Source organism: Flavihumibacter fluminis (genome assembly GCF_021491375.1).
Lineage (GTDB): Bacteria > Bacteroidota > Bacteroidia > Chitinophagales > Chitinophagaceae > Flavihumibacter > Flavihumibacter fluminis.
In genome coordinates, this window is record NZ_JAKEVY010000002.1 from 459,064 (window position 1) to 574,406 (window position 115,343).

A 115,343-nucleotide genomic window follows, 5' to 3' on the forward strand; every position below is an offset into this window, starting at 1 on the left:
TTCAACCATATCTGCGGCAATACCGATGAGTTCACATTCTGTCAGTGTCTGAATATATTCGTCACATTCCTGTTCAAGGCCGATATTACTGATACTGGTAATCATTTCCTGTTCCTCATTCAGCCAGGTGGTGATTTCTTCACCCTTGAATTTCCGGTACCCTCTCACAACGCCCTTGACCAGGAAATAAAGGGTGCGATGGTCCATGCCCGGTTTAAACAAAAAAGCCCCCTTCTTTAACGTAATGGTATAGGAGTGCTGGCTGATCAGCTCTTCCGTTTTACTGCTCAGCGGATAAAGTGAATTCAGAAACTCGGTCAAATGATGCTTACTACTACTCATATGCGTTGATGGTCACATTATTAGAAACTCAAACTTCTTTCAAATGTTGTGTTTTAAGACCTGTGGTGAATGGGTAAAATTTCGGAAATAGTTTGTAAAATCTACAGGTTTTGGACTTTTTCATAAGTGAAAACCTATAAAATCAATGTCAGATAGGCCACTATTTTATACTTTAAAGGCAGATTCTTTTGATTATTGTCAACCTTTTTTCTTGAAAATTTCGTTTGATATAAATCAATGACCCTAATAAAGGCCTCATCCGATATTTGTAAACAATGGTAAATCAAAGCGCTCCGGACATTTCCCACTTAGTTCAATTGCTGGGCAGTTTGCACCCGCTTACCCCGGAGATTATTGATTTTCTTAAGCAAAAGGCTACAACTAAAACGGTTCGGAAAGGTAAAATGCTGCTCAGGAGTGGTGAAGTTTGCCACCACCTGTATTTTATCTCCAAAGGGGCCATCCGGGGCTTCATAAAAGAGGATGACAAGGATATTACTACCTGGATCTCAATTGACAATGAAATTGTGACATCCATCTCCGGTTTGAACGACCAGGCACCTTCCAACGAAAATATCCAGGCAATTGAACATTCGGAATTACTGGTGATCAGTCATGCTGACCTCGAAACCCTTTACCGGAATTACCTTGAGTTTAATATTGTCGGCAGAAAGTTGCTGCAACGGTATTACCAGGATGCGGAAGGCAGAGCTTTTGTTGCGCGCATCCCGGGTACTGATCATAAATACCAGTATTTTGTAGAGCATTACCCGCACCTGATCAACCGGGTACCCATAAAATACATTGCGTCTTTTCTGGGTGTTACCCTGGAAACCCTGAGCCGGGTGAGGAAACGATTATCTGTTTAAATTAACAATCATGTCTAACCGAAAAGCAGCCGGTCGCCGTCATTTTATAAAGGGGCTCGGCTCTGCTGCATTGGCTTTAACCCTCCCATCCATGAGTGAGGCAGCTGGCAGCGAAAAGGAAGTTATACTCACGCCAACGACTAAACGAATCAATGCCAATGATCGGATACGGGTTGGCGTTATAGGGATGGGAATCATGGGGCATCGCAACCTGAGAACAGCACTGAAAGTGCCGGGTGTTGAACTCGCCGGAGTATGTGATCTTTACCAGGGCCGCCTGACTCGCGCGAAGGAAATCTATGGCGCTGACCTTTTCACAACGATGGATTATAAGGCGCTTATTGACAGATCTGATATCGATGCGGTTATTGTAGCAACCAGTGATAACTGGCATGCCCCGATTGCCACTTATGCTATGCAGAAAAAGAAAGCAGTTTATGGGGAGAAGCCCGTGGTTCATAAAATTTCGGAAGGACTGCCCCTTATTGCAGTACAGCAACAGTCAGGTGCCATCATGCAGGTGGGAAGCCAGCGTGTGAGCAGCCTGCACTATGCAAAAGCAAAGGAATTATATACCGCTGGCGCGATTGGTAAACTGAATCTCGTAGAAGCTACCTATGATCGGCAAAGCACAATGGGGGCCTGGCAATACACCATGCCACTGGATGCATCTACTGCAACTGTAGACTGGGATGGATTTATCCGTGGCTCGAAAAAACCTCCTTTTGATGCAAAGCAGTTTTTCTGGTGGCGAAATTATCGGGCTTTTGGAACTGGAGTAGCAGGCGATCTCTTTGTGCATCTGTTATCAGGTGTGCATTTTATAACGGGGTCTCTTGGTCCCACTAAAATTTATGCAAGTGGCCAGCTCGCCCATTGGAAGGACGGACGCGATGTACCGGATATCATGACTGCTATTATGGATTATCCTGCTACTGCTCAGCACCCTGCATTTCAACTAACACTAAGGGTCAATTTTATCAGTGGAGGAGGGGATACCAGTTCCATTCGTTTGATTGGGGATGAAGGGGTGTTGAAGCTTGGGGGACGCGACCTGGAACTCACGCACAGCATCATGCCGAAAGCGCCTGGGATTGGTGGTTGGGATGCTTTGGAAACCTATCCTGCAGCTATGCAGGAGGAATTACGTAAACAGTATAACAGTCGCTATTCACAAGCTGATCACCAAAGACCTCAAAAGGAGCCGATTCGATTTGTCAATCCTCCCGGTTATGATGATCACCTCGATCATTTCATGAATTTTTTTGAAGCCATGCGTACGGGTAAACCGGTGATTGAGGATATTAGCTTTGGATTCCGTGCAGCTGCTCCCTGTATTGCCTGCAATGACAGTTATTTTCAGCAGCGGATCCTGCACTGGGATCCTGTTCAGATGAAACTCATCAACAAGAAATAAACAACTATGTATTCGGCTAATCCTGATCGTTATAACGGAATGCAGTACCGTCGCGCTGGTAAAAGTGGGTTAAAACTGCCTGCTCTCTCTTTTGGGCTCTGGCATAATTTCGGTGAGTTGGATCCTTATGCCAAATCCAAATCCATTGTATTTAAGGCATTTGATCTGGGCATCACTCATTTTGATCTGGCGAATAATTATGGTCCGCCTTCCGGAGCTGCTGAAACAAATTTCGGCAAGATCCTTAAAGAAGAGTTGGGACGTTATCGCGATGAGCTGATCATTTCCACCAAAGCAGGCTGGCCCATGTGGCCGGGTCCCTATGGTGATCTGGGATCAAAAAAATACCTGGTTGCCAGCCTGGATCAGAGTTTGAAACGCATGGGATTGGACTATGTCGATATCTTTTATCATCACCGGCCGGATCCTGATACACCGATGGAGGAAACTATGGCCACCTTGGACCTGCTGGTGCGCCAGGGCAAAGCTTTGTATGTAGGGATATCAAGTTACAGTGCGGAAGAAACCAGAAAGGCTGCAAAGCTGTTGAAGGAGTTGGGAACGCCCTGTCTGATTCATCAGCCCAAATATTCCATGCTGGATCGATGGGTGGAAAATGGATTACTGGATGCAGTAGAATATACCGGTATGGGATGCATTACTTTTTCTTCATTGGCGCAGGGGCTCTTAACCAACAAATACCTGAAAGGCATACCGGAGGGATCAAGGGCTGCCAGACCACTGGGCAATGGAGCTATGGAAGCAGAGCAGATCACTCCGGAAAACATTGCGAAAGTGAAACAATTGGATGATCTGGCAAAAGAGCGCGGTCAGAGCCTGGCCCAGATGGCTTATGCCTGGGTACTCAAGGATCCAAGAATTACTTCCGTGATTGTGGGAGCCAGTCAACCTGAACAGGTGGAAGATGCAGTAGGCTGTCTGAAACACCTGCAATTTACTGCAGCAGAATTGCAACGTATTGAAGACATCCTTGCCAGCTGAAAAAGTTCATAAAACCCGCTACGCACCTACACCCAGTGGCTATCTGCACCTGGGCAACCTGTATTCGTTCATACTAACGGCGATCCTTGCCCGAGATTCAGGTGCTTCGATTTTATTGCGAATAGATGATATGGATCGGGAGCGGTTTCGGCCGGAATATCTTCAAAATATTTTTGAAACGCTTCATTATTTTGAGTTGCCTTACCAGGAGGGTCCAAAACATGAAGCTGATTTTTTCCAGAACTGGTCGCAGCAGCACCGGATGGATAGGTATACAAAAGCATTGGATGAGTTAAGGCAAAAAGAATTGTTGTATGCCTGTGCCTGCACCCGAACGGATTTGCAAAAAGCCAGCCTCCAGTCTGGTTGCACAGGAAATTGCAGCTCCAGCTATTCGCTGGATGATCCAGGCTTGAATTGGCGTTATCGAACCCCTGAGCAGTCGCAATTCCTGCAAATGTTCAATGGAGAAACACGCGCTTATTCTTTCCCTGTTTCCATGAAAGATTTTATCGTACGGAAAAGAGATGGTACACCTGCCTATCAGTTGTGTTCCGTAGTGGATGATGCGCAGTTTGGAGTAAACCTGGTAGTGCGGGGTGTTGATCTGCTGGAAAGCAGTATCGCACAGGTGGCGTTGAGTCATTCATTGGACAACAACAGCTATGCTACCGCTGTTCACTTTCATCATCCGCTGCTTACAGATCAGGCTGGCCACAAACTCTCCAAATCGGAAGGCGCTGAAAGTTTGCATACACTTATAAAAAATGGCTCTACTCCGTCCCAAATACTTACCCTGCTTGCACAGCGATGTAGTATAAACCATCCGGTTTCACATTGGACGGATTTCACCTACTCTGAACTTACTTCGATTGTATAAGCAGGTAACAGCAGATTCCATAGCTTTGCTGCAATTGAGCAATATTTCAACAGCGTGAAACCAAGCCCGCGACCTGCCTGCCTGATCTTCGTTTATGCCTTTGGTTTAGGCCTGTTCGCCTGTGCTGATCCGGTTCCGGAACAGGAGCCCGTTAAAAAAGATTATATCAGGAAAATTGAAGGGGTAGATGAGCCGCTCTCTCCGGAAGAAATACAAAAAGGAGAGGTGCTGATTGCTTACTCCGATTGTTACACCTGTCACCAAAAGGATAAAAGATCCAAAGGCCCTGCTTTCGAGTCTATCGCTGCACGATATCCAGCAAACAAGGGGTATGTCAGCCTCCTGGCCCTGAAAATCATCCAGGGAGGTTCAGGTGCCTGGGGCCATCCGGTTATGACACCACATCCGACGCTGACAGAAGATGATGCCAAACTGATGGCTACTTATATTCTTTCCTTAAAAACAGGGAACTAATGGGATAGGTCGGTATGATTTGGGGTACTGTTTCTACACCCCACCGCATATTCAGGCCGGCATGGTTCTTTTACGATGTAATACAAATGCTTGTAAAAGCGATTTGTTAACAATTAAACTTCATCATTATGGAAGCGTGGAAAGAAAAAATAGCAGGCAACTGGAATATTATTAAAGGTAAGATCAAACAACAGTATGGAGACATGACTGACAACGACCTCACCTACGTAGAAGGTAAAGAAGATGAGTTGCTCGGTCGCATTCAAAAAGCCTCTGGTAAAACCAAAGAAGAGGTAAAGGAATGGATTGATAAATTATAATCAAACCGGTTACCCTTTTAAAATGGCCATCCCTGTGATGGCCATTTTTAGTTATATTCAAGTTTGTTTTAATGTTATCAACCTGAATGCCATGATTCAAAAACTACTGTTACTCTCCTGTTGTGTACTATTTATCGCTTGTTCAAGTAATGCTCCTGTTGAGCAGGTAACTCCGGCAGCTGATTCTACTGAGCTGGTTATAATGCCTGAATTACCCGCTTCTGTAGTGCTCAAAAACTGGGAGGCCGGTGATCCTCAGCTGGCTGGTACCATTGCCAATTTGTACCAGGCCTGGGATTCCGATATCCCTACTGATATGGCTTCCTACCTGGCTGACAGTACTGTTTTTGATTGGCCCAATGGCGTACGGGTGAGCACCAATAAAGAAACAGTCGAAGCGGAGTTGCGCAAATGGCGCAATGCGTATTCCTCCACCACCAATACTCCTTTTTCTTTGATTTCACTTCACAATAAAGACCGCAACCAGGACTGGGTAATTGCCTGGGTCTGGAATAAATGGGAAACCAAAGACGGTAAAAAGGATTCCATGTTGGTCTGCGATAACTGGTTGCTGAAAAATGGAAAAGTAGTTTACCTCAACAGCTCCGAAAACCGCACTTCCAAATCGTTGTCCGGATTGCTGAATACAGCTCTTCCCGCCCAGGAGCAGAAATAATCAGTAGGTTTGATTTCTTTAAATGGCTATGCAACGTTCTCATATTTGGAAAGATTCTTACTGGTATCGCACCTATAAAACAAATCGGTTTCTTTTTGTTTTTGTTGTTCTTTTTTTTGTTTGCAGTCTTGGTTCCAATCTGATAAAATTGGAGACTACTCCTTTTTTTGTCTGGCGGATGTATTCAGCCAAATTACCCGAAACCAATCAATACACTGTCCAGGAAATCTGGTACAATCAGAATAAACTAGTTGTGATACCGAACACCTGGCAGGAATCCAGGAAATTGATGATTTTTGATCCGCTGCACCTGTACATTCATACACAGATAGACCAAAAAGGAAACTATTCGTTTAAGAACTACCTGCTTGAAAACTGGGGACAAAGGCACCCGGCCTTCCTGCCGGTATTACCCCAGCTCACTATTCAGCCTGACCAATGGAGTCGTTTTCCAGGTTGGTTCCTTTCCTATCTGTCGAAGCAGGTTGGTGAAGAAGTTGATGAAGTACATGTTCTGAGAAAACAGGTGGAATACCAGAAAAATGGCAGCCTCCGGTTAATCAGTGTTGATACTGTCTTATATATCAACCGCAGTACACTATGAACTTTGAATTAACCCCATCCCAACGTAGCCTGCTAACCCGCATGATTGCAGGCTATATTCTGTTTTTTTATCTGCTTCGCTTATACTTTGGCGTGACCCCCTCTCAACTTGGTCATCCCCCCTTGTTTGCAGTGGAAATGGATATCACTTACTGGATTTTCCAGGGCTCAGGTCTTGCTGATTGGCTCCTGGCCAATCCTGTACAATCCATCAGTTTCGATCTGTTGTTAATCAGCAGCGGAGCATATCTAATCTGGAAGCCGAAGCAAACCTTAGCTATATTGATTTTTGCGATCCTGATTGGTTTGTATTTCATGCTCTTTAACAGTCGCATTACTCACCATACACATGCGATGTGTGGGGTGGTTTTGATACTATGGCCCTTTGCTTTCCGAAACCAGGAACTCTTCAACCGTCTATGGGAAGGACTCCGCTACCTGACCTGTTTCATTTATTTCATGTCCTTCTACTGGAAGGCTTTTATCGGTGACTCTTTTTACCAGTTCAATCATGGTCTGTTGAGTGTGCAGGGTAACCTTGCAGAGTATATTTATCACAATCCGGATAACCTGCTTACTGCTTTTTACCAGTGGATGATTGCTCACCCGACGTTGCTAAACATTGGAAATACGGCTATATTCCTCCTGGAGGGAGTGATGCTAGCTGGGCTCTTCACAAGAAAATTGGATCACTATCTTTTCTGGATACCCATACTGGTACATATGGCCGGTTATTTTTTCTCTGATGTGTTTTTCATGGAGATGCTGGTACTTGACTTCACTTTATTGCCGATATCTTTGCTTTCTTCAAACAGCATCCAGCATCACTCGCTTCTTATTTTTAAGTTGCTTAAAGTGAGATGGCGTTAATCCTGTTACCTTTTTGAACTGCGTGGAAAGATGGGCTACACTGCTGTAATGCATCTGATAGGCTATTTCTGTTAAATTAATCTGATCATAAACAAGTAATTCTTTTACCCGTTCAATTTTATGCGTGATCAGAAACTGCTCTATAGTTGTACCCTGCACTTCTGAAAATAGATTCGCCAGATAGGTATAATCATGATTTAACTTTTGATGCAGATATTCAGAAAACTTTATTGCCAAAGGTTCTTCAGAGTTGTGAACCAGATCTATAATAACATTCTTTATCTGCTCAATTAAAACACTTTTGCTGTCATCCATCAATTCCAGCCCAGCTTTCAATAGTGCTACCCTTAATTGATTTTGCTGTTCACAGGAAATATTTTCAATGATTTCAACCTCGCCTAGTTCCACCATACTAAAATGAATACCTAATTTGATTAGCTCCTGTTTTACGACCATTTTACACCTGGTGCAAACCATATTTTTAATATAGAGTTTCATTGGAAGAGAAGATTAATATAAACATGGTCTATCTAAATATAACCTTTTATACCCAGATTCATTTGACTCCTTCTGTAAAGTGTGAATTATATAACATATTTCTGAAGTTGTGTAACAGTTTGTCCGCTTATTTGTGTCAGCTTTGTGAAATGAAAAATATAAAACAACTAGTACTTTCCATTCTTGCTCTAACTTCAGCAGCAGTGATGAATGGACAAGCCACTGATGCATCTTTCATGATTGATAAGGTGAATCAGCATGCAGTAATGATTACATTAAACCAGACAGAGGAAATGGCCAGGGATGCCCTGCAATTGAGACTCGAAAGGTCTGGATTAAAGAAGAAAATGAGAAGGGGAGTAGTTCGGTATAAGGAAGTAGTGCTTTCTGAAATCAGTCCGGAAAAAATTGATATCTATACTAAAATTGAAAAGGGGCAAAATAATAGCAGTGTAGTTTATATGGCTGTATCAACAGGGTACAATAATTTTGCTAATAGTACAGATGATACTCTGATCAATCAAAATGTCAAAGCGTATCTTGAATCATTGGTTATGTATACCAATTCCTTCTCTGATGATGTTGATATTTCCGCTCAGATCAAAGATTTAGGAAAGGAGGAAAAAGAACTTGAGAAATTAATGGAGGAGCAAAAAGACCTTCAAAAACAAAAGTTATCTGTCGAAAACAGACTTAGAGAATTGGATCAGGAAATCAGATTGAAAGGTGAACTGATCAGTAAAAATAAAGCAGCTCTGGAAGCAGCCAGGGTGAAGCGAAGTGATCCTAAAAATAAATAATATGCAACCCCCTTTCCTAAGTGCAGGAACAATTGTTTATGAGCACAATATGATAAATGAGCCTTTATTTGATTTATCTTCTGATGAAATCCCTTCACATGGTAAAGAGGGTAAACGAAGTTTTGGAATAATTGATCTTTGGATCATGCGAAAGAAAAGACGTTCTTATAGAATGTACCGTAACAATTTTTATTGAGGAGAGTTAATTCAGTGAATATCAGATATGAAAAGTTTTTTTTAGACTCCTTCCTTTTTTCATTCTGAAATGCACAAAAAATAACACAATAACAACAGGAATCGTACAGGCTGCTACAAGTAAACTCCAATCAATATGAAAGATTCCTCTCAGGTAATAATATAATATCCCATCAATTAAAATACAAAGAATGGCCGCTCCAAGAAATACATACGCTATCAGATTGATACCTTTATATTTAGAATGGCGGATGATTTTAATTAAAATAGCAGCTAGAAAAGTGGCTGCAAAAATTAGCGGTATTCCAACTTTTATCGACCAGTTAATACCATCGGTTATTAAATCAAAAAGAAAAAGTAAAATGATTGATAGCGTTAGGCCGCCTGCAAGTTGAAATGTCGTCCTCTGCTGCCAGAAGGTAAACATCGAAATGTAAGAAAATACGGTCAGGCAGATTGCTGCCGGATATTCCGACCACGTAATGTTGCTATTAAGAATACAATCAATTACAATAGCTGCTACAATGGAAGAAAGCAGTATAAGTGAAATGATCTCCCAGGTAAACTTCTTTTCCGGGGGACTCATTTTTTTTCCATAAACAATAAACTCTTTCCCAGCTGTATCAGGGATTGACGCAATTTCTGAATTACCGGTTGCTTGTCTGCATAAAGGACAAACAGTCATCGTCTCTTCCAATTCAACCCCACAGTTACGGCAAATGTTCATGTCAGTTTAGTTTAGTTGTACCAGGTTAGTTTTACCGCTATGCCCTGATTGGTTAAAAATGAAAGAAATCTTCGCTCCAGTTCTTTTGATACCGTTATGTTGCAAAATGTCAAATTCAATTTACCATTAAAACCTGCTGCAGCACAATTCACTTTTAGTATATCATTTGGAGGTGGAGGGATAAATATAAATTGTTTTATCAGGGAATTTATTTCTGTGCCTAAATCAATATTCCCCATATTGGTAACCACACCACTATATTGCTTCGTTCCCCGGGAATACAAAATGGATAGAAAAAGTGATTTAATAAATAATGGAAGGGTTCTTACAAGTAGATTTTTTTCTCCGCTTACATTTCTCGATATCATTTTACTGATTAGTTTCCTATCGGTTTCTAATCGAACCTGGTGAAAAACAATTTTCACTATTTCTTCAAAACTATAATGCCCCAGGTGCAGATCTATGCCTGGCATCACATAGAGTGAAAAATTCCGCATGGTACGGGATGGGAAAATCCTGCGCAGATTTACCGGAACTTCGATACGAATTATTTTATTTGAGCGGTGTTTTTTTAATGAAGATTGTTCTTCATATAGTTCTTGCAAAGAATGCAGGTAAACGGCTACCAGGTAGTCTGTTATACTTACTTCATATTCTTTTGCCTTTGCAGCAATACTTTTTACTGGTAGTTCTGCAGTCAATATTTTAAGTCGGGGGCGATCATTTAACCTGAAGGGTACATGAAATGCATTCGGTTGCCTTTGATTTACACTATCAATTTTTTTGAAATATCGATTATAGGCATCTTCATACTCCTCTTCCTTCGGAATATCCTCCGGCTTGTGAAAGGGCAATTCCTGCGGAAGCTGAACCCCCGTCTTTTCGAGGTAGAGAAATAATAAGGTTTTTAGAAACTCCAATGCGCCAGTTCCATCCGTAAGAATATGCGAGAATTCAACGCTAATTCGATTAGCCTTTACCAATATTCTGAATAAGAGCTCCTGTTTTTCAAATGCGCGACAGGGTGTATCACTATCAGGAATTACTGTAAATGGAAGATCAGCAGGTTCCAGGTAATACCAGAAAAAGCCCGCTTTAAGGGTAACTTTATAATACGGAAACCGATTCTCGAGGCTTTGAATGGCTTCAATGAACTGTTTTGCTTTCACCCTCTCCTTCAAATCAACAGATATCCTGAAAACGGCGGTTAATTCCTGGCTTTTTACTGCCGGATATATTTTGGCTGCATTGTCAAGCCTTAACCAAAAATCGGTAAAGTCCTGCATTTCTTATTATTTGTGAGGGCAGTTGATTAACAGTTCATCGGGACAGATACCTGTTTATAGTAGGTACCTTACGGAGTAATTAGGATAACAATCAAACAAATCAGGTGGCAAGTACCCAAAGTAAATTATTCAATTTTATGCTAAGAATGGTTGGCAGGAAAAAGTTTCTCAGTCAACGATTCGCTTCTGGCAGGTTTCAGTTTTTCAACCGGTCTCACCCACCGGATTCATTGCAGGATATTTGCACTATCCGGCAATACCAGGTTAATAATCGAAATGTATTTGAATTAAGTTCAAAGTACGCAAAAGCCTCCGGCAGGCATATTCTTTATTTTCATGGTGGTGCTTATATTAGCGGTTTCCTTTCTTTTCATTGGAAATTTCTGGCCCGGCTGGTAGAAAAAACAGGCTGTACCATAACTGCTCCGGATTATCCATTGGCTCCGGAATATACCTACAAAGAATCCTTTGCAATGGCAGAATGGATTTACAACAAACTACTCCATACGCATGCTCCAAGTGACTTGATATTGATGGGGGATTCAGCTGGTGGAGGGTTTGCGCTGGCACTTGCTCAAAAAATTCAATCAGATTCTCTTCCCCAACCTGATCAGATCATTTTGCTTTCACCCTGGTTAGATATAACGCTAAGCAATCCTCAACTCAAAGAATTTAAGGGTGTTGAACCTTTTTTAGGTATTGAAGGGCTTAGGACCGTCGGAAAGCTATATGCCGGAGATACGCCTCCGGATTATTACCTGCTTAGTCCGGTTTATGGATCTTTTGAGGGATTGGCAACCATTTCAGTTTTTATAGGCACCAACGATATTCTCCTGGCAGATGCCAGAAAACTGAAGATTCAATTAGACTCCCTGGGAATTGAATACAATTTTTTTGAATTTGAAGAAATGCCACATGCCTGGATGTTTATGAATTTCCCCGAATCGAAAAAAGCACTGCAGCAGATTATTGAATTAACAAATAGAAAACTGAAATAATCAATAGTTTTCTCCGGGTAAAATGGAGTTTTTAATAAATCCTGTGATAGGAATTTACTCCTATAAACAAAAAAGTACCGGCAGCATAACAAAGAACATCCCAGCCATCTGCAGTAAAACGATTGCTAAGAGCCGGAAAAAGCAGTTCACCTAATATGGAGAGCAGCACAAAATAGCCGGCGATATGCAGAAGTGGTAAACGGTAGTAGGCATCCTTAAGAAGAACCCTGCGCTCCCATACAATCAGTTGCAGAATAATGGGCAAACAAACCAGGGCGTCCAAATAATTATCAACCTTTTCGATTCGCACATGGAAACATTTTTCCAATAGCTGGTGCAGGATAAAAAGGAACAAACAGCTGCCGAAAAGAAAAAACTCTTTTTTCATATCAAAAAGCAGCCATAAAAACAAAGATTAAAATTACCAGGAGCACTGGGGAGAGCAATAACATAAGCAGCAGAATAGGTAGCTTGATTATGAATACCAGGATCTGAACCAGGGTGGGTTGTTCTTTATCAGGCTTCATCCAGGTTACGGCCTTATTTAACAATTTCCGGATGCCCGATTTTATTTCTTCCAGGAAGCTTTCGTCCTTGTCCGGTATTGGCATTTGATCCATGAGTCAAACTTACCACTATCAGCTGACCCATCAACTCAAAACGACAAAGCACCTCATTTGAGGTGCTTTTTGCGGACCGGACGGGACTCGAACCCGCGACCTCCGCCGTGACAGGGCGGCATTCTAACCAACTGAACTACCGATCCTTCCAACAACCTGAAACTCTGCGATTTAGATCCCGTTGTTTCAAATTGGGATGGCAAAGATAAAGGGATTTCCCAATTCAAAACAAAACTTTTCCTAAAAATTTTTCAACCCTTAATTTTACACCACAACTGATAGTATGCCAGAGAATAAAAACCGACAGTTTTTAGATTTTGAAAAACCTATTAAAGACCTTTTTGATGAAATCGAGAAGCAAAAGATTTCATCCGAAAAAACGAAAATTGATAATTCCGATTACATAAAGAAACTGGAAGATCAGGTGCTGGAAACCCGCCGGCAGATCACTGAAAACCTGACCAGCTGGCAAAAGGTTCAGCTCAGCAGGCACCCTGACCGTCCCTATACGCTGAAGTATATCCAGAAGATGACCACCAATTTCGTGGAACTCCATGGAGATCGAAATGTAAAGGATGATAAGGCCATGGTTGGTGGATTTGCCCAACTGGATGGCGAAACCGTGATGTTCATAGGTCAGCAAAAAGGGATCAATACCAAAATGCGCCAGCTCCGGAATTTCGGTATGGCCAACCCGGAGGGCTATCGAAAAGCACTTCGACTCATGCGCCTCGCCGAAAAATTCAATAAACCTATTGTTACGCTTATTGATACTCCGGGTGCTTATCCCGGACTGGAAGCGGAAGAACGTGGCCAGGGGGAAGCCATTGCGCGCAATATTTATGAAATGATGCGCCTCAAAGTTCCTGTGATCTGCGTAGTTATTGGAGAGGGTGCATCAGGTGGAGCCCTCGGGATTGGAGTCGGTGATCGGGTGTTCATGTTGCAGAACTCCTGGTATACCGTGATCTCTCCGGAAAACTGTTCCTCTATTCTTTGGAGAAGCTGGGCGCAAAAAGAAAAAGCAGCAGACGAACTGAAACTTACTCCCGATCATATGGTCAGCTTTGGCCTGGTAGATGGCATCGTACCAGAACCTATAGGCGGTGCTCACTGGGATTATAATGAAGCTGCGGCCAACCTTAAAAAAGTGCTGATTGAAACCCTGAAGGAAATTAAACAGGTGCCCGCAGAAGAGCGGGTGCGTTTGCGCATCGAGAAGTACAGTAAAATGGGCTTCTGGGATGAATTGCCAGTTTAATTATTCCTCATCAATCAACTTTTTACTTTTTAAAAATGAATCTTAGACAATCTCTTCGTGGTACCGGTGTAGCTATCGTAACTCCTTTTACAGCTACCGGTGAAGTCGACTATACAGCACTTGAAAACCTGATTAATTTTCAGTTAGGTAATGGTGTCAATTATATTGTAACCTTGGGCACTACCGGGGAAACGCCCACGCTTAGCAAGGAAGAAAAAAAGGAAATCATCCTCTTCACGTATGAGAAAGTTGGCGGTCGCGCTCCTATAGTAGTAGGAGTGGGTGGTAACAATACACAGGAACTCGTGAAAGACCTGGCCAGCTTACCGCTTGATAAAGCAGCTGCCGTATTAAGTGCCTGCCCATATTACAACAAACCTTCACAGGAAGGAATCTTTCAGCATTACAAAGTGCTGGCAGCAGCATCTCCCAAGCCGGTGATCCTGTACAATGTTCCTGGCAGAACGGGCCGTAATATGGAAGCTTCCACCACGCTTCGCCTGGCACATGAAGTTCCCAATATTGCAGGAATCAAAGAAGCCGCGAACAACCTTCCGCAGTGCATGCACATCCTGAAAAACCGTCCGGATCATTTCCTGGTTTGCAGTGGCGATGACGATCTCGTAATGCCACAACTTTCCCTTGGAATGGACGGAGTAATTAGTGTGATCGCCAACACGCTTCCAAAGCAGTTTACAGAGATGGTAAATGCAGGATTAGCCTTTGATTTCGCAAAAGCAAAAAGTATCAACGACCAGTTGCTGGAAGCCTATTACCTGTTGTTTGCGGAGAACAATCCCGCAGGCGTGAAAGCATTTTTGGCAGAGCAGGGATTGATCACCAACACCCTGCGATTGCCACTGGTTCCACTCAGCGCTGAGCTGCAGCAAAAAGTGGCGGCTTATCTCAAACAACTTTCCTGATGCTTAGAGCCAGACTGGCACTACTACTGCTCCTTTATTTTTCAGTTGCGGATGCGCAGTTTTCAACTGCAAGTCCGCAGGTTCAGATAATGGATTCGGGCTTCCCGATCAAGTCGCTTGGTCGGGAACGCCGGATCTGGATCTACCTGCCCGCCGACTATGCCAGCTCCGGTAAGCGATACCCGGTGCTTTACATGCACGATGCTCAAAACCTTTTTGATGCAGCTGCTTCTTTTGCCGGCGAATGGGGGGTAGATGAAGAACTGGACCGGATGAAACTCCCAATGATTGTTGTTGGTATTGATAATGGCGGGATGAAGCGTATGAATGAATACAATCCCGAAGATCATGAGCGCTTTGGAAAAGGAGAGGGAAGGGCTTACCTGGAATTCCTGGTGAAAGAACTCAAACCCTATATTGATCGTCAGTATCGAACCAAAAAGCAGGCAAAGTATACCGGCATTGCAGGATCTTCCATGGGTGGATTGATATCCTATTATGCAGGCATCTGGTATCCTAAAAGCTTTGGAAAAATAGGGGTGTTGTCACCTTCCTTCTGGATTGCTCCCAATCTGCAAAAACGCACTGCGGAAAACATTCATCCCCGCAGGCACAAACATCAATTCTATTATTTCTATGCCGGCGCCAAAGAGTCCAAAACCATGGTATCCGATATGGAAGCGATGATCACTATCCTGCAGAAAGCTGTTCCTTCTACCCAAATCACGAAGCGCGTTTCTCCCATCGGCGAACACAATGAAGCAGCATGGAGAAGCGAACTGCCTCATTTTCTTAGGTTTTACCTAAGAAAATGAGGTGAGACGTGAGATGTCAGATGTGAGACATTCCCGTCTCCCGTCTCCTTTGTTTCCTTTGTCTCCTCTTCCATGCCCCTTCTCACGTCTGACGTCTCACATCTCACTTTAGTATCCTATAAGTCGTTCCTTCCAATGCCAGCTGCGTATTCTCAAACACCTCCCTGGCTTCGTCTTCAAATTGCTGGAGCTTTTCGTATTTGGAACTGAAATGTCCTATTAAAAGGCGACCGACTTTGGCTTTGCTGGCAATGGTAGCAGCTTCATGCGTAGTGCAATGAAATCGTTTTGCAGCTCTCTCGGCCAGGTCTTTCAGGTAGGTTGTTTCATGGTAAAGCAGATCCACCCCTTTCACTGCTTCAATCAGACTTTCATTGTAACAGGTATCTGCTGAGTATGCATAGGAGTGCGGGGCAGGAGCAGGATCGGTAACCCATTCATTGGGAATTAGGGCGCCTGTTTTGGTGCGATAATCCTCACCCCATTTGAGGCGGTCATAGAAGATGGCTGGCACTTCATGCTGGATTGCTTTCTCCGGATTCACCTTTCGCGGCGCTTTCACCTGGTCGAACCGAAATCCCCAGCAGGGAATGCGATGGCTGGTTGCAAAAGCTGTCACCCGAAATTTATCATTCTCCACCAACACCCCGGTTTCCAGGGGATGAAAATGCAGCGGATAAGGCAGTAAGGTATCAGCAACTTTCAATTGAAGGTTGATTATCGTCAATAAATCAGCTGGCGCATATAAATGCAAATCCAGTTCTCTACCCAATAACCCCATGCTGGTTAGCAGGCCAATCAGCCCGAAATAATGATCCCCATGCAGGTGTGAGATGAAAATGTGCTGGATCTTACTGCGCCGGATCTTGTATTTGGCCATCTGCATCTGGGTGCCTTCACCACAATCAACCAGGAACAGGTGTTCATCCAGGGTCACAATCTGTGCCGTGGGATGCCGGTCAAATGCAGGAAGGGCCGAGTTATTGCCCAAAATGGTAACAGCCATCATAGGTTAATCGTTGTTGAATAAAGGTTCTCCGTCATCGAGTAATTCCCGTTCAATTTCTTCCATCTGAACTATATCCCAGGCTTCCGATTCCGTAGGAGTAGGACTCAAAATCTCGAGCAATTGCTGCTCATCAAGATAGTTTTCCACCTGTGGTTGTAATTCGCAGATCACAAAAGAAGCATTGTTTTCATAAAACGACTGCTGTATCTTGACCAGGGTTTCAGCAACAGGAAGTTCTATCGCCTCAACGGGATTAAGATTCAATACCAGGTTTTTAACGTCATTTTGCAGGTATCCAACCAAACTTGCCTCCAGTTCCGCTGTCATATTAGCAGTCAATTTTGGTTCCAGGACGGTAATGGCATGAAATTTCTCCTTGGTATCAATTTTGACCTGCATATAGTCTGAAATTTAGTGTTGATTTTAACGTTATTTCGATAGCGGCGAAGCAAACCTAAACTCAAAAATATTCGTTATTATTGTATAACACACAACTACTTATAAAATGGACAACAATTTTTCAGCCCAGGTAAAGGAGATCATCTCGTTCAGCAGGGAGGAGGCGTTGAGGTTGGGTAATGATTTTATCGGTACGGAGCACTTGCTGCTTGGGCTGATAAGAGAAGGTGACAACACCGCTGTCCGTATTCTGAAGAGTTTTAATGTGGATCTGTATGAACTGCGAAAGGAAGTGGAACTGGCAGTGAAGGATAAAACAGGAAAGAATATAGCCAATATCAATAGTTTGCCTCTCACCAAGCAGGCAGAGAAAGTGATTCGGGTTACTGTTTTGGAAGCAAAAGCATTGAAGAGCCCGACTGTTGAAACAGAACACCTCATGCTTTCTATTCTCAAGAACAAAGAAAATATCGCTACCCAAATCTTAAATCAATTTGACGTGGACTACGATTTATTCCGAAATGAACTCGGCGTTGTTAAGAGCAACGATGTGAGAAGTGAATATCCGGATGAGAATGAAGATGATTTTGATGAAGAGAAAAAATACAGCCAGCAGAAATCCAAACAGGCAGGCGCTACCAAAAGCAAAACGCCAGTATTGGATAATTTCGGTCGCGATATCACCCGCCTGGCTGAATCCGGTTCTTTAGATCCTATCGTTGGTCGCGAAGAAGAAATCGAAAGAGTATCTCAGATTCTGAGTCGCCGTAAAAAGAATAACCCCATCCTGATCGGTGAACCCGGTGTTGGTAAAACCGCTATCGTGGAAGGCCTTGCACTTCGCATTGTACAGCGAAAAGTATCCCGCGTACTGTTTGATAAGCGCGTGATTTCGCTGGATCTTGCTGCACTGGTTGCTGGTACCAAGTATCGCGGACAGTTTGAAGAGCGCATGAAAGCCATCATGAATGAGCTAGAGAAAAACCGTGATGTGATTCTCTTTATCGATGAGATTCATACCATCGTTGGTGCAGGTGGTGCAAGTGGTTCACTGGATGCTTCCAACATCTTCAAGCCGGCTCTTGCACGTGGCGAATTGCAATGTATTGGTGCATCTACACTGGATGAATACAGAATGTATATCGAGAAAGATGGTGCACTTGATCGTCGATTCCAGAAAGTAATGGTAGATCCTCCTAGTGTGGATGAAACCATCATGATCCTGAACAACATCAAATCCAAATACGAAGAATATCACAATGTGAATTATTCGGATGATGCGATTGATGCCTGTGTGAAGCTGAGTGACCGGTATATGACGGATCGCCTGCTGCCAGACAAAGCCATCGACGTATTGGACGAAGTAGGTGCAAGGGTACACCTGAAAAATATCAATGTACCAGACGAGATCCTGGAACTCGAGAAGAAGATCGAAGAAGTGAAGAATGAAAAGAACAGGGTGGTAAAAAGCCAGAAGTTCGAAGAAGCAGCCTCCCTGCGTGATACAGAGAAACGCTTGCAGGAAGAACTCGAAAGAGCCAAGGCGCAGTGGGAAGAAGAAAGTAAACACAAGCGCTATCCCATTAGCGAAGAAGATATTGCTGAAGTGGTGAGTATGATGACCGGCATTCCCGTGAAGCGTATGGTGCAGGCAGAAAGTGAGAAGCTGAAGAAAATGTCGGATGATATGCGCGGCATGGTTATCGGTCAGGATGAAGCCATTCAGAAAGTAGTGAAAGCCATCCAGCGTAACCGGGTAGGATTGAAAGATCCCAAGAAACCGGTGGGTACCTTTATCTTCCTGGGACCAACTGGTGTTGGTAAAACAGAGCTCGCACGTTCTCTTGCCCGCTACATGTTTGACAGTGAAGATGCGCTGATCCGGATTGATATGAGTGAATACATGGAGAAATTCACCATCAGCCGATTGATTGGAGCGCCTCCGGGTTATGTGGGTTATGAAGAAGGCGGACAGCTGACAGAAAAAGTACGCCGCAAGCCATATTCCGTAATCCTGCTGGATGAAATCGAAAAAGCACACCCGGATATTTACAATATCCTGCTGCAGGTGCTGGATGATGGCCAGCTGACTGATGGACTAGGTCGTAAAGTGGATTTCAAGAACTGTATGATCATTATGACCTCCAATATTGGTGTTCGCCAGTTGAAAGATTTTGGTGATGGAGTTGGGTTTGCAACTGCCGCCCGATCTGCCAGTTCGGAGGAAAACAATAAGGCAGTGATTGAGAAAGCGCTGAAGCGGACCTTTTCACCTGAGTTTTTAAACCGTATTGATGATGTGATCATTTTTAATTCACTTGAAAAAGAACATATTTTCCAAATCATTGATATCCTGTTGAAAGGTGTGCTCAAGCGACTGAACAACCTCGGCTTCACACTCGAGTTGACAGAAGAAGCAAAAAACTTCATCGCTATAAAAGGATATGATATTCAGTTTGGTGCGAGACCTCTCCACCGGGCATTACAGAAATACCTGGAAGATCCATTGGCAGAGGAGATACTCAATATGACTATCAAACAGGGTGATGTGCTGATCGCTGACCTGGATAAGGAGAATAATAAAATATTCTTTACCCTGAGCGAATCTGCTCCTAAAAAAGAGAAATCAGCATCCTAAGATTCTAAGTAAATTCTAATACAAGGCTACCCGAAATGGTAGCCTTTTTTTGTATTTTAAAGAACATGACCAAGCACCTGAAAAAAGAAGAAAAGCCATTTTATTTCAAAGTATTAACTGTGGGTTGTCTCCTGCTGCTGCTGGCCAACTGGATACTTGCCATTGTTACGTATCCTTCTCTGCCGGATACCATTCCTTCTCATTTCAATGCCAGGGGAGAAGTTGATGGATACAGTTCCCGTGCTACTTTATTCCTATTGCCTGCTGTGGCTACCTTTTCATTATTGATTTTGTTGCTGGTGGGACCTCTGAAGTCAAAGTTCAGTAATCTCTCCACCACCGTTTATTCAGTCCCCTTACAACCCATGACCGAAGCGCGTTTGTTAAAAGTGATTGCATTCCTGACGGCTATATTATTTTTGGTAATTGAGACTTTAATCATTCAAACCGCCAAAACCGGTCAACCCCCCAGCCATTTTTACTGGGTCTTTATCCTGGCCGGTATTCTTGTCATCTATCCCTTCATCGAAATGGCCCTCGACAAAAAGAAGAAATCCTAATCTTTCATTTCTCACGTCTCACGTCTCACATTTCACTTCTTTTCACGTCTCACATCTCACGTCTCACTATATTTGCTCCATGGCTGGTAAAAAGAAAATCATCATCACCATTGACGGATGGAGCAGTTGTGGCAAGAGTACCGTTGCAAAACAATTAGCTAGGGAATTGAACTATGTCTATATTGACAGCGGTGCCATGTACCGCGCCATCACCTTGTATTTTTTACGTAATCACATCGACTGGACAAATACTGAGGAAGTAAAGGGTGCACTTAAAAACATTCAGCTGGATTTTCGGTACAATGAACATAGTCAGCAATCAGAGATTTTCCTGAATGATGAAAATGTGGAATATGTAATCCGCGACCTGGTTGTAGCTGAAAAAGTAAGTGAGATCGCTGCCATCCGCGAAGTACGTGAGTTTGCAGTGAAACAGCAGCAGTCCATGGGTAAGAAGAAAGGCATTGTGATGGATGGCAGGGATATTGGAACGGTGGTATTTCCCAATGCCGAATTAAAAATCTTCATGACGGCCGACAATGCTGTTCGCGTAGAACGCCGGTTTAAAGAGCTCTATGAGAAGAATCCGAATGTCACCATCGAGGAAGTAAAAAACAACCTGGAAATGCGTGATTATATCGACAGCAATCGCGAAGTTAGTCCGCTTCGCCAGGCAGCAGATGCATTGGTGCTGGATAATTCCAAACTAACTATGCCGGAGCAACTGACCATTGCACTCAACTGGGTAAAGGAACGCCTGCCTGCCTGATTTCCTGGCTTCCTTCAGCTTTTCCCGATCTCGTAAATGCATTTCCTCATCGCGTAAACAAGCGTGTATTCTGCAGGATAAATTTGCGCCTTATAAAATGTAAGGACGAAGATGAGGCAAATAGTATTGGTAATTGTATTGACTTTCAGTGTTTTGGGTTCAATCGCCCAAAACGGCACGGCAATTTTAAAAGGGAAAATCACCACAGCAGATAAAAAGCCCGGCGAAGGTGTGACGGTGGTTTTACAACCCATCAACCGTACAGTGCTTGCGGACAACGGAGGAAATTATAACTTTTCAGGTCTCGAGGCTGGAGAATATACCCTTCTGGTAAGCCTTGTTAGCTATGAAGATATTACCCGCACAATTGAGCTAGCTGCCGGGGAAACCAAAACAGAAGACATCCAACTCAATCTTTCCAACCGCGAATTGAATGAAGTGGTGGTTATTGGGAATAAAAACAGTTTTAAAACCAACCGGGTTTCCAATTCCCTGAGGCTGGGCAGCAGTCTGCTGGAAACGCCACAGAATATCCAGGTAGTTACTTCCAAACTCATTAACGACCAGCAGATTTTTGATATGCTCGAAGGCGTTACACGTAATGTGAGTGGGGCCTCAAGAGTGGAGCACTGGGACAACTATGCGCGTATAACCATGCGCGGTAGTAATGTTGGAGCTTTCAGAAACGGAATGAATGTATCCACTACCTGGGGGCCCTTAACTGAAGATATCAGCATGGTGGAACGTATTGAATTTGTAAAAGGTCCGGCTGGTTTCATGTTATCCAATGGCGATCCTGCAGGCTTCTATAATGTAGTTACCAAAAAGCCAAGCGGTCGTAACAAAGGTGAAGTAACCATGAGCCTGGGAAGTTTTGACCTGTATCGTGCAACTGCTGATATAGATGGAAAATTGACGGAGAATGGCAAACTGTTATATCGTATTAATGTTATGGGACAACTCAAAGGCTCCCATCGCCAGTTTGATTTTAATAATCGCTATAGCATCGTTCCGGTGCTGAAGTATCTGATTGATGATCGTACTTCTGTAACATTGGAATATACTCACCAGTTCTCGGAGGTAAATCTGATTGGTTCCAATTACCTCTTTTCCAAAAGAGGTTATGCAGATCAGCCCAGAACCATGACCTTGGCGGAATCCAGGATGCCTGCAACCAGAATGCTGGATAGAAGTCTGCTTGCCATCTTTGATCACAAATTGAATGAGAACTGGAAATTAACCGCACAGGCTGCTTATTTCAATTATAACCAGGAAGGCGCTTCTCTATGGGCGGCCGGATTTGACCCCATTAACGATAGCTTATTGCAACGTTCTATGAGTAGCTGGGATGTATTGGGTACCAGCAAAATGGGGCAGTTATTCCTTAATGGGGAAGAGCAAACCGGTGCAATCAGTCATAAGATCCTGGCAGGACTGGATATGAGTAACAAAGAGTATTTCCACGACTGGAATCAATATGCGATGCTGGGACTTCCTACGTTTAACGTTTATAAACCAGTATACGGACAGGGCTCCATTCTGCAGGTAGATCGCAGTAAAGATATCCGTGAAAGAGGAGTTCGTTATTATAATGGTTATACCGGGTTTTATGTGCAGGATGAAATGGGTTTCCTCGATGATAAACTGCGGTTGACCCTGGCCGGTAGAATCACACAATTAAAAACCGGAGATGTTTATTCCGGTGATTTTAAACGTAGCAAGTTTACACCGAGAGTAGGGGTTAGTTATTCTATCGATGCCAATACAGCTGCTTATGCACTCGTTGACCAATCCTTCATGGAAAACTATGGAGTAGATGAAACCGGTCGTGTTTTTGATCCTGTAACCGGAACCAATATGGAACTCGGCATCAAAAGAGATTGGATGAATGGTAAATGGAATTCCGCTCTTACGGTATATCAAATCAAACGTGATAATGTTCTGGCGGCCGATCCCAATAAACCTAATCCTGCAGGAGGATTTTTCAATACAGAAACGAGGCAGGAAACAAAAGGAGTGGAGGTGGATATCAAAGGTCAACTGCTGAAGGGACTGGATGTGATTATCAACTATGCTTTCACGGAAGCAAAAGTGGTAGATCATCCAAATAAAGCAGCCATCGGCACGCAGGTAGCTGGTTCAAGTCGCCATATTCAAAACGCCTGGCTGAACTACCGCCTGGATCGTGGAAAATTAGCCGGATTTGGTGTGTCGCTAGGTTATCAATACCAGGCAAAAAGATCCCCCTGGTTTGTGTTTGATGGTACGGAAAACAGTTTGCCGGATTATTTCAGAATGGATGGAAGCCTTTCTTACCAGCGCAAGAATATTGGATTTAACCTGGTCGTAAATAATATTCTGAACAAATACCTGTATTCTGGTGCACCGTATGCCAATTTCTTCTATTGGCAGGCAGAGCCGGGAACCAATGTGCGATTCTCGGTTGGGTATAAATTTTAATGCGAAATCCAGTTGTCATGACCTTCAAAAAAATTATAGGAAAACTGCATCTTTGGCTGGGACTGATATCCGGTGTTTTGGTTGTTTTTCTTGGTATCACAGGCTGTTTGCTTGCTTTTGAAAAGGAAATCAGAAACCTTACGGAGTCTTATCAGTTTGTTGAAAAACAGGATAAACCTTACTTGCCTCCTTCACAATTAAAAGCTATTGCACTAAAGCACCTGGATGGACGTCCTGTTGTGGGATTGGAATATGGAAGTCCGGGTAAAGCAGCTTTTGCTGCGTATTATGATACCGTGGCCTATACCATAGTTGCGATGAATCCGTATACCGGTGAAGTGCTGAAGGTGAGAGACATGACAAAAGATTTCTTTCGCATTGTATTGAAAGGACATTTTTATCTGTGGTTACCCCCAGCCATCGGCAGGCCTATTGTGGGTTCAGCAACATTGGTGTTTTTAATCATGCTGATTAGCGGCATCGTATTGTGGTGGCCAAAGAATAAGGCAGCCATCAAGCAACGCTTTTCCATTAAGTGGAATGCGAAATGGAGAAGAGTGAATTACGACCTGCACAATGTATTGGGTTTTTACATGAGCTGGATTGGGATTTTCCTCGCAATAACCGGACTTGTTTGGGCCTTTGATTGGTTTGCAGATGCAACTTACTATACGACCTCTGGTGGTAAAAAAAGACCACCACATGAGCATCCGGTTTCCAATCCAAAAATTCCGGGGAATACAGACCAGGTGGCTGACGAGTTATGGGCGGCGCATTTAGCCAATATGAGTGAAAAAGAAAGTATCACGGTGTTTTATCCGTTTACAGAAACTGATCCGTTGGAAATGGGTGTCAATCACCGGCCTGGCACTTACTACAAAGTAGATTATTATCACTACGACCGATACAGTGGTGAAGAATTACCTGCTACCGGTTCTTATGCAGGGGGCTTCGATGAAGCCAGTGTCGCAGATAAACTCGTCCGCATGAATTATGATATCCATGTTGGAGCGATCTTAGGTTTACCTGGTAAATTCCTTGCTTTCTTTGGAAGTCTGATAGCAGCATCACTCCCTGTAACCGGATTTCTGTTATGGAGAGGAAGAAGAAAAAAGCAAGCTAAATCTCAGGTGGCAGTAGGCAAAGTAATTTTGCAACCTGTTTTGTGAAAATTTACTTCAACAATGAGCCAGATCAACCTATCCTCTATGAAAGTTATTGGTATTACTGTTAGAACCTCAAATGCTGCAGGTGCACCCGGAACGGATATCCCGGAACTTTGGAATCGTTTTTTGTCGGAAGCAATATTATTAAAGATCCCGAACCGGATTAACGATACAATTTACTGCGTATATACAAATTACGAGGGCGATCACACTAAACCCTATACAACACTGTTAGGATGCCAGGTAACTGAAATGGATACTATTCCACATGGCACGACCGGTATAGAGATTCCAAAAGGTATTTACGAACAGGTATCAGTTACCGGGAATTTAATGAATGGAATTGTATTTCAAGCCTGGATAGATATCTGGCAGCGCCCATTAAATAGAACCTATATCGCGGATTTTGAAGTCTACGATGAGAAAGCAGCTGATATGTCCAATGCAGAAGTGAACATATTTGTGGGTGTTCAGAATTGAATGGTCGTCAATACAGGTAAATGATCTGAGTGCAGCACCGCAGGAACTTCCGATTGAACAGGCTTCCCTTTCAACCTCGAATTGAAGAAAATATAATCAATTGTTTTAAGAGGCGCTTCTGTTGGGAAACTGGGTTGATCCAGACCTGAGGCTACAGTCAATTGCGATAAGAGCAGTTGAATTTCAGGTTGTTCAGGTGTTGCATTCAGATCTCCCATAAAAATGGCTGGCAGTTTCCTTTTTTTCAGATACTGCAACACTTCCTTCGCCTGTTTCAATCGGGTTGCTGCATCCAGTGCGAAATGCGCATTGGCAAAAAGCACCCGACCTATAGCAGGAATATCCACTTCTACCACTATTAGCGCCAATGATTGCCTAAGGCTATCCGGTTTTAATAAACTCAACCGGATATTCTCCACTTTTTTGATGGGATAGCGCGACAAAATTCCTTGTCCGTATGCACCTCCCTGATAGGCAAAATGCCGTACGAAAGCAAAATGCATCCCGGTAATGGCAGCCAATCGTTTCATCTGGTCGATTTGCCCGGAACGGCTGCAGACGCTGTCCACTTCCTGCAAGCCAACCAGTTGAGCCTTTGTGCCCAGGATAAAACACCCAATAGAGTCCAGGGTATTTCGCTCGTCTTTATCCGCACCGTGGTGAATATTATAACTCATAACGGTGATGCCTGGTTGTTGACCAGCAACTTTAAGTCCTGCAAACATTACCAGGACTGCCAATAAATAAGCCATGAATTTATTTGTGCTGCATATTACGCACTTCATTCCACACAAAATCTTCGATTTCATCAAAGAGAAAGCGTTCCCTTTTTCTGCCTTTGGTCTCTTCTTCGAATTTGTTGGTGAGGTTGAGTGCCAGCTTGTACATTTCATCAGTGGCAGACTGATCCAGCATTTCAGAAAAACTCTTGGGTTGTTTTCCTTCTTCCAGGCTACGGATATAACATAATACTTCTACTACCTCAAAATGTGTTTTTTGCCAGGATTCAAAACCGTTTGGAAATTCCGGTGTTCCCATGTTGAATAGTTTTAGATTCTCGTATTCAACTAAATTTAACTCATTTACCGGTATAAACAAGTTTTCTGAAATCTCCTCCACTACCGGCACCCAGGAAGATTCCGATTTTACCAGATTTTGCAGTCCGTAAACGGCTTACTTTCATAGCCGGGCTTGCATTTCCATTGATAAGAGCAATAACTTCGGTATCAGTAACGTGGATGGTCATACTAAACCAGTTATTGGGCTCCGGAGGAAATTGTATGGCATTTTCAAACTCGGCATTCCGTTCGTCTCTCAATTTCTTCCAGGTAAATTCCGGATGTGCGATGTACTGGATTGAATGAATTCTTCGAACAGAATCTGTAGCCAGGAAATTAAAGGGACGGCAATACACTGCTTCATAGGTTGAATCATTTTGTCCACTGAAAGCCAGCCCGACAAAACTTTTCTGGATCTCATCCTTGCCTCTTAACTCCAGTGTGAAGGTACCGGTAGAAAGGTTCTCAACCGGCAACCAGACAATGCCTTCTCCTTTTGTTTCCGAAACTTTGATATAATCAGACTGTTCATCGGTTTCGATACTGATCGTTCGGTTAATCACGACCAGTTTGCCCTTTTTATGAAATTGAGAGAGTCGAAGGGTTTTCTGTGCGGATACCGAACCTGAAAGCACCAGCAGTCCAACAAGTAGTGTAGTTATTTTATTCATAAGTTTTATAAAGTTGACCGCAAATACTGTCAAATCCCTTAAAATAGAATGTTAAGAGTGATGAACTTGATAAGCTGAAAAATTCCGATACGAACTTTTGCGTATTGCAGTAGTCTGGAATTAGCAGGATTTTTATTCCAATTTTAAAATCCAGTATATGAAATGCATTCCAGTGTGGCTGGTGATATGCACCGGCTTATTTATTTCCTGTACCAAAAGCAAAGAGGATGGCTCCCCAACCAATGCAACCTTTGATCTAGTGGAACAACTACCTGGGGAACCGCGCTTATATGAACAGGCCGATCTGGTCATCCACAATAATCAACCCTTTGTTAGTGCTACCAGCTCGGAATTCGGCAACCGAAACAGCGTCTTTCTCTTCCCTCTGCAGGATGGCTGGCGCAAATATGAACAACCCAACCAGGAATTTGTACTGCTTACCTCTTTTAATAATATGCTTTACGGCATCATGGAATTTCGGGAACCTTATCAGGCGGGACAGGTTTCCACTTTCCGGTATTCCTATTTTCTGTACAAGTGGATCAACTCGGCGTTTGAAAACATAGCCCGACTTGACTTCACCGATCATAACGGAGTGGCTCAATCGCCTTTGCAGAATCTGCGCTGGTATAAAAACCAGGGCAGACTGCAACTTGTTGCGCAACAAAGTAATGGTACCAGTTTTCTATGGAACCTCACGCTGGAACGTTTTGATCAGAAACAGGAAATCGGTAACTCCGGACTCAACCAGATCGTGATTCCTTCCACTGCTGGTATCAATTTCACTTCTTACCGACAGATCAACGGAGCTTTTGACCGGCTGGATATTGTTCAGAATTATTTCTTCAATGGTCAGTCTTTACAGGCTGGCAAGGAGCATTTGTTTCAGGAAACCCTGGACGGCAGTTTTGATAATACTTATCTGTTTTATGCAGGCATGGGTAATGCCTTGTATGGAATACGTGCCAATCAATTGCGTAACCTGGATACAGATCAAACCATAAAAGAGTTAGCTGATGGATTGAGTTTTCAGGTTTCCAGCATTAAATCTGCAAACGGTAAGCTCTATATCCTGATTGGAAAAGGCGATGCGGACTGTAAAAAACTGGGTGTATTTGATGGCGCCAATTTTAAAGAATATGCCTACTCCCTGCCCGCTGAACTGGATCCCTGCTCCCGCCTGCTCGATGTGGAAGAAGTGAATGGAAAGCTCTACTGCCTGCTCCTTAGTAACCGGCAACTGGCAGTTGTACAGCGACCGTTTTAAGAAATCCAGTTGTTGCGCATTGCCGCATTGATGGCACTTACTTTATTGTTCACCTGCAACTTTCGGTAAATATTTTCCAGGTGCTTCCGAACCGTTCCTTCGCTGATCTCCAAACTGGCCCCAATCTGCTTATATCCCAATCCGTCTTTTAATAATTCTAGTAATTCGATTTCTCTTGGGGTTAGATGGCAGTCAGCTTGCTGATCGGGTCGCTTGGGTTTGGAAGCTTCTGCAGCACGAATATAGTTCAAAGCTTTCAGCGCAATACTGGCCGACATGGCAGCCCCTCCAGCAATGGTTTGCTGAATGAATGAGATCAGTTCGGTACCGGTTTCATCTTTCAGCAGGTATCCGCTGGCACCGGCTAATATCGATTGAAAGATTTTTTCATCATCATCAAAAGTGGTAAGCATGATGACCTTACAATGGGGGTAACGTTCTGCTATATGCGCAGTAGTCTCAATACCATTGAGCTCGGGCATTTCAATGTCCATTAATACCAGGTCAACGGACTGACTTTCCATTTTTTCCAGTAGCTCGGCCCCATTGCCCGCTTCAATACAAACCTCGACAGTTGGATCCTGTGCCAGTTTTTGAACAATGGAAATTCTTGCCCGGGCATTGTCTTCTGCTATCGCAATTTTAATAGACATAGTACAAATCTATTGATTCAATGAAGCATTCGTTCTACGCAATACTGCGTATCAAAGGGAACTTAATTTTCAGCCTGGTCCCGTTTCCTTTTTCACTTCGGATATCCAGGGTCCCATTGAGTTCCTTCACGCGTTCCCACAGGTTCCGAAGGCCTGATCCCATACTCTCATTGCTTGTATCCATTCCTGCTCCTGAATCACTAACGCTGGCTTCCAATAGACCATTTTCCGCTTCTAACTGAACAGTCACCATGCTGGGACTGGCATGTTTTAGTGCATTAGTTACTCCTTCCTGGATAATGCGAAATAAATGCGTTGCAATTTGGTTGCCCAGCACCAGGTCAGGATCACCGGTAACAGGCAGCACTTTTACCTGCGCGATTTTTTTATAAAAATCAATGAGTTTGGAATTAAAAGCAGATAGACTCACTTCCGGATTGTTCATCAACCATACCGTTTTTCGCAATTCGGCAATTGTTTCATCCGTCAGTTGGCGAATATCCTGCAAGGGAACGGATGGAGCAGATCCTTCATCCGCCTGCTCAACTGAGGCCTTGATAAAAGTGAGATAAGACCCGATATTATCATGCAGCTCGCGGGAGATTTGCATGCGCTGATCATTGAGTCGCGCCATCTCCTGCGCTTTTGCTCTTAGTTTTTGTTGCTTGAGGTAGAGAAGTGGAATTATAATTCCCAATAACAGTAGTACACTCACTCCACTTAAAGCCAGGTTTCGGAATCGTAAACTGGCTTTGCTTTTTTCCAGGGCTGCGTCTTTCTGTGCCGACTGATACCTGGTTTCCAATTCGGCTGAAGCTTTGAGCATTTCATTTTCTGTAAAGCGATTTTTCTCTGCTTCATGAAGTCCCAGATAATATTGCATACTGTCTGCCCGCTGGAGTCCTCCATAGGCAATAGCCGTTTGGAGGTAGATGCTGATCAGTTGCTCTGATAATCCGCCTGCTGCTGCAACGGGCAGCGCCTGTTTCAATTGTTCCAGCGCAGACTTGAAAGATCCGGTAGCATTATAAGCAATAGCGAGCGTGGCTCTGGCACTGGCCAGTTCTCCATCGAGTCCTATGGATTTACGCAGTTCGATACTCTGTTCTGCCAGGCGAATCGCTTCAGCAAACTCTTTTTTTCCAATGAAAATATTACTCAGGTTATTGAGCGCGGCAGATTGCGCATAGAGGTTTTTGGAGGCCCCGGCAATATCCTGCGCTTTGCGGTAATAAATCAATCCGTTTGGGGTGTCCTTTGTTTTCAGGTAGGTATTACCAATATTTACAAGCGTATTTGATAATTCGTAGGAACGGTTTAGTGATTCCAGCAACCCGGCGCTTTGGGTTTGATACTCGATGGCTTTTGCATAGTTGCCCATCGTGAAATACAAGGATCCGATATTGCCCTGCACCTGGGCAGATTCAAATACCTTGCGCTCTTTTTCATAATAAGCCAGGGCCGATGTGAACTGCAGCATGGCACTGTCCAGTTTCCCTGCTTTATAATAACAGTTACCTAATTTAAGCTGGATGGATGCCGTGCCGCTGGAATCCTTCAATGATTTTCGAATCGCCATACCTGTGGATAGTTCTGAGATAGCGGCATCCAGATTTCCTTTAAGCAGCAGGGCAGTGCCATAATCATTGCGGGCCTGTGCTTCCAGGGTTGGATTGGATATCCTGGAAGCTACAGCTACAGCCTGCTGACCGTAATGGATAGCCGAATCTATGGAAACAGGCAGGTAGGCCCAGCAGAGATCGCTGAGGAGCTTAGCCTGTTCAGCTGCATTGGTTGTCTTTTTGAAAACAACTTTCAGGGAATCGGTTTCGGAATTGTTTTGTGCCATCAGCAGCAATGCATTCAGCACAAAGGCCAATAGCAGTACTGCAGGTTTAAAAACTATGTACATACGGTGGTTGGGTTCTGAAGTGAATTTAAACAATTCACACAAACGGAGAGGTATATACGCAGTAATACGAAGAATTGCGTATTGTGGATGGACTGGAATGTCTGGATTTTTACTGAAAAATGTATTTCCCCATGAAAAAAATCCTATTCCTGTTATTACCAGCCAGTTTATTAGTAACCGAATCCGCGTTCAGCCAGGTTACAGAAAAGGAAGCCAGTAAGTTTTTTGCTCCCAAAGGCAATCATCGATCTCCATTCAAAGGCGAAACAGAAGCCTGTTTAACCAGTGTGAATCTGCAATTCAAACTTGCCTCGCGCGAATACATTGAGAAGCGGGGAGCCGGCAATATTATTTCCTGGGCCTTCCTGGAGGGTATCGATGAACAATTGATGCAGGAGATTGCGAATGAATATTACCTGCGACTCGCAGCGAAATTGAAAGAAAATGGAATCGGGTTGTCCGAGGAATATCAAAATACAGATGCCTACAAGAAATTAGTAGAGAAAAATTCAGACCGCAACCGGGAAGTGTTTAAAAAGAACTGGGGTGTTAGTCGCATCATTACGGCCAATGAAGCTCCCTATATTGAATATCCGGTAGGTATGATGGGGCCACATTCTTCTTTGGGTAATGATTTGAAGAAGCCGGTAGGGCAGGTATTCATCACCATCGACTTTGCTGAGTTTGTATTGAAGATCAGTCAGTCGGCCCGCGATATCCAGGGTATTACCACCACCAAATCCAAATCCACCCTGATTCCGCGAATCCGGATTGAAGGGGTGTCGCAGGGTGCCAAGATGCGGGGCGATGGCAGTTATGCCATGTTTACCGGCCGCAACTGGGGGTATACCAATGCCATCATGCCAAATGATAAAGCACTGCATTCAGATTTGGGATATGCACTGGAAACACAGGCCAGTAAAGGCATGCCGGAAACCATGAAGCGCTTTAAGTCAAATGTGGCGGGTGATATGGCAGCCATTTTCAGTGGCGGACTGGTAGGTAATGGTCGCGCTACCGGCGAGTTCACTTACACGGTAAAAGCTGATCCGGCCTTGTACAAAAAAGCAGTGCTGGATGCATTGGATACCTTCAATAATTACCTGGTAGCTTATATCAGCGCAAATCGCTAGTGAAGTTGGTTTTTCCTGGCTCCCCGGGCAATTTTTTTGTCCGGGGATTTTGTTTTCTGCCTTCTTTGTAGTTCAACCGAATAATACATATATTGGCTGGAATTAATATCATTTTCAGCCTATTACAAGATGAGCGATAACAGCGAGCAAATAAATCAACTCCTGAGCAAATTAGAACTGCTATTAAGAAGGCATGAAGAGTTTGCGAAAGAGATTTACAATCTTCGATATCAGATACAACAATTAAAAGAGGAAAAGCCATTTGTTGGCGCGGCAAAATCAACGGTTCCGGAAATTAAAGAATCCAGCCAACCTACAACTACAACCGCACCGGCGCAAAAGATTATCGAACCTTACCGGCCCCCCACACCGACGATCGTCAAGCCGAAAGAAAAATCGGACTGGGAGAAATTTATTGGTGAAAACCTGATCAATAAAATTGGTATTGTAATCACGGTCATTGGTGTGGCAATTGGTGCCAAATATGCCATCGATAAAGAACTTATTAGTCCGCTTACCCGTATTATTCTCGGTTACCTGGTAGGTTTGGGCCTTCTTGGATTTTCAATCAAACTGAAACCGAAGTACGAAAGTTTCAGCGCTGTTTTATTAAGCGGAGCAATGGCAGTGATGTATTTCATTACCTACACAGCGTATAGTTTATATGAATTATTTCCCCAATGGTTTGCATTTCTGCTGATGTTGCTGTTTACTGTTTTTACAGTAGTGGCGTCACTCCATTACAACCGGCAGGTGATTGCTCTAATTGGACTGGTTGGAGCCTACGCAGTACCTTTTCTGCTAAGCGAGGGATCAGGCAAAGTGGGGATACTTTTCTCCTATATGGCTATTATTAATTTGGGAATCCTGTCCATTGCAGTAAAAAAATATTGGAAACCTCTTTATTACGCTGCTTTTGGATTTACCTGGATAATTTATGCAAGCTGGTTTTCTTTTTTTTATGTACAGGATCAGCATTTTGCTCTAGCGCTTCTTTTCCTGGCTATTAATTTTATCCTTTTTTACCTGACTTTCCTGGCTTATAAGCTCCTGCAAAACCAACAGTTTGTTGTCAGCGATGTGCTGATGCTGGTGTTAAACTCATTCCTGTTTTATGGACTAGGTTATGCAATACTGGCCGACCACCCGACCGGTAAACACTTATTGGGACTTTTCACGCTTGGTAACGCCATCATTCATTTTGTAGTAAGCGCTGTCATTCACCGTAAACAACTGGCAGACCGGACAATCTTTTACATGGTATCCGGACTAGTGCTGGTTTTTATTACCATTGCCATTCCCGTACAACTGGACGGCAATTGGGTTACCCTGGTTTGGGCTGGAGAGGCTGCTTTGTTATTTTGGATTGGCCGAACCCGGCAGGTACCTGTCTATGAAAAAATCTCCTATGTACTGATGCTGCTGGCATTCCTGAGTATGATCCAGGACTGGTCGGTTTTCAATTATAGTTACTTTAAAAACAACCCGGATTCCCGTTTCCTACCGGTATTTAACATCCATTTCCTTACTTATTTTCTGTTTCTGGCTTCCTTTGGTTTTATCAATTTTCTTCATCACAAAAAACTGTACAAGCCAGCGTTTGAATCCCAAAAGGAAATCGCGTCCGTTATTACTTATTTTATTCCCGCAATATTTCTGCTGATCATGTATCTCGGTATTCGGATGGAAATTAGCAATTACTGGATGCAACGTTACGTTGATTCCGCAGTTGAAATTAAAACAGGAAATGAAGCATATCCCAATTATTACTGGAACACTGACCTGATCCAGTTTAAAAATCTTTGGGTTACTATCTATACACTTGCTTTCGTTTCCATACTGGCTTTTGTCAACTTCCGGTATTTCAAAAACCGGAACTTTGGTTATGTTAACCTGGTGATCCTCTTGCTGGCGATTGCTATTTACCTGACTCAAGGCCTGTACGACCTGAGTGAACTGAGGGAGGCATACCTGAACCAAACCTTATCGGATTACTTTAAGCGAGGTAGTTTTAATATCACTATTCGGTATATCTCTTTTGCATTTGTTGCATTAGCCCTCTTCACCTGTTATAAATATATCAAACAGGATTTCATGAAACTGGATATGAAACCTGCATTTGATTTCCTGCTGCATGTTTCAATACTATGGATTGCCAGTAGTGAACTGATTAACTGGATGGACATCGCCCATTCTACCCAGTCGTACAAACTAGGATTAAGTATTTTATGGGGATTGTATGCGCTTTTTCTGATAGCACTGGGTATTTGGAAAAAGAATAAACCCCTTCGGATTGGTGCCATCGCCTTATTTGGCATTACGCTGATCAAGCTTTTTACCTACGATATCGCTCATCTGGATACTATTGCTAAAACGATCGTATTTGTGTCCTTAGGAGTATTGCTACTGTTAATTTCGTTCTTATACAACAAGTATAAACATATTATTACGGATGAATTGGAGAACTAACCTACTGGGGTGTGTATTGCTGTTATGTCACTTCTGCGCCTTCACCCAAATAAATGAATATCGTTATAAAAGGGAGCTGAAAGGTATTTCAGCGCAATGGCATACAGTTCAACTGCCTGATGATATCTTTCGTAATATGAATGATGACTTTTCAGATATTCGAATCTATGGCCTGACTCCGGAACAGGACACGGTAGAAGCGCCTTATTTGCTTAGAATAGCAGCAGATAAAATCAGTAACCGTACTATTGACTTTAAAACAATCAATCGGTCAAGCAATGAAAACGGATACTACTTTACTTTTGAAATCCCCACTGTCGAATCTGTCAATCAACTTCAGCTAGATTTTAAACAAGAGAATTTTGACTGGAGAATTAAATTGGAAGGTAGTCAGAACCAGCAGGACTGGTATGCCGTTTTAAACGATTATCGCATTCTTTCCATTAAAAATGAGTCAACCAATTTTAAGTTTACAACGCTGGATTTCCCGGATATAAAGTTCCGGTTTCTAAGGCTTTCCGTTAACAGCTCAGTTAAGCCGGAATTGCTTTCTTCCAGTATAACCATTCAGCAAAAGATACCCGGGAATAGCCGAAGTTACAAGGTGAAGGAATTTACTACCACTGAGAAAAAAGACACCAAACAAACGATAATAGATCTGATGCTGGAATATCCGGTGCCGGTTAGCTCCCTTGAAATCAAAATCAATGATACTGTTGATTACTATCGCCCAATCACCATTCAATTTTTAACCGACAGTGTTAAAACAGAACAAGGCTGGATTTTTAATTATCAATCACTGCTATCGGGCACGCTGAACACTTTTGAAAAACAGCAATGGGAGTGGGAGAGCAGGCTGGTCCAGAAACTCAAGGTAGTTATTGACAACCAGGATAGCCAGGCTCTGTCTGTAGGTGAAGTTGTGCTTAAGGGATATGTACATGAATTATTAGCACGTTTCACCATCCCGGGAAACTATGCGTTGTATCATGGAAATAAGAAGGCTTCCAGTCCTGTTTACGATTTGAACCATTTTGCAGACAAAGTTCCGGTTGAAGCCCAACTGCTGGATATGGGCCCGGAATTGAACACCCTGATAACTAAATCTCCTGCTGAGGAGCCCCTTTTTGCTAACAAATTGTGGTTATGGATCGTGATGGGGATTATAATTGTGTTGCTTGGAGTACTTACCTTCAATATGATTACAAAGAAGTGAGACTTGTGCGCTAAATCTATGTTATGCCCAGAACATTTATAAAAAGGTTCCAGACGATTGATCGCTTAATAAGAAATAAAGCAACCGGCACCAGCACACAGCTGGGAGAAAAACTGGGCGTTTCCAGGAGAACTGCTATTGAATTTATTACGGTAATGAAGGAAATGGGGGCTCCGGTTTACTTTTGTAAAATCAAAAATTCCTACTGTTATAAGGAATATGGGTCTTTTAACATTTCCTTTATCAGAGTGCAATAGGGCTGCACTCTGGTAAGGTAGTTTCGCATGAATTATTTACCACCAAAAAAATATTCATGAAGAAGCTAACACTCCTGACACTTGTAGTTGCGGTATTGAGTTACAGTTGTAATGATGGAACCGATCAAACGAAAACTGAACCCCAGCAGGCGCAAACAAAAACAAATGAAAAAGTTCAGCGTGTAATTGATGAACTGGGTTTGGTTTATGTGGAAGAAGGTGCCCAGGATATAATTACCTATGAAGAAGTAAATGCAGCCCAGCAGGCTTGGTGCGATGCACTGGTTAAAATTGGCCAGCTTAAGGTAGAAGGAGGTGATTACAAAGCCTTCGCAGAACAGGTGCTATCCGATGCCTATAACTATGATTATGGGAAAGTGTTTTTCAAGCCGACACTTGCCTATGGCGATCAAACTTTCCGTAATAACAAAAAAGGAGCCTTGGCCTACTTTATCGGAGGGGATCCCGACTATCCAAATGACAAAGGCTTTGCGCTTGCTCCCTGGGTGAAGGCCCGATACGATAATGCAGGTGAAAACAACGAAGGCATTCAGATTTATGGATCCGTTGCTATTACAATGGGCAATGTGTGGGTGACAGGTAAAGATGGAAAAGAAGTAATGGTCGATAAAACCTGGGTCTTCAAGAAAGGAAAAGATGGCAAACTCCGCATCATTGTTCATAAATCAGCATTACCATTTAAACCGTAAGAATGATTTTTAAAAAAGTACCGGCTTAGCCGGTACTTTTTTTTATGCCTGGAGATTTCTCCCCCTTTCCATTTTACTAACTCGGTTTGATTTAATTTTAAATAGGTTCACCGATACATCTGATGAATGAGAAAATCGCATCGCGCAATACTGCAGTCTTATGGTATTACATTTACTGAACTTACCGGTACCTGGGAGAACCGGTTTAAAAAGGCTGGGAAACGTATAGAGGCGTGTATTCAGGATAAACACTAAAAAATGATAACAGGAAAAGATTTAATTGACCTGGGTTTTAAACAGGGGAAATGGTTTAAAGAGGTTATAGAATATGCCAATCAACACCAGCTTAGTGGTGATAGTTTGAAACAATATGTGGAATCTGTGCGCCCTAAGTATATGGAACCTCATGCTGCACCTGTTCCGTTTTACAAAAATATCAGAGCGGAAAGTGAAGCGGAAAAGGAGAACGTAGAAATGGTTATGGATGCTATGCATAGTCTGATGACCACACCTACATTAGTTGGTGGTGCAGTAATGCCTGACGCATGTCCAACTGGACCAGGTCAAATTCCGGTTGGAGGTGTTGTGATTGCCAGGAATGCTATTCATCCGTCGATGCATAGTGCTGACATATGTTGTTCTGTGATGATGACAAATTTTGGTAAGCTGTCGCCAAAAGAGGTTTTAGATATGGCTCATTCTGTCACACATTTTGGCGGAGGCGGTCGGGATAGTTTTTCTACCTTACCAAGGGATCTGGAAGAAAAAATTCTACAGAACAGGTATTTGAATACAGAACGCAGCCTGAGTTTTGCAAAATCCCACCTGGCTACTCAGGGAGATGGAAATCATTTTCTATTTGTTGGGGTTTCAAAAAGAACCGGAGAAACTATGCTGGTAACACATCATGGTAGTCGTGGTTTTGGAGCTAATCTGTATACCCAGGGAATGAAAATAGCAGCCTATTTCAGACGTGAGATTTCTCCCCTAACATCAGAAAAGAATGCCTGGATTCCCTTCGACACCGAAGAAGGAAAACTATATTGGGAAGCACTGCAATTGGTTCGTGAATGGACGAAATTGAACCATTCAACTATTCACGATGCCACATCACATAAGCTGCATACTGAGCCACTTGATAGGTTTTGGAATGAGCATAATTTTGTCTTTAAAGAACAGGATTTGTTTTATCATGCCAAAGGGGCAACACCACTCGACGACAAATTTGTACCGGATAGTAAAGATGGGTTGCGGCTGATTCCTTTGAACATGAGTGAGCCTGTTCTAATCGTAAAAGGTGCCACTACTGTAAATAATTTGGGATTTGCACCTCATGGCGCGGGTAGAAATATTAGTCGCGGGCGGCATATTAGAAACAATTCACACAAAACAATTGAACAGGTATTTTACGAAGAGACAAAGGGATTGGATGTTCGTTTTTTTTCTAATCAAATTGATATCTCCGAATTGCCCAGTGCTTATAAAAATGCAGAAATGGTGAAGCGGCAGATGAAGGAGTTTGGACTTGGAGAGGTTCTTGACGAAATCATGCCTTATGGTTGTATCATGGCGGGGAATTGGCAAAGAGATGCGCCCTGGAAAATCAAAGCGAGAGAAAAGTTTTAGTGATCCAGTTCCAATGGATTAAACCTGGCCTTCCCATTTTTCGCCTGCTTCAGGGATGTCTTGCCGCTTTTATTGGTTGGAGTTATGTTTATACCGGGAGCCATCACACTTAAAAATGCTTCCGGGTTTTCAGCTCTCAGTCGCCGCAATTTAGCAAAGTCAGGATAGGTGGTTGTGCGGGCATCGGGTACAAATGATTTTACAAGGCTGCCACTTACTGTTTCCATTCCAATGCATTTGAATTCATAATGACCCTGTTCATCCCGAATGAATAGTATCAGACCTGGCAAACCGCCAAACTTCCATGGTCCTGCGGTAAAGGGTATATCCGGACAATACCAGGCGGTGAAAACACGTCCCCTGAAGGTGGTTGTGGCTTTATAAGCAAGCTGACCTAAAATCGTCATGGTATCAGGATGAAGTTGCCATTCTTGTAAGGGCAGCTTTTCTTCGTACTTGTAATAAACAGTCAGGTTGTCATAAACAAGCATTTTGCCGGTGGATGTATATGTGTAACACTGAAAACCACTGCCACGTCGGTATTGGTAAGCGTTGGCCAATAGTTGCACAGGATCCATGCCGGCCTGCATGTCCATTGCATAGATAGAGTCAGTTTCCCTTTTTACCGGGTCAAAAAAAGAAGAACCGGAGGAGTCAATTTGAAGCGTCCAGGTGACCATTGATTTTCTTTCAGGTTGCTGCAGGTTAGTTACACCCGTGAATTGATAGTAGACCTGGAACAGGTGAGATTGTTGACCTTTCACAGAAAAAAGACAGCTTACGGCGAATAGAGCACTCAAATAAACTTGTTTCATAGTCAAGGTTCCTATTACTGGAAATTATTTTTAAATATCTTCATTATGCAGTCCAGTTATTGCAAAGCCTGCATATTGTATTGCATTTTTCACATATCAATCTTTCTTTCATGCCTGGTTCGATCATCAGAAGCAAACGAGAACTTTTAGGAATTACCCAATTGGAAATGGCCAACAGGCTGCACCTGAGCCAAAGTGCTTATAGCCGGATAGAGAATAAACAAACGGCGCTTCGGGTAGATACTGCAAAAAAGATTGCGGCTATTCTAAATTGCCAGATGGACGACCTCCTGTCTGACTCTGTATATATCGATAACGCACATGTACTTGATAAATCGCCCGAAACAATCGACAATGCATTCCTCCTGCAAAAGATTGAAGAGCTGATAGACGCCAAGTTTTTGGAGCTAAAAGAGTGGCTGGCAGCTGGCAGATAACAAGAATTACCACCTGCCCGCGCAATTTGTATTGTTATTTACGGTTTTCGTTTTTGTATTACTTCGATATTGTGAGTTGTTTTAATTCACAGATCTTAATTTTTTTTATGTTCAAAACATTGCTTGTTGCAGTTGCCCTGCTTATGAGTTGGGTTAATCCCTCTATTGCAAATCCGGGAAAGAATATCAGAGACTTTAATGTATCACCTAAGAATGATGGAAAAACCAATACCCGCAACCTGCAAAAAGCAATCGACTGGGCCAGTAAATATGGTGCTGCCCTCTGGGTAGAACCTTCAGATGAACCGTATGCACTGGCAAGCGGACTGATCCTTAAGAACAATGTTTCTATTATCGGTGTACACGGACCCGTACCTCGTGCTACTTCACATCCAACTAAAAAAGCACCGGTAGGCTCTGTTTTTAAAATTGAAGACGCAGAGAAACCTTTATTTATTGTTCAATCAGCCACTCAGATCAAAGGCATCCAGTTCTGGTATGCCCACCAGGAATTAAAGGATCCGGCAAAAATTATCAAATATCCGCCCACTATACAGGTTAGCAAAACCAGTCGTACAGAAGGTGTTACCCTTACGAATCTTACGTTCTATGGTGAATACATCGCAATGGATTTTAATGCGGTTGAAGAATTTCCCTGTGAATTAATTCTGATCGAACAATGTTATGGCTACCCTTTAAGCGGTGAATTTATTCGTATTAACTTCTGTTATGATATTCCCAGATTCCTGCACTGCCATGTTAATCCTTCCAATATGAGGCAAATGGGACTTGGGTTTTCCAAAGCCATTGTGGATGCAGTGATTCAGAACAAAACATTTGCATACAGTATCAATAATACAGACAATGCCCAACTGATCGACCTGTTTACCTTTGCTACCTGGGGTGGGATCTATCTCGGTGATGAAAGTTATGGACAGCTCACTAATTTCAACCTCGATTGTGTAACGGTTGGTATTCACAAAGCAGGTAATAACACCAAGAACAGAAACTGGCAAATCGCACAGGGGTCAATCATCGCCAACGCCGGAACAGTAGTGGAAAACATTCATCCTATCATTGTAGAAGGGCAGGGGCATACCTCGTTTACCAATGTAGAAGCATTTAGTGGCGATAATGGTGCGCTGACCAATACCGGAGAATCCTTTGATTTTATGCAGGTGCGTGGAACGGATAAACTAACCATCTCACTATTTGGTTGTCGTATGCGCAATTATATTTCTAAGAATCCATTTACGGTGAAAAACCCGGCTGCCATTATCCAGGCAGTTGCCTGTATTGATAAGGAAGAAGAACTCTATAACACGATTATAAATCCATAGTTTATTCCTCAAATTCCCTGATTAATCGGGCTTATTCCCCTGTTCATTGTTTTTGACATGGACCTCCATGCTCTGCATCCTAGTTTTAACTCCTAATTGTTTACAACTAAAGAGTTAACTATGAACCGGGAATTAATTTTTCTTCGCGCTTTTGCAGTGGCTACTGTGGCAGGATTGCTTTTCATCAGTACCACAGCCTTCAAAAAATTCGGCAACCAGAAATTCGGTGAAATTGATGTGGAACGTATCAACATTGTGGAAAAGGATGGTACCGTTAAAATGATTATCACCAATGTCGATCGATTTCCAAATGGTACTACGCAGATTAATAACCGTCCCACGAATGCCGACCGCAAAAAACGTTCAGGCATGCTGTTTTTTAATGAAGAAGGAATTGAATGCGGTGGCTTTATTTATGATGGTAAGAAAACAGCCAATGGCCACAGCGCCGGCCTTTCCCTGACCTACGATCAATATGATGGCGACCAGGTATTCCAGCTTATTACGGAGGATTACAAAGAGGGCGACCGGCGCTTTGTGGGTAGCAGTTTGCGGTTTAGTGATCGCCCCTCTAAGGAAAGCCAGCTGAAAACAGCTGAAATCATGAAGGAACTGGAGGAACTTCGCAAAAAAGATCCCAAAGCCAGCCAGGAAAAATACAATCAATATAGGGAAGCCGGATTGGTGGGTGATGTTCCCCGCATGATGCTGGGAAAATCAGGTAGCGAAAGCAATGGACTCTTCCTCTTTGATAACAAGGGTATGCCAAAGGCAATGTTCTACGTGGACAAACAAAACAACGCCAAACTTGACTTTTTTGACGAAAAAGGGAATATTATTGCTTCATTCCCTGAAATGAAATAATGCTCCGACGAATCTATACCAACCGCTTCTTCCTGCTGTTTATTGTGCTGTTTGCTTATGCGCAATCAATTTACACAAGGATACTCGTCAGGAATGAGTTGAGTTGGTATATTTTCACTCCAGAGGGTGCTGTTTCAACCCTTTTCGATGCCCTGATCCTATTTGCCGTAATGCGGTATTTTACCGGCCTCTTTTTAAAAGGGGATGTTGTCAGGATGGTTGATTGGGTGAAACTGGCAGCATTCTCCCTGATTACTTACCTCGCAATACTTCAGCTTATCGGTTTATTGATAGCTATTCTGTTTGGTAATGTTGAAAGAAACTTTAACCAGGAAACTTTTATCCTGTCTAGCTTCACCTACCTGTTGGATGGTTTTATTTATGGGAGTTTTTTTCTTGCCTACACCTATTATAAAAAATACAGAAGGCAGTCCGCCGAACTGGCCGATTACAACAAGGCCTTATACGATAGCAGGATGACTCAGCTCAAGGCTCAGTTAAACCCACATTTTTTATTCAATAATCTAAATGTGCTGGACCAGCTGATTTACGAAGACAAAGAAAGGGCCTCTGAATTTCTGAATGAATTTGCTGATATTTACCGGTATGTGCTGCAGGCAGATAATCAAAAGATCGTCCCGATAGCAGAGGAGCTGCGATTTGCTGAGCAATACTATAACCTGATTGATCATAAATACGGGAAATCCTACCAGTTAATAATTGATGCACCTGATCCCGAAGGTTGTATTGTTCCCCTGACATTACAACTGCTGATTGAGAATGCTGTAAAACACAATCTGGGAACTGCAGCGGATCCGGTTCGTATCAATATTTCTATCAGTGAGGATATTGTTGTGTCAAATAATCGCAAACCAAAACGAATGGAGATGGGCACATCCGGCAAAGCATTGAAAAACCTGCGAGAGCAGTACCAGCTGCTAACGAAACAAGCAATAGAAATTGAGGAAACGGAATTACTATTTTTGGTACGGGTTCCCAAAATTCAAAGCGCTCCATGATCCGAATTGCCATCATAGAAGATGAACTCCCTGCTATCCAGAAACTGAAGCGTTTCATTGCAGAATTGGAGGAACCTACGGAGGTATTGGGTGAGTTGGGCAGCATTGCTGAAGCAATTGAGTTCCTTCAATCAACCACGGTCGATTTGCTGATTTCGGATATCCAGCTGCATGATGGCACTGCCTTTGATATCTATAAGCAGGTTTCAGTTGGCTGTCCGATTATTTTTACGACAGCCTATGATCAGTACTGGATGAACGCATTTGAAACCAATGGGATTGATTATCTCCTTAAACCCTTTTCAAAAGACAGGTTTCTTAAAGCCTGGAATAAGTTTTTACTGCTCCGCAAATCAGAAAAGGAGAAGGACATACAACTTGCCAATCTCTCCAGATTAATAGAACAGAATCTCTCCGAAAAGAAGTTTAAAAAACGTTTCGCTGTACAAAATAATCAGCGCATCTATCTGCTGGAGGTAGATGCGATTGTTTTATTTGAGGCAAAGGATGGACTCGTGCTGGCTTTTGACAAAGAAGGCAAAAAGCATATCCTGAACTATCCAACCCTCAGAGAAGTGGAAGCACAATTGAATCCGGCTGATTTTTATCGATTAAACCGGAGTGAGTTGATTAATAAGAACTTTATTGAAAAAGTGGAACGTTTCTCCAAAAACATTCTTGCAGTAAAACTGAAGGGGTATCCCGACTATTATAAAACCAGCCAGGCTACAACAGCATCCTTCAGGGAATGGCTGGATCAATAAAATGCTATGAAATCCGAAAAAGAAAAAATGATCGCCGGTGAGCTTTATGATCCTCTTGATCCACAATTGGTGGAAGATCGTATCCAGGCACGACTGCTTCTGAAAGCGCTGAATGAAAGCCGTGAAGATGATCCCGAAGCTAGAAATCGAATCCTTGCATCGCTGTTTCCAAATGCGTCTTCCGGTCTCTGGTTGCAGCCTCCATTTTATTGTGATTATGGCTACAATATTCAGATCGGCGAACGGGTCTTTTTCAATTTTAATTGTGTAGTCCTGGATGTTGCTCCTGTACGAATTGGCAACAGAACGATGTTTGGACCGAATGTTCAACTCTATGCGGCCACGCATCCGCTGAACCACATAGAAAGAAGCTCAGGACTGGAATATGGCAAACCCATTACCATTGGAGATGATGTATGGATAGGTGGGAACGTGGTGATTTGTCCGGGTGTTACAATTGGCGACCGCAGCATTATTGGAGCCGGCAGCGTGGTTACAAAAGATATTCCTTCAGACACCATCGCCGCCGGTAATCCCTGCAGAACCATTAGAACGATCGGCTAAGTATCCATTCTGCTATATCCTGCAATACCACGGGTGAAATAGTTTGTTCAATGCTTCCATATTCGGAAGGAGAGCCTGTTTTTGCTTCCTGGAACAGGTGATTTAATCCCGGATACTTTTTTATGCTCACTTTTTTGTTTCCTGCAGCCTTCAATTGTTGCTCAATTACAGATAAGTTGGCATCAGCAGGTACCTGTAAATCTTTGTCGCCATTGAGTGCCAGTACCGGGCATTTAACCTTCGATAAGGCTGGAGCCGGATCGTATTTCAAAAAGTTCAGCATCCATGGATTAAATACCTGTGCCAATTGTGTGTTGATTAAGGTTTCCTCATTCATACCTGCCGGTTTTTGTGAAGGCGGGTTCTTACTCATGAAATCCTTTAAATAAGCTCTGGCTTTTTCCTTTGCCAATTCCTCCTTTTCATTTTCTAGCAGGATAGCAAATATATTGCTGTTCACTTCCCTTGATTTAGCGATTTCTGTTTCAGGAACTCCCATTGACTTAGCAATTAATTCCTGCTGCAATAGCAGGAGGCGATCTCCGCGTAAGGCTGTGCCTGCCAGCATGATTACAAAGTCCACCTGTTTGGAGCGTGATGCCACTAAGGGGGCAACAATTCCACCTTCACTATGTCCTAATAGTCCCAGTTTTTTTTGATTGATTTCCTTTCTGGTTTGCAGATAGGCTAGAGCAGCTTCTGCATCATCTGCAAAATCAAAAGTGGTAGCAGTTTTAAAATCGCCGGTTGAGGCGCCAACCCCGCGATCGTCATATCGCAAAACAGCAATTCCTTTTTTGGTAAGATAATCCGCCAGTACGAGGAAGGGCTTATGTCCAAGTATTTCTTCATCCCGGTTTTGTGGACCACTGCCACTGATCAGAATTACTGCTGGAAAACTTCCCTCTTTATTGGGAAGGCTAAGTGTTCCCGCAAGTTGTATGCCTGCTTTTTTGTTTTCAAATACTACCTCTTCTGTATGATAGGGGAATGGAGGAATTGGTTCCTGCGGACGTGTATTTCGTTTTGCTTCCCCACTGTCCTGCTTAAGTATTAAGGGGAAAGTCCTTCCGGCCTGCTTAAACTCTCCTGTTATTTCATTTCCTTTCAATTCACCGCTATATTCAATGCCCGCATTGGTAATGGAAATTTTAAGCAGGGAGTTTTCGAAAATGGTACTTGTAACGGGTATGCCTTTGACACCTTGATCCGGACTATCCATGGTACTTGTATAGCCGGTTGCTGATTTACTAATGTTAAACACCACTTTTAATTTGCCAGCACCAACATCTAAAATGCCAGCCCATTTCCCCTGTATGTCCTGTGCCTGAACAATAAAACCAGCCAGTAAAAGAGCTATTGTTAAAAGATTACTTTTCATTTGACAAATTTAGGTTATACATTACTAGGTCCTCGCCTCTCATCCATATAAAATGCCTGTCTTATAATTTGAGTTTTTGTTCCTGTGTTTAGAGGGCAACTTCGTCAGAAAATCTTATTTATGTATAAAATGGTGATTGTTGTTTCGTTGTTGGCTGTAGGGATAGTTGGCTGCTCAAGAGAAGTTGAAGTGGCTGCCAGTAGGGAAGAACCAGTGGAAACGCAAATTGAATTTTCCATTTATGCTGCAAAAGATTATTCAACTCCTGAGTATCAACAGGTAGAAGCTTCCTTAACACTCACCGCCGGTGTAATTGATATTCAAACAGGTGCGTTTATAAAGAAATGGGATACCCTGATTACCAGGAACCTGGTGGACTTTCCAGATTTGGAACAGTCCATCACTATTGAAAAATCAATTCCGCTACGCATAAACAAGGAAAGATTACAAGTCGCTCATTCTATTCGCTATAACAACAACGGGCAGCTATCACAAACAGCCAACTTTGTAACCTTGCCTTCTGATCAGGTACGTCACCTAAAGAAAATTGGGCTCTGATCGGGCATGATTTTTTATGAATCCGGGTATGCCAGTGTATGCCCCTAAGTTAGTATTGCTTTTTAGCGTCTTGCTCTCTGCAACTGTAGTTGCGCAGGATACCCTTCCTCCTCCTTATGCCACCCGATCGGCAATGAATTTCAGCAATGTAATCGGGTGGCAGGAAAATAATACACCCATCGCGCCAGCTGGTTTTAAGGTAAGCCGGTATGCGGATGCTTTTCAGAATCCGCGCTGGCTGTATCAGCTTCCTAATGGAGATGTATTGGTGGCCGAATCCAATACCCCGCATGGTTTTCTGGAAAAAATTGGTGCGGCTATTGTTGGTGCCAATAAATCCAATGATATGCGCAAAAGTGCCGATAGGATTACCCTATTGCGGGATACCAATCAGGATGGCTTTCCTGATCAGCGTACTATATTTTTGGATAACCTCCATTTGCCTTTTGGTATGCTGCTGCTAAAGGGAAATTTCTATGTTGCGAATACAGATGGATTGTGGATCTATCCTTATACCGAAGGCCAGTTGATGATTACCCAACCTGGTAAAAAGATCCTTGATCTACCGGCAGGCAAACACAACCGGCACTGGACCCGGAATATCATCACCAATAAAGAAGGAACTAAAATCTATATCGCCATTGGCTCCGGCTCCAATGTAGGTGAAAAGGGATTGGAGGAAGAAAAAGACAAAGCCCGTATCTGGGAAATTAATCCCGATGGAACTGGGCTTAAAGTCTATGCATCCGGATTGCGCAACCCAGTGGGTATGGATTGGGAGCCTCAGTCGCAGACCCTATGGGTCACCGTGAATGAGCGCGATGGCCTGGGAGATAACCTGGTGCCCGACTATTTTACTGCTGTTAAGGAAGGCGGATTTTATGGCTGGCCCTACAGTTATTTTGGCCAGCATCCGGAACCGCGTATAAAGGAAGATGAAATGGACAGTGAGTTGGTGAAAAAAGCAATTATTCCGGATATCTCTCTGGGCCCGCATACGGCCTCCCTGGGACTCGCATATTATACACATAACAAATTCCCGGAAAAGTATCGCGGCGGGGCTTTTATTGCGCAGCATGGCTCCTGGAACCGGTCTAAACTTTCGGGGTATGCAGTAGTATTCGTACCTTTTAGAAATGGAAAGCCTTCCGGCCAGCCCGAGAAATTTCTTACAGGATTTATTGTGGATCCTGAAAAGGATGAAGTAAGGGGCAGGCCCACCGGGATTATTGTGCTGCAAGATGGTTCACTGCTGTTAACAGACGATACCAGCGATACCATTTGGAGAATCTCAACCGATAGCTAAAACCTTGCGCAATGGGATTAACAACCTATCTAAAAAAGCGCGATTTTAGAAAAAGTCCCGAACCTCAATCGGGTAAAACCAACCCCAAACAATTAATTTTTGTGGTGCAGGAACATCATGCGTCCCAGCACCATTTTGATTTCCGGCTGGAGATGGAAGGCGTACTCAAAAGTTGGGCAGTGCCGAAGGGGCCCTCTATGAATCCGGCTGATAAGAGGCTGGCGATTATAACGGAAGATCATCCCTATGATTACAAGGATTTTGAAGGTGTCATTCCTAAAGGCAATTATGGTGCAGGCAAAGTAAAAATCTGGGATAGTGGTACTTATACACCTATTGACACGGTTAAAGGTAAAGCTGCGCAGGAAAAACTATTATTAAAGCAACTCAAAGATGGATCACTAAAAATTCAGCTTCACGGAAAAAAGCTAAAGGGAGAATTTGCCCTGGTGAAAACAAAGGGTATGGAGGATAATTCCTGGTTATTAATTAAACATAAGGATGAATCCCCCACTACGGCAAAACTTCCTGATCCTTTTTCTCCTATGTTGGCAACCCTTCACGCTGCTCCTTTCAATGACGACGACTGGCAATTTGAGATCAAATGGGATGGGTATCGGGTCCTGGCTTATGTAAATGATCACAAAGTTGATTTGATTTCAAGAAATGGTCGTTCCTACACAAAAAAATTTCACCCCATTGCGGAAGCTTTACAGGAAGTAGGAAGCAATGCTGTTCTGGATGGAGAGTTGGTTGTAACAGACGATAAAGGAATCGCCCGCTTTCAACAATTGCAACACTGGAAAACGGAAGCGGATGGGGACTTGATCTACTATGTCTTTGATCTGATCTGGTACAATGGAAAAGATCTGAGAGGATTGCCTTTGTCTGAACGGATGCAGTTACTGAAGGAGATGCTTCCTTCTGATCATCCAACCATCCGGATGGGATTTACTATTCAAGGGCGGGGTACCGAATTGCTGGACAGTGCGCGTGAAATGGGATTGGAAGGTATCATCGCTAAACGATTGAGTAGTACTTATCAGTCGGGGAAACGATCTCCCGACTGGTTAAAGATTAAAACACAGAACCGGCAGGAAGCTATCATTATAGGTTATACGAAAAAGGAGGAATCACCCAAATTATTCAGTGCACTCCTATTGGGTTTGTATAAAAATGGACAACTGCACTATGCAGGGAAAGTAGGTACGGGTTTTACAGATAAACAACAAAGGGAGTTGATGAAACAATTCAAGCCATTGGTTGTAAAGCAGGCATCAATTAAGAAGCCTTCATTACGGGATCCAATCACCTGGTTGAAACCGGTTCTATTATGTGAGATCAGTTATACTGAACTAACGGAGCAGGGTATATTCCGGCATCCTTCGTTTAAGGGTATACGTGATGATAAAGCCGCTACAGAAGTGGTCCTGGAAAAAGAGCCGGATTTGTTACTGCCCGATCGCAGCCTCAAAACAGTGATTAAAAAAGTCAATCAAAAAGAACTGACCTTTACCAATCTCGATAAACTATTCTGGCCGGAAGACAAGCTTACCAAACGCGATTTACTCAATTATTATGCGCAGGTCGCACCCTATATATTACCTTATATAAAAGATCGTCCTCAGTCTTTATACCGCTTCCCCGATGGTTACAAGGGCAAACGTTTTTACCAGAAAGATATTACCGGAAAAGTGCCAGATTGGGCAGCCACTTTCCCTTATCGTACAGAAGGAGACCGAAAAGATAAAAATTACCTGGTGGTGAAGGATGAAGCCAGTCTCTTGTACCTGGTGAATTTTGGCTGTATTGAAATCAATCCCTGGAGCAGTACGATTAAAAAACCAGGTTATCCGGATTGGTGTTTGCTGGATCTGGATCCTGGTAGCAAAACGGATTTCTCTCAGGTCATTGATGTTGCTAATTTGATTCATGACTTGCTGGAAAGTGTTGATATACCTGCATATCCAAAAACATCCGGATCAACCGGTATGCATGTATATATTCCCTTAGGGAAGAAATATACCTATGAGCAATCGCGGGAATTTGCGAGGGTATTGGTTACCCTGGTGCAGCAGGAAACAAGCAGGTATACCTCCATGGAGCGAACAGTTAGTAAAAGGCAGGGGAAACTCTACCTTGATTTTTTACAGAATCGTTCGCAGGCCACACTGGCTGCTCCCTATTCCGTACGACCTAAACCAGGAGCAACCGTATCCATGCCGCTGCATTGGGAAGAAGTAAAACAGGGATTGAAGATGCAGGATTTCAACTTGCGGAATGTGCCTGCTTTGTTGAATGAGCGGGGTGATCTTTTCAAACCGGTACTGGGAAAAGGAATTGATATGATGGCAGCCTTGAAACGGCTCCAACAACTATAAATTCATTCATAAAAGCGAAATGTTATGAGATCAATCTGGACAGGCAGTATTGCATTCGGACTGGTAAACATTCCAGTGAAATTGTTTTCTGCTGTTAATGAACGCGCTTTGGATTTTGATATGCTGGATAAAAAAGATCACAGTCCGATTAAGTTTAAACGGGTCAATGAAAAAACAGGAAAAGAAGTATTGTGGGAGAATATTGTAAAGGGATATGATCTGGATGGCAAATACGTGGTGTTAACTGATGAGGATTTTGATGCTGCCAGTCCGGAGAAAACCAAAACCATCAACATGGAAGCCTTTGTGAATCCGGCGGAAGTGGATATGATTCTCTTCGACAATGCCTATTACCTGGCGCCTGCGAAAGGAGGGGAGCGGGCTTTCAGTTTGCTGGAGACTGCCCTGCAGAAAGCTGGAAAAGCAGGTGTGGGTAGTTTTGTATTACGAAATAAAGAGAAGCCGGTATTATTGAGGTCTGCAAAGGGGTTACTGATCCTCCATACCCTTCGGTTTTTAAATGAGATCCGTGATCCCTCGGATTTTGTAGTTAAAAAGGTTACGCCCAAGCGGAATGAGTTAACGATGGCGGGTAGCCTGATAAAAAGCATGAGCGGCAAATTCAATATAGCCGACTTTAAGGATAGTTATACTACGAAGTTGAAAAAACTGATCCGAACCAAAGCAACCGGTAAAAAACTGCCGGCACCCAAGGCCAGGGTAGAAAAACCAGCCAGTGATTTGATTGAACAATTGCAGCAAAGCCTGGCAAAGCCAAAACGAAAGAAGTGAAAAAGACGCAGGATAAACCAGCTGCATTTATTTCAACGCATTTGAAATCGGTGGAGCAACAGCTTGCAGATTTTAAGGTGGATGGAGATCCTGAGCACCTTCACCTCTTACGCGTAGCTATAAAAAAGGTGAAAGCAATCCTGGACTTACTGGAAGTGAATTACGATGTCAATTACGATACAAAGAAGTTGCAAAAACTATTCAATAAAGCCGGTAAGATTCGGGAACTCCAGCTAAATGCGCTGCTGTTAAAAAAGCATCATTGCCATCCGGAATCACTGATAGAGGAATTGGAATTTGTGCAATATGCTTTACAGGAGAAATTGGTAAAGGGTATTCCTGGTTATAGTAAAGGGGTGAAGAAATTTAGAAAGGAAACTGATTTTTCATTTCCCCTGCCTGCATTTAATAAAATTGAAAAGTACCTGGCAAAGAAAAAAAGAAAAGCCGATAGAAACTTTGATGCTCATACCAGGAGCGGTATGCATTCTTTTAGAATGAAAATTAAAAGCCTGCTATTTGTATACTCGGTGTTACCCAATAAGATAAAAAATAAGCTGGATTTGCCAATTGAGCTTTTGCAGGATTTGCAGGAGGAGGTGGGTGCCTGGCATGATGCCTGGGCTGCGATTCAGTTCCTCCAGCACAAAAAAATAGATCAGCAGCTTAATTGTATGGAGGTTTTATACCAGCTGGAGGCGAATCAATTTGGTATATTATTGAGTAAGTATCCGGATATGAGGTTAAATTAGATGACAATAAGATTGTAATGTCAGGATTTAATTTCAGAATATTTTTTATTGCTTCAGCAATAATTGCCTTTTTAACTTTTGTAACGCTATGGGCTGAAGCTGCAAGAGATGAAGGAATGGGGGGCGACGGAGTAGTAGGTTCTTTTCTGGCGAACTTGTTTTATGTTTTTCGGTTTCCAACCCATACTTTCTTTTTTGCCTTTATGGATGGTCCGATGTTTCTCGTTGGGTTATTTATTAATTGTATATTTTATGGATTAGTTGTAGAAAGAGCGTTTTATTTGGTAAGGCAATGGCGTAATAAGCCCGCCAATTGACGCATCATCCCCTTCTTCTTCATCCTTTATCTGAGTAGGTTTACTAAAAATAATACAATGGCACTTATCAATCCTTACATTAATTTCAACGGAAATGCTGAAGAGGCATTTAACTTCTACAAATCAGTATTTGGTGGCGAATTTGCCAGGGTCATGCGTTTCAAAGACCTGTCCGTACCCGAAGCTCCCTTTTCCGAAAAAGAAGCGAATAAAATCATGCATATTGCTTTACCTATTGGCAAAAATATTTTAATGGGTAATGATGTTCCGGAAAGTATGGGGCGGGTAAATGAAAACGAAAACAGGTCCAAGATTTCTATTAGCGCAGCCTCCAAAGAGGAAGCCGATAAATTGTTTAATGGTCTTTCAGCCGGCGGTACTATTGAATTTCCAATTGGTGATAGTCCCTGGGGTTCCTACTTTGGCATGTTCAGGGATAAATATGGTATTGAATGGATGGTTGATTTTGATGCTAATTATAAAGGCGAGGTTTGATTACATCCATTTTTCGCTGCTATTGCATAAGCCGGTTTCATTCTTTATTTTGGATACCTAACCTCTTAAGAATGATAAAAAGCCTAAACAGGATGGTGGCCCTGGTCCTGATCTTCACGATTCTTTCTGTTCATGTTCTTGGCCAGGACGATCCGACCGAAGCAGCTCAACCAATTGTAGCAGAGGGAAAACTTCTGTATAAGTCTGAAATGGCATCCTGGTATGGCACGGATTTATTTTTGGAAAAATACAAAGACCGGTCTGCCATTGGCGGGTATTTCTCCTATCAGGATCAGGATCTGTCAAAGTGTATATTCTTTTCCCGGACGGAGAAGCCAAGAGTTATAGGTACAATTTCATTCGATAGTACTTATAATTTGCAAACTGCCATCGTTGATATGAGTGAACGTGATTTTTCAAAAACGGAGCAGGACTTATATGCTATCCGGAAACTTGCTTTGGCCGAGGTAAACTCCGATACCCTTTTTAAGGTATATGAAAATACAAGTCTTAATCTGATTCCCTTGATTACCGGGCTGGAAAAAAAGGTTTATATTCTGACAGGTCCCAAAAATTCTGGAGTCGTCATATTTGGTAATGATTACCTGCTCAGATTCGATGCAGATAATAAGTTACTGGAGAAAAAACAATTACATAAGAATATTATTCCAGTTTATTACGGTGAGCAGGAGGATGGGAAAAAAGCAATAGGTGCTATGCACAGTCATTTACCGGAAACCGGAGAGTTTATAACCGCCACTGATATTTGTACCTTATTGCTGTATTCCAAATTTGCAGACTGGGAACAGCATATAGTTGTTTCCGAAAAGTATACGAATATCTGGAACTGTGTATCAAATACCCTTATTGTGGTTCCAAAGGAAGTAATGGAGAAAATCAATAAGGATTCCGATAAAAGAACAAAGAAAAATAAAAGAAACAAGTCGTGAATTCAACCCCAACTCCTTTTCAGCAGACCTACTTCCATGGTACTAAAGCCGATTTGAAAATAGGTGAATTGGTTGAAGTAGGATATAATTCGAATTATGGGAATAATCAGCATTCGAAATACATATTTCTGACTTCAACCCTGGATGCTGCTATATGGGGTGCTGAACTGGCCGCAGGTGACGGTAACGAAAGAATTTATTTGGTTGAACCAACCGGTCCAATTGAGGATGATCCTGATTTGACGGATAAAAAATTCCCGGGTAATCCTACTAAATCATATCGTTCTGCGCATGCTTTTAAAGTCGTTGGTGAAGTTACCCTATGGCAGGGACATGCACCTGACCAGTTAAAAGCCATGAAAGAGGGATTAGCAAAATTGAAAGAACAAGGGATAAATTCTCTTAATGAATAAAACCATAGTAATATATAACCGATTTACTACATTATTCTTATCGAGTTCATAGTATTAGTGTACTTGATCAAATTGATATTTGGGAATTACGAGGTGTTTTTCAAATCGTTAGCAGGTCATTTTTTCCCTGATGAAATCCTGCCTAACCCTTTAGAAAAGTTTGCAGAAAAAGCATGATAGCAAACACAAAATAAATATACTTTACGCTGTTGTACTGCTTTTTGTAGGTTTAACTATATTGATTGATATATTTATATTTTAGCTGATATTCATCGTATGATATCCGACATAAAAATAACAGACACCAAACTCCTTTCTGACAACTGGTATATTCTCAAAAAGATCACTTATGATTATTCCAAACCAGACGGTTCCCGGCATAGCCAAAGCAGGGAAGTGTACGACAGAGGAAATGGTGCAACCATTCTTTTATATAACAAGGAACAGCAAACCGTAGTACTAACCCGCCAATTCCGACTGCCTTCTTTTGTCAATGGCAATGAATCCGGTATGTTGATTGAAGCCTGTGCAGGTTTATTGGATGACGACAATCCGGAAGATTGCATCCGGCGGGAAACAGAAGAAGAAACCGGCTATAAAATTTCCGCTGTACAAAAGATTTTTGAAGCTTATATGTCACCCGGTTCAGTTACTGAAATCCTGCATTTTTTCATTGCTGCCTACACCAAAGAAATGAAGCTTTCGGATGGAGGTGGTGCGCAGCACGAAGAGGAGAATATTGAAGTATTGGAATTGCCATTTGCAGAAACTTTGCAAATGATCGAAACCGGCGCAATTAAAGATGCAAAAACGATTATGCTATTACAGTACATTCGATTAAATGGAATTTTATGATTCGTGTTAAACCATTTTTGCATTCAACTCCTTTTCGACAACTTTTAAGGCGGAGTAAATCAATTGGAATCTTAGCCAGAAGTATGAAGAGAGGCAGTTGGAAATTGGTTGAATATCCAACTGATATATTTGGAGAGCCAGTCGACATAGTACCGATCATCGAAAGAATAAAAAAGAAAAACCCGTCCATTGGACGGGTTTACTGGGGAAATCATACATATACATTCGATTAATGCCAGCGGTCCGGATCAGCCACCTGCGTATCCTGTGCATACCTTGATGGAAGTTCCGCTTTTAGCATATCTCCCGGTTGCAGCGATGGGAAAATGTCTTCCAGTGTCCTCACTTCATTCATAAATACCCGCCGATAAATATGCGAACGGGTTAATTTTTTGTAGTCATCAATGCCAGCGGCACCCATTAGTTCCACAAAGGTTTTGATGGTGTCTTCATGATAATTCGCTACCCGTTGTTTTTTATCAGTAACAACCAGACCTACTGTGAGACTGGGATCCTGTGTTGCCACCCCTGTTGGGCATTTGTTGGTATGACATTGCAATGCCTGGATACAACCAAGAGCCATCATCATGGCACGCGCGCTGTTACACGCATCTGCGCCTAGCGCAATGGCACGCAGCATGTGAAATCCACTGAGAATCTTACCTGATGCAATGATCCGGATATGCTGCCTGATATTGAATCCAACCAGCATATTGTGGACAAATGCGAGTCCGTCCAGCAAAGGTGCTCCAACATGATTGCTGAATTCCTGCGGAGCAGCGCCGGTGCCACCTTCTCCACCATCAACGGTAATAAAATCAGGGTAGGAGTCCAGTTCGATCATCGCTTTACAGATGGCAATGAATTCTGATTTGCGTCCGATACAAAGTTTGAATCCAACCGGTTTTCCGCCAGAAAGATCCCGCATTTGGGCAATGAATTGCACCAGTTCACGGGGACTATTAAACGCTGAGTGATAGGGTGGGGAATAAACAGTGGTATTGGGCTTCACATGACGGATGGCTGCAATCTCGGGTGTGTTCTTCTTTGCTGGCAGAATACCACCATGACCCGGTTTGGCGCCCTGCGACAACTTTAGTTCGATCATCTTCACCTGGGGAGTTGCTGCATTTTTAGCAAATACTTCCGGTGAAAAATTTCCATTCTCATCACGTGCACCAAAATAACCCGTGCCGATTTGCCAGATAATATCTCCGCCTTCTTCCAGGTGGTGCCGGCTCATGCCACCTTCTCCGGTGTTGTGGGCAAATCCACCGATTTTAGCGCCCGCATTCAGGGCCCGGATCGCATTGCTGCTCAGAGATCCAAAGCTCATAGCCGATACATTAAAAATGCTGGCAGAATAAGGTTGTTTGCAATCCTTATTGCCAATCAGCACGCGGGGAGAATGATCCAGCTTATGAAAATCTTTTGGTGCAATCGAATGGCTCATCCATTCATAACCTTCTTCGTATACATCGAGCTGGGTGCCAAAAGGCATGGTATCAGTTTCCTGTTTGGCCCGCTGATAAATGGTAGAGCGATCGACTCTGTTTATGGGGCGCCCATCAATATCGGATTCAACAAAATACTGATACATTTTCGGGCGGAGGGCTTCCATCCAGTAGCGCATGCGGCCAAATACCGGATAGGTTCTCATAATGGAATGTTTGGTCTGGTTCATGTCAACCAGGCCTAGAACGAAGAGAAAGACTACTATAGCAAAAAGTAAATACCACCACGGACTTACATAAAAGCTCAGCAAAAAGCTAAGCACCAGGCCAATAACAGCACTGATTACAAAACCATTTCTCATCTCTCTTCATTAAAAAATTAACTCCAAAGGTATCCAATATTCTGATTTACAAACAGATGTTAGTTTTTCGTTACCTAATATAAAACAAACACAAAACTGACTTTGCTCAGGTTAAAGATCTCCAGGAACCCCGTTCTTTGTTGAAACGATTACATCATGAATATCAATATTCAAACGCTAGATTTTACCGCAAAGGAAGAGTTAAATGAATTTGTAAAGGAGAAGGTTGCAAGGCTGGGACGTTACCTGGATAATATCATCAGTTATGAAATCACATTACGAGTAGATAAGTCTGAAACGAATGATAATAAAATAGCAGATATCCGCCTGGTAGTTCCAGGTAATGATTTGCTGGCAAGTTCCAGGGCTTCTTCCTTTGAGAAAGCAACTGCTCAGGCCATTGAAGCATTGGAAAGACAAATTGAAAAACGCAAAACGAAGGAAGGGTATTGATTTTTTTATACTATTTTTGATGATGATGAGGGTTATTGCTACTATACCTCCACTCCGCGTAACTGGGAGAGATGGGGGAGGGTGATAATCCTCATCTTTGTTTTCTGGTCAGCTGCTTCTGATATTTACGTCTATGCGTATTTTCAAGCCTAAATTGAGCACTAAGGATTTGAAAATCATTGTGCTAGCTTGTTCAGTGGTATTATTTTCTTGTAAATCTGTTCCAAGTTCTCGAAATATTGACAAGGCAATGAGGGATTCTGCAATGTCTGCAATAGCGGTTGCTCTAGATTCCATAATATTAAAGGTGAAAACAATGCCAGATGTTGAGCCAAATAAATCCGATACAAGTTCACCATCAATTCCACCCAACTTTAAGTTTGCTCTTCGTAAAACAGAATAGGTCGTTATTAGCGCCAAACATCGTTGTTATTTGCTTTCAATTTATTCTGTAGCTTCGGATAACAACAACGAGGTACCAAACCGAACCTTACCTTTCTCTGTTGTGATTTGCTTTCAATTTATTCTGTAGCTTCGGATAACAACAACCGGTAGCTTCGTAATAGCGGAAGTAGGCGAGTTGTGATTTGCTTTCAATTTATTCTGTAGCTTCGGATAACAACAACGAGGAAGCGGGGGAATTTGAGGAATCGGCTGTTGTGATTTGCTTTCAATTTATTCTGTAGCTTCGGATAACAACAACCAACTATGAAGTGCCTGATGCGGGTGTTGGTTGTGATTTGCTTTCAATTTATTCTGTAGCTTCGGATAACAACAACAAAAAGATGGGGAACGTCTGCAGAAAAGGTGTTGTGATTTGCTTTCAATTTATTCTGTAGCTTCGGATAACAACAACATCAAAGGTTACTCCGTCATTAGTGGAATAGTTGTGATTTGCTTTCAATTTATTCTGTAGCTTCGGATAACAACAACTTGCCGGATGGAGATACCCAACAGGCATGAGTTGTGATTTGCTTTCAATTTATTCTGTAGCTTCGGATAACAACAACGATTCTTCTTCTGTAGAAGGATCTATTTCTGTTGTGATTTGCTTTCAATTTATTCTGTAGCTTCGGATAACAACAACGACGTCTCGACGATCACCGTCCCGGTCATTGTTGTGATTTGCTTTCAATTTATTCTGTAGCTTCGGATAACAACAACGCAACAGTAGAGATTGCCAGGGATGAGTCAGTTGTGATTTGCTTTCAATTTATTCTGTAGCTTCGGATAACAACAACAGAACAGCATTGCAACTGATATAGCAGGACGTTGTGATTTGCTTTCAATTTATTCTGTAGCTTCGGATAACAACAACTTTGTGATCCTGTAGGTGCGGTTTCCGCTGTTGTGATTTGCTTTCAATTTATTCTGTAGCTTCGGATAACAACAACGATACTGCCAATAACCTGCATAAGTGGAGTGTTGTGATTTGCTTTCAATTTATTCTGTAGCTTCGGATAACAACAACGAAGGATATGGTTTATTCTGGGCCCTAATGTTGTGATTTGCTTTCAATTTATTCTGTAGCTTCGGATAACAACAACACCGGTTAAATAGAACGATCAGGAAACTATTGTTGTGATTTGCTTTCAATTTATTCTGTAGCTTCGGATAACAACAACTTGCATGATCTCATAATCATACTGGTTTGTGTTGTGATTTGCTTTCAATTTATTCTGTAGCTTCGGATAACAACAACTCGGTTCCGTTGTCGTCGGTGGCGAGTAATGTTGTGATTTGCTTTCAATTTATTCTGTAGCTTCGGATAACAACAACTTTGGTTTCTGTTGGTAATTCCCATCCAATGTTGTGATTTGCTTTCAATTTATTCTGTAGCTTCGGATAACAACAACGAAGGGAGCGGAGGAAGGATGGGGAGCGAGGTTGTGATTTGCTTTCAATTTATTCTGTAGCTTCGGATAACAACAACCCAGGACAAACGTTACATACCTGTCAATATGTTGTGATTTGCTTTCAATTTATTCTGTAGCTTCGGATAACAACAACCCGGATGTCGTTTGCTATGCCTTCCTCCACCGTTGTGATTTGCTTTCAATTTATTCTGTAGCTTCGGATAACAACAACGGTCGGTGAAACTGTAATACAACCTGTCAAGTTGTGATTTGCTTTCAATTTATTCTGTAGCTTCGGATAACAACAACCAAATATTTGGCTATGAAATATGCTCTTTTGTTGTGATTTGCTTTCAATTTATTCTGTAGCTTCGGATAACAACAACTCAATCATTACAATTTTCGCCATTTGCAATGTTGTGATTTGCTTTCAATTTATTCTGTAGCTTCGGATAACAACAACCTATTCCGGTTTGCTATGAACGAACACCCGTTGTGATTTGCTTTCAATTTATTCTGTAGCTTCGGATAACAACAACATGAAAACAAACAATTCCACTCAATCCATGTTGTGATTTGCTTTCAATTTATTCTGTAGCTTCGGATAACAACAACACGATTGGGTAAAACCATTGGCGGTTATCGTTGTGATTTGCTTTCAATTTATTCTGTAGCTTCGGATAACAACAACAAGGATCACGTCGTAAAACTCATCAATTGGGTTGTGATTTGCTTTCAATTTATTCTGTAGCTTCGGATAACAACAACAATTTCTGGTACCGTAACTGGAGACAGCTTGTTGTGATTTGCTTTCAATTTATTCTGTAGCTTCGGATAACAACAACAACGATAAACTGGCGGAAGCCATCGCTGTGAGTTGTGATTTGCTTTCAATTTATTCTGTAGCTTCGGATAACAACAACTAACCATGCTGGAGCGTGATCGGGATGTATGTTGTGATTTGCTTTCAATTTATTCTGTAGCTTCGGATAACAACAACCTGGCCGGAGAGCTGGTACTGGATGCCAATGTTGTGATTTGCTTTCAATTTATTCTGTAGCTTCGGATAACAACAACTAATCATTGGGTGATGGTGTGGCAGTAGCAGTTGTGATTTGCTTTCAATTTATTCTGTAGCTTCGGATAACAACAACCGAAAAGCACAATAAAAGGGAGTTCATCCCGTTGTGATTTGCTTTCAATTTATTCTGTAGCTTCGGATAACAACAACAGTAGGATTGTTTGCCTGGATGAACTGTATGTTGTGATTTGCTTTCAATTTATTCTGTAGCTTCGGATAACAACAACATTGGTATCAAACTACCCAAATGAGGCCAGGTTGTGATTTGCTTTCAATTTATTCTGTAGCTTCGGATAACAACAACCATTGTCTGAAATCCTCCATCAGGAAGGGGGTTGTGATTTGCTTTCAATTTATTCTGTAGCTTCGGATAACAACAACGCTTTTGCTTTATCATCAACAGCCTTGGTGGTTGTGATTTGCTTTCAATTTATTCTGTAGCTTCGGATAACAACAACGTAGTCAGATTCGCGTTCGGACGGTTCTAGTTGTGATTTGCTTTCAATTTATTCTGTAGCTTCGGATAACAACAACAAAAATTCTTGTAATTAATTACTGTATATCTGTTGTGATTTGCTTTCAATTTATTCTGTAGCTTCGGATAACAACAACGGCTCAAGTTTATTCCCTTCACAGTCATCAGTTGTGATTTGCTTTCAATTTATTCTGTAGCTTCGGATAACAACAACTTTACAACGAATGCCAGGGTACTACCCTTGGTTGTGATTTGCTTTCAATTTATTCTGTAGCTTCGGATAACAACAACGAAAATTCTGGAATTATGGCTGGATATAGAGTTGTGATTTGCTTTCAATTTATTCTGTAGCTTCGGATAACAACAACAATACCAATCTTTTTTTGCCCGATCTGCTTGTTGTGATTTGCTTTCAATTTATTCTGTAGCTTCGGATAACAACAACAAGACAGCAATTATTAAATCAATTCCCGAAGTTGTGATTTGCTTTCAATTTATTCTGTAGCTTCGGATAACAACAACTTCGTTGAGGTAATGAATAACCAGGTATATGTTGTGATTTGCTTTCAATTTATTCTGTAGCTTCGGATAACAACAACTTGTTTGATAAGTGTTCCTCATTCTTTTTAGTTGTGATTTGCTTTCAATTTATTCTGTAGCTTCGGATAACAACAACCGATTCGCTATAAAGCATAGAAAATCAGTTAATTAACCGCCAAAACAGGATGAAAAAAAGGGGCTTTTTGGTCATTTTTTTCATCCTGTTTTCAAAACATTTCCAGTTGTGTGGCGGCATCCGGAGATTTTACTTGGTCTAGGCCGCGGAAAATCTCCATCATCCCGAATTGCTTATCTGTTATACTCATTATTACCACATGGCCTTTCGATGGCAAAAGTTTTTTAACCCTGGCAACATGTGCATCGGCGTTTTCCCTACTCATACAGTGCCGTAGGTAAATACTCCACTGAAATAGCTGAAATCCATCCTGCATGATTTCCTTCCGGAATCTGGTATACCGCTTGCGGTCGCGTTTTGTGGTAGTAGGAAGATCAAAAAATACGAGTACCCACATGATCCTGTATGCATTTAAACGGTCAAACATGAGGAGTAAGTTCCGGATATATAATTTTCTTCGCCTTGCCCTCAAAACACCTGGCTAGGGAGGCGGTTGTTCGCTGAATGGCCGCCATCATAGGGCTTTTTCTTCCTTCCAATTGCACATCCAATTGTGGAATTTTCAATAGTTCTGCCCGCATGGTGGGCGTCATCTCCAGGTATTGCCCATTTTGTCGGATAAGCTGGCAAATAATTAAGTCTACAAACGGGCGATATGGTTCCATTATATCATCGGCCAAACAATAGGCATTGTACTGATTGCGATGATGAATTCCCAAAGTTGGAAGGAGTCCAGAACCTACTAGACTCCTTGCTACCATCGCTCTGAGGATTGCATATCCGTAATTAAGTAAGTTATTGGGGGGGGCGCCAAACCGATCTCGCTTGAATGCTAAAAAGTCCGGAAATACCTGTTTCCAGTAGCTTGCTGCCGCCTGTGCTTCATGGTTTTCCGCATCTCCACTTTTAACCTGCTGCGCCAGGTGCCGCAATGCTTTGCCCGGTACTCTCTGTCTTTCCAAAACCATCGCCTGGTTTTGAATTTTACTGATTACCGTTTGTTGCCATAGCTGTTTTTTCAAGGGTACAGATGCGTCCACCTGCGCCTGGAATTTTTGTGATTGCAGGGTGTTCCCATCCAGGTTTAACATCAATCCAACCGGGTGGTGGGTGTGGTCGCAGGTAATCAGTGCAGTATTGTTTGAAAGTAGCTTGGCAATGGCTACCTGTGAGATAACAATTTGCTGATTATCAAGGATGATATAGCCTATGTCTTCAATTGGAACCTGCCTTATTTCTCCGCTTTCTCTAAGTTCAATCTTTAATTGCTCATTTTCCACCCGTAGATAAGCTGGATTTCCGAAGTACAAGGTGCGTTTAACCATAGGATAGTTTATGGGATAATAAACGAATAAGGTTACAGTAAAACGTCCTGATATTAGAAAAAATTGCCCTTTGATATTTTCAAAGGGCAATCCGACAATCAGAGAAATTTAATATTGCCTAACCTATCGCAGGATATTTTCCAGCAATTGGTTTTTATCATCGTGCCTTCTACTGTTTTTTCCATTTTGTTCAGAGTTGAAAACTCCACTTTATCTAATATAGGAATGCTAATTTCCTGTCTTACACAAAAAAGTCTATTCCCCGTAAAACTTACCACCTTATAAACCCTATCCGGATTTATAAAGTTTCCGGTATTAAAAGCAGCCTTACCGTTAAATTGCTCCTCTTCTGTTGGTACATACACCAAATCGTTGGGCGATAAATCAAACAACAAGCGATGTCCCTTTTCATTGGTCTCTGGTACGGGGGCAAGTCCCTGTCGCAAGCGCTCTATCACCAAATTCAATGGTATGCTGTCATAAGAGCGTTCACCCCCCTCGCCCTGGTAGATACCAAAATATAAGTTGGTGCCTTTGGCTGCCTCAACATATTTACCTCGTTTATTGTTTTTCTCGCCAACTGAAAACTTATTTCCCTTTGGTTCATATACCCTTACTTTTTCTATGGGCTGGTGATCTTTTCCATCATTTAATCCTCGTAGATTCTGATTCATTTGCTCAATTCCTTCCGGAGAAAATGCTAGCATTTCAGCTGGTATGGCTTTCCCCTTCTCATCTGTCTTGCCCTTGTGGTTGTTTAAGTGATTGAGTAATATTTTTTGAATTCCTGTATCTGTTATGCTGGAAATACTTTCTTCAGTAAAGCTGGTATCCAGACTTTTTCTGGTTGCAACCAGCTCTTCATCCCAATACCAGATTTCGACTTTTGCAATCGACTTGCCTTCCCATACCATTTGCATGGATTTCAGTTGCGCCTGGATTTTCTTTTTGTCCATGCCCTGCGCATGAAGCTGTTGCAGGAATTTTCTGAACTCCTTATCTGCAATGCTGCTGATACTATCCAGTGCGGTGGTTAGAGAAACCAGTTTCTTTTTTTGTAAGCTTACTGCACCAAACACCGTGTCTTTGTGCAATGGCTTTCTTATCGCTTTTGCAGCTCCAGTAGTTTGTTTTACACGGATCCGTGCGCGCTCACCATTTACTTCTCCCCACTTGCTGTAATAATTACTGGTAGAATTCAATACTCTCAGATTCTTTTTGTAACTGATCACTATACTTTGCAGTTTCTCTCTGGTTTCTGCAGTGAAATTTTCCCATGGCTTTTTAAAGATCCACTCGTAATGGTTGCTGTCTGCCTGAGTATTTTTCTTATAACACAATGCAGTTCTCAGATCATATCTGTTGCCTGCTTTTTCTTCGTCGCTTTTTACGCCTTTCCTAGCATTTTGGTTGTTGATAAAATTAACATGGCTCCTGGTGGCACAGGCGATAACCAGCGCATCTAACGCATGGTGCCGATGATCAATTCTCTTTTTATTGAAGCCTGCCGCATGCTCCAGAGGTACTGTCGGTAACCACTTTTGGTGTTGCTGATTCCAAGCCAGAAATTGATCTGTATTCAGGAGTGCATTCATTCTCTGAAACCGTGGCACTAATACTTCATTCCACACATCATTCAAACCCCAATCTTGCCTTAAGGCCGCAGTTACTTTCCCATTTACCTGGATAATGTTTTTAGAATTTACTCCATCGTCATTGGTTTCAGATCGTACAAGATTGGATAGGATTTGTGAAATAAGGCGACTTATATATCTTGTATCATTCAACTGTCGCTCTGTCATCTCTTCCGGAATTTCCTCCATCAGGAGTTTTTTCCTTTTTACCGGATTTGATGCATATTCTTTCTGAACAAACTCTTTGTACTCTTCTTCATTTAAAATTTTTACACTTCGATTAAATCCAAGTTCTACTATTTGGCCACCATTATTTTTCACAAAGCCATACCCAGTCCGATTATCTTTCAGTTTATTTACTGCAGCCTCGCAAATCACTTTATTACTAAAACTATCATCATAATATTTTGCCCTTGGAATTATGTGTTCTATTTCATACTCCGGAGTAAATAATTTACTTAGCGGAATGATTTGTCCTGTATAGGGTGAGCGATATTTTTGTTCCAGCCACAATCGGTACCGCTTAAGATCTGCTGTAGTAGGTTGAGCAGTTTTTGAGATTTTTAATATTTCTGGATCTATTTCTATACCGGATTTTATAACGCCTTCTTCATAAATTTTGAGTAACTCTTGTTGCATTGAAGAATAAGGTCGAACATTTTGTACCTGTCCCGATTCCTGCATTTCAGCCAATAAATACTTGATGCGTTGGTTGGTTGCCTCATTTTCCGCTATTTTACTAGTTTGATCCTTACGTTCGTCATTCGTTTGTTTTAGTTCTCTACCTAGCTCAATATGAATTTCATCAAAATAACCAGCAGCACCTTTCCCATAATGTATCCAAATATCCCGTACCACCCTCATGGCTTCCAGTGTTACCTGTTCCACTACCATGTTTCGTAAGCTATATTGCCGAAAATCATTCAACCATTGATCAATCTCAGTCACACTGTTCCATTTTCCTGCTGCTTCAGCTTCAGCATGCCGATCATACACTATATATTTGGCCAGCCACTCAGGCAAACCCTGAAAATCTGTTTCCTTTTCAAGATGGATCGCTTTGCTGCGTACCTGGTCACGAATTTTTTCATCAAATTCACCAGTCAGTAATTTTTCAATTCTGGCGCGCGTAACCGGTGCAATTGCTTCATATTTCCAATACCGGCCAACTCTTAGCAAAGGAAGAATCTTCTTTATTGCTTTTTCGGAATAAGCTCCATACGAACTGTCAAAGGGAGGTGTCTTTCTAAATGCTTCAAAAAAACTTTTTTCGTCTAATTTGTATCGCTTCGCAAAGGTCTGTAGGGCCTTGCCAAAACTTTCCGTATCAGTTACGGAATATATAATGTGCCATAAATGATTGAGTTTGTCTTCATCCAGAAATTCACCAGGATTGTCTATGCATTTACCCAGTCTGCTAATAATCATTGCCCGCGTTTCATTTCCAGGATAAATTTTCCCTTCTACATAATTCCAGCGATAGACTGCTACCTCCTGATTTAATGCTTTCCCTTTTAATCCTTTTTGTGTAAGCAGGAATTTAATCAGTTTTTCCTGTGTAATTTCTTTTTGATCATTCAGATAACAAAACAATGATTCCTTCTGAAAGTAAGTCTCGATAAACTCTCCGGTACAATCTAAATCATCTGTTTTCCTATACAGTCTCAGGTTGTGCAACCAGTTCCATAACCGGAATTCCTGATAATACGGGTTTGATTTTGGCGCTACTTTTAATGGATGCATCGCCGGCTTGCCATCCAATAAAACAAGTTTCCCATTTTCATCTTTCGATGGCCTGAACTCCAGTGGGCAATTCCCTACTGTTGATTTCTTACTTCGTAGCGGACGTTGATAAAAAAGTATATCCTCAGCCAGCAAATATGCAAGATTCTTAGTTTGCAGTAATTCCTGGTGTGCCTGATTATTTTTATATAATTCCTGAATACATTTTTTAAGCAATGCTGCATCTTTGAATTCATTGTGATAACTGCCTTGCAGTTCAAGAATTCGGTGCAACTCATCGCGGTAAAACTTTCTTTCAATGGTCCGAACCAGCTTTCCTTTTATTTTCACTCGAGGGTTTAACAGCAGGTTATCAAATATGTAGGAGCCTACAGTTTTCCCGGATATTTCTATTTCGTGTTCCGTTTTCTTTTTTAATAATGTCCAGTCATCTGCACCGGGTGCCCGAAAACTTCTCTTTACTTGTCCTTCTTTATCCAATTTTGGAGTTCCGTCTGATTCCAGATCAGTAGTGACAATAAAATCTCTTGTTGTTCCCTTCCAACTGAATAAGGGAGTCTTGCTGGAGCGCCGATATACCCACCCATTACTCAATTGTAAGGTGTACCAGGTGTCACCTTTGCTGTTTGCCTCTTCATCTGCCAGCACATCAGTTATTACAAGAGAATAAAACTGGACGTCTTTGTTTGGCTGTTCTTCTTCTTCCTCCCCTCTGGCCTGATAGTATCCTCTTTTCTGATTGAAGTGTAGTAACAACCAGGCTAATTCCTCCTTTTCAATTTTTTTGTAAAGCGCTTTTTTTCGTAGATAATAAACTGTCCAGTCATAGGGTATTTTTCGGCTGCTGCCATCTTCCTTTAACAACAAGGTTGGATTGTGTTGCTGAAATTCTTCCAGCATTTCCTGGTAGGCTTGCTTAAAAATAAATTCAGCTTTAGGGTGAGGCCCGGTACTGTTTTGAAGCTTTCGGTAGGCTATTTTGGGCTCAACTCCATCTTTGATTTTACCCGGCTTTTTTTCAAAATCAAGTTGGTCCTTATAATGAATAGGCAGGAAATCAAGTTGATTTAATACCCGATGTAGGCGTTCTCTTCTTAACAAATGCCTTTCTCTGAGTCGTCGCATCATGCGAAGTCGGGTTCTTTCTGCTGTTTGAGAAACGGTATTGCCTTTCCCAAACTCCCCCAATACATCCTGACTCATTGGGATTATCCGTGATCCCATTCCGAGAATTTGACCTTGGTGCAGCGAATTATCGTAATTAACTAATGACCATCCAATGCTATTAGTGCCTATATCCAGGCCCAATATTTTTTTCATTCAAAGAAGGTTTAAGGTTTAGTTTTCAATATAAGGACTTTACAGATTAAACCAATTACGGGAAACCGTATTGCTGATATAATTGATTTTATGTATCATTGCAGTGAAAGCAAATCACAATAAGGATTATTCCGTTGTGAAAACATTCAAGGTGGCGAAAGTCGCCTTTTTTTGTGCCCATCACTCTGAGGTTCCTTTTTTCCGCATGATTCAATTGATTCAATTCTGTTGTTTCATAAGTAGTTGATTATCGGATCATTAGTAGTTCAAAACTGTAGGATATACGTAGGAAGGGCGTAGGAACTGGCTGAAATTACCTGTTTGTTAACCACGGCCAATATCTAATTACTTGAAAATCAATTAAAAATAACCTCAAGCTAAAATACTATAATTGATTCATAAGGGTAAAAAATCGCATCATGAGCTCTGAAATCGCATCATCCTAAAAACAACAAAACCCACCAATCGGCGGGTTTTGTTGTTTATCAGTCACTTTTTACTTAGCGAATAAACAGCATCTCTCTGTACTTGGGCAGCGGCCAGTTGGAATCATCTACCAGCAACTCCAGTTTGTCAACACGGTAGCGGATCGCATCAAAGAAAGGCGCTTTCACCTGGCTTTCGTATGCTATGGCCTTGGTGCGGGTGTCGGTCATGGCATTGCATACCTTCCGCGCTTCAATCATTTTCTCTACGAGGTCAGACAAGATATTGATATGCTCGCTGATCTTCTCCAGGATCTGTAACTGGTTTGCATAACTGCTTTCCTTCAGGCCAATTTCCTTCAATCCTTTGATGTTGTTGATCAGGATATTCTGGTACTTAACAGATGCTGGCAGTACATGGCTGGTACAAAGCTCTCCCATGATACGGGCTTCGATCTGTACATTCTTGATATATTTTTCGAGCTCGATCTCGTGACGGGCTTCCAACTCAACATGTGATAAAACATCATTGCTTTCAAACAGGTGTTTGGCTTTGTCGGTTACCATTGCATCCAATGCCAGCGGTGTGGTTTTCAGGTTTGGCAGACCACGGCGGGCTGCTTCTTTTTCCCATTCTTCGCTGTATCCGTCACCCTCAAACAATACCTTGTCGCTCGCTACAATGTACTCACGGATCACATGCATGATTGCGATCTCTTTTTTCTCCCCTTTCTCAATCAATACATCCACATCCTGCTTGAATTTTTTCAGGGTGTCGGCCATGATGGTGTTCAGGGTGGTCATTGCGTTGGCACAGTTGGCAGAAGATCCTACAGCACGGAATTCAAACTTGTTACCAGTGAAGGCAAAAGGAGAGGTACGGTTCCGGTCAGTATTGTCCAACAACAACTCCGGAATACTTCTGTGCAGATCCAGCTTGAGGATAGCTTCGTCCTGCTCGTCAAATTTATCACCTACACGCTCTTTGATTTCTTCCAGCACCTTGGTCAGATACTGCCCAATGAATACAGAAATGATCGCAGGAGGTGCTTCATTCGCGCCCAAACGGTAATCGTTACTCGCAGATGCGATGCTCGCACGCAGCAGGTCAGAATAATCGTGTACCGCTTTAATGGTGTTCACAAAGAAAGTAAGGAACATCAGGTTGGTCTTCGGTGTTTTGCCCGGAGCCAGCAGGTTTACACCTGTATCAGTTGACATGCTCCAGTTATTGTGCTTACCGCTACCATTGATTCCGGCAAATGGTTTTTCGTGTAATAATACCCGTAAACCATGTCTGCGCGCCACCCGGTTCATTACATCCATCAACAGGGTATTGTGGTCTACTGCAACACTTACTTCTTCAAAGATTGGCGCACACTCGAACTGTGCAGGTGCCACCTCATTATGACGGGTTCTCAGCGGAATACCCAGTTTGTAGGATTCGTTTTCGAAATCACGCATGAAGGCATACACACGCTCTGGAATGGAACCAAAATAATGATCCTCCAATTGCTGGCCTTTGGCTGGCGCATGTCCGAATACAGTACGACCACTCAGTACCAGGTCGGGACGTGCATTGAACATGCCTTCATCGATTACAAAATATTCCTGCTCCCAGCCGAGGGTGGCTGCTACACGGCTTACATTTTTATCGAAATAATTGGCAACTTCAACAGCGCTCTTGTTCAGGGCTTCCAGTGATTTCAGGAGAGGCGCTTTATAATCAAGTGTTTCACCTGTATAAGAAACAAAAATGGTAGGAATGCAAAGTGTTCTTCCGTTTCCAATCTCCATGATGAATGCCGGAGAGGAGGGGTCCCAGGCTGTATAACCACGTGCTTCAAAAGTAGCACGGATACCACCGCTTGGAAATGAAGAAGCATCTGGCTCCTGCTGAATCAGAGCAGCTCCATCAAACTCTTCAATTGCAGTGCCATCCCCTTTTAATGTAAAAAAGGAATCATGCTTCTCAGCGGTAGTTCCAGTCAAAGGCTGAAACCAGTGTGTGTAGTGCGTAACGCCTTTTGTCTCGGCCCACTGACGCATGCCGGCTGCAATCTGATTCGCAACGGTACGATCAATTTTTTTGGATCCTTTGATAGAGGACAACAGGCTTTTGTATGCCTCATCGCTCAGGAATGCCCTGGCTTTCTGAAGGGTGAATACGTTTTCACCAAACAAAGCAGTGATTTTGGCAGACGCAGGCCCCTTTAGATCCTTTCCCTGGCTGATGTTGTTGATAGCACTAACACGTAATGACATGAGAAATAATTTTTAGCTGTTAATTTTTCCGGTTAAGAATAAATTTCCGCTAAGTTGCTTAAAAAAATGATAACAATTCAGTAATTGGTGGATGAATTTCAAATGTTTTTTTGCTTTTTATAAACATTGAAATTATTATAATGTGTAAGAGTTGATCCCATAGCTCCGATGGACAAAAGCCAGACCAGGAGTGTCTCAGGAATCACCCTGTAACGAATGGTAGCGCCCGGGAATGGAATAGTATAACCGATTGACAGATAGAAACTTATACAAAAGAAGAAGAGCATCCAAAGCAATGCATGAGGAACCAAATCATCCCTGCCGGGAAATCTCCGGATAAAGAAGAGCCCTATCAAACATATTATAAAAATATTTTGTGCAACCATTACATATTGCAGTATTCCCTTGGCTTCCCAGGGGTAGGGGCGAAGAAAAATATTATCCAGTGCAGCGGGCAGGTTCCTTAAATAAGATACAGGATCAGAACTGAGTGCCGGTAAGTCCACTCTCGTATTCCCCTCCAGCTTAAAGAACTCCTGTTGTACGTTGGCGACTGCATTGGGTAAATTAAATGGTTCCGGGAAAGCAGCACTCAAAAAAAACAAGCCCAGGAATACCACCGTTGTGCCCCCAAAAGCCTTTTTCAACGTCCATTTTTTTCTGACTGTGAGCCACCAGGCTAATACAGGGATGAGCAACAACAGTGCAAAACTGGCTTTCACAACAGCCATTCCAAACCAGGCAAAAGAAGCTAACCACAAATTGGCTTTTGCCGGCATAATCTGCCACTGCTTGTACAACCGCGAAACAAAAAGACTGAAAAAGAAAAACAGCATAGCATCACTTCGCAGCCCGCTCAGCCAGAATAAGGCAGGAGGATAAAAAAATAGTACAAGAAACGTCCATTTTTTATAGGCAGGCATCAGATGAACCAGCACCTGGTACAACCAGAATGTTCCCCAGAAGCTGATAAAGCTAAAGGCGACCATGTTAACATAAAAATTACCCTGGGAAAAAAAATTAAAGATGCCCAATGGCTTGTTGATAATGGCTTTTTCCAATTTCATCCTGAAATAAGGAAGGCCCTCTTTCCATCCCATGTCAGTAATGTATTGACGCAGATCAACTTCATATACAAAAAAGCGCAATGGGTTAATTTTCATCTGACCCCACTCCATTAGCGTATCCTCATGAATTACCCAGGTATCATCTCCTCCATAATAATGCAGCAGCAACCAACCATAGAAGCAGGCAGTAAATACCTTTAAAACAAAAACCAAAGCAAGTTGCCCCGGATTCAGTCCGTGGTTCGCTTTTTTCATAAATCGATAGAGCCAGTAATAGAATGTCGCAAAGGCAATAAGGAAGAGAATATAATTCATCATCGTTTCCCTGAATTGTTTCCAAATCTATACATTTGAAAGATTAATATTTGATTTAGTGAGCGATAGAAAAAAATTGAAGATTGCATTTGTATCTAATAACGCCTGGTCGATCTATAATTTCCGAATTGACATTATTAAAATGCTGATAGCCGATGGGCATGAGATTTTAATTATAACACCCAACCATGCTATAGTTGAAAAAGTATTAGCACTCGGCTGTTCACATATTGCGATTGATTTCGATAATAAAGTAATTAATCCATTTACGGATTTGAAATTTCTGATGAATCTGAAACGGCTGTATAAAAAAGTCAATCCCGATCTGATCTTTCATTATGTAGCCAAGCCTAATATTTACGGAACGATTGCAGCTCACAGAAATGGAATTCCTTCGGTTGCGATTATAACCGGATTGGGATTTGCATTTTCCAGAAAGAACCTGCTCTACTTCATAATCAAGCAATTGTATCGGTTCTCTCTGAATGGAGCTAAAGAAGTCCTCTTCCTGAATAATGAAGATGCGCTTTTGTTTGTGCGGGAGCGCATCGTACCGCTTCATAAAATAAATGTGTTGCCTGGGGAAGGTATTAACACAGCCTACTTTCATCCACCAGCGGTTCGTAAAAAGAATCCAACTTTTCAATTCCTCATGTCATGCCGGATGCTGAAGAGTAAAGGTGTTGAAATATTCGTGGAGGCAAGCAGGTTATTAAAATTGAAAGAGTATGTTTTTGAATCAGTAGTGTTGGGTTTCTTCGAAGAAAATCACCCTGATTCAATCGCCCCATCGAAAGTGCAGCAATGGCAGTCGCAGGGACTAATCAATTTTCTTGGCTTTAAGGAAGATGTTCGTCCTTTCCTGGCCAATGCAGATGTATTTGTATTTCCTTCTTATTATAACGAGGGCGTACCCCGCAGCCTTTTGGAAGCGGCCAGTATGGAACTTCCTATTATTACCACTAATAATACGGGATGCCGTGATGTGGTGGAGGATGGAGTGAACGGATTTCTGTGTCACACACAGGATCCTTTTGATCTGGCAAAAAAAATGGAAGAGATGCTGCTGCTAAAAGAACAGGATCTCAAACAAATGGGGCATAAAGGAAGGGAAAAAGTGGTCAGTCGATTTGGTATGGATAAAGTTATTCATGAATACCGGCGGATCATATCTCTGATTTGATAACTCCGGGGTAGAAGCCGGTTTTTTTTAGAAAACTAAGAATGCCGGATCGCTCCAGTTGAAATTCTATTGTCCATTCGTTCAGATAGGGCACTTCAAAAGCGAAACTTTCGATTGCCTTAAAATCGATCCTGGGATCATTTGTATCAATCAGGTAAAATGCTCCCCCATACGATTTCACAAATTCCCGTACCCATTGGTAGTCCGTACTGATAATTGGTATGCCGGCAGCAGCATAGGCTAGTAATTTGGAGGAGGGTTGCTGATTAAAGGGCGGGCAATCGGGCTGGTAATTGATTCCGAACCTCGCCGTTTGCAAGTACTCATTTACTTCACTGGGAGGCACCGGATCATGGAACTGAATCCAGGGGAATGCATATTCATTTTCCAACTCTGCTCTGCGTGGGGCCAGCACCAGCAAACTTCTTTTTTCAAGCGGGCCGCCCGGAGCAAACCAGGTCAACCACTTTTCAGGTTCCCGGCTTTTTTCTAATGTTCCTGCATATACAAAATCGTATTTTTTTTGCTGTATGGCTGCATTTTTGCCTGGTATATAAATAGTACTCCTGATTCCCCAGGGTACCTGGTCCTGAAAGTTTAAACCTGCACGGGTATAGTCATTCAGAAAGATTCGGAAGTCAGGCTTTGTATTCAGTGCTTTCTTCAACCAATTCTTAAAGGATGCAAAAGGAGCAGCGGATAGAGAAGCATATTCATGTATAACCAGTGCAGCGGGATTCCGACGACGCCAGTGCATCCCTAAAAAATGCCATTCAATTTCAGGTTTCAGGCTAACTACTTCAGCCGGATGACACTCAATGGTACGATACCCCAACGCTTCGAAATAGTTTCTGTAAGCAGTGATTTCAGGCAAAATGGCGGTACCTCTATGAATAAACGCGATGGTCATGACAGCCAAAAATAGACTAAGTAAATAAAATCCGTTCCCATTTCACTGGCTCAGTCAGGTACCTTACCTTTGCGCTTTCTTACACTATCCGCCAAAAAACATGGAAGTAACTGTAACAACCGCCCAGCAACTGCGACTTACCGCAGAAGAGTTCGAATTGATTAAAAAAAAGCTGGGCCGCACGCCTAATTTCAATGAATTGTGTGCTTTTTCCGGTATGTGGAGCGAGCACTGTTCCTATAAAAACTCTATCAAATGGCTCAAAACCCTGCCCCGCGAAGGTGGAAAAATGCTGGTGGCAGCCGGAGAGGAAAATGCCGGATTGATGGATATGGGCGACGGTTACGGCGTAGTATTCAAGATCGAAAGTCACAACCACCCTTCGGCTATTGAACCCTTCCAGGGGGCGGCAACCGGGGTAGGTGGAATTCACCGCGATATCTTTACTATGGGTGCACGTCCCATCGCTGCCCTGAATTCCCTGCGTTTCGGGAAACTCCAGGAAGCCAAAACCCAACACCTGCTGGGTGGAGTTGTGCATGGAATTGGTCACTATGGAAACTGTTTCGGTGTTCCGACAGTTGGAGGAGAAATCTATTTTGAACAATGTTATCATACCAACCCCCTCGTCAATGCGATGAGCGTGGGCGTGGTAAAAGCAGGAGAAACGGTTAGTGCAACCGCAGCCGGAATTGGCAACCCTGTCATGTTTGTAGGTTCAGCCACCGGAAAGGATGGAATAGGTGGAGCATCTTTTGCCTCCGCTGACATTACTGCCGAAAGTGCGGAAGAACTGCCCGCAGTTCAGGTGGGTGATCCCTTCCAGGAAAAGAAATTGCTCGAAGCCTGCCTTGAAGTTATTCAGACTGGGGCTGTAATGGGCATGCAGGACATGGGTGCTGCAGGTATTATTTGCTCCACTGCTGAAATGAGCGCAAAGGGTAAAGTGGGTATGCGAATTGACCTGGATAAGGTTCCTACCCGTCAGGCCAATATGAAAACCTGGGAATTGTTATTAAGCGAAAGCCAGGAACGTATGCTGATGGTGGTGGAAAAAGGTAAGGAAGCGGTTGTTGAAGCCATCTTCGAAAAATGGGACCTGCCTTGTTCTGTTATAGGAGAAGTTACGGATGACGGAATCCTGAATTTCTATATGCACGGTGAACTGGAAGCTTCCATCCCGGCTGAAGAATTGGTACTGGGTGGTGGGGCTCCACAGTACGACCGTAGCTACGAAACACCTTCCTATTTTGAAAAAATCAACCAATTTGACCCGGCTTCCATTGCTCAGCCAGCTAATTATAAAAAAGTGGCACAGCAACTGGTGAACCTTCCGAATATAGCTTCCAAGCGCTGGATTTACGTTCAGTACGACAGCATGGTTGGAACCGGAAATACATCAACCAATGCTCCAAGTGATGCCGCCGTGGTATTGGCCAAACCTTCCAATAAGGCATTGGCTGTTACCACAGATTGTAACAGCCGGTATGTTTTTGCCGATCCTTACAAGGGAGCCATGATTGCTGTTGCCGAAGCTGCCCGCAATATTGTTTGCTCTGGTGGTGAGCCCCTTGGTGTTACCAACTGCCTGAACTTTGGCAACCCCTATGATCCGCAGGTATATTATCAATTCGTTCACGCAATTAAGGGAATGGGAGATGCCTGTCGTCGTTTCAATACTCCTGTTACCGGTGGTAACGTTAGCTTCTACAACCAGAACCCCGACGGCCCTGTTTATCCTACACCAACCATTGGTATGGTAGGCTTGCTGGATTCTTACCAGGATCGCATGACACTTGGTTTCCGCGAAACCGGAGACCTGGTTTACCTGGTTGGTAAAGCAACCAATGATATCAACAGTTCTGAATACCTGCAAAAAATCTGCGGGGTTGAATATTCTGCTGCACCTCATTTTGATCTGGAAGAAGAATTTCAGTTGCAGAGTACCGTATTACAATTGATCCGCGCAAAACAAATCAGATCAGCCCACGATATCAGTGAAGGCGGATTATTTATCACCCTGTTGGAAAGTGGTTTTGTAAATAGCCTTGGGTTTGATATCAATACTGACAGTTCTATACGTAAAGATGCGGATCTGTTTGGCGAAGGACAGAGCCGTGTGGTGGTTTCTGTTAAGCCCGACCAAAAAGCCGCTTTTGAAGCAGCAATCGGAACTGCTCCATTTCGGTTATTGGGTACCGTTACCAATGGTGATATCCGGGTTGATGGAGAGAACTGGGGATCTGTTGGCGAATGGAAAAATCAGTATGATACGGCTATAGAGAAATTTCTGGCCGGACATGATTCTGAACATGCCCTGATGGCACTTTAATTTTCAGCATCCCAATGGCTGTTTCCAGCGACCTGTTTCAGTTTTTTAATATAACTCCAGACCTGGTTTGCATAGCCGGGAAAGATGGATATTTTAAAAAGGTTAATAAAGCTGTTGGAGAGGTTTTAGGTTACAGCGAAGAAGAGTTGCTCTCAAAACCTATTGCCAGTTTTATTCATCCGGAGGATCGGGATGCTACCGCAAAAATGCGGACTGATCTGATTGAAGGAAAAGCCCTGCTCAATTTCGAAAACAGGTACCTCACAAAAAACGGAGGAGTGGTATGGCTTGAGTGGTCTTCCATTTACAATTCAGAAAAGGAATTGGTTTTTGCCATTGCCAAGGATATTTCCAAAAGAAAAATAGTAGAGAAGGAAATCGAGGCGGAATATGAAAAATTCAAGAGCCTGGCTACTCATTTTCGTTCCAGCATGGAAGAGGATCGAAAATTTCTTGCGTCGGAGTTACATGAAGAAATGGCTCAGCTTGCATCTGTAATTAAAATGGACATAGAGTGGGTGAATCGCAGGGAAAATAATCTCACCCAGGGAAGTCGCAGCCGCCTGGAACATGCAGCAGGAATTACAGAATTATTAATTGCGACCATACGAAGGATTACTTTTAGTATTGGTTCTAACATGCTGGCGCATGTTGGCTTAAGTGCCACACTGGAATGGCAATGCCGGGAATTCTCCCTGTTGAGTGGTGTACCCTGCACCTTTTCAGCCAATCTGAAAGAAGATCCCGTAGGCGGAATGGAGGTTGATTTCCTACGCATCAGCCAGGAAGCACTCACTTCTTTTATGCTGAATGTCGAAATCCGAAAAGTTGCCATTGAACTGGATCAAATTGCTGAAGGTTATTGTTTATCCATTCACCTGAATTATAAAATTATTATTAACCGTCAGCTGTTTGCCAATACACTGGACAGGATCCGGGATCGCGCCAGTTTTATCAATGCAAGTGCCAGCTTTGACGAGGATGAGCCAGGAATGGTAAGTATTCGGGTACTTGCAACTGTCTGAATTCAGCATTCACTTAGTACCTTTATCCAATGGACAATAAAGAAGTTATTGTAGTAACCGGGGCAGCCGGCTTCATCGGAAGTTGCATGGTTGGGTATTTGAATCTGAAAGGATATTCCAACCTGGTGCTGGTGGATGATTTTTCAAAAACTGCCAAGGAGCCCAACCTGGCGGATAAAAAATACCTGGAGAAAATCGAACGGGATGTTTTTTTTGAATGGTTACAAAACCATCGTCCCAATATTGCTTTCATCTTTCACCTAGGTGCAAGAACAGATACAACCGAATTTGATTATAGTATTCACCAGCGATTGAATGTGGAATATTCCCAGAAGATCTGGAATTACTGTGTGATTCACAGCATACCGCTTGTGTATGCATCTTCAGCTGCTACCTATGGCAGCGGAGAACTGGGATATGATGATTCACACGAATTGCCCTTTCAGCTGCAACCCCTGAATCCGTACGGTGTTTCCAAGAATGAATTTGATAAATGGGTACTGCATGAGTCAATGCATCCACCATTCTGGGCTGGATTGAAATTCTTCAATGTGTATGGGCCAAATGAATACCACAAGGGCAGAATGGCATCTGTTATCTGGCATTCGTTTAACCAGATTCGCGACCAGGGATTTGTAAAGCTGTTCAGGTCGCATCGGCCCGACTTTAAAGATGGCCAGCAACTGCGGGATTTCATTTATGTGAAGGATGTAATCAAAGTTTGTTATTGGCTGATGGAACACCAACCAGCATCGGGTTTGTACAACCTCGGCACTGGCAAGGCCCGGAGTTTTGAAGACCTGGTAAAAGCAACATTTGCCGGGCTTGGTAAAGAACCGCAGATACAATTCATAGACATGCCGGAAGATATCCGGGATAAGTATCAGTATTTTACCGAGGCCAATATGAGTAAGTTAACAGCCGCAGGGTATACAGAAAGCTTTTATTCTCTTGAAGACGGAGTAGGGGAATATGTACGCAATTACCTGGCCGGCGGCCATTATTATTAAAGCAAGCAAGTGAATATATGAGCAAAACCATAGCCATCATTGGCGGAGGAAACCTCGGCCTTTCCATTGCAGAGGGATTGACCGCAGGTGGATTTTTATCTCCCGGTCAAATCACGATTACCCGTCGCAATACCACCCTGCTCCAGCCTTACCAGCAACAGGGCATGACGATTACCAGTGATAATGCTGCTGCTGCCGCTGCGGCAGATGTAATTCTACTGGCAGTTAAACCTTTTCAGATCAGGGAAGTGATCCGGGAAATTGCCCCCAGCCTTATGGCTGACAAACTATTAATTTCAGTAGTAACGGGTGTAAGTACCCAGGAAATGCGGTCTGAATTACTGGAGGATAAGATTCCGGCCATTTTTCGCGCCATGCCTAATACCGCGGTTGCTATTCGGGAAAGTATGACCTGCCTGAGCCATTCCAAAGCAAAGGAGGACCAGGTGAATTGGGTACTGGAATTGTTTAGCCAGGTTGGCAGGGTAGTGATTATAGATGAAAAACTGATGGATGCTGCCACGGTATTGGGTGCTTGTGGTACGGCCTATGCCATGCGCTACATCCGGGCGAATATCCAGGGTGGTATTGAGATAGGTTTTGATGCCAAAACCGCCAGCCTGATTGCTGCACAAACAGTAAAAGGTGCTGCCGAATTGCTGCTTCAGAAAGGCACGCATCCCGAATATGAAATCGATAAGGTAACCACTCCGAAAGGATGTACAATTGCTGGCCTCAATGAAATGGAGCACCAGGGGTTTAGTTCCTCCCTTATAAAAGGGATATCAGCGAGTTATGTGAAAATCCAGGCGGATAAATAATATTTGATACAGTTATTCGTTTTAGATTATGCGAGGGTAAGAGAATGCACCTAGATATTAGGATTTTTTTATACCTTCGCCGTTCCTAACCTGTGAATAACCTAGAATCTAATAGTATGAAGCGAAATTTAAGTGTCTGGATATTGTTGGTTGAAATATTGGCGATCGTTGTGATCCACGCTAATAAAGATCAGGCGGAAAAGATCAAGGAGATTTTCATGAAGAGAAACCACTCCGCTTTCATTAAAACAACACCTATTCAGCCTTTGGAAATTTCTCAAGTTAATATTAAGTAATAAGCAATAATCACCAAAAGGAAAAAATAGGCATCCGGGTTTCCGGGTGCCTATTGTCTTTTTACCCTATCTTTGCATGACCTCCCGGATGAACATATTGCAATTTTCCGCAAGGTCACATCAGCCGCGTTCACTATAACAAAATTTAACTGGTAATTTAAGTTGCAACTGGCCAACAGGCCATGGGCAATTATTTTTTTTGGACGCAGGCCACTGGAATAAAAAATTGAAACTTAATTGATATGGCCAAGTACATTTTTGTTACAGGTGGGGTAACTTCTTCCCTGGGTAAAGGAATTATTGCGGCATCCCTGGGTAAGTTGTTACAGGCCAGGGGGCTGAAAGTGACGATCCAGAAATTTGATCCTTACATAAACGTGGATCCGGGTACATTGAATCCTTACGAGCATGGTGAATGTTATGTAACGGAAGACGGTGCTGAAACTGATCTGGATCTTGGCCATTACGAACGTTTTCTGAGCATTTTTACCAGCCAGGCAAATAATGTGACTACTGGCCGGATTTATCAGACAGTCATTAATAAGGAGAGAGAAGGCGCCTACCTGGGTAAAACCGTTCAGGTTGTACCACATATTACAGATGAAATTAAAAGGCGTATGCTGCTCCTTGGGCAGGGAGGATATGATATTGTAATTACCGAAATTGGTGGAACCGTGGGCGATATCGAGAGTCTGCCTTTTATTGAAGCAGTGCGTCAGTTACAGTGGGAATTGCCCGAAGAAGATTGTGTGGTAGTGCACCTCACCCTGATTCCCTACCTGAAAGCAGCAAAAGAATTAAAAACTAAACCTACCCAGCACAGTGTTCGTATGCTGAGCCAGGAAGGCGTTCATCCCGACGTGATTGTATGTAGAACGGAGGAACCACTCGGGCCAGAAATCCGGAGGAAAATTGCGCTCTTTTGTAATGTAAAAAAAGAAGCAGTGATTGAGGCGGCTGATGCGCCTACTATTTATGAAGTGCCTTTGGCCATGATGCGTGAAAAGCTGGACCTGATCTGCCTGAGGAAAATGAACATAACCCAGTATTCAGAGCCTGAGTTAAGTAAATGGAAAGAGTTCCTGGATAAACTAAAATATCCTAAGAGCAAAGTAACAATCGGATTGATTGGAAAATACATTGAATTGCAGGATGCCTATAAATCCATTTTGGAAGCTTTTGTGCACGCCGGAGCAATGAATGAGTGTAAGGTTAATATTGTCAATGTACACAGTGAATTCATCACTGAAGAAAATGTAGTGGAGAAATTAAGCCACCTTGATGGCTTGCTGGTGGCTCCCGGTTTTGGACATCGTGGAATAGAAGGTAAAATCATTGCTGTAAAATATGCACGTGAAAATCAGCTGCCCTTCTTTGGTATTTGCCTGGGCATGCAGATGAGTGTAATTGAATATGCCCGTAATGTACTGGGCTGGTCGGAAGCACATTCAACTGAAATGGATCCGAACACCCAACGTCCGGTCATTGATCTGATGGATGCACAAAAAACAGTAACTGCCAAAGGAGGTACCATGCGATTGGGAGCTTACCCGTGTAAGATTGAAGAGGGCACCCTGGCGCATCGTATCTATGGCGCCACAGAGATTTCTGAGCGCCATCGGCATCGCTGGGAATTCAATAACCAATACCTGGCTGATTTTGAAGCAGCAGGCTTAGTCGCAAGCGGTAAAAATCCGGAAACAGGTTTAGTGGAAATCGTAGAGATTCCAACTCATCCCTTCTTTATTGGTGTTCAATACCACCCGGAACTGAAAAGCACGGTAGAAAATCCGCAACCTATATTCGTTCATTTCGTAAAAGCCGCCAAGGAGTTTGCAGAAAGAAAGGATGGGGTGAAAGTTTTACAGAGTATGGAATAGTGTCATTGGGCGTGGCATCTTACGTTTCACGTCTCACATCTCACGTTTTCCCTATCTTCGCAGGTCTTAAAAATAGTTCGGATGCAAAGCATGGATCGTAATACGATAATTGGTTTTGTGCTGTTAGGCGTACTTCTTTTTGTTTATCTGTTTATTTCTTCCAAGAATAGCAGGGAATTAGAAGCACAGCGGCTTCGGCAGGCAGATTCTCTGGCAAAAATTGAACTGGTTAAGCAACAGGCTGCCCAGGCAAGGATTAAGAACAGTGCCGCTGTGGTTACAGCAGCGTTGGATTCAAATGCCACCGGATGGGCCAGACACCTGGTAGGAACCAGTTCCCTTCATACTGTTGAAACAAACCTCTTAAAAGTAACATTCAATAATAAAGGCGGCCAGCCGGTGCAGGTTGAACTGAAAAAGTACAGCAGGTCAGACAGTAGCCTGGTTTCAGTAATTGAAGACGGCAGCGACCAGTTCAGTTTCCCGGTATTGACTGCCCCCAATCAGAGTACGGCTTCTTCAGACCTGTTTTTTCAGTTGAAATCAGCCCAGCAGGATGCCAGCGGAAATCACATTATTGTGTATGAAGCAACTGGTAATTCCGGTGAATCCATTCAGCAGGAATATATCATTCATCCCGATTCTTATCTGATCGACTTTAACCTCCGGCTTCAGGGAACAACTTCCATGATCCCTCAACAGAACCTGCAACTGCAATGGAATGTAGCGGCTATGCAACAGGAAATGGATGCCCGTTATGAAAGGGAGCAGTCGCAGTTGATTTTGGTGGAAAATGGGGAATATGATTATTTCAATCTATTCTCCAATGACACGGAAAGCTTTGACAAAACCGTGCAGTGGGCTAGTATCAAACAGCGTTTTTTCAATGCAACCCTAATTAACAAAGAAAAATTCGACAAAGCGAAATTTGATTGGTCAACGCCTGCGGATGACAGCACCCGCATGATTGTGGCCGTTAAAGCCAACTTTGAAAAAAAGCTGCCGGCCGGAACACAGGCAACCTTGCCAATGCAGTTTTATTTCGGTCCAAATGATTACAAACTGCTTCGTTCCCTTGGTATTGAGGACATGGATAAGATCGTGAACCTGGGCCAGGGGCCTTATGCATTTGTACGCCCGATTAACCAGTATATCGTAATGCCTGTGTTTGACTTTATAAAAAAGTTTTTCAGCTCTTACGGATTGGTGATTGCATTGTTGACGATTTTCATACGATTGATCACTTCACCGCTGGTTTACTCCAGTTACCTGAGTGGTGCCAAAATGAAAGCCCTCCGTCCTGAGATTGATGCACTGAAGGCGAAGTATGGTGATGATCAACAGACCTTTGGAATGGAGCAGATGAAACTTTTCCGTGAAGCTGGTGTGAACCCCTTAGGTGGTTGTATTCCAGCTCTGTTGCAGATTCCTATCTTCTTCGCCTTGTATAGCTTCTTTAACTCTTTCCTTGCATTAAGAGGGGAATCCTTTTTATGGGCAACTGATCTGTCTATGTATGACGTGATTGCCAAATTGCCTTTTCATATTCCATGGTACGGAGATCATGTGAGTCTGTTTACCCTGACGGCAGTCATTACCAGTTTTCTGATTTCCATTTACAATATGAATATGACACCGGATCAGAACAATCCGATGTTAAAATACATGCCGTATATCTTCCCGGTACTGCTACTGTTTTTCTTTAACAGACTGCCATCAGCGCTTACCTGGTATTATACGGTCTCCAACCTGATTACACTTGCACTCCAATGGGTAATTCAGAATTATATTATCGATCACGATAAGATTGTTGCTCAGTTGGCTGCTAACAGGGCAAAACCAAAGTCGAAGTCAAAATGGCAGGAGCGCCTGGAGCAAATGCAGGAAACGCAAAAGAAGGTGCAGGAAATGCAGAAAAAAGGCAAATAGCCAACTAAAAATGGTTATTTTCCGTCTGCTTATCAGCATGATCAACATGAAAACAACCTTTTTTACCCTGTTGGGCCTTCTATTGGTAACAGGAACTTTAGCCCAGAAAAGAGTATCCGATCTTACCATCGTATATGATGCGGTAATCACAACCGGTGCTGCTGAACCCAAGCTGGCGGATGCCTTCGATGGTGCCACTACTACTGTTTACCTGAAGGGCGGCCTTAGTCGTTCCGAGATGCAGAGTGCGCTGGCCAGCTTTACTACCATTCATGATGCCCGGACTGGTTCTGCTGTGGTTTTACAGGAAGTTGGAGGACAAAAAGTACTGATCCGCATGACTGCGGCCGATTGGAAAGACAAGAACCGCAGGTACGAGGGTATTGAATTCACAACTACTGGAGAAACAAAGCAATTGGCTGGATATACCTGTAAAAAAGCAGTAGCATCCCTTAAAGATGGATCTACCTTCACTGTTTATTATACGGAGGACCTGGTTCCGGAAAACAATCATTACAACTCCCAGTTTACCAATCTCCGTGGCCTTCCGCTGGAATATGAATTGCAACAGGGTAAACTGACCATCAAATACGTTGTTTCACAGGTGTCACTGAATCCTGTACCAGTTTCTAAATTTGATATTCCTAAAGAAGGATATAGAGAAATGAGCTATGAGGAGAGTAAGAAGGGGAGAAGGAATTAAGTGAGAGGTGAAATGTCAGACGTGAGACGTGAAATGTGAAAATGTCATCTTTATTAAAGGCGAATAGCCTTATTTGCAAGAAAAGAAGGAGAAAACTGTAAGAGAAGAATTACTTATTGATGCGTACTTTCAGATTAAGCATCTGAGTACTGCTGTTGCAGGGAGTAGTTTTGCCTACTGAAATCCTGCTATTGTAAGGCATAATGTAGGTGGTATTACCTTTCTGATAAGTAACCAGTGTGTTGATGGATAAAGTTCCATTGGTTACTTTAGAACTGTTGAAACCTAAGCTTCCTTTGTAACTGGGACCAGCTTTAAGAGTAAATCCTGCAGTTGTCCTGATTGGAACGAAATCTTCGGTTGCTTTGGAAGCTTTTTTCGCTTTTTTCTCACCTCCCATACTAGCAACCGCTAAACCGGTAACGCTCAGGAAAACAGCAGCTACCAACAGTTTGAGGCTGTATTTAGAAATTCTGGTATGGAGGTTTAACAACATATTTGTACAAAAATAGATAAAAGATTTGGAAAATTCCTAACCGTTGATCACAAATTTTAATATATATGTAACGCATGTTGATAATTTTTGTTACATAAACTTGGAACTTTTTTTTGTTTAAGTTAAATTGTAGTAACCAAGATTCATGAAAGAATACCCCTTTCGACAGGATAAAGAGGACATGGAGGAATTATTGAGGTTGTACAACGACAGGAAATCCGGCCGTTCCAGCAGCTTTCTCGATGAGGAGTCCTTTGAGAAAATCATTAATTATTTTGATGATAAGGAAGATTTGGTGCAGGCACAGGAGGCCTGTGATCTGGGGGTTGAACAATTTCCCTACTCAGCAGCACTTCTTTTCAGAAAAGCCGACATCTTAATTGCCACCCGGAAATACCGTGAAGCCCTGGAAGTGCTGGACCTGGCAGAATTACTCGACAGTCGTAATATTGAACTATACATTCTTCGCACAGATGCCTACCTGGCATTGGATGAACAGGAAAAAGCGATTCATCTCCTGGAAACTGCCCTTGGAGAATTTGAAGGAGAGGAAAAAATCGAATTGTTGTTTGAACTCGCGGATGTGTATGATGATTATGAAGAGTTTGAAAAGATTTTTGATTGCCTCAAACTTATTCTCGAACAGGAGCCTACCAATGAGGAAGCGTTGTATAAAATTTGCTTCTGGACCGATTTTACCGGGCGCAATGAGGAAAGCATCAAGTTGCACCAGCAGATTCTGGAAGATTATCCTTACAATGAGCTCGCCTGGTTTAATCTGGCTGCCGCCTACCAGGGCCTGAAACTCTATGAAAAAGCAATAGATGCTTACAAGTATGCCATCGCCATTGATGAAAAATTTGATTATGCCTACCGGAATATGGGCGATGCCTATATCCGGCTGCGCAAATTCAAAGACGCCATCGAAGTATTGGAAAAAGTACTGGAACTGTCGAGGCCGGAAGATGTGATTTTTGAAGCCATCGGGCATTGTTACGACAAACTCAAAAATTATGGACAGGCCAGGATTTATTACCGCAAAGCCGTGCATCTGAATCCGGATGACAGCAAGTTGTACTATAAGATTGCCTGCACTTATATAAACGAAGAACAATGGGCACAGGCAGTTAAGCAGCTGGAAACTGCCATGCAAATTCATAAATCTGTACCCGAGTTCAACCTGGCCATGGGGGAATGTAAAGTACAGTTGGGAGAAGCAAAAGATGCCATTTTTTATTTTTCCAATGTGGTAAGAGCCCGGCCCAAAAGTGTACAGGGCTGGGAAGCACTGGTTCGTTGTCTCTACCTGAATAAGTTTTACGAGGAAGCGATGGAGCAGGTGTTAGCGGCCTTACAGCATACAGAAGGAAAACCGGTTTTTATATATTATAAAAGTGCTATATTATTCGCCCTCGGTAAATCTAAAGAAGGGTTGCTCTATCTCGAAAGAGGATTGCAGAAAGCTCCCCGACAACTGAAAGAATTTGTTGCACTTAACCCAACAATTCTCCAGAATCAACTCGTAGTTGACCTGATTGCGCGCCACCGAAAAACCGGAAAAGCGTAATGTGGCTGCTGTTTCCTATTTTTGCGCGGTTTCTATCCAAAAAAAAGTGTAAATGAATTTTAACCTATCGCAAATTCCTGAACGGGTTGCCAAACCCCGTAAGTCCGGAATTACCATGGTAATGGATAAGGGTCTGAGTATTGAAGAGGCTAAAAATTTTCTGAGTGTAGCTCACCCGCATGTAGACATCGTCAAGTTTGGATTCGGAACATCTTTTGTTACCCCCAATTTGCGGGAAAAGATAGCCGTTTATAAATCCTTTGGTATCCCTGTTTATTTTGGCGGAACGCTGTTTGAAGCCTTCCTGATCCGCAATCAGTTTGAAGACTTTATTGCTGTTTGCAAGGATTTTGAAGTAGACTACATGGAAGTTAGCGACGGCTCGATCACCATACCGCACGCAGAAAAATGTGGTTACATTGAAAAACTTACCAAACATGGAACCGTTCTGAGTGAAGTGGGAAGTAAGGATGCTGCACATATTATTCCTCCCTACAAATGGATTGAATTGATGAGGGCCGAGTTGGAGGCAGGATCCACTTATGTGATCGCGGAAGCAAGAGAAGCCGGTAATGTCGGTATCTATCGTGGAAGCGGTGAAGTACGGGAAGGCCTGGTACAGGAAATCCTGACCCAGATTCCAGAGGAAAAAATCATCTGGGAAGCTCCTCAAAAAGCACAGCAGTTGTATTTCATAGAGCTGATTGGTTGTAATGTTAACCTCGGTAATATCGCACCTTCAGAAATGATTTCACTGGAAGCGATGCGTTTGGGACTGAGAGGCGATACCTTCCACCTCTTCCTGAATAAAGAAATGGCCTGATGCGCTACTTTGGTTTAATTGGCTATCCCTTAAGTCATTCATTTTCCAAAGCCTACTTTAACCAAAAGTTTGAACAGGAAGGAATTCCTGCGCAGTACGAAAATTACCCGATCCCTTCGATTGAGGAGTTCCCCGAATTACTTCGGCAACACCCTCTGCTCGAAGGGATTAATGTTACTATTCCCTATAAAGAAGCGGTGCTTCCCTATCTGCACAGTGTTTCGGAGGTGGTCCGGAAAACTGGTGCCTGTAACTGCATCCGTATCCGGAGTGGACGCCTGGAAGGATTTAATACCGATGTGCTGGGTTTTGAAAAGTCACTTCTGAAATCACTCCAGCCCAGGCATGATCGCGCCCTGGTACTGGGTACCGGAGGTGCTTCCAAGGCGGTACAGTTTGTACTGGATAAACTTCGCATACCCTTTACCGTAATCAGCAGATCTGCTGATCCTGCTGCTGGCATTCTCAGTTATGCCGAACTCAATTCAGAATTGCAGCACAACTCGCGTTTATGGATCAATACCACGCCCCTCGGTATGCATCCAAATGTAGTTAGTTGCCCCCCCGTAGATTACGCTCAGCTTGGATCCGATCATTATTTATATGACCTCGTATATAATCCAGCTGAAACGCTTTTCTTAAAAAAAGGAAAGGAAAGAGGAGCCATAACAGAAAACGGTCATGATATGCTTTTGATCCAGGCAGAAGAGGGATGGAAAATCTGGAATGCAGATTAACTATATGGCTGCAATTTTTTCTTTGGCCTCTGTAGGGATGCCCGTCACTTTCTTGTTGGTGTAATCATAACAGACCATGCCGGTTCGGGCATTCGCAATTACTTTGGTTTCTCCTGAAACCGTTTTCAGTAATTGGTAATAAAGATCAAATCCAACCCGACCTATTTCAGTGGCCATAACTCTGGCAATGACTTCATCTCCATAAAACAGTTCCTGTTTGAATTCTATCGCAACATCACTCATGATAAGTCCGGCTCCGGCAAAATTCAGTTCAGTATAACCTGCTTGCAGCAAAAATTGCATCCGGGCTTCATGAATGATACTTAGAATGGTATCGTTCCCAACATGACCTCCGTAATTCAGGTCGGTTATGCGAACTGGAATCCGGGTTTCGAATGAAAATCCGGATGGCATGGTTAGTTTAATTCGGCCCATGTAAACTGAAGATTTATTGTTCCTCCAATAGTTCTTTCAATTGCAGAATATCAAAGAGGTTTCCCGGATCCGGGATATAGGGTGATTTGAGTAATTGCTGTTCAATCGCATTTATGGAGTATCGGCTATTCCCGTTTTCGGAATAGGTGAGTTGGTGATAAATAGGAGCATATTTGGCAGACAAGCGAACCGAATTGCCATTATTGGAAGCGATCCGAATGTACCGGCTATCTGTATGCTGTACGGGCAATTGCTTGATGGCCGAATTCAAAAACTGGCTGACCAATTCTTTTTGCCAGTTACTGCCAATCGTCTCAATTGCGATACGGTTTCTCCTTACCAGGGCATATGCCGGTTCTCTTGGATCATGGTTTTTAGCACCACCCGAAAAATTTGATTGTTTGTCGCGGTTGCTTACTGCAGCAAACTCCTCCGCAGCCGGTTCCGGTGACTGAGTGGGTGGAACTGTACCGGAAAGGGTGGCTACTGCCTGTTCGGTGGTAAGCGGGATGGTGGAAGTTGCCATCTCACTGGCATCTTTGAATGGAGATGACCAGAGAACCCAGGCAATAATTCCTATTACTGCAGCAGCAGCACCATAGCGAATCAGGTAAGGAGAGAGCGTGCGTACAGGAACATCACCTCTTCGGAACGTAGGTTGAGTGGATGTTTGAGAGATTTGTTCTGCAATAGCTGACCAACTGGTTGCAGGAGGGGGGGAATCCCAATTGTTGAGTTTTTGGGCCAATTTTTTTTCGGCATTCCATTCGCTCATTTCACGGGAAATATTTTCCCAGGCGCCTGGTGGCGGACTGGCTTCCCATTGATTTAATTTATGGCTGAGTGGATCCCTCATCTGTTGGCTTGTTTACGTTGTACCCCTAAAAATTCAGCAACTTTTTTTTGCAAAATTGATTTTGCCCTTGCCAGTTGCGATTTACTTGTTCCTTCACTTATGGATAAGAGTTCCGCAATTTCCTTGTGGGAGTATCCTTCAATCACATAAAGATTAAAGACTGCCCGGTATCCTGGGGAAAGTTCCTGCACCAGTTGTACAATATCCCTTTCAGCGAGTTGATCCAATACGGAAACCGAAGCATCTTCTATGCCTCGTTCCTCCTGTTCTGAAATACTGTTCAGATGAACTTTCCTACGGTATTGCTCAATGGAAGTATTGACAAAAATGCGCCGCATCCAACCTTCAAACGATCCTTCGTGCCTGTATTTTTCCAGGTTCCGGAAAACCTTTATAAATCCTTCCTGCAAGAGATCCTGCGCATCATCATTATTGCCTGCATACCGGAGACAAACCGCATACATTTTAGGTGCATACTTCTGGTAAAGGGCCTCCTGCATTTTCGGATCACCTTCAATACTTCCTTTGATTAAGTCGCTATCGTTCATAGTTTGGTTGCCTCCACTAATAAAAAATCCACCAGTTTGTCGGTGGCTTTTCGCCTGTGACTGTATTGTTGTTTCTCTTCCAGCGTCATGTCGGCGAAACATCTGTCCGATCCATTGGGAATGAATACCGGATCATATCCGAAGCCCTGGTTACCACTTGGCTGTTTGCTGATGCGGCCCTCACAAATACCTTCGAACTGGAATTCCTTCCCGTTTAAAATTAAGGAAATGACGGTTCTGAACCGGGCCCGGCGATCATTTTCATTCCGGAGTACATCCAACAACTTGTTTATATTCTCTTTTGCACCTGCCGTTGAACCGGCATACCGGGCTGTTTTGACGCCTGGAGCCCCATTTAGTGCCACTACTTCCAATCCGGTGTCTTCACTGAAACAGTTGGCGCCCGTGATTGAGTGTATCACCCTCGATTTCTCACTGGCATTAGCTTCCAGGCTATCATGAGGTTCTGGTATCTCCTGTTCAATTCCCGCCTGCTTAAGTGTTTTCAGACGGATGGTGGCAGGTAATAAGGGTTGGATTTCAGCAATTTTATGGAGGTTATTGGTAGCAAATATCAGTTCCATATTGTTTCTTTTAGGCTATATGCCCAGCATGGTTTTCAATCCTTCCCACAGCAGTCTTTTCAGCGGTTTCACTGCCTCAGTTTGCTGGTTCAGTTCTTCCAGGGAGGGGGCTATCATCAATTTTAAATTCAGAATAGGCTGAGGAGTCAATACCGGCAAACCTGCAGGTAAGCCCACAACCGGATGAGGCAGCCCAAAGCAGAGCATTTGCCGGGGAGCCAGTTCCTTTTGCAACTGCTCCATTCCGGGGTTTTGCCTTGCCATATTTACAATGGCTACATCGGCGAGGGTTAGCTGGCAGGCTTTTAATACAGAGCTGAGGAATTCCAGTGAGGCCTCGGCTATATGAACGGTATCGGGATAAAATACCAGGATTGCCAGGTTCCGGTTGTTCTTACCAAGATACTGTATGGGCACTTCGGGCTGTATGGGCGCTTTTTCCCATCCTCCGGATTTTTCCTCCATGACGACGGGTAAATCTTCAGCCCTGCCTTTTGTGGAAGCGATATCAGTTGTCAGTACCAGACTTTCCGGATACAAATCGGCTACCTGGTGCTGGGTTAGTCGAATCGAGTTTAACGACATGAAAACTTGCGGTATTTTTTACTAACAATTGTTAGTGATTTTGGCCGGATGGTTTGGCTACCCAGCAAAATCATTGTTTCTTTGCAGCAAATGTACCAAATATGATTGCAGCATTCGATATACCGGTTACGAAAGTTGACCGGAGCAGACTGAGTGATACACCTTTGGAAAACCTCCCGTTTGGCCGATATTTTACAGATCATATGCTGGAAGCGGAATATGCGGATGGTGAGTGGAAGTCTGTACAGATCAGGCCATACCAGGCACTTAGCCTGGAACCCTCCCTTGCAGCCCTTCATTATGGCCAGGCCATTTTTGAAGGTATCAAAGCCTACCGTGATGCAGAGGGCAATGCTTTTATTTTTCGACCTTTCGACAATTTCAGACGATTCAATACATCTGCTGCCCGGATGAATATGCCGGAAGTGCCGGAGGAAATCTTCATGGAAGGTATGCGTAAGCTGATTGCGCTCGACAAGAACTGGATCCCTGCCATTAAGGACCATTCGTTGTATATCCGTCCTTTCATGTTCGCTACTGATTCCATGCTGGGGGTTCGTCCTTCTGCCACCTATAAATTTTTGATCATTTTGAGTCCCACCGGACCCTATTTCGCAGCACCTATGAAGATCCTGGTAGAGGAGCACTATACCCGTGCTGCGCCGGGCGGGGTAGGTTTTGCCAAGAATGCCGGGAATTACGGGGGCAGTATGCTGGCCGTAACCGAAGCTCAGAAACAGGGCTACGACCAGGTGCTCTGGACCGATGCGTTTGAACACAAATGGCTGCAGGAAGTGGGAATGATGAATGTGTTCTTTATAATTAATGGGGTAGCAGTAACACCTTCCCTGGAGGAAGGAACCATTTTACATGGAGTTACCCGCGATAGTGTAATGGTGGTATTGAAAGAAATGGGACTGCCTGTTGAAGAGCGCAGGATCAATATTGATGAACTCCTGGCTGCCTATGGCAAGGGGCAATTGCAGGAGGTTTTCGGAACCGGCACTGCTGCTGTAATAGCAATGGTTAAAGAGTTGAAGTACAAAGAGTTTCAGATGACATTTAATGTAGATAACAGCCCCATTGCAAAAGCCGTAAAAGAACGCCTGAATGCTATCCGGGAAGGAAAGGCCGAGGATTTGCACCAGTGGATGTGGAAAGTTTAGAATTTAATTTTGTTTTTTCGGTAAGGGATTCTACCTTTGCCGTCCCAAATAAATAAGGTTAGAATGCCTACAATTCAGCAATTAGTAAGAAAAGGTAGAGAAATCATCAAGGCAAAGAGTAAGTCCAGAGCACTGGATGCCTGTCCTCAACGCAGAGGTGTTTGTACCCGTGTGTACACCACTACACCTAAAAAACCGAACTCCGCTCTCCGCAAGGTAGCTAAAGTTCGTTTGACCAATAAGGTGGAAGTTATCGCTTATATTCCGGGTGAAGGTCATAACCTGCAGGAGCACTCCATCGTATTGATTCGTGGAGGTCGTGTGAAGGACTTGCCGGGTGTACGTTATCACATTGTTCGTGGTAGCCTTGATACTGCCGGTGTGAAAGACAGAAAGCAGAGCCGTTCCAAGTACGGAACCAAGAGAGACAAACAAACTGGTAAAAAATAATTTAAAATAGTTCTCCGATGCGTAAAGCACAAGCCAAAAAACTTCCTCTGGCCCCTGATGCCAGGTATAACGATAAACTGGTTACCCGTTTTGTCAACAATATCATGTGGCAAGGGAAAAAGAGTGTAGCCTTCGAAATTTTCTATGATGCCGTTGATAAGGTGAGCAAAATCACCAATGAAGATGGTTATGAAATCTGGAAAAGAGCGATTGCTAACGTAACTCCTGCTGTTGAAGTACGCAGCCGTCGTATCGGTGGTGCAACCTTCCAGATTCCTTCTGAGGTTCGTCCCGACAGAAAGATTTCCCTCAGCATAAAATGGCTGATCCGTTACAGCCGCGAGCGCAACGGTCGCAGTATGGCTGATAAACTGGCCAATGAGATCATTGCAGCCAGCAAAGGGGAAGGTGGTGCTTTCAAGAAAAAAGAAGACACTCACCGTATGGCTGAAGCCAACAAGGCATTCTCACATTTCCGGGTTTAACATTCTAACTTACCTTTTCATAGGCCGGTCCGCTCACAAGCGGACCGGTTTTTTTGTGGTGTATCTGAAACACTTATTTCGTACATTCATTGCCCAAATAATACCCAAAATTTCAGGTTATGTCTACCAGGAGAACTTTTTTAAAACAAGCCTCCCTGCTCACGCCTGCGGTGATGCTTGTGCCCGATTTTTTAATGGCGGAAAAAAAGAACCGTTCTGTCGGTATCCAACTTTATACATTGAGAGAACTTGTAGCGAAGGATCCCCGTGCTGTTTTGCAGCAGGTGGCTGCTGCCGGTTATAAGGAAGTGGAGTTATATGGATTCGGAGGAGGTAAGTTTTTTGGCATTCCCGTAGCTGAATTTTCATCGTATATGAACGGCCTGGGACTCTCGGTACCCAGTGGGCATTACATGCCTGTAAAATTCCTGTTTTCAGACGAGGATGCCGGTAAAGCAGAGCTGGATGAACATATCCAGGCGGCCCTTACCATGAAAAGCAATTTTCTGACTATTCCCTGGTTGCCACCCGATAAGCGTTCCAGTTTGGATGATTATAAAAAGATATCAGCCAAATTGAATGTGGCCGGAGAAGCCTGTAAAAAAGCAGGTATCCAGTTGGCCTATCATAACCATGATTTTGAATTTGCAAATCATGGAGGTCAAACCGGTTTCGATGTGATGACCAGCTCAACCGATGCAGACCTGGTAAAATGGGAACTCGATTTGTATTGGGTCGTATTTGCCGGCCTGGATCCGGTTCAGATATTCAGCAACCTGAAGGGAAGGGTTCCTATGTGGCACGTGAAAGATATGGACAAGGCAAACCGGGCTCAGAATACAGAGATCGGAAACGGTACTATTGATTGGAAACGAATCTTTAAAGCCGCCAAAACTTCCGGAATGAAGCATTTCTTCGTAGAGCAGGAAAACAATTATGTTCCTGATCATTTGGAAAGTGTAAAGCGGAGTATAGGCTATATCAAGGGAAGCCTGATCTAAGTGAAACGTGAGACGTGAGATGTGAGACGAATAAAACAGATTCTCACGTCTCACATCTCACGTTTGACATCTCACATTTGACATCTCACGTCTGACGTCTCACTACTTCCTCATTGCCCAACGAATTCCCTCCGCTACATGCATGAGGAATTTCTCATCCTGGTAGGCTTCACTGGTGTGACCAAGGCCGGTATAAAACAGACGGCCTCCATCAAATTCCTGGTACCAGGCAATGGGATGGCTTGTCCCCATTTTACCCCCTTCGTAGGACTTTTCATCAAGTTCAAGTAATACCTTAATTGCAGGGGATACAGATTTGTAGTTATACCATTCATCTTTGTGAATCCAGCTGGATCCAAGATGTGCAGTTGCCGGATGCTTTTCCTTTACGATAAGCGTTGCCGACTGTATAGCCGGGTGTGATTCGAAATATCCGCCGATCAACTGGTTATACCAGGGCCAGTCATATTCGCAATCAGCTGCAGCGTGAATTCCTATAATTCCCCCACCTGACCTAACATACTGTTGCAGTGCTGCTTCCTCATTGGGACCAAATACATTACCCGTATTATTCAATAAAATGATAGCACTGAATTGTTTCAGGTTATTAGTATTGAAAACAGAACTGTCTTCGGTAGTCACCATCTTCCAGTTGTTCTTTGCAGCAATTGTTCCGATCGCTTTGATTCCATCCGGAATAGAAGCATGCCGAAAACCACGGGTTGCAGAAAAAACCAGGATGGTATTTTCTGTTTTCGCAGGAGAGCCGGATTGATCAGGCAGCGCGAAGAATGCTGTCAGCAGCAGTAAAGGGCTCATTGCCCAAAGAAGAATTGTTTTCATGTTGAAATGATTGTTGCAGGAAAAAAAACTGCCCCCTCAGGAGCAGTTTTGATATCAGAGTTTACGAATCTTGATGTTTTTGTACCAGACATTATCACCATGATCCTGTAAGGAAATATGACCGGAACGGAACACTCCGAAATCAGAAAGATCCTTGAATTTGCTGTTGGCAACCAGATTTTTCCAGGCATCATCCCACAGTGTTGTTTTCACTACGGTAGTACCATTCAGTTTCAGTTCGAGTTGTCCGTTATTCTGAATGATTTCAGCAAGGTTCCATTCACCCACCGGTTTAACGGTTTCCTGTGATGATTCGATCAGATCGTACAAATCTCCTGCTCTGTGTTTGCGGATTTTCGCATCTGGGTGACCGTTATTATCCAGAACCTGCATTTCCATACCGGTATACCAAACATGTTTGTATTTGGAACGGTCATCTTTCACATTGAAAATGATACCACTGTTACCATTAGGCGCGATTTTCCATTCCACTTTGAAATGATAATTTTCAAATGCCTCATTGGTTACGATATCACCGCCGCCTGATGTCTGCCATCCGGCTTTGTTGGTGGCATCTAAATAAAGTGTTCCGTTTGCCACTTTCCAGGCTGCACCTACTTCATTTTTTCCATAGGTATGCCAGCCATTGGTAGTGGTTCCATCAAACAACAATACCCATCCTTCCTTCTTCTCCTTTTTGGATAATGTGTTATCAGTAATTAATTCTTTTGAGCTGGAACAGCCGGCCATACCAATCAGAGCAAGTCCAACCATTAGATTTTTAATCATATTAGTTGGTTTTCAATGAAAGGATATATTTTACCATGGTCTTAGCATCATCCTCAGAAATCTGAGGGTGTGGAGTCATGGGTACTTCTCCCCATACACCGCTACCGCCTTTGATAATTTTACCTGCCAGGTCGGCGATTGTAGCATCATCCGCAGTGTATTTATTGGCTACATCCTGATATGACGGACCAATTGCTTTTTCATTTACTTTATGACAGGTAAGGCAATCACTTCCGGCGATCAGTTCAATGCCCTTTTCTTCTTCTGCGGAAGGACCTGCAGCAGGAGCAGTTTGTTCAGTGGCAGCGGCTTCTTCTGTTTTTTTCTCTTCAGTTGCCTGGTTTCCACAAGCGAAGGCAATGGCGCTGATGCCTGCCAGAATCAAATACTTTTTCATGTTTTTTTGTTTATTGAATACCTAAAATCTTTTTGTTGAAATTTTCATCTGATCCTGTTCCTGCAAAATCATCAAATGCTTTTTCAGTAACGCGGATAATATGATCCTGTATAAAGATAGCACCTTCTTTAGCACCATCTTCAGGATGTTTAAGGCAGCACTCCCATTCCATTACAGCCCATCCTTTGTAATCATAGGCCGCCAGTTTGCTGAATACACTTCCGAAATCAACCTGGCCATCGCCCAGCGAACGGAAACGTCCGGCACGGTTAATCCAGCTTTGATAGCCGCCGTATACCCCCTGTCTGCCGGTTGGATTGAACTCAGCATCTTTTACATGGAACATGCGGATCCGTTCGTGATAGATATCTATATAGTCCAGGTAATCCAGGCACTGTAACACAAAATGGGATGGATCGTATAAGAGACAGGCTCTGGCGTGGTTGTTAACTTCCTTCAGGAACATTTCATACGAAATGCCATCATGCAAATCTTCTCCAGGGTGAATTTCATAACAGAGATCTACACCGTTTTCTTCAAATACATCCAGGATGGGTTTCCAGCGCTTGCCCAGTTCACGGAATCCTGTTTCTACCAGGCCGGCTGGTCTTTGAGGCCAGGGATAAACTGTGTGCCATAACAGCGAGCCGCTAAATGTGGCATGCGCATTTAATCCCAGGTTACGGGATGCCTGAGCAGCATATTTCAACTGTTGTACGGCCCATTCGGTTCTTGCAGTGGCATTACCTCTAACCGATTCAGGAGCGAATCCGTCAAAGAGTTCATTGTAAGCGGGGTGAACTGCCACCAGTTGCCCTTGCAGGTGCGTGGAGAGTTCAGTAATGGATAACCCACATTCTTCTACTGTACCCCGTACTTCATCTGCATAAGTGTTGCTTTCAGCTGCTTTTTGCAGATCTATGCACCGCGGATCCCAGGTTGGAATCTGTACACCTTTAAATCCCAGTGATTCCGCCCAAAGGCAGATGGCCTTCAGGTTATTGAAGGGAGGCTGATCGCCCAGAAACTGGGCTAAGAAAATACCAGGACCTTTTAATGTTGTCATGATGTTTGATTAGTGAATATGGTGAATAAGATGAATAGTGAATTAGAGCTTTGTCCATTTTTGTTCACTGGCATTGCTCTCCACAACTTTTTCAACAAACAGCATACCCCGGATTCCCTCTTCTATGCCAGGGAAATCAAGCCATTCCGGTTTCGCATCCGTACCATTCATCCGGGCCTGAAGTGTAAATGCAAAGTTGCGATAGATATTGGCAAATGCTTCCAGGTATCCTTCCGGATGGCCGGGAGGTGTACGGGTTCCCATCCGCGCAAAACTGCTGAGATAAGGCGTACCTGCTCTATACACCTGGGCAGGTTCATGTAACCATTTTACCATCAGGGTATTGGCATCTTCCTGTTGCCACTCAATTCCACCTTTTTCACCGTAAACCCGGATTTTCAGATTGTTTTCTTCCCCGGCAGCTACCTGGGTAGCGAAGAGATTGCCACTTACTCCATTTTCAAAACGAAGCAGTACAGAACCGTCATCATCGAGCAAACGACCAGGTACGGTGATCTGTAAATCTGCGCAAATCGCTTCTACTTTTAAGCCGGTAACATATTCGACCATATTGAATGCATGTGTTCCGATATCACCCATGCAGCCGGAAATACCACTTCTTTTGGGATCCGTTCTCCATGCTGCCTGTTTGTAATTACTGCCTTCCCTAAATTCGGTTAACCATCCCTGTGGGTATTCAACATATACTTTCCGGATCTTACCGATTTTACCAGTGGCCAGCAATTGTTTGGCTTCCTTGATCATCGGATAACCGGTATAGGTATGGGTGAGGCAGAAGAGTGCTCCTGTTTTTTCAATCACCTGTTTTAGTTCCAGGGCTTCTGCGAGGCTAAAGGTGACGGGTTTATCCAACACCACGTGGAAACCGTTTTCCATGGCCAGTTTAGCCGGACCAAAATGCATATGGTTGGGAGTAACAATGGATACGAAATCCATGCGTTGATCTTCCGGCAGTGTTTTCTCTGTGAGGATCATTTCCTCGTATGAAGCATATGTACGGATAGGAGGGAGCCTGAGTGCTGCTCCGGTTTGTTTTGATTTGTCTGCACTGCTGCTGAAAGCACCACAAACCAGTTCGATTTCTCCATCCAGCCAGGCTGCCATACGGTGTACCGCCCCAATAAATGCATCCAGGCTTCCGCCTACCATGCCCATTCTGAGTTTTCGTGCAATCGTCATCTATGAGAGATTTGATGGAATTGAATTTATTTATAACTCACACATTCGGTATTCTCCTTTTCGGTATAAGCGAGGTTGTATTGCTTTAATACATCTTCGGGTACTCCATTCCACTGGTTTGGTTTGTTACCTGCATAACCAATATCCTTTACCCCGATTTCCGAGGTGTAAAATCCGGTACAGGTAAGATCGCGCATGAGGTTGAAAAAGTTAACCCCAGGTTTCATTTCAGCTTTGGCTTTATTGGGATAGGCAATCTGATCCACCATAGCTATTCGTTGTTGCTCATTGCAATCCTTAAACGATTTTTCAAACTGACGCAAACATTGCAGGTCCAGCCACCGTAATCCACCGCGCATGGGTGTCTGGTGTTCAGGCATATCCTTTACTATAAACTCAATAAAATCGGGCACTTTGGCATCAGATGCACTGCCACTCACCTCATCTTTCGGAATGATGATATCTGCCAGTATGGTGATGGTTGCCATCTCGTGTTCGGTAAAGAACTTATCTGCAGTGATTTTATTGTAGTGCTCCACTTCTTCCGGCATCCGGTCAATTTTACCGGCACCGGCAGCATCCGTTTTGGGAGCATCCGCTTTTTTATCCGTTTCCTTACAGGCATCCAGCAGGAGTCCGGTGGAAAGTGTTCCCAGGGCAAGTGCTTTGAGCGATTTTCTTCTATCCATAGTAAGGAGTATTTAAAGGTTATTCTTTTTAAGCTGATCAACAATATATTCACTGGCCCGCATGGAAAGCGCCAGGATGGTCCAGGTGATATTTTTATCTGCCTGGGAAACAAAAGGCGCACCATCTACAACAAACAGGTTTTTGCAATCATGTGCCTGGTTCCATTTGTTGAGAGCGGATTGTTTGGGGTCATTTCCCATTCTGGCGGTACCTGCTTCGTGAATGATTTTTCCAGGTGTGTGCAGGCCGTAATTGTTCTCCGGACCATCATCACCTCCCCAGGTAATCACAGCTCCCATTGCATGCATTATTTCCTTGAAGGTTTCCTTCATGTGTTTGGCCTGGTTGATCTCGTGTTCACTCCATTTTACATTAAATTTCAGTACAGGAATACCGTATTTGTCAACCACATTCGGATCAATTTCACAGTTGTTATGCCGGAAGGCAACAGCTTCGCCGCGACCTGCCATTCCAATGGAAGCTCCATAGAAGAAACGCTGGTCTTCCTTGAGTGAAGCGCCATATCCACCGGCTTCTTTTTGTTTGCCATTCACCAGGAATTTTCCATTCATACTCTGGATGCCCATACCGAATCCATACGCAGGCTGGCCTTGTCCACCCCAATATTCAATATGATATCCTCTTGGGAAGTCCAGCTTCTTATTGTCCAGCCACCAGGGAGAGTACACATGCATGCCTCCAACGCCATCTTCATTATAGCGTTTGCGATCGAAAAGTTGTGGCAATACACCACCCATATCTGCACCGGTGGAATCATGCAGGTAACGGCCAACCACATCCGAAGAATTCGCAAGACCATTCGGGTGTCGGGGAGATTTGGAATTCAGCAGGAGGCGGGCGCTTTCACAGGCACTGGCAGCCAATACCACGATCCGTCCCTTTACCTGGTATTCCATCAAATCATCTTTATTTACATAGGAAACTCCGGTAGCCAATCCCTCTTTGTCAGTCAGCACTTCACGTGCCATGGCGTTTGGAATGACATCTATGTTGCCGGTTGCCATTGCGGGTTTTACCAATACGGAAGAAGAGGAGAAATCTGCATACACCTGGCAACCACGACTACACTGTCCGCAGTAGAAACAGGCACCTCTTTTATCATTGATCGGTTTGGTGAGCATGGACATGCGTGATGGTATCACACGAACACCGGCTCTGGTTGCCGCGTTCTTGATAAAGAGTTCGTGCAGGCGGGGTTTGGGAGGCGGAAGAAAAAATCCGTCCGGATCGTTTTCCAAACCTTCATTTGTTCCAAATACGCCAATTAGCTGATCAACTTTATCGTAGAAGGGTTTAATATCCTCATATCCAATTGGCCAATCTTCACCCAGACCATCTATACTTTTGCGTTTAAAATCCTTGGGACCAAAACGCAGTGAAATTCTTCCCCAGTGATTGGTACGTCCACCTAACATACGGGCGCGGAACCAGTCCCACTGCGTACCAGCCGCTTTGGTATAAGGTTCTCCATCAATATCCCATCCCCAATAACAGGCGTCAAAATCACCGAATGGGCGAAAACGCGTAGCAGCACCTCTGCGGGGAGATTCCCATGGATTTTTAAGCTGTGTAACGTTCTTTGCGGGGTCGTACATCGGTCCCGCTTCCAGTAAACAAACCTTTAATCCGGCGTTGGCCAGTGTATAGGCAGCCATACCTCCACCGGCTCCTGAACCAACAATGATTACATCGTAGTTGACGGCCTGCTTTTTAATTTGTAATTCGCCCATTTTGTTGCTTGAAATTTGAATGATCTATAAAAAGAGGGTTGAAAATACGGATGGTTTTGGACACTATCAACAAACAGTTTCTATATAACAAATTAGTTTAACCTAACGACTGTTATCTTCTTTTTTTTTACCACATTCTTCTTCGATGATGGAAATATCTGTGAAAAACATAAATTTATGACTGCCTTTATTTTTAACAACCTCAATGATATGCAAGCCAACATTAACCGAAACAAACTTTTTGTAGCAAGTTGTCTCTCTCTTTTAGTAACCTCTTTGTCATTTGGAATCCGGGCCGGTATCCTGGGAACACTGGGAACACAATTTAACCTGAGTGCATCAGAACTGGCCTCCATTGCGGCTACTGCATTCTGGGGATTTCCGCTGGCCGTTGTAATTGGTGGTATGGTGGTGGATGCCATCGGGATGAAGAAATTATTGGTGATCGCCTTTCTCTTTCACCTGGCAGGAATTGTGCTCACCATTTTTGCGGGTGGATTTTGGACCTTATTCCTTTCAACCTTATTAATTGGAATTGCCAATGGTACAGTGGAAGCGGCCTGTAACCCACTGGTTGCAACTTTGTATCCCGATAACAAAACCACCAAGCTCAACCATTTTCATTTGTGGTTTCCAGGTGGCATATTCATCGGTACTTTAATTGTGTTCCTTTTTGAAAAAATGGGAATTGGCTGGCAGATCCAGGTTGCGATCATGCTGATCCCGACTGTAATCTACGGCTACCTCTTTTCCAAGCTTGATTTTCCGGTTACAGAGCGGGTTGCATCAGGTGTGTCAACTGCAGAGATGTATAAATCAGTAGGTACGCCATTATTTGTTTTCATGTTTATCTGCATGTTTGGAACTGCGATCACTGAATTGTTTACCGGCCAGTGGGTAGGTGTTTTATTGAATAATGTAACAGACAATGCGATCCTGATTCTGACGATCACTACAGGTGTAATGGTGGTTGGTCGCGGATTGGCTGAGCCGATCGTTCATCGCTTTTCACCACAAGGCGTATTATTGATATCAGCCATACTGGCTGCTATCGGTATTTATATGATGAGTACGGTTACAGGATCCATGCTGTATTTTGCTGCACTGATCTTCGGAATCGGGGTATGCTATTTCTGGCCAACCATGCTGGGATTCGTTGCCGAAAACATTCCGAAATCAGGAGCACTTGGATTGAACCTGATGGGTGGAGCCGGTATGTTTGCCGTATCCATTTATACTTTGTTTATGGGTGGGTTTTATGATCGCCTGATTGCTGAAAAACTTCCTGAAGGTGCATCCATGGAAGCCTATCGTACAGCCGCTGCCGGAACTACAGAAGCAGCCAAATATGCAGAAGCGCAATTGACTGCTGGTCCGGATGTACTAAAAGCGACTGCAATTATTCCGGTTATTCTTACTGTTGCATTTGCCGGACTGGTTTTTTACATGCGAAATAAAAAGAAACCTCAGTTGGCTGGAGCCTGATCAGTTATGAAAAAAGTAAATTCGAGAAGAAAAGCCGTAAAACAGATGCTTGCTGCAGGAGCTGGAATTGCTCTGGCACCGACTGCAGGTTTCGCCGCCGAAAAATCAGCGGCATCCATTACCATGAAGGGAAACATCAATCATTCTGTATGTCGCTGGACCTATGGTCATTTAAGCCTGGATCAGTTGTGTGTAGTAGCAAAGGAAATTGGAATCAAAGCTATTGACCTGGTAGGGCCGAAAGAGTGGGATGTGTTGAAAAAGCATGGCCTTGATTCTTCCATGTGTAATGGTGCCGAAATAAACCTGGTACAAGGATTCAACAATACGACGTATCATCAGAAACTGATTGAAAATTATGCTGCGATGATACCCCTGGTGGCAAAAGCCGGTTACAAAAATCTGATTTGTTTCAGTGGTAACAGGGATGGCATGGATGATGAAACAGGCTTACAGAATTCGGTAATTGGTTTGAAGAAAATCCTGGGACTGGCTGAAAAGCATGGGGTGATCCTGACTATGGAATTGCTGAACAGCAGGGTTGATCATAAGGATTACATGTGTGATCGTTCTACATGGGGTATTGAATTGTGCAAACGACTGGGATCTGAAAATTTTAAATTGCTGTATGATATCTATCATATGCAGATTGATGAAGGCGATATTATACGTTCCATAAAAAGCAATCATCTTTATTATGGACATTATCATACAGCGGGTAATCCAGGCAGACATGAGCTGGATGAGAACCAGGAGTTGAATTATCCAGCTATCATGAGAGCGATTCATGCAACAGGCTTTAAGGGCTATGTTGCACAGGAATTTATTCCTACGGCTACCGATAAAATAGCCTCACTAAGAAATGCAGTTACTTTATGTGATATATAAAACCAAAACTAAACGCTACATTTTAAACAACTGTTATGGCAGAGAATACGTACGATGCAATTGTCATAGGGTCTGGCATCAGTGGAGGCTGGGCTGCTAAGGAGCTGACCGAAAAGGGGCTCAAAACCCTTATGCTTGAAAGGGGACGTGACGTAGAGCATGTAAAAGACTATGTAAATGCAAACAAGCATCCCTGGGAATTCCCACATCGGGGAGGAAGAACTCAGCAAATGATCAAGGATTACCCGGTATTAAAAAGGGATTATCCATTAAATGAGACCAACCTTGATTTCTGGGTGAATGAAAAGGATTGCCCTTATACTGAGGTAAAACGTTTCGACTGGTTCCGTGGTTACCATGTGGGAGGGCGATCGCTTACATGGGGGCGTCAGAGTTATCGATTCAGTGATATGGATTTTGAAGCCAATCTGAAAGACGGGCATGGCGTGGACTGGCCGATACGTTATAAAGATATTGCTCCCTGGTATAGTTATGCTGAAAAATTTGCGGGTGTAAATGGTTCGAAGGAAGGGTTGCCTCATCTGCCAGATGGAGAATTTCTTCCCGCGATGGAGCTGAACTGTGTAGAAAAAGATGCGGCTGAGCGGATTCGTAAGCATTATAAGGATGCACGTCGCCTGATTATTGGCCGAAGTGCCAATCTTACGGCTCCCCATAATAACCGGACCAATTGCCAGTATCGCAATAAGTGTTGGCTGGGGTGTCCGTTTGGAGCTTATTTCAGTACACAGTCAGCAACATTGCCCGCAGCAAAAGCTACTGGAAATCTGACGCTTCGTCCATGGTCAATTGTTACCAAAATCCTGTATGATAAGGACACCAAAAAAGCAAAAGGGGTTGAAATCCTGGATGCAGAGAACAATAAGACCTATGAATATTATGCAAAGATCATCTTCCTGAATGCCTCGGCCTTAAACAGTACCTGGATTCTGATGAATTCTGCAACAGATATCTGGCCGGATGGATTAGGAAGCAGCAGTGGTGAATTAGGCCATAACCTGATGGATCATCATTTGGGTGTAGGCGCTGGAGGAATTGTTGAAGGATACGAAGACAAATATTACTTCGGTCGTCGCCCCAATGGTTTTTACATTCCTCGTTTCCGCAACCTGAATGGAGATGAAGGCAGGGGATATGTACGTGGATTTGGATACCAGGGTGCTGCCAGTCGCCAGGGTTGGAGCCGAGATATCGCAGAACTGAATATTGGTGCAGAACTTAAGGAGGCGCTTACCGAGCCGGGTACCTGGACGATGGGTATGGGTGGATTTGGAGAGATCCTGCCATATCATGAAAACAAGGTAACCCTGGATAAAACACGTACTGATAAATGGGGGCTGAATGTTCTCGCTATTGATTGTGAGTTGAGGGAAAATGAGCTGAAGATGCGGGAGGATATGATGAACGATGCTGCGGAGATCCTGGAAGCAGCGGGAGTTAAAAATGTAACCAAGCGGGATGGAGATGGTACTATGGGACGCGGTATTCATGAAATGGGTACAGCCAGAATGGGCCGTGATCCGAAAACTTCCGTATTGAATGGATGGAACCAGGTATGGGATGCGCAGAATGTATTTGTGACAGACGGGGCCTGTATGACATCCGGAGCCTGTGTGAATCCATCGCTGACGTATATGGCTCTTACTGCAAGGGCTGCCGATCATGCCGTATCTGAATTGAAAAAAGGAAATCTTTAATTGATAAAACGAACTACTTATGAAACGTAGACAAGCCGTTTCGACAATGGCCGTCATACTTGGAGGATCCATGGTTGGATCACAGTTGTTTTTGACGGGTTGTAAGCAAACAGAAAAAAAAGCGAACATCACTGATTTTTCACCGGAAGAGATTGCTTTACTGGATGAGATTGGCGAAACCATTATACCCACTACGAATACACCTGGAGCCAAAGCAGCTCAAATTGGTGCATTTATGAAGATCATGGTAACAGACTGTTACGACGAAGCAGCTCAGAAAGTATTTGTAGATGGAATCTCCAGTTTGAAAGAAGCCAGTAATAAAAAGTTCGGCAAAGGATTTATGGAGCTGGAGCCTGGTCAACGCAAAGAATTGCTGGTTGAGCTGGATAAGGAACAGCGTGAATATCAGAAGAATAAAAAACCCGAAGAGCCCAATCATTATTTTAAAATGATGAAGGATCTGACCTTACAGGGCTATTTCACTTCTGAAATCGGAGCCACACAGGCATTGCGGTATGAAGCTGTGCCCGGACGGTATGAAGGTTGTATGCCTTATCAGAAAGGAGATAAAGCCTGGGCGACGTAAGGAAGTGAGAAGTGAGATGTGAGACGTGAAAAGTAAAACATGAAATAAAAATACCCGTCGGTTAGCCGACGGGTATTTTTGTAGGTATAAAAGTGATTATGCTTCTGCACTACCTTCTGCTGGTGCGGTAGTTCCTTCTGCTGCCGGAGCTTCTACTACAGGAGCTGCGGGTGCTGGGGCTGGAGCTTGTTTTTTTACAGATTTGCGGGCTGCTTTCTTAGGGGCTGCCTTTTTCGCTGCTTTTTTAGGAGCTGCTTTCTTTACTGCCTTTTTTGGGGCTGCCTTCTTAGCGGCCTTCTTCGCTGCCTTTTTGGGTGCTGCTTTTTTTGCTGCCTTTTTGGGTGCTGCCTTCTTAGCTGCTTTTTTTGCTGCTTTCTTAGGAGCTGCTTTTTTAGCTACCGCTTTTTTCAGTGCTTTTTTAGCTGCCTTTTTAGGAGCTGCTTTTTTAACCGCTTTTTTAACTGCTTTTTTAGGAGCTGCCTTCTTAGCTGCTTTTTTTGCTGCTTTCTTAGGGGCTGCTTTTTTAGCTACCGCTTTTTTTACTGCCTTTTTGGCCGGTGCTTTTTTAGCGGCCTTCTTTTTGGTGGGCATATTAAACTGTGATTTTTAGTGAAATAATGGGTTAACAAGATTGATTTCTAAATTTACATCCCTTGTGCATATCTACCAATATGTCAGTGCTTTTTGAGCAACTATTTTTTTATATAAGGCGGAATTTGGGGAATCGGACCATTATCAGGCCCGAAACTTAATTTTTTGGTAGTAGTAAACAAGGTTTCATATTTCCGGGAGAATACTTACCTTTGCGTCCCAAATTAGGTTTTTTGGGTATTTCAACCGTTAGACTTAACATTTTTAACATACAACAATGGCAGACTTAAGATTTCAAAGAAACTTTGGTATTGCGGCCCATATCGATGCCGGTAAGACCACTACAACAGAGCGTATTCTGCGCTACACAGGTATGATCCACAGAATCGGTGAAGTGCACGATGGTGCGGCAACAACCGACTGGATGGAGCAGGAGAAGGAGCGTGGTATTACCATTACTTCCGCTGCTGTAAGCTGCCAGTGGAATTTCCCAACTAACAAGGGACAGGTAACACCTGACTCTAAAAAATATTCTTTTAACATCATTGATACCCCAGGTCACGTGGACTTTACTGTTGAGGTGGAGCGTTCCATGCGTGTTCTGGATGGTTTGATCGCCCTGTTCAGTGCAGTTGATGGTGTTGAACCTCAGTCTGAAACAGTTTGGCGCCAGGCAAACCGCTACAAAGTTCCCCGTATCGGATTCGTTAACAAAATGGACCGTTCCGGTGCCGACTTCCTGAATGTGGTAAAGCAGGTTAAAGAAATGTTGGGTGCGAAAGCGGTTCCACTTCAGTTACCAATTGGTGCTGAAGACAATTTCAAAGGTGTGGTTGACCTGATCAAAATGAAAGGGATTATCTGGCACGCTGAAACAGAAGGTATGACCTTTGACGAAATTGAAGTACCTGCTGATATGGTGGAAGAAGCTAATGAATGGAGAGGAAACCTCGTTGAAGCAGTAGCTGAATATGATGATACCCTGATGGAGAAATTCTTCGAAGATCCCAATTCCATTACTGAAGCGGAAATGCATGAAGCCATTCGTAAGGCGACCATCGACCTTAGCATCGTTCCAATGATGTGTGGTTCTTCTTTCAAAAACAAAGGAGTACAAACTGCGCTGGATGCGGTATGTCGTTACCTGCCAAGTCCGGTTGATATTGACGCGATTGAAGGTACTCATCCTGAGACAGGTGAAACCATTTCCCGTAAGCCGGATGCGAAAGAGCCTTTTGCAGCTTTGGCTTTCAAGATCATGACAGACCCATTCGTAGGTCGTCTGGCCTTCTTCCGGGCCTATTCTGGTCACCTTGATGCAGGTTCCTATGTTTTAAACGTGCGCAGCGGTAAGAAAGAGCGTATCAGCCGTATCATGAAAATGTTTGCCAACAAACAAAACCCCATTGATTTTATCGAAGCAGGTGATATCGGAGCGGCAGTAGGTTTCAAGGAAATCAAGACCGGTGATACCCTTTGCGATGAGAACCATCCGATTACACTGGAGAACATGTTCATTCCAGAGCCTGTAATCGCTGTAGCGGTTGAGCCTAAAACGCAGGCAGACGTGGATAAAATGGGTATGGCTATTGCGAAACTGGTAGAAGAAGATCCTACCCTGCGTGTAAATACCGATGAAGAAACAGGTCAAACAATTCTGCGCGGAATGGGTGAATTGCACCTGGAGATCATCATCGACCGTATGCGTCGTGAATTTAAAGTAGAAGTTAACCAGGGTAATCCCCAGGTAGCTTATAAAGAAGCATTTACCGGAAAAGTTGAACACCGCGAAACGTTGAAAAAGCAAACCGGTGGTCGTGGTAAATTCGCCGATATCTATTTCGAACTCAGTGCCGCTGATCAGGACTGGTTGGAAGCAAATCCTGGAAAGGGCTTCCAGTTTGTGAATGATATCTTCGGAGGATCTATTCCTAAGGAATTCATTCAGCCTATCCAAAAAGGTTTTGAAGCCTCTATGACAAATGGTGTACTGGCCAACTACCCTGTAGTAAACATGAAAGTGCGCATTTTCGATGGTAGCTTCCACGCGGTGGACTCCGATGCGATGTCTTTCGAACTCTGTGCAAAGCAAGGCTTCCGTGAAGCTGCCCGCAAAGCTAAACCGGTATTGCTGGAGCCAATCATGAAAGTGGAAGTTGTTACTCCAGACCAATACATGGGTGATGTTACAGGTGACCTGAACCGTCGTCGTGGTATGATGGAAGGTATGGATAGCCGTAACAATGCGCAGGTTATTAAAGCAAAAGTTCCACTGAGTGAAATGTTCGGATACGTAACGCAATTGCGTTCTTTGTCATCCGGCCGCGCTTCCTCAACCATGGAATTCTCTCACTATGCTCCTGCTCCGAATAACATTGCAGAAGAAGTGATTGCCAAGATCAAAGGAAAAGTAAACGCTTAATAGTAAACCGGCTTCGGCCGGTTTTTTTATGTTATTTTATTAAATGCATCAATGTTGCATAAATAATTAGCCCTCTTCCTCTTGACAATGTGGGAATCTCTAGACTACTTTTACACGTGATTCCAAGTCAACTTTAGAAAATCCCTCCTTAGAAATTACCCCTCCAGAAAACAGATTCTCGTTACCGTACCATTCATCCTTCCAAAGCCAGTCGAATACAAGTTTTTAACCTAAACCTGGCTTATATGCTTACTACTTTTACACGTCTTCAGCAACTTAAAAAAATGACTGTGCTGTTGCTGGCACTCTTTATCGGGCTTTCACCCGTCATTGCCCAGAACAATAATCAGGGTCCCAACAATGATAATTGTTTGGATACCGAATATGAATGGGGATATGACCGCCTCCACAAAAAATGGCACAAATACAAAAAAGATCGCAAAAGGAACAAATTCAAGTGGAATGTATTTAATCCCAGCAAACCGGAACTGTTTTACAGTTTCACGCAGGATTTTTATGGTAACACAAGGGAAAGAGCTTGTACGCCAGATGGCCGAAACCTGAGTTCATTGGAAATCATGGATATGAGCATGGGCAACATGTACTATCAGACATTGTTTTTTGGCTATCTTGAAACTGACCGCTATTTCTACGCGTATCAAAGCGAAGCTGCCAAATTACAAAAACTCTTACCTGGCAAAGGTCCGAATACCCTTGTAGATGGAATTTACAGTGTTGATTGGAATACACCCTTAAAAAGGGGTAAAATTAATAACAGCCTCCTTGCAGAAACGATCACGCTCGCATTGAATATGAACCTTACTCCTGATCGGGTATTGGAAGATTTTCCACTGGAAGCCGGGCGTTGGCTGGTAACACAGGCAAAAGATCCAAGATCAGCCTGTAACAAACCCCGTATGATGGATTGTGGCTGGAATGGTAATTCAAAAAAGGCAATTGATTCCTGGCGCATACCGGCCAATGTGGTAAATGCCCTGGGAGAAGATAAAACCGTTTGGGGATTATTCTGTCTTGCAGGCTTTACAATCACAGGACGTCCGATTCCGGAAGGTGTTTCGTTGAAAGATATTGAAGAAGCAGTGGAGGCAATAAATGAAGCATTTCACGAAGGACGCTATTTTATCGGTTGGTCAGACCGGAATGTAAATTGTGCAAACTACTGGTATTACAAATGGACTGCTGCTTTCTATCATTGGTATGGCGGTGGTCAGAATTCCGGAATCAATACGGATGAATCTGTAGCAAAAGCAATACCGGAAATTACTGCCACAGAAGTGAAGGCATTCCCGAATCCTTTTGTTGACAGAGTTAATTTCCAGATTAAATCAAATGCTGATGGACCGGTTTTGGTAGAAGTATACAATACAGCCGGACAAAGACTTGAATTGCTTTACAATGGAAACATGAGAAAAGGTGAAACAAGGAACTTCGTTTATATTCCCAGGCAGGGAGGAACTGAAGCGGTAATCTATAGGGTTACAACAAACGGTAAAACATTCTCTGGTAAACTTATTAAACGACTGAGATAACGGTTAACTACAAACGAAAGGAGTTGTCTTCGGGCGACTCCTTTATTTCACTTTTTTTATTGCACATGGTGGTTGTCTGAAATATTTAAATTCAATCACTTGACAATGCGGTTAATTTAGTAGTATTTTTATATCTGATTCCAATCTTCCTTTCAAAGCCTTCTAAAAAGAAAACTGACCAGCCGGTCCCCTTCCGTACCCAAGATCCCTCGTAAAGCCAGTTGAGTATTGATTTACATTCCATTAAATGTACCGACATGGCCTTTAAACTATTTTCCCGCCTGAACAGGCGTATCTGTTTTGCAATTGCACTACTTTATCTGCTGAGCAATAACCTGTTTGCTCAAAATGCTGTTGATTTATCGGCACGTACTTCCCATGGCAGAAAAGCTTCCTGGATATCAGTTGAACATCTTTCTGTTTTCAACTCAGAAAAGGAGACAGGGAAGTATGATAAGGCGGTAAGCCAGGGTGCTACCATATTATTTAAAACGCAATCTCCTGCAAAATACGCCAGGCAAACAGAAATACTGAGTGCAGAATTAAAGGATTGGAAAGGGGTTGAGCTTCGATCTGGTAAAGGAGTTCAGTTACTTACGCTCCAGCCAGATCAACTCATTAGTCTGCAATCTCTGCTGATGGGAAAAGTGTATGATCCTACTTTTTTAAGGCAGGAGATTCTGTATACTGAAAATCTTTCACAGTCCTCCTTAAACCGGGAATTACTAAGCCAGGTGCTGGCTCTTCAACTTAACCGGATGGTTATGAAAAATGAACTACTGGAAGAGTTTCGTATTGAATTTGACTCCTGGCTGGTTACACAACAAATGGACTTTTCAGGAAAAGAGTTAAGTCCTGGTGGAATGCCTTGTGGAAATGGGATGGATTCCAGGGTAGTGTATTCCTGGAAGTTTCCGACATCACTTCAGTCAATTCTCGGAACAGATAATACCGTTCGTGGTTTACAGGACCTTGCTGTGGAGGTTTTGGCAGGGAGCCGGTCGGTGTCTAAGTCGCAGGTTGAAGATATACTGCAGGGAGTCCGGATCATTAATGAAGCCTTTGAATCTGGCAGGTATCTGCTGGGCTGGAGTGATCAGTTTATTACCTGTTCCAATAGCTGGATTCTGCGTTGGAAAATAAAGACACCTGCTCTTGAAGTGCCAGTGAGAGAAGATTCCTATACAACAAGGGCTAGTTTGAAAACTAAAGGAGGAGAGATTCGGTTAGAAGTGGATGCATTGGAAAGTTCACGCGTGCTGATTGAATTATATACAGAAAGGGGGAGCAGGATAAAAAAATTCTATCATGATCGTTTAGACAAGGGAGCGCAATTGTCTTTTTTGATTGATAAGACTGGCGTTGCAGACGTTTTGATTTATAAAGTAACGGCCGAAGGAAGAACCTATTCGGGACTGATTCCCTAACTTCAGGTCCCAATACTGAAGTTCATGCGAATTTTTTTTCCCATTATTGCTTTATTCATTTCAGGTCAAGTTGTTTCCCAGCAGTCTCATCAGTGGGCTCCGGATGGAAAGGGATATTTTTCTGTGAAGGATAATGATATCCGTTATTATTCTTTGTCTGGCGGAAAGGATTCTATCTTCCTTTCGGCGGGTGAACTTACTCCTACCGGAACAACTTCGCCCATTAAGATAAAATCATGGAGTCTTTCCGAATCACAGGACCAGGTTTTACTATATACGAACGCAAAAAAGGTTTGGCGATATGAAACCAGGGGTGATTACTATCTCTTCAACCGTAAAACCCGGCAATTTAAAAAAACCGGAATTGGGTTCGCTCCCTCAACCCAACAATTTGCTAAACTCTCTCCGGATGGTAAAAAACTGGCCTATGTTGTTGAGTATAATCTGTATGTTGAAGACCTTGAGACGGGCGTTATTATTCAATTAACCAATGACGGATCACGTAAGCGCATCAACGGTACATTCGACTGGGCTTATGAAGAAGAATTTTTTTGTCGCGATGGCTTTCGGTGGAGTCCCGACAGCAGGAAAATTGTTTTCTGGCAAATCAATGCTGGAGTAACCCGGGATTACTATATGCTAAATGCAACGGATTCAATCTATCCCCAGGTGATTCCGGTAGAATATCCGGTTGCAGGAGAAAAGCCATCTACATATCGAATCGGTGTGGTTGATATCACCAAATCCTCAACCCGCTGGATGCAGATCCCGGATGATCCTACATGGGGAACTTATCTGCCAAGGATGGAATGGGCAGCCAATTCGGATGAACTGATTATGCAACACCTGGATCGAAAGCAGCAGGTATCAACAATCTTATTGGGTAATTCCATAACAGGAGAAACCCGGCCGATCTATATTGAAAGAGACAGTGCATGGATTGATATTTTGCCCTCCTGGGACCAGGATTATACCAACGGTGGGTGGGACTGGATAAAGAAGGGGGCCGCTTTTTTATGGGCATCAGAAAAAGACGGATGGAGGCACATATATGCCATCAGCAGAGATGGTAAATCCAGCCAGTTAATCACCCGGGGCGATTTTGATGTGATGGATATTGCGGCTGTGGATGAGAAGGGAAATTATCTTTACTATATTGCTAGTCCCCATAATGCGACCCAGCGTTATTTATACCGCAGTCGCCTCGATGGTAAAGGGGAAGCAGAACGTGTAACACCAACCAATCAACCCGGAACACATTATTACGATATTGCCCCTGGTGCAAAATATGCGCATCACCAGTTTTCCAATCATTATATTCCACCTATTGAAGAATATGTAGAGTTACCTAAACATGCTGCTTTAAATAAAGAAAGTGCAGTTGCGGAAGCATTGAAAACTGCGGATCCGGCATCCGTTCCGGTTCAGTTTTTTACTGTTCGTACAGTGGACGGGGTAGAGATGGATGGTTGGATGGCAAAGCCGGCAGGGTTTGATTCGACTAAAAAATACCCGGTAGTTTTTTATGTTTATACGGAACCATGGGGGCAAACAGCAAAAGATGAATTTGGTGCTGGGTATAATCATCTTTACAAAGGCAGTTTGCTGCAGGATGGCTACATCTATATCAGCCTTGACAATAGGGGCACACCTGTTCCGAAGGGGAGGGCCTGGCGTAAATCGGTTTACCGGAAGATTGGGTTGGTAAATATCAGGGACCAGGCTATGGCAGCAAAGGAAATTCTCAAGTGGAAGTATGTTGATGCCGAACGCGTGGCTGTATGGGGATGGAGTGGAGGTGGGTCTGCAACTCTGAATTTACTGTTCCAGTATCCTCAAATTTACAAAACCGGAATAGCTGTGGCTGCCGTGGCCAACCAGTTGACTTACGACAATATTTACCAGGAACGCTATATGGGATTACCCCAGGAAAACAGGGAGGATTTTATCAAGGGATCACCCATTACATATGCGAAAAACCTGCAAGGGAATTTACTGTATATCCATGGTACGGGGGATGATAATGTTCATTATAACAATGCTGAAATGCTGATTAATGAATTGGTAAAGTACAATCGGCCGTTTCAGTTCATGAGTTATCCGAACCGATCGCACAGCATTTCGGAAGGACCAGGAACGTTTGAACATCTGAGCCAATTGTATACGAATTTTTTAAGAACCTACTGTCCGCCCGGTGGTAGGTAACAGGTTGGAAAATGCAAACAACAGACCAACTAATTTTAGCCATATGTTTAGGTATATCCCTCAGTGCCTGCTGCGGTTTCAGGGTATTTCTACCCCTTTTGGTGACATCAATAGCCATGAAAGCAGGCTGGTTACCGGTAGCCGGATCTGAGGATTGGATGGGCAGCTGGACGGCCATCCTAAGTTTTGGGGTAGCTTCTCTGTTGGAAATCGGTGCTTATTATATCCCGGTTTTGGATAATCTGCTCGACACCATTGCCACTCCTCTGGCAGTGGGAGCCGGCACCCTGCTGGCAGCCAGTTTTTTGCCGGTGGGGGACTGGGATCCGATGTTGCGTTGGGGACTCGGCATTGTGGCTGGTGGCGGAATGGCGGGTACCATTCAGTTGGGAACCAGTGCAATCCGGCTATTTTCCACGAAAACGACCGGGGGTACTGGGAATGTCCTGGTGGCTACAGGAGAGCATCTGACAGCCGGCATTGGCTCCATAATGGCCCTGTTGCTGCCAGTGCTTATGGCAATTTTGGCGCTTTTAATGGTTATTTTTGTCTTTTACCGGTTATTTCGAAGGTCGAAAGTGTAAAATAGTTGGAAAAATCTTTTGTTGATTATGAAATGACCGTTACCTTTGCACTCCCAATTCAATTTTTGGATAATAGGTATGTCACAGCGAATTAGAATCAAATTACAGTCTTACGATCACAACCTGGTGGATAAATCTGCCGAGAAGATCGTTAAAACAGTACGTAGCACCGGAGCAGTAGTTACAGGTCCTATTCCTTTGCCGACGCAAAAGAAAATTTTTACCGTACTGCGTTCTCCCCACGTTAATAAGAAAGCCCGTGAGCAGTTTCAGCTTTGCACGCACAAGCGTTTGCTGGACATTTACACTTCCTCTTCCCGTACTGTGGACGCACTGAGTAAGCTTGACCTGCCTTCAGGGGTTGAGGTTGAGATCAAGGCATAACCGCCTGCTGTTTAAAGACAGTAAAAAAGTAAACAACTAGTTCTTATAAATAACTGCCCTATCTCTCAATTCGGTTAAAGCGGAGAAAAGAGCGCTGGGGTTGGATGAAAAGGCAAATTCTTAGGAAAATCCTTTATCATTCATTAATTAGTAAAAGTAAATATGAACAAGCCGTTCAGGGTTTGTTTACTACTGGTACTTCTGAAGTCTGTCTCTTAAAGAGGTGGCCAAAAAAAGAAAAGGTCAGTAGCAAACGGGGATTGAAGTCCATCCACCACCATTCCAGCAGGTCTGGAAATTCAGCTGTGTAGCAGTTGTTTAGGGTGGAATGTCCTTTTAACCATGCGGCACAAATGGTAACTTAAATGAAAGGAATTATTGGAAAAAAAATTGGGATGACCAGCATCTTCAGTCCCGATGGCAAGCAAACTGCCTGCACTATTATCGAAGCTGGTCCGTGTGTCGTTACCCAGGTTAAGACAAAAGAAACCGACGGGTACAATGCTATCCAACTTGCATTCGGCGACAAGAAAGAGAAGAATACTACCAAAGCCGAAGCCAATCACTTCTCCAAGGCACAAACTGCTGCCAAACGTTTTGTAAAAGAATTTCGTGATTATTCCATAGAAAAAGCACTTGGTGAAACCATCACTGCAGAGATTTTCGCTGAAGGCGATAAGGTTGATGTGGTAGGTAATACCAAGGGTAAAGGTTTTCAGGGGGTTGTAAAGCGCCACGGATTCAGCGGGGTAGGTGAAGCCTCCCACGGTCAGCACGATCGTCAGCGTGCTCCGGGTTCTCTGGGTAACTCTTCTGATGCATCCCGCGTAATGAAGGGTATGCGTATGGCTGGTCGCATGGGGAATGACCGTGTGAAAATGAAAGGCCTGAAAGTTCTGAAAGTATTTCCTGAAAAGAATTATATCCTGGTGAGTGGTTCAGTTCCTGGCCACAATGGTTCCATTGTTTTTATCCAGAAGTAAACCATTTAATCTGAAGTACGATGCAAGTAGATGTTTTAAATATACAAGGACAGAAAACCGGAAGAACCGTTGAGTTACCGGAAGAGATCTTCGGGATTGAACCCAATGATCACGTTATCTACCTCTCTGTAAAGCAATACCTGGCCGCACAGCGTCAGGGTACACATAAGGTAAAAACCCGTATGGAAGTTAAAGGTGCCAGTCGCAAACTGCACCGTCAGAAGGGTACAGGTGGTTCCCGTAAAGGTAACCTGCGTAACCCGCTCTATAAAGGTGGTGGTACCATTTTCGGACCTAAGCCCCGTGATTACAGCTTCAAGCTGAACCGCAAGGTGAAGGATCTGGCCAAGATGTCTGCACTGGCTTACAAAGCAAAAGAAAGTGCCATTGTAATCCTGGAAGATATCAGCATGGAAGCTCCTAAAACCAAAACGTTTACCGGTGTATTGAAGGCGCTGAATATTGCCGATAAGAAAGCATTGTTTATCCTGCCAGAAAATGGTGAGAACGTTTACCTGAGCCTGCGTAACATTCCATCTGTGAATGCGAGCCTGCTGAGCGATATGAACACGTATGATATCGTGAACGCACAGGTTCTGGTATTAAGTGAAAGTGCTGCCAATGTATTTACTGAAGCAGACGTAGAAGAAACCGCATAATCAAACATTCTAAATAGAAAGAAATGAAACTTTCTGAAGTTCTGATAAAGCCCATCCTCACTGAAAAGGCAAATGCCCAGCAGGAAAGTCTGCGTCGCTTTGCTTTTAAAGTGGCGAGAAAGGCAAATAAACTGGAGATCAAAAAGGCGATTGAAACCTTTTATGGTGTAACTGTAGTAGATGTAAATACTGCCGTAATTCCCGGTAAAAACAAAACCCGTTTTACAAAAGCTGGTTTCATCCAGGGCCGTAAGCCGGCTTACAAAAAGGCACTGGTAACCGTGGCTGAAGGTGAAACAATTGATTTGTACGGAGCAGTTTAAGAGTAGGTGAGACGTCAGACGTGAAACGTGAGACGAAAAACCGAATAGAAACAAGAATAATTAAAGTAGTGCGACGCTGAAAAGTTCGCAGCAAAAAATAAGAAGATGGCATTAAGAAAGTATAAACCGATGACAGCAGGTACGCGCTGGAGAATTGGAAACGCGTATGCTGAAATTACAACCAACGAGCCTGAGAAGAGTTTGTTGGAGAAAAAGAGTGGTACCGGTGGCCGTAACGCTCAGGGACGCAGAAGCATGCGTTACATTGGCGGTGGTCATGCGAAAATGTATCGTCTGGTTGATTTCAAACGCGATAAGAAAGACATTCCTGCAAAGGTTGCTTCTATCGAATACGATCCGAACCGTTCTGCTTTTATCGCCCTGTTGAATTATGTAGATGGTGAGAAGCGTTATATTCTGGCTCCCCAGGGATTGCAGGTGGGTGCTGAAGTAATCAGTGGTGACGCAGTTGCTCCTGAACTCGGAAACTCGCT

General features: G+C 43.2%; 110 protein-coding genes, 1 tRNA gene and 1 CRISPR repeat array (2 of these 112 only partly in view). Of the genes, 73 read left to right on the forward strand and 38 right to left on the reverse strand.

Annotated elements, in window-relative coordinates:
• On the reverse strand, positions 1-342 hold the 5' portion of the coding sequence (locus tag L0U88_RS08185; protein WP_234865415.1) for a Crp/Fnr family transcriptional regulator. Its footprint begins 246 nt before the window's first position; the window shows 342 of its 588 coding nt (coding positions 1-342); its start codon is at positions 340-342; its stop codon lies beyond the left edge, outside the window.
• A gap of 275 nt (positions 343-617) precedes the next feature.
• On the opposite strand from L0U88_RS08185, the gene L0U88_RS08190 reads away from it, so the two are divergent.
• The 9 genes from L0U88_RS08190 (at position 618) to L0U88_RS08230 (ending at position 7,453) form a co-directional block, all read left to right on the forward strand.
• Positions 618-1,211 carry a Crp/Fnr family transcriptional regulator gene (locus tag L0U88_RS08190; RefSeq protein ID WP_234865417.1) on the forward strand — a complete coding sequence of 198 codons (594 nt, stop codon included), beginning with the start codon at positions 618-620 and terminating at the stop codon, positions 1,209-1,211.
• 10 nt (positions 1,212-1,221) lie between these two features.
• Positions 1,222-2,628, forward strand: a complete 1,407-nt coding sequence (locus tag L0U88_RS08195; protein ID WP_234865419.1) for a Gfo/Idh/MocA family protein — start codon at positions 1,222-1,224, stop codon at positions 2,626-2,628.
• 6 nt (positions 2,629-2,634) lie between these two features.
• Complete coding sequence (gene mgrA, locus L0U88_RS08200; RefSeq protein WP_234865421.1) at positions 2,635-3,630, forward strand: L-glyceraldehyde 3-phosphate reductase; 996 nt, start codon at positions 2,635-2,637, stop codon at positions 3,628-3,630.
• Positions 3,608-4,510, forward strand: a complete 903-nt coding sequence (locus L0U88_RS08205) for a glutamate--tRNA ligase family protein (RefSeq protein WP_234865423.1) — start codon at positions 3,608-3,610, stop codon at positions 4,508-4,510. The genes mgrA and L0U88_RS08205 overlap by 23 nt, the downstream gene beginning before the upstream one ends.
• Before the next feature lie 54 nt (positions 4,511-4,564).
• Positions 4,565-4,984: a c-type cytochrome gene (locus L0U88_RS08210; protein WP_234865425.1), complete on the forward strand. Its 420-nt coding sequence runs from the start codon at positions 4,565-4,567 to the stop codon at positions 4,982-4,984.
• A 128-nt stretch (positions 4,985-5,112) separates the two neighbouring features.
• On the forward strand, positions 5,113-5,304 hold the full coding sequence (locus L0U88_RS08215) for a CsbD family protein (protein ID WP_234865427.1): 192 nt from the start codon (positions 5,113-5,115) through the stop codon (positions 5,302-5,304).
• Positions 5,305-5,395: 91 nt separating this feature from the next.
• Complete coding sequence (locus L0U88_RS08220) at positions 5,396-5,980, forward strand: nuclear transport factor 2 family protein (RefSeq protein ID WP_234865429.1); 585 nt, start codon at positions 5,396-5,398, stop codon at positions 5,978-5,980.
• A gap of 22 nt (positions 5,981-6,002) precedes the next feature.
• Positions 6,003-6,584: a hypothetical protein gene (locus L0U88_RS08225; protein WP_234865430.1), complete on the forward strand. Its 582-nt coding sequence runs from the start codon at positions 6,003-6,005 to the stop codon at positions 6,582-6,584.
• Positions 6,581-7,453 carry a hypothetical protein gene (locus L0U88_RS08230; protein WP_234865432.1) on the forward strand — a complete coding sequence of 291 codons (873 nt, stop codon included), beginning with the start codon at positions 6,581-6,583 and terminating at the stop codon, positions 7,451-7,453. Before L0U88_RS08225 ends, L0U88_RS08230 begins: the two co-directional genes overlap by 4 nt.
• Here the strand turns inward: L0U88_RS08230 and L0U88_RS08235 are convergent.
• The gene (locus L0U88_RS08235) at positions 7,391-7,951 is read right to left on the reverse strand and encodes a helix-turn-helix domain-containing protein (RefSeq protein WP_234865434.1); all 561 of its coding nucleotides are present in this window, start codon (positions 7,949-7,951) and stop codon (positions 7,391-7,393) included. The genes L0U88_RS08230 and L0U88_RS08235 overlap by 63 nt on opposite strands.
• Positions 7,952-8,100: 149 nt before the next feature.
• Here L0U88_RS08235 and L0U88_RS08240 point away from each other — a divergent pair, with 149 nt between their 5' ends.
• Positions 8,101-8,751: a hypothetical protein gene (locus L0U88_RS08240; RefSeq protein WP_234865436.1), complete on the forward strand. Its 651-nt coding sequence runs from the start codon at positions 8,101-8,103 to the stop codon at positions 8,749-8,751.
• Between the two features lie 217 nt (positions 8,752-8,968).
• On the opposite strand, the gene L0U88_RS08245 is transcribed toward L0U88_RS08240, so the two are convergent.
• Both L0U88_RS08245 and L0U88_RS08250 read right to left on the reverse strand, forming a co-directional pair.
• Entirely contained in the window at positions 8,969-9,673 is a 705-nt protein-coding gene (locus L0U88_RS08245; RefSeq protein WP_234865438.1) for a DUF6320 domain-containing protein, read from the reverse strand.
• A gap of 11 nt (positions 9,674-9,684) precedes the next feature.
• A complete protein-coding gene (locus tag L0U88_RS08250; RefSeq protein WP_234865440.1) occupies positions 9,685-10,959 on the reverse strand; it encodes a hypothetical protein in 1,275 nt (424 codons plus the stop codon).
• Between the two features lie 137 nt (positions 10,960-11,096).
• Between L0U88_RS08250 and L0U88_RS08255 the strand changes: the two genes are divergently transcribed.
• Positions 11,097-11,957, forward strand: a complete 861-nt coding sequence (locus L0U88_RS08255; RefSeq protein WP_234865442.1) for an alpha/beta hydrolase — start codon at positions 11,097-11,099, stop codon at positions 11,955-11,957.
• Between the two features lie 31 nt (positions 11,958-11,988).
• Here L0U88_RS08255 and L0U88_RS08260 read toward each other — a convergent pair whose 3' ends face one another.
• From L0U88_RS08260 to L0U88_RS08270, 3 genes are all read right to left on the reverse strand, one after another.
• Positions 11,989-12,345 carry a hypothetical protein gene (locus tag L0U88_RS08260; protein ID WP_234865444.1) on the reverse strand — a complete coding sequence of 119 codons (357 nt, stop codon included), beginning with the start codon at positions 12,343-12,345 and terminating at the stop codon, positions 11,989-11,991.
• Between the two features lies 1 nt (position 12,346).
• On the reverse strand, positions 12,347-12,577 hold the full coding sequence (locus L0U88_RS08265) for a hypothetical protein (protein WP_234865446.1): 231 nt from the start codon (positions 12,575-12,577) through the stop codon (positions 12,347-12,349).
• A 72-nt stretch (positions 12,578-12,649) separates the two neighbouring features.
• Positions 12,650-12,723, reverse strand: a tRNA-Asp gene (locus tag L0U88_RS08270).
• A 137-nt stretch (positions 12,724-12,860) separates the two neighbouring features.
• Between L0U88_RS08270 and L0U88_RS08275 the strand changes: the two genes are divergently transcribed.
• The 3 genes from L0U88_RS08275 to L0U88_RS08285 are packed head-to-tail and all read left to right on the forward strand — an operon-like array spanning position 12,861 to position 15,576.
• On the forward strand, positions 12,861-13,838 hold the full coding sequence (locus L0U88_RS08275) for an acetyl-CoA carboxylase carboxyltransferase subunit alpha (RefSeq protein ID WP_234865447.1): 978 nt from the start codon (positions 12,861-12,863) through the stop codon (positions 13,836-13,838).
• Between the two features lie 35 nt (positions 13,839-13,873).
• Positions 13,874-14,761 carry a 4-hydroxy-tetrahydrodipicolinate synthase gene (dapA, locus tag L0U88_RS08280; protein WP_234865449.1) on the forward strand — a complete coding sequence of 296 codons (888 nt, stop codon included), beginning with the start codon at positions 13,874-13,876 and terminating at the stop codon, positions 14,759-14,761.
• Entirely contained in the window at positions 14,761-15,576 is an 816-nt protein-coding gene (locus L0U88_RS08285; protein WP_234865451.1) for an alpha/beta hydrolase, read from the forward strand. The genes dapA and L0U88_RS08285 overlap by 1 nt, the downstream gene beginning before the upstream one ends.
• A gap of 103 nt (positions 15,577-15,679) precedes the next feature.
• Here the strand turns inward: L0U88_RS08285 and L0U88_RS08290 are convergent, their stop codons facing one another.
• Both L0U88_RS08290 and L0U88_RS08295 read right to left on the reverse strand, forming a co-directional pair.
• Positions 15,680-16,585, reverse strand: a complete 906-nt coding sequence (locus L0U88_RS08290) for a ribonuclease Z (RefSeq protein ID WP_234865453.1) — start codon at positions 16,583-16,585, stop codon at positions 15,680-15,682.
• Positions 16,586-16,588: 3 nt separating this feature from the next.
• Positions 16,589-16,984 (reverse strand): STAS domain-containing protein, encoded by a 396-nt coding sequence (locus tag L0U88_RS08295; protein WP_234865455.1) that lies wholly within the window; start codon positions 16,982-16,984, stop codon positions 16,589-16,591.
• Positions 16,985-17,090: 106 nt separating this feature from the next.
• Here L0U88_RS08295 and L0U88_RS08300 point away from each other — a divergent pair, with 106 nt between their 5' ends.
• The 6 genes from L0U88_RS08300 (at position 17,091) to L0U88_RS08325 (ending at position 25,057) form a co-directional block, all read left to right on the forward strand.
• Positions 17,091-19,622 (forward strand): ATP-dependent Clp protease ATP-binding subunit, encoded by a 2,532-nt coding sequence (locus tag L0U88_RS08300; RefSeq protein ID WP_234865457.1) that lies wholly within the window; start codon positions 17,091-17,093, stop codon positions 19,620-19,622.
• A gap of 65 nt (positions 19,623-19,687) precedes the next feature.
• Entirely contained in the window at positions 19,688-20,182 is a 495-nt protein-coding gene (locus L0U88_RS08305) for a DUF1648 domain-containing protein (protein WP_234865459.1), read from the forward strand.
• Positions 20,183-20,261: 79 nt separating this feature from the next.
• A complete protein-coding gene (gene cmk, locus L0U88_RS08310; RefSeq protein ID WP_234865461.1) occupies positions 20,262-20,951 on the forward strand; it encodes a (d)CMP kinase in 690 nt (229 codons plus the stop codon).
• Positions 20,952-21,062: 111 nt separating this feature from the next.
• Complete coding sequence (locus tag L0U88_RS08315) at positions 21,063-23,411, forward strand: TonB-dependent receptor (RefSeq protein WP_234865463.1); 2,349 nt, start codon at positions 21,063-21,065, stop codon at positions 23,409-23,411.
• Positions 23,412-23,428: 17 nt separating this feature from the next.
• Positions 23,429-24,580, forward strand: a complete 1,152-nt coding sequence (locus tag L0U88_RS08320) for a PepSY-associated TM helix domain-containing protein (RefSeq protein ID WP_234865465.1) — start codon at positions 23,429-23,431, stop codon at positions 24,578-24,580.
• 15 nt (positions 24,581-24,595) lie between these two features.
• Positions 24,596-25,057: a GyrI-like domain-containing protein gene (locus tag L0U88_RS08325; protein WP_234865467.1), complete on the forward strand. Its 462-nt coding sequence runs from the start codon at positions 24,596-24,598 to the stop codon at positions 25,055-25,057.
• Here L0U88_RS08325 and L0U88_RS08330 read toward each other — a convergent pair.
• The 3 genes from L0U88_RS08330 to L0U88_RS08340 are packed head-to-tail and all read right to left on the reverse strand — an operon-like array spanning position 25,048 to position 26,786.
• Positions 25,048-25,809 (reverse strand): endonuclease/exonuclease/phosphatase family protein, encoded by a 762-nt coding sequence (locus L0U88_RS08330; RefSeq protein WP_234865469.1) that lies wholly within the window; start codon positions 25,807-25,809, stop codon positions 25,048-25,050. The genes L0U88_RS08325 and L0U88_RS08330 overlap by 10 nt on opposite strands.
• A 4-nt stretch (positions 25,810-25,813) precedes the next feature.
• The gene (locus tag L0U88_RS08335) at positions 25,814-26,095 is read right to left on the reverse strand and encodes a hypothetical protein (protein ID WP_234865471.1); all 282 of its coding nucleotides are present in this window, start codon (positions 26,093-26,095) and stop codon (positions 25,814-25,816) included.
• Between the two features lie 40 nt (positions 26,096-26,135).
• Entirely contained in the window at positions 26,136-26,786 is a 651-nt protein-coding gene (locus tag L0U88_RS08340) for a hypothetical protein (RefSeq protein WP_234865473.1), read from the reverse strand.
• A 157-nt stretch (positions 26,787-26,943) separates the two neighbouring features.
• Here L0U88_RS08340 and L0U88_RS08345 point away from each other — a divergent pair, with 157 nt between their 5' ends.
• Positions 26,944-28,053: a hypothetical protein gene (locus L0U88_RS08345; protein ID WP_234865475.1), complete on the forward strand. Its 1,110-nt coding sequence runs from the start codon at positions 26,944-26,946 to the stop codon at positions 28,051-28,053.
• On the opposite strand, the gene L0U88_RS08350 is transcribed toward L0U88_RS08345, so the two are convergent.
• Both L0U88_RS08350 and L0U88_RS08355 read right to left on the reverse strand, forming a co-directional pair.
• Complete coding sequence (locus L0U88_RS08350) at positions 28,050-28,706, reverse strand: response regulator (RefSeq protein ID WP_234865477.1); 657 nt, start codon at positions 28,704-28,706, stop codon at positions 28,050-28,052. The genes L0U88_RS08345 and L0U88_RS08350 overlap by 4 nt on opposite strands.
• A gap of 34 nt (positions 28,707-28,740) precedes the next feature.
• Positions 28,741-30,618 carry a tetratricopeptide repeat-containing sensor histidine kinase gene (locus L0U88_RS08355; protein ID WP_234865479.1) on the reverse strand — a complete coding sequence of 626 codons (1,878 nt, stop codon included), beginning with the start codon at positions 30,616-30,618 and terminating at the stop codon, positions 28,741-28,743.
• Positions 30,619-30,749: 131 nt separating this feature from the next.
• On the opposite strand from L0U88_RS08355, the gene L0U88_RS08360 reads away from it, so the two are divergent.
• The 6 genes from L0U88_RS08360 (at position 30,750) to L0U88_RS08385 (ending at position 38,029) form a co-directional block, all read left to right on the forward strand.
• Positions 30,750-31,751, forward strand: a complete 1,002-nt coding sequence (locus tag L0U88_RS08360) for a hypothetical protein (protein WP_234865481.1) — start codon at positions 30,750-30,752, stop codon at positions 31,749-31,751.
• A gap of 129 nt (positions 31,752-31,880) precedes the next feature.
• On the forward strand, positions 31,881-34,220 hold the full coding sequence (locus L0U88_RS08365; RefSeq protein ID WP_234865482.1) for a DUF2339 domain-containing protein: 2,340 nt from the start codon (positions 31,881-31,883) through the stop codon (positions 34,218-34,220).
• Positions 34,204-35,436: a DUF3999 family protein gene (locus L0U88_RS08370; protein WP_234865484.1), complete on the forward strand. Its 1,233-nt coding sequence runs from the start codon at positions 34,204-34,206 to the stop codon at positions 35,434-35,436. The genes L0U88_RS08365 and L0U88_RS08370 overlap by 17 nt, the downstream gene beginning before the upstream one ends.
• A gap of 23 nt (positions 35,437-35,459) precedes the next feature.
• Positions 35,460-35,693: an HTH domain-containing protein gene (locus tag L0U88_RS08375; RefSeq protein ID WP_234865486.1), complete on the forward strand. Its 234-nt coding sequence runs from the start codon at positions 35,460-35,462 to the stop codon at positions 35,691-35,693.
• Between the two features lie 56 nt (positions 35,694-35,749).
• A complete protein-coding gene (locus tag L0U88_RS08380) occupies positions 35,750-36,403 on the forward strand; it encodes a metal-independent carbonic anhydrase family protein (RefSeq protein ID WP_234865487.1) in 654 nt (217 codons plus the stop codon).
• A 258-nt stretch (positions 36,404-36,661) separates the two neighbouring features.
• Positions 36,662-38,029, forward strand: a complete 1,368-nt coding sequence (locus L0U88_RS08385; protein WP_234865488.1) for an RtcB family protein — start codon at positions 36,662-36,664, stop codon at positions 38,027-38,029.
• Here L0U88_RS08385 and L0U88_RS08390 read toward each other — a convergent pair.
• Entirely contained in the window at positions 38,026-38,844 is an 819-nt protein-coding gene (locus L0U88_RS08390; RefSeq protein WP_234865490.1) for a GLPGLI family protein, read from the reverse strand. The genes L0U88_RS08385 and L0U88_RS08390 overlap by 4 nt on opposite strands.
• Before the next feature lie 110 nt (positions 38,845-38,954).
• Between L0U88_RS08390 and L0U88_RS08395 the strand changes: the two genes are divergently transcribed.
• The 6 genes from L0U88_RS08395 to L0U88_RS08420 all read left to right on the forward strand — a co-directional run bounded on the left by L0U88_RS08395 (position 38,955) and on the right by L0U88_RS08420 (position 43,832).
• Positions 38,955-39,281 carry a helix-turn-helix domain-containing protein gene (locus tag L0U88_RS08395; RefSeq protein ID WP_234865492.1) on the forward strand — a complete coding sequence of 109 codons (327 nt, stop codon included), beginning with the start codon at positions 38,955-38,957 and terminating at the stop codon, positions 39,279-39,281.
• A gap of 107 nt (positions 39,282-39,388) precedes the next feature.
• Positions 39,389-40,621 (forward strand): hypothetical protein, encoded by a 1,233-nt coding sequence (locus L0U88_RS08400; RefSeq protein ID WP_234865494.1) that lies wholly within the window; start codon positions 39,389-39,391, stop codon positions 40,619-40,621.
• A 120-nt stretch (positions 40,622-40,741) separates the two neighbouring features.
• Positions 40,742-41,485, forward strand: a complete 744-nt coding sequence (locus L0U88_RS08405; protein WP_234865496.1) for a hypothetical protein — start codon at positions 40,742-40,744, stop codon at positions 41,483-41,485.
• The gene (locus L0U88_RS08410; protein WP_234865497.1) at positions 41,485-42,504 is read left to right on the forward strand and encodes a sensor histidine kinase; all 1,020 of its coding nucleotides are present in this window, start codon (positions 41,485-41,487) and stop codon (positions 42,502-42,504) included. The genes L0U88_RS08405 and L0U88_RS08410 overlap by 1 nt, the downstream gene beginning before the upstream one ends.
• The gene (locus L0U88_RS08415) at positions 42,501-43,268 is read left to right on the forward strand and encodes a LytR/AlgR family response regulator transcription factor (protein WP_234865499.1); all 768 of its coding nucleotides are present in this window, start codon (positions 42,501-42,503) and stop codon (positions 43,266-43,268) included. Before L0U88_RS08410 ends, L0U88_RS08415 begins: the two co-directional genes overlap by 4 nt.
• 6 nt (positions 43,269-43,274) lie before the next feature.
• Positions 43,275-43,832, forward strand: coding sequence for a sugar O-acetyltransferase (locus L0U88_RS08420; RefSeq protein WP_234865501.1), 558 nt, complete (start codon positions 43,275-43,277; stop codon positions 43,830-43,832).
• Here L0U88_RS08420 and L0U88_RS08425 read toward each other — a convergent pair.
• Complete coding sequence (locus L0U88_RS08425) at positions 43,816-45,213, reverse strand: alpha/beta hydrolase family protein (RefSeq protein WP_234865503.1); 1,398 nt, start codon at positions 45,211-45,213, stop codon at positions 43,816-43,818. The two genes, L0U88_RS08420 and L0U88_RS08425, sit on opposite strands and share 17 nt — an antisense overlap.
• Positions 45,214-45,333: 120 nt before the next feature.
• On the opposite strand from L0U88_RS08425, the gene L0U88_RS08430 reads away from it, so the two are divergent.
• The 10 genes from L0U88_RS08430 to nudK all read left to right on the forward strand — a co-directional run bounded on the left by L0U88_RS08430 (position 45,334) and on the right by nudK (position 54,032).
• Complete coding sequence (locus L0U88_RS08430; protein WP_234865505.1) at positions 45,334-45,771, forward strand: hypothetical protein; 438 nt, start codon at positions 45,334-45,336, stop codon at positions 45,769-45,771.
• Between the two features lie 70 nt (positions 45,772-45,841).
• Positions 45,842-47,077, forward strand: a complete 1,236-nt coding sequence (locus L0U88_RS08435; RefSeq protein WP_234865507.1) for a PQQ-dependent sugar dehydrogenase — start codon at positions 45,842-45,844, stop codon at positions 47,075-47,077.
• An 11-nt stretch (positions 47,078-47,088) separates the two neighbouring features.
• Positions 47,089-49,458 (forward strand): DNA ligase D, encoded by a 2,370-nt coding sequence (ligD, locus tag L0U88_RS08440; protein ID WP_234865508.1) that lies wholly within the window; start codon positions 47,089-47,091, stop codon positions 49,456-49,458.
• 24 nt (positions 49,459-49,482) lie between these two features.
• Positions 49,483-50,250, forward strand: coding sequence for a non-homologous end joining protein Ku (gene ku, locus L0U88_RS08445; protein ID WP_234865509.1), 768 nt, complete (start codon positions 49,483-49,485; stop codon positions 50,248-50,250).
• Entirely contained in the window at positions 50,247-51,002 is a 756-nt protein-coding gene (locus L0U88_RS08450) for a CHAD domain-containing protein (protein WP_234865511.1), read from the forward strand. Before ku ends, L0U88_RS08450 begins: the two co-directional genes overlap by 4 nt.
• 17 nt (positions 51,003-51,019) lie before the next feature.
• Entirely contained in the window at positions 51,020-51,319 is a 300-nt protein-coding gene (locus L0U88_RS08455; RefSeq protein WP_234865512.1) for a hypothetical protein, read from the forward strand.
• 57 nt (positions 51,320-51,376) lie between these two features.
• Positions 51,377-51,814: a VOC family protein gene (locus L0U88_RS08460; protein WP_234865514.1), complete on the forward strand. Its 438-nt coding sequence runs from the start codon at positions 51,377-51,379 to the stop codon at positions 51,812-51,814.
• Positions 51,815-51,885: 71 nt separating this feature from the next.
• On the forward strand, positions 51,886-52,764 hold the full coding sequence (locus L0U88_RS08465; protein WP_234865516.1) for a hypothetical protein: 879 nt from the start codon (positions 51,886-51,888) through the stop codon (positions 52,762-52,764).
• A complete protein-coding gene (gene arr / locus L0U88_RS08470; RefSeq protein WP_353620641.1) occupies positions 52,761-53,177 on the forward strand; it encodes an NAD(+)--rifampin ADP-ribosyltransferase in 417 nt (138 codons plus the stop codon). Before L0U88_RS08465 ends, arr begins: the two co-directional genes overlap by 4 nt.
• A 276-nt stretch (positions 53,178-53,453) precedes the next feature.
• Complete coding sequence (nudK, locus tag L0U88_RS08475) at positions 53,454-54,032, forward strand: GDP-mannose pyrophosphatase NudK (RefSeq protein WP_234865519.1); 579 nt, start codon at positions 53,454-53,456, stop codon at positions 54,030-54,032.
• Between the two features lie 229 nt (positions 54,033-54,261).
• Here nudK and L0U88_RS08480 read toward each other — a convergent pair whose 3' ends face one another.
• Positions 54,262-55,848 carry an FMN-binding glutamate synthase family protein gene (locus tag L0U88_RS08480; RefSeq protein ID WP_234865521.1) on the reverse strand — a complete coding sequence of 529 codons (1,587 nt, stop codon included), beginning with the start codon at positions 55,846-55,848 and terminating at the stop codon, positions 54,262-54,264.
• A 156-nt stretch (positions 55,849-56,004) separates the two neighbouring features.
• Between L0U88_RS08480 and hpf the strand changes: the two genes are divergently transcribed.
• Entirely contained in the window at positions 56,005-56,301 is a 297-nt protein-coding gene (gene hpf / locus L0U88_RS08485; RefSeq protein WP_234865523.1) for a ribosome hibernation-promoting factor, HPF/YfiA family, read from the forward strand.
• Positions 56,302-56,409: 108 nt separating this feature from the next.
• On the opposite strand, the gene L0U88_RS08490 is transcribed toward hpf, so the two are convergent.
• The 6 genes from L0U88_RS08490 to L0U88_RS08515 all read right to left on the reverse strand — a co-directional run bounded on the left by L0U88_RS08490 (position 56,410) and on the right by L0U88_RS08515 (position 70,486).
• On the reverse strand, positions 56,410-56,721 hold the full coding sequence (locus L0U88_RS08490; protein WP_234865525.1) for a hypothetical protein: 312 nt from the start codon (positions 56,719-56,721) through the stop codon (positions 56,410-56,412).
• Between the two features lie 5 nt (positions 56,722-56,726).
• Positions 56,727-60,389: direct repeats of the CRISPR family, unit length 47 nt; unit sequence GTTGTGATTTGCTTTCAATTTATTCTGTAGCTTCGGATAACAACAAC.
• Positions 60,390-60,480: 91 nt separating this feature from the next.
• A complete protein-coding gene (cas2, locus tag L0U88_RS08495; protein ID WP_234865527.1) occupies positions 60,481-60,816 on the reverse strand; it encodes a CRISPR-associated endonuclease Cas2 in 336 nt (111 codons plus the stop codon).
• Positions 60,809-61,714, reverse strand: coding sequence for a type II CRISPR-associated endonuclease Cas1 (cas1, locus tag L0U88_RS08500; RefSeq protein ID WP_234865529.1), 906 nt, complete (start codon positions 61,712-61,714; stop codon positions 60,809-60,811). Before cas1 ends, cas2 begins: the two co-directional genes overlap by 8 nt.
• 98 nt (positions 61,715-61,812) lie before the next feature.
• On the reverse strand, positions 61,813-66,411 hold the full coding sequence (gene cas9 / locus L0U88_RS08505) for a type II CRISPR RNA-guided endonuclease Cas9 (RefSeq protein ID WP_353620642.1): 4,599 nt from the start codon (positions 66,409-66,411) through the stop codon (positions 61,813-61,815).
• Positions 66,412-66,911: 500 nt separating this feature from the next.
• Entirely contained in the window at positions 66,912-69,101 is a 2,190-nt protein-coding gene (locus L0U88_RS08510; protein WP_234865531.1) for a glutamine synthetase III family protein, read from the reverse strand.
• A 98-nt stretch (positions 69,102-69,199) separates the two neighbouring features.
• Positions 69,200-70,486: a hypothetical protein gene (locus L0U88_RS08515; RefSeq protein WP_234865533.1), complete on the reverse strand. Its 1,287-nt coding sequence runs from the start codon at positions 70,484-70,486 to the stop codon at positions 69,200-69,202.
• A gap of 55 nt (positions 70,487-70,541) precedes the next feature.
• Between L0U88_RS08515 and L0U88_RS08520 the strand changes: the two genes are divergently transcribed.
• Complete coding sequence (locus L0U88_RS08520; RefSeq protein ID WP_234865562.1) at positions 70,542-71,666, forward strand: glycosyltransferase family 4 protein; 1,125 nt, start codon at positions 70,542-70,544, stop codon at positions 71,664-71,666.
• Here L0U88_RS08520 and L0U88_RS08525 read toward each other — a convergent pair.
• The gene (locus tag L0U88_RS08525; RefSeq protein ID WP_234865563.1) at positions 71,650-72,576 is read right to left on the reverse strand and encodes a glycosyltransferase family protein; all 927 of its coding nucleotides are present in this window, start codon (positions 72,574-72,576) and stop codon (positions 71,650-71,652) included. The genes L0U88_RS08520 and L0U88_RS08525 overlap by 17 nt on opposite strands.
• 100 nt (positions 72,577-72,676) lie before the next feature.
• Here L0U88_RS08525 and purL point away from each other — a divergent pair, with 100 nt between their 5' ends.
• The 7 genes from purL to L0U88_RS08560 all read left to right on the forward strand — a co-directional run bounded on the left by purL (position 72,677) and on the right by L0U88_RS08560 (position 82,572).
• Complete coding sequence (gene purL, locus L0U88_RS08530; protein WP_234865566.1) at positions 72,677-74,908, forward strand: phosphoribosylformylglycinamidine synthase subunit PurL; 2,232 nt, start codon at positions 72,677-72,679, stop codon at positions 74,906-74,908.
• A 14-nt stretch (positions 74,909-74,922) separates the two neighbouring features.
• Complete coding sequence (locus tag L0U88_RS08535; protein WP_234865569.1) at positions 74,923-75,933, forward strand: sensor histidine kinase; 1,011 nt, start codon at positions 74,923-74,925, stop codon at positions 75,931-75,933.
• Between the two features lie 29 nt (positions 75,934-75,962).
• Complete coding sequence (gene rfaD / locus L0U88_RS08540) at positions 75,963-76,943, forward strand: ADP-glyceromanno-heptose 6-epimerase (protein WP_234865572.1); 981 nt, start codon at positions 75,963-75,965, stop codon at positions 76,941-76,943.
• Between the two features lie 17 nt (positions 76,944-76,960).
• Positions 76,961-77,764, forward strand: a complete 804-nt coding sequence (gene proC / locus L0U88_RS08545) for a pyrroline-5-carboxylate reductase (protein ID WP_234865574.1) — start codon at positions 76,961-76,963, stop codon at positions 77,762-77,764.
• Between the two features lie 538 nt (positions 77,765-78,302).
• A complete protein-coding gene (gene pyrG, locus L0U88_RS08550; protein WP_234865577.1) occupies positions 78,303-79,940 on the forward strand; it encodes a CTP synthase in 1,638 nt (545 codons plus the stop codon).
• 81 nt (positions 79,941-80,021) lie between these two features.
• Complete coding sequence (gene yidC, locus L0U88_RS08555; protein WP_234865580.1) at positions 80,022-81,869, forward strand: membrane protein insertase YidC; 1,848 nt, start codon at positions 80,022-80,024, stop codon at positions 81,867-81,869.
• 46 nt (positions 81,870-81,915) lie between these two features.
• Positions 81,916-82,572, forward strand: a complete 657-nt coding sequence (locus L0U88_RS08560; RefSeq protein ID WP_234865581.1) for a DUF4412 domain-containing protein — start codon at positions 81,916-81,918, stop codon at positions 82,570-82,572.
• Positions 82,573-82,681: 109 nt separating this feature from the next.
• Here L0U88_RS08560 and L0U88_RS08565 read toward each other — a convergent pair whose 3' ends face one another.
• Entirely contained in the window at positions 82,682-83,068 is a 387-nt protein-coding gene (locus L0U88_RS08565; protein WP_234865584.1) for a hypothetical protein, read from the reverse strand.
• Positions 83,069-83,213: 145 nt separating this feature from the next.
• Between L0U88_RS08565 and L0U88_RS08570 the strand changes: the two genes are divergently transcribed.
• The 3 genes from L0U88_RS08570 to L0U88_RS08580 are packed head-to-tail and all read left to right on the forward strand — an operon-like array spanning position 83,214 to position 86,195.
• Positions 83,214-84,635 (forward strand): tetratricopeptide repeat protein, encoded by a 1,422-nt coding sequence (locus tag L0U88_RS08570; RefSeq protein WP_234865587.1) that lies wholly within the window; start codon positions 83,214-83,216, stop codon positions 84,633-84,635.
• A 52-nt stretch (positions 84,636-84,687) separates the two neighbouring features.
• Entirely contained in the window at positions 84,688-85,458 is a 771-nt protein-coding gene (locus L0U88_RS08575; RefSeq protein WP_234865589.1) for a phosphosulfolactate synthase, read from the forward strand.
• On the forward strand, positions 85,458-86,195 hold the full coding sequence (locus tag L0U88_RS08580) for a shikimate dehydrogenase family protein (RefSeq protein WP_234865591.1): 738 nt from the start codon (positions 85,458-85,460) through the stop codon (positions 86,193-86,195). Before L0U88_RS08575 ends, L0U88_RS08580 begins: the two co-directional genes overlap by 1 nt.
• On the opposite strand, the gene L0U88_RS08585 is transcribed toward L0U88_RS08580, so the two are convergent.
• The 5 genes from L0U88_RS08585 to L0U88_RS08605 are packed head-to-tail and all read right to left on the reverse strand — an operon-like array spanning position 86,196 to position 89,203.
• Positions 86,196-86,630, reverse strand: coding sequence for an acyl-CoA thioesterase (locus L0U88_RS08585; protein WP_234865594.1), 435 nt, complete (start codon positions 86,628-86,630; stop codon positions 86,196-86,198).
• A gap of 13 nt (positions 86,631-86,643) precedes the next feature.
• Positions 86,644-87,486 carry a hypothetical protein gene (locus L0U88_RS08590; protein ID WP_234865597.1) on the reverse strand — a complete coding sequence of 281 codons (843 nt, stop codon included), beginning with the start codon at positions 87,484-87,486 and terminating at the stop codon, positions 86,644-86,646.
• Positions 87,483-88,034, reverse strand: a complete 552-nt coding sequence (locus L0U88_RS08595) for an RNA polymerase sigma factor (protein WP_234865600.1) — start codon at positions 88,032-88,034, stop codon at positions 87,483-87,485. The genes L0U88_RS08590 and L0U88_RS08595 overlap by 4 nt, the downstream gene beginning before the upstream one ends.
• Positions 88,031-88,618, reverse strand: coding sequence for an RdgB/HAM1 family non-canonical purine NTP pyrophosphatase (gene rdgB / locus L0U88_RS08600; RefSeq protein WP_234865601.1), 588 nt, complete (start codon positions 88,616-88,618; stop codon positions 88,031-88,033). Before rdgB ends, L0U88_RS08595 begins: the two co-directional genes overlap by 4 nt.
• Positions 88,619-88,633: 15 nt before the next feature.
• Positions 88,634-89,203: a hypothetical protein gene (locus L0U88_RS08605; RefSeq protein ID WP_234865604.1), complete on the reverse strand. Its 570-nt coding sequence runs from the start codon at positions 89,201-89,203 to the stop codon at positions 88,634-88,636.
• Positions 89,204-89,304: 101 nt separating this feature from the next.
• On the opposite strand from L0U88_RS08605, the gene L0U88_RS08610 reads away from it, so the two are divergent.
• The 4 genes from L0U88_RS08610 to L0U88_RS08625 all read left to right on the forward strand — a co-directional run bounded on the left by L0U88_RS08610 (position 89,305) and on the right by L0U88_RS08625 (position 92,305).
• Positions 89,305-90,369, forward strand: a complete 1,065-nt coding sequence (locus L0U88_RS08610) for a branched-chain amino acid aminotransferase (RefSeq protein ID WP_234865608.1) — start codon at positions 89,305-89,307, stop codon at positions 90,367-90,369.
• Between the two features lie 63 nt (positions 90,370-90,432).
• On the forward strand, positions 90,433-90,819 hold the full coding sequence (gene rpsL / locus L0U88_RS08615; RefSeq protein ID WP_150846709.1) for a 30S ribosomal protein S12: 387 nt from the start codon (positions 90,433-90,435) through the stop codon (positions 90,817-90,819).
• Between the two features lie 17 nt (positions 90,820-90,836).
• Entirely contained in the window at positions 90,837-91,304 is a 468-nt protein-coding gene (gene rpsG, locus L0U88_RS08620; RefSeq protein ID WP_234865611.1) for a 30S ribosomal protein S7, read from the forward strand.
• A gap of 119 nt (positions 91,305-91,423) precedes the next feature.
• Positions 91,424-92,305, forward strand: coding sequence for a sugar phosphate isomerase/epimerase family protein (locus tag L0U88_RS08625; RefSeq protein WP_234865614.1), 882 nt, complete (start codon positions 91,424-91,426; stop codon positions 92,303-92,305).
• 102 nt (positions 92,306-92,407) lie between these two features.
• Here the strand turns inward: L0U88_RS08625 and L0U88_RS08630 are convergent, their stop codons facing one another.
• Genes L0U88_RS08630 through L0U88_RS08660 form a run of 7 tightly spaced genes read right to left on the reverse strand, consistent with a single transcriptional unit; the run spans position 92,408 to position 99,041 of the window.
• On the reverse strand, positions 92,408-93,148 hold the full coding sequence (locus tag L0U88_RS08630; RefSeq protein WP_234865617.1) for a ThuA domain-containing protein: 741 nt from the start codon (positions 93,146-93,148) through the stop codon (positions 92,408-92,410).
• A 54-nt stretch (positions 93,149-93,202) separates the two neighbouring features.
• Positions 93,203-93,937: a 3-keto-disaccharide hydrolase gene (locus tag L0U88_RS08635; protein WP_234865620.1), complete on the reverse strand. Its 735-nt coding sequence runs from the start codon at positions 93,935-93,937 to the stop codon at positions 93,203-93,205.
• 1 nt (position 93,938) lies between these two features.
• Complete coding sequence (locus L0U88_RS08640) at positions 93,939-94,334, reverse strand: c-type cytochrome (protein WP_234865621.1); 396 nt, start codon at positions 94,332-94,334, stop codon at positions 93,939-93,941.
• Positions 94,335-94,344: 10 nt separating this feature from the next.
• On the reverse strand, positions 94,345-95,400 hold the full coding sequence (locus L0U88_RS08645) for a sugar phosphate isomerase/epimerase family protein (RefSeq protein ID WP_234865624.1): 1,056 nt from the start codon (positions 95,398-95,400) through the stop codon (positions 94,345-94,347).
• 42 nt (positions 95,401-95,442) lie between these two features.
• Positions 95,443-96,600, reverse strand: coding sequence for a Gfo/Idh/MocA family protein (locus tag L0U88_RS08650; RefSeq protein WP_234865627.1), 1,158 nt, complete (start codon positions 96,598-96,600; stop codon positions 95,443-95,445).
• A 26-nt stretch (positions 96,601-96,626) separates the two neighbouring features.
• The gene (locus tag L0U88_RS08655; protein ID WP_234865629.1) at positions 96,627-97,289 is read right to left on the reverse strand and encodes a gluconate 2-dehydrogenase subunit 3 family protein; all 663 of its coding nucleotides are present in this window, start codon (positions 97,287-97,289) and stop codon (positions 96,627-96,629) included.
• A gap of 12 nt (positions 97,290-97,301) precedes the next feature.
• Entirely contained in the window at positions 97,302-99,041 is a 1,740-nt protein-coding gene (locus L0U88_RS08660) for a GMC family oxidoreductase (protein ID WP_234865631.1), read from the reverse strand.
• A 177-nt stretch (positions 99,042-99,218) separates the two neighbouring features.
• Here L0U88_RS08660 and L0U88_RS08665 point away from each other — a divergent pair, with 177 nt between their 5' ends.
• Genes L0U88_RS08665 through L0U88_RS08680 form a run of 4 tightly spaced genes read left to right on the forward strand, consistent with a single transcriptional unit; the run spans position 99,219 to position 103,721 of the window.
• On the forward strand, positions 99,219-100,526 hold the full coding sequence (locus tag L0U88_RS08665) for an MFS transporter (RefSeq protein WP_234865634.1): 1,308 nt from the start codon (positions 99,219-99,221) through the stop codon (positions 100,524-100,526).
• Between the two features lie 6 nt (positions 100,527-100,532).
• Positions 100,533-101,414, forward strand: a complete 882-nt coding sequence (locus L0U88_RS08670) for a hydroxypyruvate isomerase family protein (protein WP_234865635.1) — start codon at positions 100,533-100,535, stop codon at positions 101,412-101,414.
• 35 nt (positions 101,415-101,449) lie between these two features.
• Positions 101,450-103,132 carry a GMC oxidoreductase gene (locus L0U88_RS08675; protein ID WP_234865638.1) on the forward strand — a complete coding sequence of 561 codons (1,683 nt, stop codon included), beginning with the start codon at positions 101,450-101,452 and terminating at the stop codon, positions 103,130-103,132.
• Positions 103,133-103,151: 19 nt separating this feature from the next.
• Entirely contained in the window at positions 103,152-103,721 is a 570-nt protein-coding gene (locus tag L0U88_RS08680) for a gluconate 2-dehydrogenase subunit 3 family protein (protein WP_234865640.1), read from the forward strand.
• A gap of 96 nt (positions 103,722-103,817) precedes the next feature.
• Here the strand turns inward: L0U88_RS08680 and L0U88_RS08685 are convergent, their stop codons facing one another.
• Complete coding sequence (locus L0U88_RS08685; RefSeq protein ID WP_234865642.1) at positions 103,818-104,312, reverse strand: hypothetical protein; 495 nt, start codon at positions 104,310-104,312, stop codon at positions 103,818-103,820.
• Between the two features lie 277 nt (positions 104,313-104,589).
• On the opposite strand from L0U88_RS08685, the gene fusA reads away from it, so the two are divergent.
• The 10 genes from fusA to rplB form a co-directional block, all read left to right on the forward strand.
• Entirely contained in the window at positions 104,590-106,734 is a 2,145-nt protein-coding gene (gene fusA, locus L0U88_RS08690; RefSeq protein WP_234865644.1) for an elongation factor G, read from the forward strand.
• A gap of 245 nt (positions 106,735-106,979) precedes the next feature.
• Positions 106,980-108,284 (forward strand): T9SS type A sorting domain-containing protein, encoded by a 1,305-nt coding sequence (locus L0U88_RS08695; RefSeq protein ID WP_234865647.1) that lies wholly within the window; start codon positions 106,980-106,982, stop codon positions 108,282-108,284.
• A 257-nt stretch (positions 108,285-108,541) separates the two neighbouring features.
• Positions 108,542-109,711, forward strand: coding sequence for a hypothetical protein (locus L0U88_RS08700; protein WP_234865650.1), 1,170 nt, complete (start codon positions 108,542-108,544; stop codon positions 109,709-109,711).
• Between the two features lie 24 nt (positions 109,712-109,735).
• Positions 109,736-111,916, forward strand: a complete 2,181-nt coding sequence (locus tag L0U88_RS08705) for a S9 family peptidase (RefSeq protein ID WP_234865652.1) — start codon at positions 109,736-109,738, stop codon at positions 111,914-111,916.
• Between the two features lie 11 nt (positions 111,917-111,927).
• A complete protein-coding gene (locus tag L0U88_RS08710; protein ID WP_234865655.1) occupies positions 111,928-112,500 on the forward strand; it encodes a DUF4126 domain-containing protein in 573 nt (190 codons plus the stop codon).
• Between the two features lie 78 nt (positions 112,501-112,578).
• On the forward strand, positions 112,579-112,884 hold the full coding sequence (gene rpsJ / locus L0U88_RS08715; protein ID WP_039142986.1) for a 30S ribosomal protein S10: 306 nt from the start codon (positions 112,579-112,581) through the stop codon (positions 112,882-112,884).
• Between the two features lie 365 nt (positions 112,885-113,249).
• Positions 113,250-113,867 carry a 50S ribosomal protein L3 gene (gene rplC / locus L0U88_RS08720; RefSeq protein WP_234865658.1) on the forward strand — a complete coding sequence of 206 codons (618 nt, stop codon included), beginning with the start codon at positions 113,250-113,252 and terminating at the stop codon, positions 113,865-113,867.
• 20 nt (positions 113,868-113,887) lie between these two features.
• Complete coding sequence (rplD, locus tag L0U88_RS08725) at positions 113,888-114,526, forward strand: 50S ribosomal protein L4 (RefSeq protein ID WP_234865659.1); 639 nt, start codon at positions 113,888-113,890, stop codon at positions 114,524-114,526.
• Between the two features lie 23 nt (positions 114,527-114,549).
• Positions 114,550-114,849, forward strand: coding sequence for a 50S ribosomal protein L23 (gene rplW / locus L0U88_RS08730; protein WP_150846730.1), 300 nt, complete (start codon positions 114,550-114,552; stop codon positions 114,847-114,849).
• A 105-nt stretch (positions 114,850-114,954) separates the two neighbouring features.
• A protein-coding gene (gene rplB / locus L0U88_RS08735; RefSeq protein WP_234865661.1) for a 50S ribosomal protein L2 crosses the window boundary here: on the forward strand, positions 114,955-115,343 show its start. Its footprint extends 451 nt past the window's final position; only the first 389 of its 840 coding nucleotides appear in the window; the start codon lies at positions 114,955-114,957; its stop codon lies beyond the right edge, outside the window.

Bases quoted from the DNA above. Each gene is read 5' to 3' on its own strand.
- L0U88_RS08190 (WP_234865417.1), top strand. From the start codon at position 618: ATGGTAAATCAAAGCGCTCCGGACATTTCCCACTTAGTTCAATTGCTG.
- L0U88_RS08195 (WP_234865419.1), top strand. From the start codon at position 1,222: ATGTCTAACCGAAAAGCAGCCGGTCGCCGTCATTTTATAAAGGGGCTC.
- mgrA (WP_234865421.1), top strand. From the start codon at position 2,635: ATGTATTCGGCTAATCCTGATCGTTATAACGGAATGCAGTACCGTCGC.
- L0U88_RS08215 (WP_234865427.1), top strand. From the start codon at position 5,113: ATGGAAGCGTGGAAAGAAAAAATAGCAGGCAACTGGAATATTATTAAA.
- L0U88_RS08220 (WP_234865429.1), top strand. From the start codon at position 5,396: ATGATTCAAAAACTACTGTTACTCTCCTGTTGTGTACTATTTATCGCT.
- L0U88_RS08225 (WP_234865430.1), top strand. From the start codon at position 6,003: ATGGCTATGCAACGTTCTCATATTTGGAAAGATTCTTACTGGTATCGC.
- L0U88_RS08230 (WP_234865432.1), top strand. From the start codon at position 6,581: ATGAACTTTGAATTAACCCCATCCCAACGTAGCCTGCTAACCCGCATG.
- L0U88_RS08235 (WP_234865434.1), bottom strand. From the start codon at position 7,951: ATGAAACTCTATATTAAAAATATGGTTTGCACCAGGTGTAAAATGGTC.
- L0U88_RS08240 (WP_234865436.1), top strand. From the start codon at position 8,101: ATGAAAAATATAAAACAACTAGTACTTTCCATTCTTGCTCTAACTTCA.
- L0U88_RS08245 (WP_234865438.1), bottom strand. From the start codon at position 9,673: ATGAACATTTGCCGTAACTGTGGGGTTGAATTGGAAGAGACGATGACT.
- L0U88_RS08250 (WP_234865440.1), bottom strand. From the start codon at position 10,959: ATGCAGGACTTTACCGATTTTTGGTTAAGGCTTGACAATGCAGCCAAA.
- L0U88_RS08255 (WP_234865442.1), top strand. From the start codon at position 11,097: ATGCTAAGAATGGTTGGCAGGAAAAAGTTTCTCAGTCAACGATTCGCT.
- L0U88_RS08260 (WP_234865444.1), bottom strand. From the start codon at position 12,345: ATGAAAAAAGAGTTTTTTCTTTTCGGCAGCTGTTTGTTCCTTTTTATC.
- L0U88_RS08265 (WP_234865446.1), bottom strand. From the start codon at position 12,577: ATGGATCAAATGCCAATACCGGACAAGGACGAAAGCTTCCTGGAAGAA.
- L0U88_RS08275 (WP_234865447.1), top strand. From the start codon at position 12,861: ATGCCAGAGAATAAAAACCGACAGTTTTTAGATTTTGAAAAACCTATT.
- dapA (WP_234865449.1), top strand. From the start codon at position 13,874: ATGAATCTTAGACAATCTCTTCGTGGTACCGGTGTAGCTATCGTAACT.
- L0U88_RS08285 (WP_234865451.1), top strand. From the start codon at position 14,761: ATGCTTAGAGCCAGACTGGCACTACTACTGCTCCTTTATTTTTCAGTT.
- L0U88_RS08290 (WP_234865453.1), bottom strand. From the start codon at position 16,585: ATGATGGCTGTTACCATTTTGGGCAATAACTCGGCCCTTCCTGCATTT.
- L0U88_RS08295 (WP_234865455.1), bottom strand. From the start codon at position 16,984: ATGCAGGTCAAAATTGATACCAAGGAGAAATTTCATGCCATTACCGTC.
- L0U88_RS08300 (WP_234865457.1), top strand. From the start codon at position 17,091: ATGGACAACAATTTTTCAGCCCAGGTAAAGGAGATCATCTCGTTCAGC.
- L0U88_RS08305 (WP_234865459.1), top strand. From the start codon at position 19,688: ATGACCAAGCACCTGAAAAAAGAAGAAAAGCCATTTTATTTCAAAGTA.
- cmk (WP_234865461.1), top strand. From the start codon at position 20,262: ATGGCTGGTAAAAAGAAAATCATCATCACCATTGACGGATGGAGCAGT.
- L0U88_RS08315 (WP_234865463.1), top strand. From the start codon at position 21,063: ATGAGGCAAATAGTATTGGTAATTGTATTGACTTTCAGTGTTTTGGGT.
- L0U88_RS08320 (WP_234865465.1), top strand. From the start codon at position 23,429: ATGACCTTCAAAAAAATTATAGGAAAACTGCATCTTTGGCTGGGACTG.
- L0U88_RS08325 (WP_234865467.1), top strand. From the start codon at position 24,596: ATGAGCCAGATCAACCTATCCTCTATGAAAGTTATTGGTATTACTGTT.
- L0U88_RS08330 (WP_234865469.1), bottom strand. From the start codon at position 25,809: ATGGCTTATTTATTGGCAGTCCTGGTAATGTTTGCAGGACTTAAAGTT.
- L0U88_RS08335 (WP_234865471.1), bottom strand. From the start codon at position 26,095: ATGGGAACACCGGAATTTCCAAACGGTTTTGAATCCTGGCAAAAAACA.
- L0U88_RS08340 (WP_234865473.1), bottom strand. From the start codon at position 26,786: ATGAATAAAATAACTACACTACTTGTTGGACTGCTGGTGCTTTCAGGT.
- L0U88_RS08345 (WP_234865475.1), top strand. From the start codon at position 26,944: ATGAAATGCATTCCAGTGTGGCTGGTGATATGCACCGGCTTATTTATT.
- L0U88_RS08350 (WP_234865477.1), bottom strand. From the start codon at position 28,706: ATGTCTATTAAAATTGCGATAGCAGAAGACAATGCCCGGGCAAGAATT.
- L0U88_RS08355 (WP_234865479.1), bottom strand. From the start codon at position 30,618: ATGTACATAGTTTTTAAACCTGCAGTACTGCTATTGGCCTTTGTGCTG.
- L0U88_RS08360 (WP_234865481.1), top strand. From the start codon at position 30,750: ATGAAAAAAATCCTATTCCTGTTATTACCAGCCAGTTTATTAGTAACC.
- L0U88_RS08365 (WP_234865482.1), top strand. From the start codon at position 31,881: ATGAGCGATAACAGCGAGCAAATAAATCAACTCCTGAGCAAATTAGAA.
- L0U88_RS08370 (WP_234865484.1), top strand. From the start codon at position 34,204: ATGAATTGGAGAACTAACCTACTGGGGTGTGTATTGCTGTTATGTCAC.
- L0U88_RS08375 (WP_234865486.1), top strand. From the start codon at position 35,460: ATGCCCAGAACATTTATAAAAAGGTTCCAGACGATTGATCGCTTAATA.
- L0U88_RS08380 (WP_234865487.1), top strand. From the start codon at position 35,750: ATGAAGAAGCTAACACTCCTGACACTTGTAGTTGCGGTATTGAGTTAC.
- L0U88_RS08385 (WP_234865488.1), top strand. From the start codon at position 36,662: ATGATAACAGGAAAAGATTTAATTGACCTGGGTTTTAAACAGGGGAAA.
- L0U88_RS08390 (WP_234865490.1), bottom strand. From the start codon at position 38,844: ATGAAACAAGTTTATTTGAGTGCTCTATTCGCCGTAAGCTGTCTTTTT.
- L0U88_RS08395 (WP_234865492.1), top strand. From the start codon at position 38,955: ATGCCTGGTTCGATCATCAGAAGCAAACGAGAACTTTTAGGAATTACC.
- L0U88_RS08400 (WP_234865494.1), top strand. From the start codon at position 39,389: ATGTTCAAAACATTGCTTGTTGCAGTTGCCCTGCTTATGAGTTGGGTT.
- L0U88_RS08405 (WP_234865496.1), top strand. From the start codon at position 40,742: ATGAACCGGGAATTAATTTTTCTTCGCGCTTTTGCAGTGGCTACTGTG.
- L0U88_RS08410 (WP_234865497.1), top strand. From the start codon at position 41,485: ATGCTCCGACGAATCTATACCAACCGCTTCTTCCTGCTGTTTATTGTG.
- L0U88_RS08415 (WP_234865499.1), top strand. From the start codon at position 42,501: ATGATCCGAATTGCCATCATAGAAGATGAACTCCCTGCTATCCAGAAA.
- L0U88_RS08420 (WP_234865501.1), top strand. From the start codon at position 43,275: ATGAAATCCGAAAAAGAAAAAATGATCGCCGGTGAGCTTTATGATCCT.
- L0U88_RS08425 (WP_234865503.1), bottom strand. From the start codon at position 45,213: ATGAAAAGTAATCTTTTAACAATAGCTCTTTTACTGGCTGGTTTTATT.
- L0U88_RS08430 (WP_234865505.1), top strand. From the start codon at position 45,334: ATGTATAAAATGGTGATTGTTGTTTCGTTGTTGGCTGTAGGGATAGTT.
- ligD (WP_234865508.1), top strand. From the start codon at position 47,089: ATGGGATTAACAACCTATCTAAAAAAGCGCGATTTTAGAAAAAGTCCC.
- ku (WP_234865509.1), top strand. From the start codon at position 49,483: ATGAGATCAATCTGGACAGGCAGTATTGCATTCGGACTGGTAAACATT.
- L0U88_RS08455 (WP_234865512.1), top strand. From the start codon at position 51,020: ATGTCAGGATTTAATTTCAGAATATTTTTTATTGCTTCAGCAATAATT.
- L0U88_RS08460 (WP_234865514.1), top strand. From the start codon at position 51,377: ATGGCACTTATCAATCCTTACATTAATTTCAACGGAAATGCTGAAGAG.
- L0U88_RS08465 (WP_234865516.1), top strand. From the start codon at position 51,886: ATGATAAAAAGCCTAAACAGGATGGTGGCCCTGGTCCTGATCTTCACG.
- nudK (WP_234865519.1), top strand. From the start codon at position 53,454: ATGATATCCGACATAAAAATAACAGACACCAAACTCCTTTCTGACAAC.
- L0U88_RS08480 (WP_234865521.1), bottom strand. From the start codon at position 55,848: ATGAGAAATGGTTTTGTAATCAGTGCTGTTATTGGCCTGGTGCTTAGC.
- hpf (WP_234865523.1), top strand. From the start codon at position 56,005: ATGAATATCAATATTCAAACGCTAGATTTTACCGCAAAGGAAGAGTTA.
- cas2 (WP_234865527.1), bottom strand. From the start codon at position 60,816: ATGTTTGACCGTTTAAATGCATACAGGATCATGTGGGTACTCGTATTT.
- cas1 (WP_234865529.1), bottom strand. From the start codon at position 61,714: ATGGTTAAACGCACCTTGTACTTCGGAAATCCAGCTTATCTACGGGTG.
- cas9 (WP_353620642.1), bottom strand. From the start codon at position 66,411: ATGAAAAAAATATTGGGCCTGGATATAGGCACTAATAGCATTGGATGG.
- L0U88_RS08510 (WP_234865531.1), bottom strand. From the start codon at position 69,101: ATGTCATTACGTGTTAGTGCTATCAACAACATCAGCCAGGGAAAGGAT.
- L0U88_RS08515 (WP_234865533.1), bottom strand. From the start codon at position 70,486: ATGATGAATTATATTCTCTTCCTTATTGCCTTTGCGACATTCTATTAC.
- L0U88_RS08525 (WP_234865563.1), bottom strand. From the start codon at position 72,576: ATGACCATCGCGTTTATTCATAGAGGTACCGCCATTTTGCCTGAAATC.
- purL (WP_234865566.1), top strand. From the start codon at position 72,677: ATGGAAGTAACTGTAACAACCGCCCAGCAACTGCGACTTACCGCAGAA.
- L0U88_RS08535 (WP_234865569.1), top strand. From the start codon at position 74,923: ATGGCTGTTTCCAGCGACCTGTTTCAGTTTTTTAATATAACTCCAGAC.
- rfaD (WP_234865572.1), top strand. From the start codon at position 75,963: ATGGACAATAAAGAAGTTATTGTAGTAACCGGGGCAGCCGGCTTCATC.
- proC (WP_234865574.1), top strand. From the start codon at position 76,961: ATGAGCAAAACCATAGCCATCATTGGCGGAGGAAACCTCGGCCTTTCC.
- pyrG (WP_234865577.1), top strand. From the start codon at position 78,303: ATGGCCAAGTACATTTTTGTTACAGGTGGGGTAACTTCTTCCCTGGGT.
- yidC (WP_234865580.1), top strand. From the start codon at position 80,022: ATGCAAAGCATGGATCGTAATACGATAATTGGTTTTGTGCTGTTAGGC.
- L0U88_RS08560 (WP_234865581.1), top strand. From the start codon at position 81,916: ATGAAAACAACCTTTTTTACCCTGTTGGGCCTTCTATTGGTAACAGGA.
- L0U88_RS08565 (WP_234865584.1), bottom strand. From the start codon at position 83,068: ATGTTGTTAAACCTCCATACCAGAATTTCTAAATACAGCCTCAAACTG.
- L0U88_RS08570 (WP_234865587.1), top strand. From the start codon at position 83,214: ATGAAAGAATACCCCTTTCGACAGGATAAAGAGGACATGGAGGAATTA.
- L0U88_RS08575 (WP_234865589.1), top strand. From the start codon at position 84,688: ATGAATTTTAACCTATCGCAAATTCCTGAACGGGTTGCCAAACCCCGT.
- L0U88_RS08580 (WP_234865591.1), top strand. From the start codon at position 85,458: ATGCGCTACTTTGGTTTAATTGGCTATCCCTTAAGTCATTCATTTTCC.
- L0U88_RS08585 (WP_234865594.1), bottom strand. From the start codon at position 86,630: ATGGGCCGAATTAAACTAACCATGCCATCCGGATTTTCATTCGAAACC.
- L0U88_RS08590 (WP_234865597.1), bottom strand. From the start codon at position 87,486: ATGAGGGATCCACTCAGCCATAAATTAAATCAATGGGAAGCCAGTCCG.
- L0U88_RS08595 (WP_234865600.1), bottom strand. From the start codon at position 88,034: ATGAACGATAGCGACTTAATCAAAGGAAGTATTGAAGGTGATCCGAAA.
- rdgB (WP_234865601.1), bottom strand. From the start codon at position 88,618: ATGGAACTGATATTTGCTACCAATAACCTCCATAAAATTGCTGAAATC.
- L0U88_RS08605 (WP_234865604.1), bottom strand. From the start codon at position 89,203: ATGTCGTTAAACTCGATTCGACTAACCCAGCACCAGGTAGCCGATTTG.
- L0U88_RS08610 (WP_234865608.1), top strand. From the start codon at position 89,305: ATGATTGCAGCATTCGATATACCGGTTACGAAAGTTGACCGGAGCAGA.
- rpsL (WP_150846709.1), top strand. From the start codon at position 90,433: ATGCCTACAATTCAGCAATTAGTAAGAAAAGGTAGAGAAATCATCAAG.
- rpsG (WP_234865611.1), top strand. From the start codon at position 90,837: ATGCGTAAAGCACAAGCCAAAAAACTTCCTCTGGCCCCTGATGCCAGG.
- L0U88_RS08625 (WP_234865614.1), top strand. From the start codon at position 91,424: ATGTCTACCAGGAGAACTTTTTTAAAACAAGCCTCCCTGCTCACGCCT.
- L0U88_RS08630 (WP_234865617.1), bottom strand. From the start codon at position 93,148: ATGAAAACAATTCTTCTTTGGGCAATGAGCCCTTTACTGCTGCTGACA.
- L0U88_RS08635 (WP_234865620.1), bottom strand. From the start codon at position 93,937: ATGATTAAAAATCTAATGGTTGGACTTGCTCTGATTGGTATGGCCGGC.
- L0U88_RS08640 (WP_234865621.1), bottom strand. From the start codon at position 94,334: ATGAAAAAGTATTTGATTCTGGCAGGCATCAGCGCCATTGCCTTCGCT.
- L0U88_RS08645 (WP_234865624.1), bottom strand. From the start codon at position 95,400: ATGACAACATTAAAAGGTCCTGGTATTTTCTTAGCCCAGTTTCTGGGC.
- L0U88_RS08650 (WP_234865627.1), bottom strand. From the start codon at position 96,600: ATGACGATTGCACGAAAACTCAGAATGGGCATGGTAGGCGGAAGCCTG.
- L0U88_RS08655 (WP_234865629.1), bottom strand. From the start codon at position 97,289: ATGGATAGAAGAAAATCGCTCAAAGCACTTGCCCTGGGAACACTTTCC.
- L0U88_RS08660 (WP_234865631.1), bottom strand. From the start codon at position 99,041: ATGGGCGAATTACAAATTAAAAAGCAGGCCGTCAACTACGATGTAATC.
- L0U88_RS08665 (WP_234865634.1), top strand. From the start codon at position 99,219: ATGACTGCCTTTATTTTTAACAACCTCAATGATATGCAAGCCAACATT.
- L0U88_RS08670 (WP_234865635.1), top strand. From the start codon at position 100,533: ATGAAAAAAGTAAATTCGAGAAGAAAAGCCGTAAAACAGATGCTTGCT.
- L0U88_RS08675 (WP_234865638.1), top strand. From the start codon at position 101,450: ATGGCAGAGAATACGTACGATGCAATTGTCATAGGGTCTGGCATCAGT.
- L0U88_RS08680 (WP_234865640.1), top strand. From the start codon at position 103,152: ATGAAACGTAGACAAGCCGTTTCGACAATGGCCGTCATACTTGGAGGA.
- L0U88_RS08685 (WP_234865642.1), bottom strand. From the start codon at position 104,312: ATGCCCACCAAAAAGAAGGCCGCTAAAAAAGCACCGGCCAAAAAGGCA.
- fusA (WP_234865644.1), top strand. From the start codon at position 104,590: ATGGCAGACTTAAGATTTCAAAGAAACTTTGGTATTGCGGCCCATATC.
- L0U88_RS08695 (WP_234865647.1), top strand. From the start codon at position 106,980: ATGCTTACTACTTTTACACGTCTTCAGCAACTTAAAAAAATGACTGTG.
- L0U88_RS08700 (WP_234865650.1), top strand. From the start codon at position 108,542: ATGGCCTTTAAACTATTTTCCCGCCTGAACAGGCGTATCTGTTTTGCA.
- L0U88_RS08705 (WP_234865652.1), top strand. From the start codon at position 109,736: ATGCGAATTTTTTTTCCCATTATTGCTTTATTCATTTCAGGTCAAGTT.
- L0U88_RS08710 (WP_234865655.1), top strand. From the start codon at position 111,928: ATGCAAACAACAGACCAACTAATTTTAGCCATATGTTTAGGTATATCC.
- rpsJ (WP_039142986.1), top strand. From the start codon at position 112,579: ATGTCACAGCGAATTAGAATCAAATTACAGTCTTACGATCACAACCTG.
- rplC (WP_234865658.1), top strand. From the start codon at position 113,250: ATGAAAGGAATTATTGGAAAAAAAATTGGGATGACCAGCATCTTCAGT.
- rplD (WP_234865659.1), top strand. From the start codon at position 113,888: ATGCAAGTAGATGTTTTAAATATACAAGGACAGAAAACCGGAAGAACC.
- rplW (WP_150846730.1), top strand. From the start codon at position 114,550: ATGAAACTTTCTGAAGTTCTGATAAAGCCCATCCTCACTGAAAAGGCA.